The organism is Microbacterium suaedae (assembly GCF_003254645.1).
GTDB classification, from domain to species: domain Bacteria; phylum Actinomycetota; class Actinomycetes; order Actinomycetales; family Microbacteriaceae; genus Microbacterium; species Microbacterium suaedae.
This window is the reverse complement of the sequence record NZ_PNFD01000001.1, coordinates 1,375,484-1,456,697: the sequence shown is the minus strand read 5'-3', so window position 1 is coordinate 1,456,697 and position 81,214 is coordinate 1,375,484. Positions and strand designations below refer to the sequence as shown.

Below are 81,214 nucleotides of genomic sequence, written 5' to 3'. Positions count from 1 at the left end.
GTATGACGTGGATTACGGGGTGTTGTTCGCGGGGTTGGTGATCTCGGTGGTGCCGATCGCGGTGATCTTCTTGCTGGGTCAGCGGTTCTTCGTCGAGGGCATCGCGACGAGCGGGATGAAGGGCTGAACCCCATGCGCCGCATCTCGCGTCACGCGAGGAGGAGCTCGACGCCTGCCTCACGGACGGCGTCGGCGTCTGTGTCGGTGATGCCCGCGTCGGTCAGGACGGCGTCGGCGTCGGTGAAGTCGACGATCCGGGCAAACGCCGTCGCCGCGAACTTCGATGCATCGGCGACGACGACGGTCCGCCGTGCTGCCGCAATCAGGGCGGCATTGACCGCCGCCTCGCCGTCGTCCTGCGCGAAGAGCCCCCGGGCCGGATCAATCGCATTCACGCCGAGGAAGAGGGTGTCGATGCTGATCTCCGGAAGGATCAGCGACGTCAAGGGGCCGATGAGCTCGTAGCTGCGCGTGCGGGCGACGCCGCCGATGACGACGATGCGCAGCTGCGGTCGCACGGTCAGGTCGTTCGCGATGTTGACGGCGTTCGTCACGAGCGTCGTGTCCTCCGCGGCGAAGAGCGGATCCGATGCGGAGCGCACGCCCACTTCGTAGGCGGCGGCCGTCGTCGTCGTCCCGCCGTTGAACGCGATGACGGATCCCGGTTCGACGAGCTCGGCCACGCGCGAGGCGATCGCTCGCTTGGCGTGCCCGTTGCGAACGCTTCGGTAGCGCAGCGGCAGATCACCCGACGAGCTGTTGGACATCGCCCCGCCGCGCGTTCGCGTGACGAGCTGCTGCTCGGCGAGGACGTCGAGATCGCGCCGGGCCGTCGCGGGCGAGACACCGAAGTGCTCCATCACCCCCTCGACGCGCACCGAGCCGCTCTCGAGGATGAGGTCAACGAGTCGGGAGAGGCGATCTTCGCGTTCCATGCCGTTCCTCCGGGGCGATCACGATGCGGGTGCGGACCTCACCATCATGCCGGAGTCGCGGGAAGAGGGTTCAGACGGCGTGGGCGCGAGCGACAGCACGCGCAGGAGGTGCATGGTGCCTGCCGTCATCGCCTCACGGCCCGGACCGAGGTACTTGCGCATGTCGACGAGGGCGTCGTCTTCGGAGAGCGCGTCGCGCACGCCGCGGGTGAAGAAGCCGTTGAGATGCGTCGCGACATTGACCTTGGTGATCCCCGCGCGCACGGCGGCGCGGATCCCGGCGTCCGAGACCCCTGACGATCCGTGCAGGACGAGGGGAACCGGAACCGCGCTCCGCAGGCGGGCGATGAGGCCCATGTCGAGCGCGGCATCGCGCGACGTCATGGCGTGTGAGGAGCCAACCGCGACAGCGAGTGCGTCGACTCCGGTGTCGGCGACGAAGGAGGCGGCTTCACCAGGGTCGGTGCGCACACCCGGCGCGTGCGCGCCGTCCTTGCCGCCGATCTCACCGAGCTCGGCCTCGACGATCACGCCGCGATCGTGCGCGTGAGCGATGACCTCGCGCGTCGTCCGCACGTTGTCGTCGTACGGCAGCGCTGCTCCGTCGTACATCACCGAGCCGAAGCCCAGCGCGATCGCCTCGTGCGCGAGGATCGGATCCTCGGCGTGATCGAGGTGCAGCGCGATGTTCGCGCTCGACGACTCCGCGAGCGCCGCGGCGGCTGCTGCGAGGGGACGCAGGCGCCCGCCGTGGTACTGCACGCAGTTCTGTGAGATCTGCAGAACGATCGGCAGGCCCGTCCGGTTCGCGGCTTCGGTGATCGCCTCCGCGCTCTCGAGATTGACGAGGTTCACGGCGGCCAATCCGGTCCCGCGATCGACGGCATCGGTCAGGAGCGTGGCGGTGTTCAGGAGAGGCATGGGTCCTCCCCAATGGCAGAGGTGGCGCCCGCTGCCCCGCGCAGATCGCGAAGTCGAACCCCGGGATCGGTGGCGGCGAAGATCATGCGGTTCCCTTTCGCGAGTCAGTGGTGAGCGGCGGCGCGGGCATGCAGGGCGACGCCGATGACGCCCGCGTTCTCGCCGAAGCTCGCGGGGCGTACCGGGATCGAGCGCAGTCGGTAGCGCGTGTCGAGACGCGCGGTCAAAGGGTCGAAGAGCGCGCCGCCCGCCTCGGCGAGGCCGCCGCCGATGATGACGGCCTCCGGCGCGGTGAGCGCTGCCGCGTGGGAGATGCCGAGTGCGATCGCGTCGACGGCGCTGTCCCAGATCCGTGCGGCATCGACGTCGCCACGGGCGGCGCGATCGGCGACATCGTGGGCGCCGGACACGGGGACCCCGGTGTCCCGCGTGAAGCGCCTGGCGATCGCGGCGGCGGAGGCGGTCGCCTCGAGGCATCCGCGATTGCCGCACGCGCATTCCTCGCCGCCGCTGTCGACGACGACGTGGCCGATCTCACCCGCATACCCGCCGGCGACGTGCATCCGCCCGCCGGTGATGAGCACCGCGGAGATCCCGGTTCCGATCGTGAGGATCACGGCGTCGTTCAGCCCACGGGCGGCGCCGAGGTGCAGCTCGGCGAGGGCGGCCGCGCGCACATCGTGGATGACGTGCACCGTCGAGCCGAATCTCTCCGTGGCCACGGCGCGGAAGTCGACGTCTCGCCAGCCGAGATTCTCGGAGAACACCCCGATGCCGCGGGCGTCGTCGACGATTCCCGGGATGCCGATGCCGATCACATCCGCGCCGTCACTGCCCCCGCGGGCGATCGCGTCGAGGATCCGCTCGGGGGTGTGCGCGCCGTCCCGTGGCGTCGGGACCCGTATCGGCTCACTGAACGTTCCCGTGCGGTCGACGCGCGCGAGCTTGATGGTCGTCCCGCCGACGTCGGCGACGAGGGCGGAGGGGCCGGTGCCCAGGGGCGGCACCACGGCTACACCTCGTCGAGAATCACGGATCGCGCGAGCGAGCGGGGCCGATCGGGGTCGAGGCCTCGTTGCTTGGCCTGTGCGACCGCGAAGCGCTGAGCGACGATGAGCGCTGGCAGCGGGTCGAGCTCGGCGTGACGGACGAGCTCGGCTCCGGTCGCGGCGATATCGTCCGCGAGGCCTGGCGGCAGGTCTCCGAGAGACCACACCAGCCGACCGGTCTGGGCGATCGCGAGCGGGCCGTGTCGGTAGTCCATCGCGGGGTAGGACTCAGCCCAGAACCGTGCCGCTTCACGCATCTTCAGCGCTGCCTCGGCGGCGAGCCCAACGGCGGGACCGCGCCCGAGGAACGTCACCTGCTCGGCGTCGAGCATCTCGGAGACGTCGACTGCGAGCGCGCGCTCCGCCTGCTGGGCAAGCGTGTCGATGTCGTCACCCAGATGGGCGCGCAACAGGGCGAGCGTCGTCGTGGCGAATCGCGTCTGCACGACGGAGCGCTCGTCGGCGAACGGGAGTGCGATGGTCGCGTCCGCCTCCTGCGTCGCAGGAGAGTTGGGGACTCCGGTGATCAGCAGTGTCGGCACACCGGATGCGGAGCGGAAGAGGTCGATCACCTCGGTCGTGGTGCCTGATCGCGAGATCGCGACGATCCGGTCGTAGCGGCGTCCGTGCGGGAACTCGGAGCCCGGGAACGCATCGGTCTCGCCGTGACCGGCTGCTTCCCTCGCTGCCGCGTAGCTCTGCGCCATGAACCAGCTCGTGCCGCAGCCGACAACCGCGATGCGCTCGCCGGAGTGCGGGAGATCGCCGGATACCTCGGGCAGAAGCGCGGCCGCCCGCCGCCACATCTCGGGCTGGGTGGCGATCTCTTCTTCGACGAAGGTATCGGTCATGGCTCTCTTCCCTCGGTGCCACCGAGACGATCCCGTATGACTGAGATTGACTATAACCATGAGAAGTAATCAAAAACAATCATCAATTTTCACGGGGTGGCTGAACCACGCAGTCTCCTGCCCGCCGGTTCCCGAGGCGAGACTCGGCGCCGAAGCGCGCCGTCAGTCGAAGACGTAGCGCTCGCGGCCCACGAACACCCCGAGCACGAGCTGCGCTGTGAGCGCGACGAGAACGTAGCCGAACGCCCACTCCCATCCGCCGCTCGCCGTGAGGATCGCGCCGAAGACGAGGGGAGCGGCCCCCGAGATGACGTATCCCACCGACTGCGCCATCCCGCTGAGTGCCGACGCCGCGCGATGATCGCGTGCGCGCGTGGCCATGAGGGTCAGGGAGATCGCGAGGGAAGCCCCGCTGCTCAGGCCCTGGATCAGGAGCCAGACGACGATGCCCTGCGGGGCGAGGATGAGCCCCGAGATCCCGACCATCCCGACAACGGGGATGAGGGAGGGCATCCACCGCGCGAGCCGGCCGCGCATGAGGAAGGGCAAGCCGAGGGATCCGATCACGCCGATGATCTGGAACAGCATCACGTCGCTTCCGGCAACGACCTCGCTGCGACCGACCGAGCGCGAGAACGGCGCCGTCCACGTGAGCATCGCGTAGAAGAGCGTGGACTGCGCCCCCATGTACAGACCGACGAGCCACGCGGTCCGATCGCCCCACACGCTGCGGCCGCGTGGCGTTCCCGCCGTGCGGCGCGGCTCTCGTTCCTCCCGCCCGAACTGTCGCGTGTGCCACGCCCACAGTCCGATTGCGATCGGCAGCGTCGAGACCACGGCGAGGAGCGCGACGCGCCAGCCGGCGGCGCCCTCGCCACCCGAGACGAGGTACGACACAGGCACGACGAGGCTCGAGGCGACGGCGCCGCAGCCTGCGAGAAGCGCCGTGTAGATGCTCGTCACGGTGGGAACGCGCGCACCGAACGACCGCTTGACGACGGCCGGCATCAGAACGTTCAGGAGCGCGAGCGTCACACCGATGATCCCCGTGCCCACCCACAGCTCGATCTCGGCGCCGACGCCGGGCATCGAGCGGATCAGCGTGCCGATGCCGAGCATCACGAGCGCGCCGAGCACGGTGCGCCGTGTACCGAAGCGCCGCGCAAGCGGGTGCGCGACCGAGGACACGACCGCCCACGAGATGACTGGGATCGACGTCAGGAGGCTGAGCGTCGGCAGCGCACGCCCCGTCGATGCGCTGATCTGTTCGAGAAGAGGCCCGATCCCCGTGATCGGCGTGCGCATGTTGACCGCGATCACGCATAGCGCCCCGAGCAGGAGCGCGAGAGAGACGCGGCGGTCGCCGTCGACCGGGGAATGAGCGGGCACGCCCGGATGCTACACCTGTCGGTCTCCTTCGCCGCCCCGCATCCCGATGAGCGGAATGAGGGAAGCTGGGTGCATGGCGAACTCTCCGTCGGGCGAATCGGTCTCCGAGCGGATCCTGCGCGTGCTCGAGTCGTTCGACACCGACCGCACGGCTCTCACGGCAACCGAGATCGGGCGGCTCGCGCGTCTACCGAGTTCGACGGCGCACCGGCTCGTCTCGGAACTCGTCGCGACGGGCCTTCTCGAGCGACTCGCGGACGGTCGCGTGCAGCTCGGGATGCATCTGTGGGAGATCGCGCAGCGCGGTTCGCGCGCCCTGCGCCTGCGCCAGGTCGTGCTCCCGTACATGGAGCGCGTGCAGACGCGGGTGCGCGAGCACACGCAGCTCGGCGTTCTCGAAAACGGGGAGGTGCTGTTCCTCGAACGGCTTTCGGATCCGCACGCCGTGTCGAACATCACGCGGATCGCGGGGCGCCTTCCCCTGCACGCGTCGTCCTCCGGGCTCGTGCTGCTCGCCTTCTCGCCCGACGAGATGCAGGGGGACGCGCTCGAGGGGAGGCTGGATCCGTTCACGCCCGACACAGTCACGGACCCCGATCGCCTGCGCGAGCTGCTCGCGCAGATCCGGCGCGACGAGTTCGTCGTCGCGCCCGGCTACGTCGAACCGGTGTCGACGGGCATCGCGGTCCCTCTGCGCGACGGTGCGGGGCGCGTGCTCGCCGCGCTCTCCGTCGTCGTGCCGCGCGCGGCGCCCACGGCGGGCGCGCTCGAGGAGCTCCGCGCCGCGGCGGCGGGGATCGCGCGGCGGCTCCCGCGCGGGTCCTGATCCGCTTCCCGTTCAACGGGATCCGCCTCCGCTCCGCTCCTCCCGGCGGGCAGACTCGGCGCAGGACACGTCGAAGGAGACACCATGACCGAACGCACCCGCGTCGCCATCGTCGGCGCCGGGCCCGCGGGCCTCATGCTCGCCCACCTGCTCGACCACGCAGGGATCGAATCGATCGTGCTCGACAGCCGCACGCGCCACGAGATCGAGACGACCGTGCGCGCCGGGATCCTCGAGCAGAACACGGTCGAGATCCTGCGCCAGACGGGGGCCTCCGACCGCGTCGACACGGTCGGCAGCCGCCACGACGGCATCGAGCTGCGCTTCGACGGCGCGGGACACCGCATCGACTTCGCCGACCTCGTCGGACGCGGCGTCTGGCTGTATCCGCAGCACGAGGTGCTGAAGGACCTCATCGCCGCACGCCTCGCGGCGGGGCAGGACCTGCGCTTCTCCACGCGCGCCGACGAGGTCGTCGACATCGACAGCGATCGTCCGCGCGTGCTCGGGACCGGACCCGACGGCGAGGCCATCGAGATCGAGGCCGATTTCGTCGTCGGCGCCGAGGGGTCTCGCAGCATCACGCGCGACGCGGTCACTGGCGCGCACGGCGGCTTCTTCCGCGAGTACCCGTTCGCCTGGTTCGGTGTGCTGTGCGAGGCGCCGCCGTCAGCGGACGAGCTGATCTACAGCAACTCGCCCGAGGGCTTCGCGCTCATCAGTCAGCGCAGCCCCGAGGTGCAGCGCATGTACTTCCAGTGCGACCCCGATCAGGATCCCGATGCGTACACCGAGGCGCAGCTGTGGGACATGCTGCAGGCTCGCGTGCCCGGTACGACGCTGCAGGAAGGCTCCATCTTCCAGCGCGACGTCCTGCGCTTCCGCAGCTTCGTCGCCCATCGCCTCCTCCGCGGGCGCGCCGCGATCGTCGGCGATGCCGCACACACGGTGCCCCCGACGGGCGCGAAGGGTATGAACCTCGCGATCGCCGATGTCGTGGTCCTCGCCCGCGCGCTCGAGCGACTGCTGCTCGGAGGATCCGCCGAGCTGCTCGAGTCGTTCGAGGAGACCGCGCTCGCGCGGATCTGGAAGGCGCAGCATTTCTCGTGGTGGATGACGAGCATGCTGCACCGCGCCCCGGACGCGAGCGACTTTGACAACAGGCGCCAGCTCGGCGAGCTGCGCAGCGTCGTCGAGTCGCGAAACGGTCGCGGCTTCCTCGCCGAGGCCTACACGGGGTGGCCCCTGCCGGTGTGAGGATCAGGGTCAGCGTGCTCACAATCGGCTGATCGCACGAATCTCTCCCCAATCGCCGGCGCCAGGCCGACGCCTGTCGGAGGTAGGTGACAGGGTCGGAGGGATCCGCGACAATGAAGGAGTGCTGACCATGACAGAACCGCAAGTGTGGACGCTCATCGGAGCGTTCATCGGAGCCATGGTTGCCCTCGTAACGGTCATGCTCGCGATGACCGGGCGGATGTTCCAGGGGCTCCGCTCGGAGCTGCAGACGGAGATGCGCGCTGGGTTCGATCGTCTCGAGGGCGTGATGAACGCACGATTCGCGGCCGTCGACGTTCGGTTCGAGAAGGTGGAGTCCACGATGGACGCCCGCTTCGCGCAGGTGGAGTCGACGATGGATGCCCGCTTCGCGCAGGTGGAGTCGACGATGGATGCCCGCTTCGCGCAGGTGGAGTCGACGATGGATGCTCGCTTCGCGAAGGTCGAGGCGAAGATCGACCACCTCGATCGCGACGTCGACGGCCTCACTCGGCGCCGGTTCGACGACGAGGTGTAGCCCGCCCCTCACAGCTGGATCGTTGTCGAGCAGCGGAATCATCGGAGCGTTCAATCCGTACTCCGCGCACATCTCTTGCGAATGAAACCTAGGAGGCCCCGCGTGCGAAGTGTGCGGGCGGTGGCAGTTGCGACGATCGGCGCACTGGCCGTCAGCAGTTGCGCGTCGACAGATGACGTGCTGGCAAACCGTAGCGTCGACGAGTACATCGGCGCGCAGCTTTCGAGTCTTGCGGATGACACCGACCGCCTCGCGGGTGACGTTGTCCCGGACACTACCTACATGGTCCAGGACGCAAGCCCGCGGATCGGTGAACCGCCGATGTTCGACGGAGACGATGCGCTGTGGGGGGAGTGGACGATCGTCAACGCGTGCAGCGACGGTGACACGCTCGAGGATTCGACGGTGATTGAAGTCGCCGTCATCCCGGCAGACCACGACATCGACGAGGCCGATTTCTCCGACGCCGTCGCGTGTGAGTGGGACTGGATCGGCGACGACTGACCGGCCCAAGCCTGGACAGCGTTCACGCAACAGCGCGCGAGCGAGACGGCGCCCTCATCTTGTCCAACTGCGATGGGTGAGGGCGTCCTGTCGCGTGGTGGCCCGCCACTGCCCGTCCCTCACAGCTGGATCGTTGTCGAGCCCCCCGGGGCCTGGGCGTCGGCGCGGTGGCTGACGAGGACGACGATGCGGTCCGCGGTCGCTCGCCGGATGTCGGCCATCAGTGCCTGCGCCGTGGGGGCGTCGAGATGCGCGGCGGGCTCGTCGAGCAGGATCACGTCGGCGTGGCCCAGCAGCGCGCGGGCGACCGCAAGGCGCTGGCGTTCGCCGCCCGACAGGCCGGATCCGCCCGTGCCGACGTGGGTGTCGAGGCCGTCCGGCAGCGAGTCGAGCAGCGAGCCGAGGCCCGCGCGCCGCAGCGCGTCGGTCATATCGTCATCGGACGGCGCGTCGTCTCGTCCGCGCGCCAACAGCAGGTTTGCGCGGATGCTCGAGTCGAAGACGTACGCGTCCTGCGGGCACCACGCGACCCTCGACCGCCACGACTCCGGCGCGATGTCCGTGAGCGGCACGCCGTCTGCGGTCACCGCTCCCTCGGTCGTCCACAGCGCCCCCATGATGACCGAGAGGAGCGTCGACTTGCCGGCCCCTGACCGTCCCGAGATGACGAGCCAGTCGCCCGCGCGTGCGGAACCGGAGATGTGACGGAAGACGGGGCCGTCCGTTCCTGGGTACTTCGCTGCGACGTTCTGCAGCGCCAGCTCGCGCACGGGGTGCGGTGCGCTCGCCGTTCCCGTCGAGACCGGCTCGGGTGGCGTCGTGAGCGGTGCGAGTCGGCGCGCGACCTCGCGCAGGGCGGGGACTCGGTGGCCCGCGGCGACGAATCCCTCGAGTGGTTCGACGGCGGCAAGGGCGAGGAGCGCGACGACGCACGCCAGCTCAGCCGGAACACCGAGGGAGAGGGGGGCGATCGCCGCGGCGAGCGACGACGCCGCGAACACGACGACCGCGCTCCCGAGCCCCGACGCCCATGCGGCGCGTCGCTCGGCCTGGGCGAGCCGGGATCCGGCGCGATCGAGTCGCGCCACGGCGGGCAGCGATACCCCGTTCGCGCGCAGCTCGTCGGCGGCCGACGCGAGTGCGGACGTTCCGCGCACGAGCGCCGAGCGCTCGCGGATCCGGCGACGCATCGCGCCGCGCGCCGAGACCACCGCGAGGCCCACTCCGAGGACGGCCGCGGCGCCCAGTGTCGCGGCGACGATGCCCGTCAGCTGCGGGGCGACGAAAGCCGTCGTCACGGTGATGCCCGCGATCGACAGGATCCCGACCGCGAGGGGCGGGATCGTGCGGGGCAGCAGATCGCGGAGCTCGTCGGCCAGGGTGACGAGATAGTCGACGGGAGATCCGCCTTCGAGCAGTCGCCGGGATCCCGCCCCGCGCCCCGCGATCGAACGCCACAGCACGAGGCGCAGACGATCCGTGACGCGGAAGGCAGCGGCATGGGTGACGAGGCGCTCGGCGTAGCGCGAGACGGCGCGACCGATGCCGAAGAAGCGCACGCCGACGATCGCGACGAGCAGGTACATGATGTGCTCTTCGACGCTCGCGCGCACGATGAGCCACCCCGAGATGGCCGTGAGGGAGAGCCCCATCGCGATCGTCGTGAACGCCAAGAGGATTCCGAGGATCCATAGGACGGCGGCAGGCGCGATGGTTTCGGCGAGGCCGCGCCACGTGCCCGCGCGCGTGCGGCGGAGCGCGCGGTGCTTCGGGCCACGCAGCCGCGGCAGGCGGATGTTCTGCGACTCGGGACCGTCCGCGAGCCGCACCGAGTCGGTGACGACGGGGATCCCGACGGTCGACGTCGCCGGCTCGGCGGCATCGGTCCCCGGGCTGTCCGCGACCTCGGCCGATTTCGTGGCTTCGGGCCGCGGACTGCACGACGACGCCAATTCTGCGGGTTCCTCGCCCGGAACCCCCGCCTCGGGTGAAGTCTGCACAGAATTGGCGTCGTTGTGCAGGTCGGAGGCGGACGACGGGGCGGCGTCGACGGCGACCGTGTGCGTTGCGAGCGCTCGCGTTTCGGGCTCGTGCGTCGCCAGGACCACGGTTGCCCGGTGGGCACGGCGGCGGATCGCGTCGCGTACCCGTTCGGCCGAACGGCCGTCGAGGTGTGCGGTCGGCTCGTCGAGCACCAGGACGGTCGCGCCGGCGTCGACTCGGACGAGGGCGCGCGCCACGGCGAGACGCCGCAGCTCGCCCGGGCTGAGTTCGGCGATCGATGAGTAGGCCGCCGCCTGCAGACCGAGCTCGCGCAGGGGAGCCTCGGGATTCGACGAGCCGTAGAGCACGAGCTCATCCCACGGGGTCGCGGTGAAGGCCCGCGGGACCTGCGGCGCCCACGCGACCTGCTCGGCGTCGATGCCGACGATCCACCCCGACGACGCCGCATCCGACGGCAGCGTGCCCGTCAGGGCGCCGAGAAGAGTCGACTTGCCCGCGCCGGACGGCCCCGTCACCGCGGTGACCCCCGTCAGGCGCGCAGAGAAGTCTGCGAGCGTCGGATCCGCGCGGCCCGCGTAGTGCACCGTGAGGTCGCGCACCACGATTGCGGGCGGCGCATGCTCCTGCTCCGGTTCGGGCTGCCCCGCCCATGCCGTGCCCGCCGCGATCTCGCCCAGCGTCGGGAAATCCGCCGGTTGCTCGTACCTTTCCGGCAGGTTCTTCGTCAGCGGCAGATCGATCGGACTCGTGATGTCCGCGACGACCGGCAGCGCCGCCCCGCGGACATCGTCTCGACGCGCGCCCGACAGGATCCCGCGCACGCGCTGCAGCGCAGACAGGCCGTCCTGCGAGGAGTGGAACGCCGCGCCCACTTCGCGCAGCGCCGTGAAGCACTCGGGCGCGAGAAGCAGAGCCAGAAGCGCCGTCTCGAGCCCCACGGATCCATTCAGGAGGCGCAGCCCGAGGAAGACGGCGACGACGGCGACCGAGATCGTCGCGATGAGCTCGAGGGCTAGCGACGAGAGGAAGGCCCAGCGCAGCGTCTCCTGCGTGCGCGCGCGATACTCGCGCTGGATGCCGTCGAGAGCCCGCGACTGCTCCTCGACGCGATTCAGGCCCACCAGCACGGGCAGGCCGCGTGCCAGTTCCGTCATGTGATTCGCCAGCCGCGCAAGCGAGCTGATCGCCTCGTCCGTGCGCGCCTGCGTGTGCCGGCCGATCAGCACCATGAACAGCGGCACGAGCGGCACCGTCACGACGACGATCAGCGCGCTGACCCAGTCGGCCCCGAGGATCCATAGGCCGACGATGAGGGGGACGATGGCCGCCTGGATGATCGCCGGAAGGCTCGACTGGTAGTACTCATCGAGATCGTCGAGCCCGTCGGTGGCGAGGACCGCGACTGAGCCTTCCCCCTCGCGGCTCGTCGAGATGCGTGCCGGAGCCGATGGACGGTCCGGAGCGGCGTCCTCGGTGATGTCCGCGCCCTCCGCATCGCCGTGAGCGATGCGATCCCACAGCCGGCCCCGCAGCTCCCGTTTCACGGTCACCGCCACGTGCTGTGCGACGCCCTGCGTCGCCCACCCCGCGAGCGCCCGCAGTACGGCGCCGGAGCCGCCGAGAAGCGCCACCTGCTGGGTATCGAGCGCCCCCGCCTGGAGCCCCGCGATCCCTGCCGCGACGGCCGCTGCTACGAGGACGAGGCCGAGACCCTTCAGGGCCGCGAGCAGCCCGAGCGCGAAGAGGGCGATACGCGGAACCGGCCCCAGTTCGGGCCGCCGCGCCGGTTCGCGGGGCCGCTCGGCCTCCGCCTGCCAGGGGTCGTTGCTCATCGTAGTTCTATGCCTACCCGATAGGAGGGGGACGGGCGAATCGCCGCGCCCGTTCTGCGCGTGCTTTCGGCGGAGGGGTGGACGCGGGGCACACCGATCACAAGAATTTTCTGCGGAGATGTCGATCCGCACGCTGCCCAGTCGACGTGACTGGTGAGAGGGCCGAGACGGCGGCCCCGAGAGAAGGAGACGGACCAATGAAGTTCATGCTGATCATGCGCGTCACGGACGAGGCGATCGAAGCCTCGAAGGAGGTTCCCTTCGAGCAGATCATCGAGGACATGGGGCGATACAACGAAGAGCTCATGAAGGCGGGGGTCATGGTCGGCGGCGAGGGGCTCGCCGATCCGGACGACAACGGATTCGTCGTCGACTACTCGGCCGAGCCCCCTCTCGTCACCGACGGGCCTTACGGCGAGACGAAGGAGCTCTTCAATGGGTTCTGGATGCTCGAGGTCGCCACGAAGGAGGAGGCGATCCACTGGGCTAGCAAGGTGCCGCTCGGCCCGGGGACGAAGATCGAGGTGCGGCGCGTCACGGACGAGTCGGATTTCGATCCGGAGAACGAATGGGTGAAGAAGGAGGCCGGATGGCGCGAGGAGCAGGCCGCTCGCGCCCAGAAGTGACCGGCATGTGATGACGCTCGACGACGCGGTCCCGCGTGCGGAGGAATCCGCACGCCGGGCCGTGTCTGCCGTATGGCGCGCCGACGCGGCGAAGATCGTCGCGACGCTCACGCGGTACACGGGCGACTTCACCCTCGCTGAGGACCTCGCGCAGGAGGCGCTCGCCGAGGCCCTTGAGCAGTGGCCGCGCGCGGGGATCCCCCGCAACGGCGGAGCCTGGCTGACGACGACCGCGAAGCGTCGCGCCATCGACCACTGGCGTCGCCGTGAGAGGTATGCGGACCGCCTCGCGCTGATCGCGGCAGAGAGGGAACCCGTCGACGACAGCCCCTGGGATCCGGACGAGATCGACGACGACGTCCTGCGCCTCATCTTCATCGCGTGCCACCCCGTGCTCACGTCGCAGGCGCGCGTCGCCCTGACGCTGCGGATCGTCGCGGGGCTGACGACGGAGGAGATCGCGGCGGCGTTCCTCGTGCCCGTCTCGACCGTGCAGCAGCGCATCGTCCGCGCCAAGCGGCAGCTCACTGAAGCGGATGTGCCGTTCGAGGCTCCCTCGGGTGCCGATCTCGCGCCTCGCCTCGCCGCCGCGCTCGGCGTCATCTACCTCGTCTTCACCGAAGCGCATTCGGCGAGCCACGGTGACGACGTGATCCGCCCGGATCTCGCGCGGGAGGCGCTGCGACTCGGCCGTTCCCTTGCCGCGCTCCTGCCGGACGAGCCGGGTCCGCAGGGTCTCGTCGCGCTCATGGAGCTGACAGCCTCGCGCTTCCCTGCGCGCCTCGATGCCTCCGGGGATCCGATTCTGCTCGCCGACCAGGACCGGACGCGGTGGGATCGCGGGGCCATCTCCCGTGGTCGCGACGCCCTCGCGCGGGTCGACCGCCTCGGCCGCGGGCGCGACGCCTACGCGCTGCAGGCGGGGATCGCCGAGTGTCACGCGATCGCGCCGAGCGTCGAGGAGACGGATTGGGCGACGATCGTGCGCCTGTACGACGCGCTCCTGCGCATCGCGTCTTCGCCCGTCGTCGAGCTGAATCGGGCGAGCGCCGTGTCGATGGCGTCGGGTCCGGCTGAGGCGCTCGAGATCGTCGACCGCCTTGCCCAGGAGAAGCGCTTGAGCGCCTCCCACCTCGTCCCCGCGGTCCGTGCGGAGCTGCTCGAACGTCTGGGCCGCACCGAGGAGGCTCGCGAGGCGTTCGCCGAGGCTGCGTCGCGCGCGAGGAACGCCCGCGACCGCGCGATCCTCCAGGCCCGCGCCGCGACCGGCCGTTGAGCGGCGCTTCTTCAGTAGCCACGACACGCCCTACGCACGCAATGCCATAGGGCGGGTCGTGGTGACCGGCGCCTTCGCCTACTTCTCGCGCAGGATCGCGGGGAGAACGATGTGCGGCGCGGGGATCATCCCCGGTTCGAGGCGCTTGCGGAACACCCAGTACGACCACGCCTGGTAGGCGATGACGATCGGCAGGCCGACGGCCGCGACGATCGACATCACCGTCAGGGTGTAGTCGCTGCTCGAGGCGTTGAACACGGTGAGCCCGTTCGCGGGATCGAGGGTCGACGGAAGGACGTACGGGAACATCGCAGCGAAGATCGACCCGGCGCCGGCGACGACGAACGCGCCGTAGCCGAGGAACGCGCGACCCTCCTTGCGCGCCCTCGCGCCGATCCAGCCGAACGCCGCGCCCACGACCGCGAGAGCGACGAGGATCCACGACAGCACGGATCCGCCGTTCGCGAACTGCGCCCAGATCGCCCAGGCGGCGGCCGGAAGGAGGAGCAGCGGTCCCCACGTCGCGCTGAAGCGGGCGGCGCGCTCGCGGATCGCACCGTCGGTCTTGAGTGCGAGGAAGGTGGATCCGTGCGTGAGGGCGAAGCCCACGACGCCGAGGCCGCCGAGGATCGCGGGGATCGTCAGCCACACGAACGGGTGCCCGGCGCGATCGCCGTTCGCGTCGATCGGCAGCCCCGTCGAGGTGATGGCGAGGGCGGCGCCGATGCAGAAGGCCGTGACGAGGGATCCGATGCCGAGCGACCACGTCCAGAACCGCGCCCACCGGTCGGTGTGCACCTTGCCGCGATACTCGATCGAGACGGCGCGGAGGATGAGGGCGAGCAGCGTGATCGTGAGGGGGATGTAGAGCGCCGAGAAGAGCGATGCGTACCAGAGGGGGAAGGCAGCGAACATCGCCGCCCCGGCCGTGATGAGCCACACCTCGTTGCCGTCCCACACGGGTCCGATCGTGTTGAGCATCGTGCGGCGCTCCCTCTCGTCTCGCGCCGAGAAGAGCACGTGCATGCCGACGCCGAGATCGAAGCCCTCGAGCAGCAGGAATCCGACCCACAGCAGCGCGATCGCGCCGAACCAGATGACGGGAAGAACGTCCATGATGATGTCTCCTGTTCCGCGGGATCTCAGTAGGCGAACGCGAGGACGTCGTCGCGTCGGTCGTCGTCCGGCTCGTCGGGTGGAGCGAGTTCGGGCATGGCACTCGCGACGCCGCCGCGCACGTATTTGACGAGCAGGTACAGCTCGATGATGAGGAGCACGCCGTAGATCACCGTCAGGGAGATGACGGAGAACAGCATCTCTGCGGCCGTCACGCCCGGCGAGACGGCGGCCGCCGTGAACATGAACACGCCATCGATGCCCGACGGATCGGGGTTGGGAGCCACGACGAAGGGCTGACGGCCCATCTCGGTGAAGATCCAGCCCGCGATGTTCGCCGCGAAGGGCGCGAGGATGCCGAGCAGCGCGAGACGCATGATCGAAGGCGAACGCGGGACGGTTCCCTTTCGCGTGAGCCACAGGGCGATGACGGCGGCGCCCGCCACGATGCCGCCGAGGCCGATCATGAGCCGGAAGCCCCAGTACGTCACCCACATGACGGGCACGTACTCAACTTCGCTGCCGGCGCGCTCGCCGTACAGGGCGTCGTCGGGGATCGTCTCGCCGTACTGGTCGACGTACTCCGGCTCCAGGTCGTTGATCCCGGGCATCTCGGCGCCCCACTCGCCCGTTCCGAGGAAGCCCAGCACACCGGGCACCTCGATGAGCGTCACGACGTCGTCGCAGCTTCCGCCGGGGTCGCCGAGCGAGAGGACGGAGAAGTCTCCGCCGGTGTGGCAGGCCGCTTCCGCCGCGGCCATCTTCATCGGCTGCTGCTCGTACATGAGCTTGCCCTGCACGTCACCCGTGACGACGGTGCCGGCGAAGCCCAGGATGGCGACGACGGCGCCGAAGCGCAGCGACCAGATCCACACGCCGTGGTCGGTGCGATCGCGCCCGGGGGCGTCGGCCTCGCCGACGATGACGCGACCGGATTCGTCGACCGTGTCGATGCCGTCGTGGCGGCGGCGCCACAGGTGGTACCAGCTGATGCCGAGCAGGAACATGCCGGCGACGACGAGAGCGCCGAGGATGGTGTGCGTGAACGCGGCGATCGCGGTGTTGTTCGTGAGCACCGCCCAGACGTCGGTCATGACGGGGCGGCCGTCGTCTGCGAGCTCGACGCCGACGGGGTGCTGCATCCACGAGTTGGCGACGATGATGAAGTAGGCCGAGATCCACGATCCGATGACGGCGAACCAGAGCGCCATCAGGTGCAGGCTCTTGCGCAGGCGCCCCCAGCCGAAGATCCAGATGCCGAGGAACGTCGACTCGGCGAAGAAGGCGAGCAGGCCCTCGAGCGCGAGGGGAGCGCCGAAGACGTCGCCCACGAAGCGTGAGTACTCGCTCCAGGCCATGCCGAACTGGAACTCCTGCACGAGCCCCGTCGCGACGCCGACGATGAAGTTGATGAGGTAGAGCTTCCCCCAGAACTTCGTCGCGCGCAGGAACTTCTCGTTCCCCGTGCGGACCCACGCTGTCTGGAGGATCACGACCGTCATGCCGAGGCCCAGCGTGAGCGGGACCATGAGGAAGTGGTAGACGGTCGTGATGCCGAACTGCCAACGGGCGATGTCGAGGACGTCCACGAGCGTCTCCTTGATGTCGTCGAACCTGCGTCTCATAGGCAGTGTAGGGGAAGATTTCTACAATGAGTAGAAGTTCTTCGACACAGAGTAGAGATTGCTCGACAGGCTGTAGAATGACTGGATTCTGCGGTATGGGACAAGGGAGATCGGTTGGGAAGTCTGGGAGATCTGGAGCGCGGCGTCATGGACGTTCTGTGGGACGCGGACGACGCGCTCACGGCGTACGACATCAAGGACGCCATCGAGGCCCAGCGCGGCCGAGAGATGGCGGCCACGACCGTGCTCACCGTGCTCTCCCGGCTTGAAAAGAAGGGTCTCGTTTCCTCCGATAAGTCGATGCGCCCGCACCGATACCACGCCGTCGCGACCCGGGCCGAGCACCAGGCCGAGCTCATGCACGAGGTGCTCGGCGGCGCGGGCGACCGCACGGCGGTGCTCGCCCGATTCGTGGGCGGCGTCTCTGAAGAGGAGGCCGCATACCTCCGGCGGCTCCTCGGCCGCGCGAGCGTCGGATCCGACTGACCTGGCCGGCGCGGGCGTCGGAGAGATTGGGTGTCGCGGGCGCCGGATCCCCGGAGTACCGCGGCCCGTCAAGGCGGCTCAGCGCGTGGATCCGACGCCGGCGCGGTCGTGCTCGAATGGCTCCGACATCGGCGCCGCGTAGGCTCGATTCATGTCCTATCCGGCGCTGATTGCGGCCGTCGGCCTCGCCGCCGTCTCGGTCGTTCTCGCATGGCCGGCGCCGATCATGCTGTCGCGCGCGGCTTGGCCCGCGCGCGCCCCCGCGCGGGCTCTGCTGCTCTGGCAGGTGATCGCGCTGGCGGGAGGACTGTCGATGGTCGGCGCGCTCTGGCTGCTGGGCGACGCGTTCTTCCCTGGGCACCCGTGGGTCGCCGGGATCCCCGCCGCGATCCTCGCCCTGTATCTCGTGGGGCACCTCGTCGTGACGGTCGTGCAGTTCGAGCGCCAGCGCCGTCGGCACCTCCAGCTGCTTCTGCTGCTGAGTCAGCCCGATCCCACGCGCAAGCGCACGCTCGTGCTCGACGATCAGGCGCCCGTCGCCTACTGTCTGCCGCGCGGGATCGGATCCGTCACCGTGCTCTCGAAGGGGCTCTTCGAGGCTCTCGATGAGGACGAGCTCGCAGCTGTCATCGCCCACGAGCGAGCGCACGTCGAGCAGCGCCACGAGGTCCTGCTCGTGGCGTTCAAGGCGTGGCGGGCCGCCCTTCCGTGGTTTCCCATCGCGGCGCGCGCCGAGAGTGAGGTCGAGGCGCTCGTGGAGCTGCTGGCCGACGACCAGGCGCGCCGCACTCAGCCCGACGATGTGCTCGCGCGCGCGATCCTGCAGGTCGGGCGGGTGCAGGAGACGGGGGGATCGAGCAGCCGCAATCGCGCGGTGGATCGGTTCCGGCGGCTGTCGGGGTGAGGAGTCCACAAGTCTCCGCCGAGTCCGCAGCTAATAGCTGCTGACTCGGCGGAGACTTGTGGATATCGAGGACCGCTCGTCGCGTCTGTAGTCTGTTAACGGACAACGGGAGGATCCATGGTGGCAGTACAACGGACCGTGCCGCTCGGAACGCAGGTGGCGGCGATCCTGCGCACGCGCATCGTGCGTGGCGAGCTCGCGCCCGGCGAACGCCTCACGGAGGAGGCCCTCGCCGACGAGTTCGGCGTGAGTCGCGGCCCCGTGCGCGATGCCGTGACGCAGCTGAGCTACGAGCGGCTCGTCGAGGTGCAGAAGCCTCGGGGGATCTATGTCACGGGCCTCACAGACGACGACGTCGAGCAGCTCTACAGCCTGCGCGGCGCCCTCGAGCAGCTGGCGATGAAGAGGGCGATGATGGTGACCGATGATGCGCGCTGGGCTCCGGCCCTCGCCGATGTCGAGCGGATGGCGCGGGCGGCAGACGACGGCGATCACGCCGCCTTCCTTGCGGCCGATATGCGTTTCCACGACCTGCTGTACGAGCTCGCCGACCACCCACGGCTGCGCGCCGCGTGGCAGCAGTACGCGCTGACGTGGGAAGCGCTGCTGCAGGTGACCGTCAACCACGACCGGGATCTCCACGAGTCGGCCGACGCCCACCGGCGGCTGTACGAGGTGATGCGGGCGGGCGATCCGGTCATCGCGGCGGCGGAGCTGCAGGGCCATCTCGCCGGGGCCGAGAAGCGCATGCGCCTGGAGCTCGACGCTCGCTCCTGAGGTCTGCGAGTCGGGCCCTCACGCTCCGCGAAAGCACACGGATTCCGCGCGAGTGCACGGTGTCCCGTGCCTCAGGCGCACGGCGTGTGTGACTGCGGATCGGACCCGTCGTTGACTGTTAACAGTAAACGTGGTGGAATGACCTGACCCGACAACAGCGTCGGGTTCACCTCGAAGAGGAGTGAAGATGCCCCGCACTCGAAACATCCGTCTCTCGGCCGCCGCATCGGCTGCGGCCGTCGTCGCCGTCGGCGGTCTCGCCGCGTGCACGCCCGTGGAAAGCGAGGAGGGTGGCGATGCCGCCTTCCCGCAGGACGACATCCGCCTGATCATCCAGGCCGACGCGGGCGGCGGATCCGATCTGTCGTCGCGCGCCCTCGCGACCGAGCTCGAGAGCACGCTCGGCGTGAGCGTGATCCCCGAGAACATGCCCGGCGCGGCCGGCGCCCTCGCGATGGAGTACGTCGCCGAACAGCCCGCCGACGGGTACACGATCGGCTTCGGCCCCGTCGAGATCGCCATGCTCAACACGACGCAGGGCGCCGATGTGCTGCCCGAGAACTACGACATGCTCGGGCAGATCATGCTCGCGCCCGGCGTCATCGCGGTCTCTGCATCGAGCGACATCGAGACGCTCGAGGATCTCGTCGAGCAGTCGAAGAGCGGCGAGGTCACCGTTGCGACCGCGGGCGCCGGATCCATCTGGGAGGCCGCCGCGCTCGGATTCGCCGAGCAGGCGGACGCCGCGCTCACCCCCGTCGCGTACGACGGAGGCGCGCCCGCCGTGAGCGCCGCCGCCTCGGGCGAGACCGTCGCAAGCGTCTCGGGCCTCGGTGAGGCCCTCGCGCAGTCCGACGCCGTGCGGATCCTCGGGATCATGCACGACGAGCGGCACCCCGACGCCGAGGACGTGCCGACGATCTCCGAGGCTCTCGGTGTCGACGTCGAGTTCGGCGGCTGGGGCGGCATCTACGCGCCCGCCGGCCTGCCCGACGACGTGCACGCGACGCTCGAAGACGCCATCGCGCAGGCGGTCGAGAGCGACAGCTACCAGCAGTTCCAGGACGACGCCGGCAACCTCGTCGTCTACCGCGACGCGGAAGAGCACACCGCATTCGTCGACGAGCAGTTCGCGCTGTTCGAGGAGCTCCTCGGCTGATGAGCCCCGCGCAGCGCGATGCGGACGCGTCGCTCACGACGGATCCGCCGGTGACGGGCGAGGCCGATCCGCCTCGCCCGTCGAAGGCGCTCGAGCTCGCCTTCGCGGGCGCGCTCCTCGCCTTCTTCGCCGGATACCTCGCGCTCGCGACCCAGATCGACCTGCGCAGCGAGGCGTCGTCGGGCGCGATCGACGCCCGGACCTGGCCGGTGGTGCTGGGTGCCACGGGCGTCGCGGTCGGCGTCGTGCAGCTCGTGGTCGCCCTGACGCGTCCGGCGCCGGCGCGCGCCGACCTCGCGAGCATCTCGCGCGGCGGGCCGGTGCGCGTGATCGCGACCGTCTGCGTCACCGCCGTTTTCATCGCGCTGTGGTCGCTCGGCTCGGTCATCGCCTTCGGGTACCGCATCGAGGTGTTCCCGATTGCGACCGCGGTCTACATGGCCGCCCTCATGCTCCTGTTCGGCCAGCGCCGCATCGTCGGCCTCGTCGTCTACCCGATCGCCCTCACCGCGTTCGTCTACGTGGTGTTCGGCCTGGCCCTGAGGATCCCCCTGTGACCCCCGTGCTCGACGGGCTCGGCGCGCTTCTCGACGTGTCGGTGGCCCTGTACATGCTCGCGGGCCTCGTGCTCGGCTTCCTCGTCGGCGCGTTCCCCGGCATCACGGCGACCATGGTCGTCGCGCTCGCCGCGGGATTCACGATGACGCTCGAACCCGTGCAGGGCCTCGCGATCCTGCTGACGATCTACGTCGCCGCGAACTTCGGCGACCGCGTCCCGGCGATCCTCGTGAACACCCCCGGCACGCCCGCATCGATCGCGACGACGCTCGACGGGTATCCGATGGCGAAGCAGGGGCGGGCCGGGCTCGCGCTGACGCTGTCGGCGATCGTGTCGGCCGTCGGGATCCTCGCGTCGGTCGTCGTGTTCTCGGCTCTCGCGGTGCCCGTCGCGACCTTCGCGCGCAACTACTTCCGTTCGCCCGAGCTGTTCGCCCTCGTCCTCTTCGGCATCGCGATCATGATCGGCATCTCGTCGAAGTCGATGCTCAAGGGGATCCTCGCGGGACTCATCGGGCTCGCGCTCGGCACGGTCGGCACCTATGCTCCGACCGCCGATCAGCGCTTCACGTTCGGGCTGCTCGAGCTCGTCGAGGGTCTCAACTTCATCGCCGTCATCATCGGGCTGTTCGGCATCGCCGAGCTGTTCGACCAGCTCCTGACCCATCGGAGCGCCTCGTCGCGGCCGATCTCGGCCCTCGGCCGATGGTGGCCCACGCGGCGCGAGCTGCGTCAGACCGGACGGGCGGTCGGCGTGGCCGGCGGCGTCGGTCTGGGTGTCGGGCTCATCCCCGCCGCGGGCGGCGACATCGCGGGCCTCGTCGGCTGGGAGCGGGCGCGGGCCGTCTCGAAGAATCCCGAGGAGTTCGGGAAGGGATCTGTCGAAGGCGTCGCCGCATCCGATACCGCCTCGAGCGCGACGCTCGGCGGATCCCTCACCACGACGCTCGCACTCGGGATCCCCGGCGACTCGGTCATGGCCGTCATGATCGGATCCCTCATCATCTGGGGGATCACGCCCGGACCGGATCTGTTCGTCTCGCGCCCCGAGCTCGTCGCGTCCATCGCGGGGATCATGATCGTCGCGACCCTGCTCGCCCTCGCCATGAGCCTCGTGCGCATGAAGGGCATGGTGAAGCTGCTCGACGTTCCCCAGCCGTATCTCTGGAGCGGGATCCTCGTCTTCTGCATCATCGGCACGTACGCGACGACGAACAGCGTCGCGACCGTGATCCAGATGCTCGTGTTCGGTGTCGTCGGGCTCGCGTTCAAGCGGCTCGAGATTCCCGCCGGACCCGTCGTGCTCGGGCTGCTGCTCGGCCCTCTTGCGGAGGAGAACCTCGCGCGCACGCTCGCGATCCTCCCGACCAAGCCGTTCTTCGAGACCGTCAGCCCCATCGCCCTCGTCCTCGCGGCGCTCGCCGTGGCGTCGGTCGTCGCGCCCGCGATCCGCAATGCGCGCCGGCCGCGCGATCGGCGCGCATCCTTCGCCGAGTCGGTTCTCGACGACGACACCCTCGCCGACGTCGAGCGCGCGCACGCCGATCTGCGCGCGCAGCCCGACATGCTCACCGCCACCATCCGCACGGAAGACCGCCCGCGATCGCGCGGGAAGAAAGAGAAGCCCCAGTGACTCGCCGCGACATCCTCACCGCGATCCCCACCTCATTCCACGCCGACGGATCCCTGGATCCCGATGGCAATCGCGCCATCTTCGACCACGTCGCCGCCTCCGGCAACGAGGGGGCCTTCGTTCTCGGCACGACGGGCGAGTTCCCCGCGGTCGACGATGACGAGTTCCGCGCCGTTGTCGCCCAGGCGATGGAGGCCGTCGCGCCCCGCATGCGCGCCGTGATCCACGTGGGCGCACCGAGCACCTTCGAGGCGCGCCGGCGCGTGCGCATCGCGAAGGAGCTCGGCGCGCGCGAGTTCGCCGCCGTCACCCCGTACTACCTGCCTGCGAGCGACGACGCGATGCTCGCGTACTTCTCGGGCATCGCCGAGGAGCTCGATGGCGGCGAGCTGTTCGTCTACATTTTCCCCGCTCGCACGGGCAATCCGGTCAGCCCCGAGCTGCTCGCGCGCCTCGCCGAGATCCCCGGCGTCATCGGGCTCAAGGCGAGCGAGCTGTCGCTCGACGAGATCGCCGCCTATCGGGCGGTCGTCTCGGACGACTTCCTCATCTACACGGGCGCGGACCGGGATCTCGTCGCGGCGGGCGAGGTCGGGGCGCAGGGCGTGGTCTCGGGTGTCTCGTCGGTTCTGCCGGGGCCGTTCCGCGCCCTCGCGCGAGCCGCGGACTCCGGCGACGCCGAGGCCCTCGCGCGGGCGCAGGCCGACGTCGACGACGTGGTGCGCGTCATCGGCGGCGACATGCCGCGGATGAAGGCGGCGCTGCGCCTGCTCGGCGTGCCCGCGCAGTTCAGCCGGATGGCCCTCGACGAGCCCGATGAGCGGGCGCTCGGCGAGATCGCGCGGGTCGTCGCGGCGTACCGCTGATAACTCGGCCGCCGGGCGACGGTGCGCGTGTCACGCGGTCGCGTCCTCGGATCCGCCGGCCGCCGTCGCCTCGAAAACCGCGGCCGCCTCGTCGCTCGCCTCGCAGACGAGGGCCTCGCGCAGCACCGCGGGGTTGGCCGTGAGGTGCCGGACGCCCGCATCCCGCAGATCGACGAGATCCTGCGGCGAGCGGATGCTCGCGGCGAGCACGTCGGTGTCCGAGCCCGCGCACTGGCTCTGCATCGCCGCGATGGTCGCGAGACCGTCGTGACCGGCATCGCGGAGGCGCCCCAGATAGGGCGCGATGTAGCGGATCCCCGCCGCGGCGGCCGCGAGCGCCTGCGGTACGGCGTAGACGGCGGTGAGGAGTACGGAGTTCCCCTCATGCGCGAGGCGCGCGGCGACCGGGAACCCCGTCGCCGTCGCGGGCACCTTCACGACGGCGCGGGGGCCGAGCGCGAGGATCTCGCGGGCGCGCTTCTCGAGCGTCGCCTCGTCGGCGCCCCAGGCCTGGAAGAAGATCTCGTCGGCGCCCTGCGTGCTCCAGGTGTCGTAGAGATCGGGGATGTGGGCACCCGTGCGGCCCGCGCGTTCGAGGATCGTGGGGTTCGTCGTGACGCCGTGGATGAGCTTGCCCGCGAGAAGGGGGGCGATCTCGTCGACGACGGCGGAATCGGCGTACAGGCGCGGCGCTGCGGTCATGTGCGTCCTCTCGGGTGGCGCCGACGGCCCTCGTCGGCGAAGTCTGATGTCCGATATTGTAATGACAAGTTTGGCGCCTCGGTGACGAGGCGCACGCGACAGGAGGCGACACCATGGCGCACCACGCCATCCCGGACCGGACCGACGTGATCGTCGTCGGCAGCATGACGGCCGATGTCACGACGTTCTCGGAGCGCGTGCCAGAGCGCGGCGAGACGATCCTCGGTGACGAGTTCACCCTGGTGCTCGGCGGCAAGGGGGCGAACCAGGCAATCGCCGCGGGCCGTGCGGGCGCGCCATCGCACATGGTGGGCTGCGTCGGAGACGACCTCTTCCGCGACACCGTCCGTGCGGGGCTCGACGCGGCCGGCGTCGGCACCGACTTCGTCCGCGAGGTGGCGGGCGCGGGGACGGGGATCGCCCACATCCGCGTGGACGCGGCGGGCGAGAACGACATCGTCATGGTGCCGCGGGCGAACGCAGAGCTCGGAGAGGCCGACATCGACCGCGCGTTCGACGCCCTCGGCGCTCGGTGCACCGTCATGCTCACGCAGCTCGAGACGCCGCATAGGCTCACGCGTCATGCCGTCCGACGCGCCGCAGAAGCGGGCGTGACGGTCGTGCTCGACCCCGCGCCCGCGCACCCGCTCGACGACGACATCTGGCGCCACGTCGACTTCGTCACGCCGAACGAGACCGAGGCGAAGCTGCTCACGGGCATCGAGGTGTCGGGCCGCGACGACGCCGTCGCGGCGGGGCGGTGGTTCACGGATCGCGGCGCGGGGTGCGCGCTCGTGACGCTCGCGGGAGACGGGGCGGTGGCCGTCACGGCCGACGACGCGGTGTTCTTCGAGCCGATCCGCGTGGAGGTCGTCGACACGACCGCGGCGGGCGATGCCTTCGCCGGGTGCCTCGCGGCTGGGCTCGCGGAGGGGCGGGACCGCGATGAGGCGATTCGGCGGGCAATCGCGGCTGGTGCGCTCGCCGTAACGAAGGCGGGAGCATCGCCGAGTATCCCGGCGCGCGATGAGATCGACGCCGTCCTCGGCCAGGGGGAGGCCCGGTGACGCCGCGGGCCCTCGATCGGCAGTCGCCCCATCCGATGTACCACCAGCTCAAGCATCGGCTGCTCGAGCTGATCGAGGAAGACGGGCTGGCGCCGGGCGATCTTCTGCCGGGGGAGCACCGCATGTGCGAGATGTACGACGTCTCGCGGACGGTCGTCCGCCAGGCCCTCGCGCAGCTCGAGCATGAGGGCGTCGTCTCCCGCGTTCGGGGGAAGGGGACGTTCGTCGCGCCGCAGAAGGTTGCGGAGGCGCTCGTGCACACGCTGCACGGGCTCCACGAAGACATGACGGCGCGGGGAGCGGACGTCACGAGCAGGGTCTTCCGGCAGCGCATCGAGTCGGCATCCGATGAGGTCGCCGACGCGCTCGGCATCGCGCCGGGGGAGCCGGTCGTCGTGATCGAGCGCCTCCGTTTCGTGGACGGCGAGCCGTGGTCGCTGTCCACGACCTGGATGCCCGAGTGGGCGGGCGAATCGGCCCTGGCCGTCGATCTTCGCCGGCGCTCGCTGTACGGAGTCCTCGCGGAAAGCGGGATTCACGCGGTGCGGGGTGTGCGCTCTGCGGAGGCGACCGTGGCGGATCCGGAGAAGGCGAAGCTGCTCGATGTCGCCGTCGGCGGTCCGCTTCTCGTGCTGCGCAGCGTCGGCTTCGACGAGGACGAGCGGGCGATCGAGTTCTTCGTCGCCTACCATCGCGGCGACCGCAGCCGCTTCGAGTTCCAGCTGCGCGCGGCCGATGAGTCGGTGGCGAAGCTGCGCCACACGGGGGTCGAGGGGGACTGATCGTCCGGATTGTCTCAACTTGTAATTACAACTAAGCTTGCGTGTGCCGAGCCGGTCCGACGAGGGAGCGGCCTGTCGCACGAGGAGCAACGACGTGACCGAGTTTCAGACACCCCCGATCGACCCGTTCGCGATCCGCTTCGACGCGGAATCCGCGACCCTCTCCCCGGAGGGGCCGACGCTCGTGCGACGGATGAGTGACCTCGAGGGCCTCTTCGCCGACGCCGATGCGTGGCGCGCGGCTGTCGCGGACGGCGATCCCATCGTCTACAGCGTGCAGAGCTCGCCCGTCCCCGAGGCCGATCGCGAGCTCCCGCAGTCGATCACGACGATCCAGCCCGGCACGACCGCCGGGGAGCTGTGGATGACGAAGGGTCACCAGCATCCCGATCACCAGGGTGAGATCTACCTCGGGATCTCCGGAACGGGCGGCCTGCTCATGCACGACGGCGAGCGGACCGAGTGGCTCGACATCGAGCCCGGGACAATCGGCTACATCCCGCCGGGGTGGGCGCATCGTTCGATCAACACGGGCGACGAGGCCTATCGCTTCCTCGCGGTGTATCCGGGTGGGGCGGGCCACGACTACGGCTGGGTGCTCGAGCACGGCATGGGCCGGCGTGCTTATGCCGGAGCCGCGGGCGTCGAGCTGCGACCCTTCGGGGGCTGAGCCGTGCTCATCGCACACGATCTCGGCACGACGGGCGACAAGGCGTCGCTGCACGACGAGACGGGGCGGTTGATCGCCTCGACGACCGCGTCCTATCCGGCGCGATTCGCCGCCGGTGGCGCAGCCGAGCAGGATCCCGCCGACTGGCAGCGCGCGGTCGTCGACGCGACGCGGCGGCTCCTCGCGCAGACCGGCGTCGATCCCGCGACCGTGACGGGCCTCGTCGTCAGCGGGCAGATGATGGGCGCCGTTCTGCTCGACGCCGACTACCGGCCCGTGCGCCCCGCGATCATCTGGGCCGACACGCGCGCGGTCGCGCAGACCTCTCAGCTCGTCGCGCGCGTCGGAGAAGAGAGCGCATACCGGGTGACCGGGCACCGCCTCAATCCCACCTACACGCTCGAGAAGCTGATGTGGGTGCGCGACAACGAGCCGGACGTCTGGGCGCGCGTGCGCCACGCCTGCGTCGCGAAGGACGTCGTCGTGCACTGGCTCACCGGGCGGCTCGCCACCGAACGCAGCGACGCCAGCGCGACGAACGCGTACGACCAGCAGGCGGGGCGCTGGTCCGACGAGATGCTGCAGGCGGCCGGGGTGGATCCGCGGATCCTCCCGGAGATCGTCGAGTCGACCGACGTCGTCGGGACGCTGACCGAGGAGGCGGCGTCCGCCACGGGCCTCCCGCGGGGGACGCGTGTCGTCATGGGCGGAGGCGACGGGCCGATGGCCGCCGTCGGCGCCGGGGTGGTCGCACCGGAGGACGGCGCGTATGTGTGCCTCGGGACCTCGTCGTGGGTCTCGGTCGCCACCGCGGCGCCCGTTCTCGACCCGCAGATGCGCACCTTCACGTTCAATCACATCGTCCCGGGGATGTTCGCGCCGACCGCGACGATGCAGGCGGCGGGGGCTTCCGTGCAGTGGCTGAGCGAGATCCTCTCCGGAGGCGAGGACGGCGCATCGCTGGACCGGCTCGTGCGGGAGGCGGATGGGGCCGAGGCGGCGCAGGGCGGACTCTTCTTCCTCCCCTTCCTGCTCGGGGAGCGATCGCCTCGCTGGGATCCGCACGCGCGCGGCGCGTTTCTCGGAATCGAACGCCACCACACGCGCGCCCACATGATGCGCGCCGTTCTCGAAGGCGTCTCGTACAACCTCCTGCAGTGCATCGACGCGTTCCGCGAGTGCGGCGTCGCGATCGACCGGATCGATGCCGTCGGCGGCGGGGCGCAGAGCGACGCCTGGCTGCAGATCATGGCGGACATGTGGGGCGTGACGGTGCGCCGCCGCACGATCGTCGAAGAAGCCAACAGCTTGGGCGCTGCCATCACCGGGGCCGTCGGCCTGGGGCTGGTCGACGGATTCGGCGCCGCGCGGGAGCTGTCGGAGGTCACCGCCGAGTTCGCGCCCGACCCCTCGCGCACGGCGGTCTACCGCGAGCGGCTCCCCCTGTTCGACGAGGCCTATGCGAGCCTCGCGCCCTGGTTCCGTCGTTCGGCGGAGGCGCGCGCATGAGCGGCGTCATCCTCGCCACGAGCCGATCGTTCTCGGACGGCGACATCGACCTCCTCGGTCGACTCGATTCCGAGGGGTACGAGGTCGTGCGCGGGCCGAGCGGGCACGAACTCGACGATCTCGCGGACGTCCTGCCGCGTGTCGACGCATGGATCGCCGGGACCGGGCCTGTCACAGCAGCCCACATGGATCTCGCGCCCAGGCTGCGCGTGATCGCGCGGTACGGCGTGGGCGTCGAATCTGTCGACCTCGACGCCGCACGTGCGCGCGGCATCGCCGTGACGAACACGCCGGGCGCGAACAGCGACGCCGTCGCCGATCACGCCGTCGGCCTCATGCTCGCGGCGCTGCGCTCGGTCGCCGAAGGCGATCGCCGCGTGCGGCAGGGCGATTGGCGCATCGTTCGGGGCCGTCAGCTCGCGAGCCTCACGGTCGGCATCGTCGGATTCGGGCGCATCGGACAGGGCGTCGCGCAGCGACTGGGGGGCTTTGCCCCGCGGATCCTCGCCGCCGATCCCTTCCTCGACGAAGACGTCGCGGCCCGGCTGGGCGCCGCACCCGCGACGATCGAAGACGTGTGGGGCGCATGCGATCTCATCACCCTCCACGCCCCGGGCGGGGAGACCCTCGTGACCGAGGCCGCTCTCGCCGCTGCGCGGCCGGGCTGCGTCCTGATCAATACGGCGCGCGCCGATCTCGTCGACGAGGCGGCGCTCGCCGCGGCGCTGCGTGAGGGCCGTGTCGGCGCGTACGCGGCAGACTCCCTGGCGGGAGACACCCGCGGCGGATCCTCGCCGCTTCTCGCGGACGATCTCGCGGAGCGGGTGACGATCACCCCGCATTTCGGCGCCCAGACGGTCGAGGCCGTCGACAACATGGGGGCCGGCGCCGTCGAGAACGCGCTCGCCGTGCTGGCCGGGCGGACGCCTCCGAACCCCGTCGTCCCCGTCCCCGACGCGTGCGGAGAGGTCTCATGACGGATCCGCAGACACTCGACCGCGTGAAAGAGGCGGGCGTGTTCGCGGTGCTCCGCGCGCCGTCGGCCGGATGCGCGATCGACGCGATCGCGGCGCTCGTCCGCGGTGGCATCACCGGAATCGAGGTCACCTACTCGACACCCGACGCGCCTCGCGTGATCCGTGAGGCGGCTGCGCGGCACGGATCCGAGATCGTCCTCGGCGCCGGAACCGTCACGACGGAGGAGGAGGCCGAGCGGGCGGCGGAGGCCGGGGCCGAGTTCCTCGTCTCACCGGGAACTCGGCCGGCGGTCGCGCGGGCGATGCGCGGCACCGGCTGCGTCACGATGACGGGCGCTCTCACGCCGAGCGAGGTGATGGAGGCGACCGAGCTGGGCGTCGACATCGTGAAGATCTTCCCCGCCTCTCTGGGCGGCCCGTCGTTCGTGAAGGCGCTGCGCGGGCCCTTCCCCGATGTGTCGATCATGCCGACCGGCGGGGTCACGGCGGACAACCTGGCCGACTGGTTCGCGGCGGGCGCCGTGGCCGTCGGCGCGGGCGGCGATCTGTGCTCGCCCGCCGCGCTCGCGACGGGGCGCTTCGATGAGGTGGAGAGCGCCGCACGTGCGTATCGTGCCGCGCTCGACGCCGTGAGAGGAGAATCGGCATGAGCCGAATGACATTCATCGGCGTCTCGACGGGGGCGTCGTCCATCATGGGGATCTTCCCGCGCTGGGCCGAGGCGCTCGGCCTCGACGATGCGACGCTCGGCGGCGAGGATCTTCCCCTCGATGCGAGCGCGCAGCAGTATCGGGCGACCGTCGCTGCGCTGCGTGACGACCCGGACCGCGTGGGAGCTCTTGTCACGACGCACAAGATGGCTCTCTATGACGCCTGCCACGACCTCTTCGACGAACTCGACGACTTCGCCCGCGCCTGCGGGGAGATCTCGAGCATCGCGAAGCGCGACGGGCGGCTGCTGGGCCACGCGAAGGATCCGATCACGGCGCGTCTCGCGCTCGAGGAGTTCTTCCCCGCGGATGGCTTCGGCGGGGATCGCGATGCCGTCGTTCTCGGCGCCGGGGGAGCGGGAACCGCCCTCACCTGGTGCCTCGCCGAGCGCGAGGACCGGCCGCGACGTGTCGTCGTGACCGACACGAGCCCCGAGCGGCTCTCCCACCTCTCGGCCGTGCACGAGCGCCGTGGCACCCCGCGAGACCTCCTCGATCTGCGCCTCGCCGACGCCGCGGTGACGCACGAGGTGCTCGCGGAGGCGGCCGGCGGATCCCTCGTCGTGAACGCGACCGGTCTCGGCAAGGACCGCCCGGGATCCCCGCTTCCCGATGACGTGCTGTTCCCCGAGGGCGCGCGGGTGTGGGAATTCAACTACCGCGGGACGCTCGAGTTCCTCGCCCAGGCACGCGCGCAGCAGGATGCGCGCGGGCTCGATGTCGTGGACGGGTGGCGCTACTTCATTCACGGCTGGACGCAGGTGATCGCCGAGGTCTACGGCATCCCGATGCCGGCCCAGGCCGTCGAGCGACTCGCGCGGCTGGCGGAACGATGACGTCGGTGCGCACGGTCCTCGGTGACATCCCGGCGGATGCGCTCGGGCCGACGAATGCGCACGAGCACCTCTTTCAGGTGAGCCCCCTGCTCCCCGGCGACGAGATCGACGATCCGGCGCGGAGCGCCGAGGAGGCCGCTTCGCTGCGCGACAGCGGTTTCGCCGCCATGATCGACGCGACGCCGATCGGACTCGGCCGGCGGCCGGCTGAACTCGCGGCGATCTCCGAGCGGACCGACCTGACCGTTGTCGCCGCGACGGGGATCCACCGCGAGGCGCACTACGCGGAGGGCCACCCCCTGCGCGCGGCCTCGAGCGACGAGCGCGCGGCGCTGTTCCTCCGCGATCTGCAGGATGGGTGCCCGTCGTCGGATGCCGCCGCGGCCGAGCCGGCGCGATCGCCCGGCGGGGATCCGGTGCGCGCGGGGATCGTGAAGACGGGGATCGGGTACTGGTCGATCAGTGCGTTCGAGCGCTCGACGCTCGAGGCCGCGGCGCGCGCCCACGCCGAGACGGGCGCGCCGATCATGGTGCACCTCGAGTTCTGCACGGCCGCCCACGAGGTGCTCGATCTGCTGGGCGGCCTCGGCGTCGCCGCCGAGCGGATCCTGCTCGCACACGCCGACCGGGATCCGGATCCGGCGCTGCACATCGAACTCATGGCGCGCGGCGCGTGGCTCGGCTACGACGGCATGGCCCGCCCGCGCACGCGCAGCGACGACGAGCTCGTCACCCTGACGGAGCGCGTCGCGGCCGCGGGCGGCGATCGGATCCTGCTCGGCGGCGACGTCGCGCGCGCGACCCGCTACGTCGCCTATGGCGGCATGCCGGGCCTCGCGTACCTCGGGCGGCGCTACCTGCCGCGCCTCGCCGCCCGCATCGGCGACGAGCTCGTCGCGCGCTTCACGACGGACAATCCGCGCGCGCTGCTGGCGTTCTGAGCGCACACAGGAAAGCGGCCCCGCGAATCTCGCGGGGCCGCTTTGTTCATCCGATCATTCGTAGAGCTACGTGTTCTTCGCATGGATGAACACATTCGCGTCGAGAAGGTAGGTCATGACAGGCCGAGATGCCGCGCGTACTCGTCGATCTGGGTCGCACTGCGGAGGCCGAGAAGACGAAAGGCCTCGGTGTAGCTGACGTCGCCTCCCCGCACATCGGCGATGACGGCGCGCGAGAGTCGCTCGCCGCTGCGATACGGCAAATTGCGGTAGAAGTCGCCACCGCTCCGCGTCGCACGCTCAGCTTGTGCGCGATCGACGACGTCGAGTTCAAGCTCGCCGTAGACCTCGTTGAATCCCGTACTGCCTATGAGCTGGAGTTCGCGGAGGCGCAGAAGGATCACGAGCGGCGAGCACTGATAGCGGGCGCTCAGGCGCTTCGCCTCCTCAGCGGGCGCCTCGACAGGGACGAAGTGGGCGCGGAGGTCGGCGGCAGGGACGAGCGCCTCGGCTGCGAATGCGTTGCACCAAGCCTCGGCGCCTCCCCGACCGTGGTGACACGGGTCTGCGTTGTCGAGCGCAGTCTCGGCGCGCAGGATATGGCCGAGCTCGTGCAGGAAGGTGAAGAACTGCCCTGCGAGAGAGTCGTCGTGGGTATTCACGAAGATCAATGGCGCGATGTCGTCGTAGAGAGCGAATCCCCGAAACTCAGATCGATCAAGCGGCCGATGGCTGTTGTGTCCGACCATGCTGGTCATCACCACAAGGCCGCCGAGAGCCTCGAACGACGTGCGGATCCGACGGCGAAGTTCGCCGCGAGACGCAGCGCCGCGATCTTCTACCGTGAATGCGAGGGCACGAGTTGCGTCACGGGCTGCGGCTATGACATCCGCCGTGTCGATGCGCGGCAGCCGTGCGGGCCCGAACCCTTCGCGTTTGGCGTGAGAGACGAACCAATCCTGTCGGACGATGCTCAGGTGGATTGCATCGCGCAGCTCTGTGCTCGGATCCTGCGCATCGCCCTCGACGCCGAGACGAAAATCGGTGAGCGGGATCTCGAACTCGGGTGGCGCGGGGAGGAAAAGCGTGCCGAACGGGACGTGGGCATAGTTCGCGATCTGCTCGGCCTGCCGAACGGTTGGCCCACCCCGACCGTCCACCCAGTCCTGCCAATGCGTGAACCGTGCGGTCAACGACGAATCAGCCTGTTGCGCACGTTCTTCGGCCCAACGGAGAACTGTGGGTGCGACGGCAAGCTGGCTGCTCACGGTGATTCCTGTCTGGAAGCGGTGGTGATGAGTTTACGGTCAGAGGCTTGTTCAGGTGGTCCGATCGGATCACCGAAAGGGCCTCGCGTGGAAGCGGTGCGGAATGACTAGGCCATTACACCTGGGACCACTGACAAACCTCGCACCCGGGCGACCATCGGCTGGCGTATCGCGGGTCGAAGTCTCGATTGAGACCTCCCGCCTTCGACTGTGGCATCGCCGTCGGCGCCTGCAAGACGAGCGCACACAGGAAAGCGGCCCCGCGAATCTCGCGGGGCCGCTTTGTTCATCCGATCATTCGTAGAGCATCGCCTGGATCTCGTCGGACTCCACGTTCTCGGCGTCGTACCAGTACGAGCCGGTGTCGATGTAGTCGTCGATCGACTCGCCGTTGATCACGTCGACCGCGGCCTGGACGACCTTCGCGCCGATCGCGCGGGGGTCCTGCGTGATCGCGCCGGCCATCGTGCCGGCCTTGATCGCGTTGATCTGGGCCGCACCCGAGTCGAAGCCGATGATCGTGAGGTCATCACCCGTGAGACCGAGCTCGTTCGCGGCGTTGACGACGCCGATCGCCGAGCCCTCGTTGGTGCCGTAGAGGCCCTTGAGGTCGGGATGGGCGTTGATCATGGCCTTCGCGATGTCGGCCGACTTGAGGTGGTCGCCGTCGCCGTACTGAATGTCGACGACCTCGATGTCGGGGTACTCGTCCTCCAGCTGGTTCACGAAGCCGTCGCGGCGCTCGACGCCCGTCGAGTTGATCTGGCTGTGGCCGATGACGCCGACCTTGCCCTCGCCGCCGATGAGCTCGGCCATGTGGTCGGCCGCCAGAGCACCGGCCGCCACGCCGTCTGTCGCGGCGAGCGTCAGCGCGTAGTCGCTGTTGCACGGCGCATCGAACTGCACCACGGGGATCCCGGCCGACTCGGCGTCCTCGTACAGGGGGATGCACGCCTCGGGGTCGAGGGCGGCGTACGCGATCGCGTCGGGCTCGCGGTCGATCGCTGTCTGCAGCATGTTGAGCTGGTCGTCGACCTGCGTCTCGGACGCGGGGCCCTCGAACGTGATCTCGACGCCGAGCTCGTCTGCCTTCTCCTGGGCGCCGTCGTTGACGGCCTGCCAGAACTGGTGCTGGAAGCCCTTCGACACCATCGCGACATAGGTCGCGTCGCTGTCGGGAACCTCGTTGTCACCGCCGCCGGCGGATCCGCCATCGCCCGAGCAGGCGCTCAGGGCGAGCGCGGCTGTGGCGGCCAGCGAGAAGGCAGCTGTGCGCTTCGTGAACTTCTTCATAGGGAGAACTCCGTTGTCTCGTGCCGGTTCCCAGCCGGCGTTCGGGTGCAGGGAAGGGAAGGGATCAGGTGTCAGCTGCGTTTGTTGCGCAGCGAGTCGACGAAGACGGCGACGAGGATGACGATGCCCGTCGCGACGGTCTGCCATTCGGTCTGGATCGACATGATGCGCAGGCCGTTGAGGAGGACGGACATGATGAGCGCGCCGATGAGGGTGCCGACGATCGACCCGCGTCCGCCCAGCAGCGACGTGCCGCCGATGATGACCGCCGCGATCGCCTGCAGCTCGTATCCCATGCCGAGCTGCGGCTGCGCCGAGTCGAGACGCGAGGCGAGCACGACGCCGGCGATGCCCGTGAAGGCGCCGGCGAACACGTAGATCGCGATCTTCCATCGGCGCGTGTTGATGCCCGAGAGGCGGGTCGCCTCCTCGTTGGATCCGATCGCGTAGGTGAAGCGGCCCATGAGGGTCTTCGACAGGATGATGATCGCGATGCCCGCGACGACGAGCATGATCAGCACGGCGTTGGGCAGCCCCGGGATCATCTCGCCCAGGGCGATCTGCTTGAACGACGGCGTGCCGCTGAAGTAGATCGGGGCGACGCCCGAGATGACGAGAGCGAGGCCCTGCGCGATCATCATCATCGCGAGAGTGGCGATGAAGGGCGGCAGTCCGAGGATGGCGACGCCCGTGCCGTTGATGAGGCCGATGAGTGCGCCGGTTGCGACGCCGCCGAGGACGCCGAGCCAGATCGGCAATCCCATGTTCGTGACGAAGACGCCGGTCATCACGGCGCACAGGGTCATCCCGGTGCCGATCGAGAGGTCGATGCCGCCCGTGATGATCACAAAGGTCGTGCCGAGTGCGAGGATCCCGACGACGGCGGTCGAGAGCAGGACGCCGGAGATGTTCGTCCAGGTGAAGAAGTTCGGGCTCGCGATCGCGAAGAACAGCACGAGCGCGATCAGCGTGCCGAACGCGAGCGACTGCTGGACGGACCGTTTGAGGAAGCCGACGAAGCCACCCGACGCGGGCTTGTCCTCCGCGATCGCCGTGTTGATCACCGTCGTGGTGCGGGGCTCGGTGTTCATCAGGCGGCCTGCCCTTCGCTCGCACTGTCCATCGTGCAGTACTCCATGATCTTCTCCTGGCTGGCTTCCTCGTTGTCGAGGACGCCGGTGACGCGTCCGTTCGCCATCGCGACGATGCGATGCGAGAGCCGGAGCACTTCGGGGAGCTCCGACGAGATGACGATGATCGCCTTGCCCTCGGCGGCAAGGGAGTGGAGGAGCGCGTAGATCTCCTCCTTCGCGCCGACGTCGATGCCGCGCGTGGGCTCATCGAAGATCAGCACATCGCAGTCGCGGGCGAGCCACTTCGCGATGACGACCTTCTGCTGATTGCCGCCGGAGAGCAGCTTCACGGTCTGACCGATCGACGGCGTCTTCACGCGGAGGTCTTTGACGTAGCGCTTGGTGACATCGCGGCCCCGGCCATCGCGCATCCATCCGATGCCGTTCGCGTAGCTGCGCATCGACGCGAGCATCGTGTTGAAGGCGACGTCCTGCTCGAGCATGAGACCGAACTGCTTTCGGTCTTCGGACAGGTAGCCGATGCCGTTCTTCACCGCGTCGGCGGGCTGCGAGATGCGGACGGCGCGCCCATGCACCTCGATGTGCCCCGACGTGCGGTGGTCTGCCCCGATCAGCGCGCGTGCCGTCTCGGTGCGGCCGGCGCCCATAAGGCCTGCGAAGCCGAGGATCTCGCCGCGGTGGACCTCGAATGAGACATCCTTCAGGAGAGAGCGCGTGCTGAGGCCGGTGACGCGGAGCGCGACTTCTTCGCGGGCGACATCGGTCGACTTAGGGCGCGCGCCCTCGCCGACGTGGCGGCCGACCATCATCTCGATGATCCGCGGGATCGAGATCTCGCTGCGGTCGAGGTCGCCGACGTGCTCGCCGTCGCGGAGGACGGTGACGCGGTCGGCGAGCCGCTGCAGCTCCTCCATGCGGTGCGAGATGTAGACGATCCCCGTCCCTCGCGCCTTGAGATCGGCGATGAGGCGGAACAGCGTCTCGACCTCGGAGTCGGTCAGAGCCGACGTGGGCTCGTCCATGATGAGCACGCGGGCGTCGTATGAGAGAGCCTTTGCGATCTCGACCATCTGCTGCTGGCCGACGGTGAGGTCGCCGACGAGCTGTGAGGGAGCGAGCGCGATTCCGAGCTCGCGGAGGAGATCGGATGTCTTCGCGTTGAGCGCCCGCTCCGAGAGGAAGGGGCCGACGCGCGGCTCTCGTCCGATGAAGATGTTCTGCGCGACCGTGAGATCCGAGGCGAGGTTCATCTCCTGATGGATGATGCTGATCCCCAGATCCTGCGCTTCCGCGGGGTTCGCGATCTCGACGGGGCGCCCGTCGACGCGGATCGTCCCCTCATCTCGGGCGTAGATCCCGGACAGGATCTTCATGAGCGTCGACTTGCCGGCACCGTTCTCGCCGACGAGCACGAGGACCTCGCCGGCGCGGAGATGGAACCGGACGTCGTGCAGTGCGCGCACGCCGGGGAAGCTCTTGCTGATCCCCTCGACGTCGAGGAGTGGTGCTGTCACGGTGTACCTGCTTCTTCGGGGTGTCGTGAGTGTTTCGGGCGGCGTCGCTCGAAACATCTGATGTAAGCGCATCTCAGAGTAGCGCCCACGTCAAGTTGTCACCTAATGTATCTTCATGGTCCGACAATCGGAAGTCCGACCATGTCGCGATCTGATCTCGATTCGATCGCGAGGCTGAAATCGATTACATCGACTCCATGGTCGACGATGAGCAGAGGAACGTCAATGAAGATCGGCGCACATGCCCAGGTATTCACGGGAAGACTTGACGCGAAGGGGATCGAGGCGGCGATCGACGCGACTCGTCGTGCCGGCTTCGACATCGTCGAGTTCCCGCTTATGGATCCGAAGAACTTCGACGCGACCCTTGCGGCGCGTCTGCTCGCGGCGCGCGGAATCGAGGCGACAGCGTCGCTCGGTCTCACAGCCGCCACCGATCTGACGAGCCCGGATCCGGCGGCCCGGCGCGCCGGTGAGGAGATGCTCGGGGAGTGCATCGACATCGTGCACGCGATGGGGGGATCGCACCTCACGGGCGTGATCTACAGCGCGATGCAGAAGTACATGGCGCCGTCCACGCCGGAAGGAGTGGGGAACGCGGCCGTTGCGCTGCACCGTCTCGGCGATCGCGCGGCGGCGAAGGGAGTGCGGCTCGGCCTCGAGATCGTCAATCGATACGAATCGAACGTCGTGAACACGGCACGCGCGGGGCTCGAACTCCTGCGGGCGATCGATCACGAGGCCGTCTCGCTGCACCTCGACACGTATCACATGAACATCGAGGAGACGGATCTCTGGCAGCCCGTCCTCGACGCGGGGGACGACCTCGGATACGTGCACATCGGCGAGAGTCACCGCGGCTATCTCGGCAGCGGCACGGTCGACTTCGACGCCTTCTTCGGTGCACTCGCCCGCACGGCGTACGACGGGCCCGTGGTCTTCGAGTCGTTCTCGTCGGCGATCGTCAGTGCCGAGCTCAGCAACACCCTGGGGGTCTGGCGCGATCTGTGGGACGACTCGGACGACCTCGCGGCGCACGCGAACGCTTTCATCCGGGGTCGGATCCGCTCCGTCGAGACGACGAGCCTGCACTGAGCGGCTCCGGATCGGCGGATCGCGCTGGCATAGGCTGAGATGGTGGCCACGATCATCGACGTCGCGCGGCTCGCCGGGGTCTCGACGGCGACGGTTTCGCGTGTGTTCAACGGGCAGACCGTCTCGGACGAGAAGTCGGACGCCGTCAGGCGGGCCGCGGAAGAGCTCCGCTTCGTGCCGAACCGCACGGCGCGCTCCCTGCGCCGTCGGCACAGCGAGATGATCGCGCTCGTCTTCCCAGATGTGTCGAACCCGTACTTCACCGAGGTCGCACGAGGTGTTGAGGATGTCGCGCGAAAGGCCGGATTCTCGGTCGTCCTGTGCAATACCGACGGGGATCACGATCAGGAGGCCGAGTATCTGCGCGTCGCCACGGCGACGCAGATGGCCGGTGTGATCCTCGCGGCGGCCGATGACGACTCGCCCGCCGCCGTTCCGGCGGGCGGACCGGCCCTCGTGGCGATCGACCGATCGGTGCGCGGCGTCGCGGTCGATGAGATCGTCATGGACAATCGCGAGGCTGGTGCGCTCGCGGCGCGCGCGATTGCGGATCGCGGAGACCTCGTGTGCCTCGTCGGTCCGGAGAATGTCGCGACCGCGCGCGATCGCGCTCGGGGCGCGATCGGCGTCGGCGTGACCGAGGTCGTGCACAGCACGTTCGACGTCGACGGCGGCAGGCGAGAAACGCTCGCGATGCTCGACCGGAAGGCCCGGCCCGGCGGGATCGTCGCGGGCAACAACCTCCTCGGTGTCGGGGTCCTGCAGGCCCTCTCCTCACGCGGGCTGACGACCGAGGACGTCGCCGTGTCGGTCGTCGGCGACCTCCCGTTCACGACGCTCGACCCCCGCGCCGTGCCGGTCGTTCGGCTGCCGTCGAAGCGTATGGGAGAGCTCGCCGCGGAGCGGCTGCTGCAGCGCGTGGCGGGCGATGCGTCGGAGCCCGAGCGGATCGTGCTGCACGGCGAACTGCTCGAGCCTCCCGGCCGGATCTGAGGGAATCGCCGGTCGCCGGTTGCTTGCTCATGCCGTCGATGTAATCCTTTACATTGCCGGCGTGATCACGACGCTGGACCAGAGAGATCCCCGACGACGAGGACGAGCGATGACCGCGTATTCCCTTCCCCAGCCCGCCGAACGACCCGCGCTCGAGCCGAAGACCGTGTATCTGATCGCGAACGGCGATCTGCGGGAGTCGGCGAACGTCGCCGGATGGCCGACGCAGCAGGAGCTCGAGGCCGGGGTCACGACGGTCGTGGAGGAACTCGGCTGGCGCGTCGTGCGCGGGCACGCCGTCGACGAGGCGCGTGGCCACGGGTTCATCTCGAGCCAGCGCATGGGGCTCGATGTCTTCACGGGGATCCCCCTCGATGCACCGCTCATCGTCGCGGAAGCCGTGTGGCAGTACTCGCACCATGTGCTCGCCGGCCTGCGCACTCACCGCGGCCCGATCCTCACGGTCGCGAACTTCCAGCCCGATTGGCCCGGACTCGTCGGGCTGCTCGGTCTGAACGCGAGCCTGACGAAGATGGGGCGCGAGTACGCGAGCATCTGGTCGGTCGACTATGCCGACACGTGGTTCCGCGACGGCATCCGCGAATGGATCGACACCGGATCCATCACGCACGACGCCTCGCACGTGCGCCCGCTGCCCGCTCTGCCGGAGAGCCCGGAGCGCGAGCTCGGGCATGCGATCGGCGATCAGCTTCGCGCCGACAAGGCCCTCATCGGAGTCTTCGACGAAGGCTGCATGGGCATGTACAACGCGATCTTCGACGACGAGATCCTCAATGCGACGGGCATCTACAAGGAGCGACTCTCGCAGTCGGCTCTGTACGCCGAGATGCTCGCCGTCACGGATGCCGAGGCCGACGCGATCGGCGAGTGGCTGCGCGAGAAGGGCATGACCTTCCGCCTCGGCGACGACGAAGCGACCGAACTGACCGAGGCGCAGCTGCGCGCGCAGTTCAAGATGTACATCGCGGCGCTGCGCATCGCCGACGACTTCGGGCTCGACGCGATCGGCATCCAGTACCAGCAGGGCCTCAAGGATCTCGCCCCGGCGTCCGATCTGCCGGAGGGCATGCTCAACTCGACCGAGCGGCCTGCCGTGATGTCGCGTGACGGTTCGCGGGAGCTGTTCGCGGGCCGCGCCATGCCCCACTTCAACGAGGCGGACGAGGGTGTCGCGGTCGACGCGCTCGTCACCGACCGCGTGTGGCGGGCCATGGGGCTCACTCCCGACAACACGCTCCACGACGTGCGCTGGGGGGAGGAGCACGGCGGGGAGTTCGTGTGGGTCTATGAGATCTCGGGTTCCGTCCCCGCCTCGCACCTCGGCGGGTGGGACAAGGCGGAGGGCTGGCGTCAGGATCCCGTCTTCTTCCCGGCGGGCGGCTCGACGATCAACGGGGTCTCGAAGCCCGGCGAACTCGTCATCTCGCGCGTGTACATCGCCGATGGCGTGCTGCAGGCCGACATCTTCCGCGGATCCGCCGTCGAGCTGCCCGAGGACGAGACCCGGCGCCGCAAGGAGGCCACGAATCCTGAGTGGCCGATCGCGCATGTCGTCCTGCACGGCATCACGCGCGATCAGTTCATGGCCCGTCACAAGGCGAACCACGCGCAGCTCGTGTACGCACCGGACGCCGACACGGCCGATCGTGCCCTCGTCGCGAAGGCCGCGGCGTTCGAGCGCATGGGGATCCGCGTTCACCTGGCGGGAGACGTGCGGATCTGACGCTCCCTCAGACATCCGATCTCTCGCTAGACTCGGGGGATGGCAGTCACAGACGAGGCGATCGCCGGCATCAAGGACATGATCGTGTCGGGGCGGCTCTCCCCCGGCGACCGCCTTCCTCCGGAGAAGGAACTCAGCGAGGAGCTCGGCCTCTCTCGCAGCTCGCTGCGTGAAGCGGTCAAGGCGCTCGCCGTGATCCGGGTGCTCGATGTGCGACGTGGTGACGGCACGTATGTGACGAGCCTCGAGTCGGATCTTCTGCTCGAGGCGATGAGCTTCGTCGTCGATCTGCATCAGGACGACTCCGTGCTGGAGATCTTCGCGGTCCGGCGGATCCTCGAACCGGCGGCGGCCGAGCTCGCGGCGAGGACCGCGGGTGAAGAGGATCTCGGCGACCTCGACGGTCTCGTCGACGCCGTGGCGGAAGAAGCGGATGTCGAGGCGCTCGTCGCGCACGACATCGAGTTCCACGGGCGCATCGCGCGAGCGACGGGCAATGCGTACCTCGCGGGTCTGCTCGAATCCCTCTCGGGGCCGACGGTGCGAGCCCGCGTGTGGCGCGGCATCACGGAGGGTGGATCCGTCGCCCGCACGATCGACGAGCATCGCGCGATCGTCGACGCGCTGCGTCGCGGCGATGGGCAGCTCGCGAACGCGCTCATGGTCGCCCATGTCGCGGGTGTCGAGCAGTGGCTGCGGGGAGCGACGTGAGCGTTCTCGATGCCCACGTGCACGTGTGGGATCCGGAGCGCGTGCCGCATCCGTGGCTCGCGAACGTTCCGGAGCTCGACCGCGCCTTCCTGCCGGCGGACATCGACACCGCGGGCGGGCGCATCGACGGGTGGGTCTTCGTCGAGACCGACGCGGATCCCTCCTGGGCCGCCTTCGAAGTCGACTGGGTCGCGGGGCTCGAGTGGCCGGGCCTCGCGGGCATCGTCGCGCACGCCGAGATGGGTGGCGGGAACCTCGGCGCACAGCTCGACGCTCTCGCGGGTCGTCCGCTCGTCGTCGGGGTCCGCCCCTCCGTGCAGGACGGCCCCGACGAGCGGATCGCATCCGCCGCCTTCGCGCGCGATCTGCGCCTCCTCGGTGAGCGGGGTCTGAGCTTCGACGCGTGCGTCCGGTGGGGCCAGCTCGACGTCCTCGCCGAGGCCGCGGAGCAGGCGCCCGGCACCCGGATCGTGCTCGACCATCTCGGAAAGCCCCCTGTGGCCGACGGCCTCGACAGCGAGGCGGGCACGCGCTGGCGCCGATCGATCGAGCGATTGGCGCGCCTGCCGCACGTGTTCGTCAAGTGCTCCGGGATCCCCGGAGAGGCGGGCTCCGGACCGGTGTTCGACGGCGCCGCAGGCGTGTTCGACCGGGTCGCACTCGATGCCTTCGGCGCCGAACGCGCGATGTTCGGCAGCGACTGGCCGGTCTCGGGCGTCCCCGGCGCGGGGGTCCCGGTCGACCGGGCGCTCGACGCGCTGCGCGCGGCGGCCTCCGACGCGGAGTGGGAGCGCCTCGCGGGCGAGACCGCGCGCGAGTTCTACGGTCTGGCGGGCGCCTGACGGCCCGCAAGACTCGAGGAATGGCTCGGCGAAACATCGGACCTATCGAGTGATTTCGATGGTAATCTTGGAGCGAACCCGTGGTCCACGGGACCATACTTCGGATGTTCGGAGAGGCAATCATGCGATTTGCGCGAAGCGGCGCACCGGGTGACGAGACGCCCATCGTCGACGTCGACGGCACCACCTACGACCTGAGTCCCCTCACGGCGGACATCGACGGCGACTTTCTCGAAGACGGTCCCCGGCGCGTCCGCGAGGCGCTCGCCGCAGGATCCCTCGAGCCGATCGACGTGGCGGGATCTCGCCTCGGCGCGCCCATCACGCGCCCCTCGGCGATCTACTGCGTCGGCATGAACTACGCCGCGCACGCGGCGGAATCGGGATCCGCCCCGCCCGAGAACCTCGTGCTGTTCATGAAGGCGCCGAACACCGTCATCGGGCCGAACGACGAGGTGACCATCCCGCGCTCGAGCGAGAAGACCGACTGGGAGGTCGAGCTCGCGGTCGTCATCGGCCGTCGTGCGAGCTACCTCGACGGGCCCGAGCAGTCGCTCGATCACATCGCCGGATTCACCGTCGCGAACGATCTCTCGGAGCGGGCGTGGCAGCTCGAGACCTCCGGAGGGCAGTGGGGCAAGGGGAAGTCGGCCCCCGGGTTCTCGCCGCTCGGGCCGTGGCTCGTCACGCCCGACGAGGTCGATCACGCGAATCTGCGGCTGCGGAGCTTCGTCAACGGCGAGCCGCGCCAGGACTCGTCGACATCCGACCTCATCTTCGACGTGCCCTACATCGTGTGGCACCTCTCGCAGCACCTCGCCCTCGAACCGGGCGATGTCATCATGACCGGCACGCCCCAGGGCGTCGCCCTCTCGGGCCGGTTCCCCTATCTGAAGCGGGGCGATGTCGTCGAGCTCGACATCGAGGGGCTCGGATCCCAGAGGCAGGTGTTCGCGTGAGCGCCGGAGCGTTCGACGGTCTCACGGCGATCGTCACGGGCGGGGCGAGCGGTATCGGCGCGGCGGTCGTCGCGCGCCTCCGCGTCGACGGTGCCCGCGTCGCGATCTTCGACCGCGACGTGTCGGATGACCTCGAAGACGCGTACCGGGTCGATGTGACCGACGACGCCACCATCCGCGCCGGGGTGGACGCCGTCGCGCGCGATCTCGGCGGCATCGACATCGTCGTGAACAACGCCGGGATCGGCGCGCAGGGAACGATCGAGGAGAACGACGACGACGAATGGCATCGGGTCTTCGACGTCAACGTCGTCGGCGCCGTGCGCGTCGCACGCGCTGCCCTGCCGCATCTGCGGCAGTCGCAGGCCGCCGCGATCGTCAACACCTGCTCGATCGCGGCGACGGCCGGCCTCCCGGCGCGCGCCCTCTACGGGGCGACGAAGGGCGCGATCCAGTCGCTCACGCTGCAGATGGCGGCGGATCACCTGCGCGAGGGGATCCGGGTGAACTGCGTGAACCCGGGCACCGCGGACACTCCGTGGATCGGGCGCCTGCTCGACTCGGCGCCGGATCCCGCCGCCGAGCGCGCCGCGCTGAACGCGCGTCAGCCGCACGGGCGGCTCGTGCGGCCCGAAGAGGTCGCCGACGCCGTCGCATACCTCGCGAGTCCGCGCGCCGGATCGACGACGGGCGTCGCGCTCGCCGTCGACGGCGGCATGCAGGGCCTGCGCCTGCGCCCCGAGTGACACCCCATGTCCACAAGTCTTCACCGAGTCCGGTGCGAATCGCTGCGGACTCGGTGAAGACTTGCGGACTCGCGACGAGAGGACGACGATGAGTCAGCAAGCTGGAGAGTGGGACGAGGTATACCGCGAGTTCGCGCGTGAGGTGCCCGAGTGGTTCCGCGATGCGAAGCTCGGGATCTTCGTCCACTGGGGCCCGTACGCGGTGCCCGCGTGGGCGGAGCCGATCGGCGCGCTGGGAACCGTCGACGACAACGAGTACTGGTTCACGCACAACCCGTACGCCGAGTGGTACGCGAACACGATCCGCATCGACGGCAGCCCAGCCCAGCAGCATCAGCGCGAGGCGTGGGGCGGGGCAGACTACGACGAGTTCCTCGACGCGTGGCGGGCCGAGTCGTTCGACGCCGACGCGTTCCTGGGGCTCGTCGCGGCGACGGGTGCGCGCTACATCATCCCCACGACGAAGCACCACGACGGCGTGACGCTGTGGGACGCTCCGGGAACGGAGGGTCGGAACACCGTGCGCCGCGGGCCGCGCCGCGACCTCGTCGGCGAGTTTCGCGATGCGGCCGAGCGGCACGGGGTGCGATTCGGCGTGTACTACTCGGGCGGCCTCGACTGGCACTTCTCGGGCGGCCCGCCGATCATCGATGGGATCGACGCGTCCCGTCCCGTCGACAAAGCCTATGCCGACTACGCGTTCGACCACGTCGCCGACCTCATCGAGAAGTACCGGCCCGAGATCCTCTGGGGCGACATCGAGTGGCCCGACGCGGGCAAGCCCGAGGGTGCGAAGAGCATGGCCGAACTGTTCCGCCGGTTCTACGCCGCGAGGCCCGGGGGCGTCGCGAACGACCGCTGGGGCGAGACGCACTGGGACTTCCGCACGAGCGAATACGAGGCGGGCCGCGAGCACGAGGCCGGGGTGTGGGAGAACTGCCGCGGCATCGGGTTCTCCTTCGGCCACAATCAACTCGAGGACGAGTCCACCTCGCTCGATGCGGCGGGAGCCGTACGTCACTTCGTCGACGTCGTCGCGCGCGGCGGAAATCTGCTGCTGAACATCGGGCCGACCGCGGCCGGAGAGGTCACGCCCGTGCAGCGGCGCACGCTCGAGGGGCTCGGAGCCTTCAACGACGCGCACGGCGAGGCGATCTTCGGATCGCGCCCGCTGGATCCGACCATCGCCCACCCGGGAGACGCGCCGTGGGTGCGCTGGACCCGCACGGGCGACACGGCTCACGCGTTCATCGAAGCGGATCCCGGATCCCTCGTGACGCTCGACATTGATCCTTCGACGCTCGATCCGTCGGCGGACGTCGACGTGCGCGACGGTTCCGTCGTCGTCACGGTCGGCGAGCAGAGCGTCGCGGGCCTGGTTCGCGTGGATCTGCCGCTCGCGCGCTAGTGGGACGCGTGCCCCACGACGCCCTTGCGGAGCAGTGCGTTTCCGTACTTGCGGGTCTCGCCGGTGCGCACGATCAGGTACGCCTGGCGCGACGCGTCGTAGTAGTCGAAGCGGTCGACGAAGCGCGTCGTCTCCTCGGTCGTTCCGGCCGCCGCCATGAGCTCGCGCTGCACCTCGAGCACGTCGCCGTCGGCCGACGCCATAAGGTCGAGCGACGGGGCGTCGTCGAGGGGGATCACGGTGCGGATCGCCGCGAGCACATCGGGTGTCGTCGTTCCCGGCAGATCGAGCACGTGGCGGCCGAGGGAGGCCGCCGGGTAGTGCGCGTCGGCGACGACCACGGCATCCGAGTGGCCCATCTCGTCGAGGCGCATCAGCAGCTGCCCCGTGAGCAGCGGGTGGATTCCTTCGAGCATCGTCGTCTCCTTACGGGATGAGGTCGTCTCGGGCGAGATCGTCCCACAGCGCGTCGGGGATCGGCGCGCGCATCCACTCGGCATTCTGGCGGATCTGCTGGGGTCGGCTGCTGCCCGCCACGACGGATCGCACGGGTTCGATGCGCAGCGTGTATTGCAGGGCGGCGGCCGGCAGCGAGACGCCGTGTGCGCGGCAGATGTCCGCGATCCGCGTCGCCCGCTCGAGGATCTCGGGCGGTGCGTCGCCGTACTCGTAGCGCGGATTCGCGGAGGGGTCGTCGTGCGCGAGCAGGCCCGAGTTGAAGACCGATGCCGTCACGATCCCCGTCCCCGTGCGTTCGCACGCGGGCACGACGTCCGCGAGCGCCGGCTGCTCGAGGAGGGTGAGCCGCCCGGCGACCATGAGCGCGTCGAGGGCGCCCGACTCGGCGCCGAGCGCGAGCGCATCGGCCGACATGGATCCGAGCCCCGTCGCGCGGATCCGCCCCTCGCTCTTGAGGGCCGCGAGCGCGCGGATCCCGGAGTCGAGATCGCGCTCCAGATCCGCGAGCTCGGGATCGTGCAGATAGAGGAGGTCGACGCGGTCGAGGCCCATCCGCTCGAGCGATTCGTCGAGCGAGCGGCGGATGCCGGCCTCCGAGAAGTCCCACTCGCGCCGGACGGTCTGCGGCACGTGGAAACCGTTGTCGAGATCCAGGGATCCCTCGCCCCCGGGGTTCGCGACGAGCAGGCGCCCGACCTTCGTCGAGAGCACGAACTCGTCGCGCGGCTTTGTCGCGAGGAAGGCGCCGAGGCGTCGTTCCGAGAGACCGAGTCCATAGTGCGGTGCCGTATCGAAGGAGCGGATCCCCGCGTCCCACGCGGCCTCCAGGACGGCGTGGGCCTCCTCATCGGTGAGCGCGCGGTGCAGATTGCCGACGTTCGCGGCGCCGTAGCCCAGCGGGGGCAGCGACAGATCGGTGCGGGGGGACAGCGGATCAGCCATGGAAGGTGTACTCCTCGCGGCTCGCTGCGAGCATCTCCATGCCGTTGCCGGGCGCGGTCGGCGCGCGATACGCGCCGCCCGACACGTCGGTCGGCGTGACGAAGTGCTCGTGCAGGTGGTCGACGTACTCGATGACGCGGTCTTCGGTCGTTCCGGTCACGGCGACGAAGTCGAACATCGAGAGGTGCTGCACGGCCTCGCACAGGCCGACGCCGCCCGCATGGGGGCAGACGGGTACGCCGAACTTCGCCGCCATCAGCAGGATCGCGATGTTCTCGTTGACGCCGGCGACGCGCGTCGCGTCGATCTGCAGCACGCTCAGGGCCTTCGCCTGCAGCATCTGCTTGAACATGACGCGGCCGCCCCCGTGCTCGCCGGTCGCCACCGGGATCGGCGCGACGCCGCGGGCGATCGCGGCGTGCGCGAGGATGTCGTCGGGGTTCGTCGGCTCTTCGATCCAGGCCACGTCGAACTCCGCGAGGCGGCCCATCCATTCGATCGCCTCGGCGACCTCCCAGCGCTGATTCGCGTCGGTGCCGATCCGGATGTCCGGGCCGACGGTCTCGCGGGCGAGGCGCATGCGGCGGATGTCGTCGTCGACATCGGCGCCGACCTTGAGCTTGATCATGCGGAATCCGTCGTCGACGGCCTCTCGGCACAGGCGCACGAGCTTCTCGTCGGAGTATCCGAGCCATCCGGGGGTCGTCGTGTATGCCGGGTAGCCGTCGGCGAGCAGGCGTGCCTCGCGTTCGGCGCGGCCGGGTACGGCGGCGCGGAGGATCTCGAGTGCCTCGTCGCGCGTGAGCACGTCGGCGAGATAGCGGAAGTCAACGAGGTCGACGATCTCCTCGGGCGTCATCCGGGCGAGCAGCTGCCACAGGGGGAGTCCCGCGCGCTTCGCCTTGAGGTCCCAGAGAGCGTTCACGACGGCGCCGATCGCCATGTGCATGACGCCCTTCTCGGGGCCGAGCCAGCGCAGCTGCGAGTCTCCGACGAGCTCGCGCCAGATCCCTCCCAGATCGTCGAGGATCGGCTCGACCTCGCGGCCGATGAGGGAGGGCGCGAGCGCGCGGATCGCGGCGACCTGCACATCGGTGCCTCGCCCGATCGTGAAGACGAATCCGTGACCCTCGTGGCCGTCGCCGGCGTCGGTCCCGAGGAGGACGTACGCGGCCGAGTAGTCGGGATCCGGGTTCATGGCGTCGGAGCCGTCGAGCTCCTGCGACGTGGGAAAGCGGATGTCGACCGTGTCGACGCTGACGATGGTGCTCACAGGATCTCCTCGTGGGGTAGAAGGCCAGCGTAAACATCCGATGTATGGTTCGTCAACGCGGCACTCCGGAGGGATCCGTGGGCGATCTCCCGCGCAGAGTTCGGATCTCCCGCGTGCGAGAGGGCGCGGTCGCACGTCTACGCGCGGGCGCGCGGGTAGTGTGGCGAACGATGAGGATCTCGCGTCGCACGCTGCTGCTGGGGGCCGGAGCCGGTGCCCTGACAGTCCTGCTCGCGTCGTGCACGCCCGACGACGCGACGCCCCGCCCGACCGCGAGCCCCGAGCCCACGGTGACGCCGACGCCCGTCGGTGAGGTGCCCGCGGCCGCCGCGTTCTTCCGCACGCGCTGGTCCACGGATCCCTTCGCCCGCGGCGCGCGCAGCGTCACCCCCGCAGGCGCGACGTCGGTCGACCGCGAGGCGCTCGGATCCCCGCTCGTGAACCGCGTGTTCTTCGCGGGCGAGGCGACGAGCGCGGAACATCCCGGCACGATCACCGGAGCCGCCCAGTCCGGAGACCGCGCGGCCCGCGAGCTCGCCGAAGCCGCGGATGGGGGCGAGCGCGTTGCCGTCGTCGGCGCAGGCGTCGCGGGAGCGCGCGCGGCCGGACGACTGGTCGAGGCGGGCTTCGACGTCACCGTGATCGAGGCGCGCGAGCGCGTGGGCGGACGCCTGGCGACGCACGTCGACGACGAGTGGGCCGTCCCTCCCCAGGCCGGCGCGTGGTTGCTCGGATCCGACGACACCGAGATCGCCTCGAGGATGGCCGTTCTCGGGATCGGCACGGTCGGTGTGACGGACCCCGCAGGGTTCACGCGGCAGGGCGAGGCGGAGGCGCCGTCTGGTGAGGTCGTGCAGAGCGCCCTCGATGATGCGGCGAACGCGTTCGCGGATCCCACGATCGCCGAGGCGCTCGCCGCGGCCGGCGTCGAGGGCTCGGAGGCGCTCGACGCCTACCTCGCCGGACTCGCGGCCCTCACGGGGATCGATCCCGCCACCGCGTCGAGCTGGTACGCGCCGACCCTCCCCAACGGATCCTTCGACGCGCTCGCGAGCGACATCGCGCCGTTCGTCGAGGCGCCGCTCGGCGACCTCGATGTCGCGTTCTCGACGGCCGTCGCGGGTGTCGCCTACGACGACAGCGGCGTGAGCCTGCGCCTCGCGACGGGAGAGTCGCTCACCTTCGATCGGGTCGTCCTCACGGTGCCGCTCGGTGTGCTTCAGGCCGACGCGATCGCGTTCGACCCGCCGCTGCCGTTCGGGCACCGCGGCGCCGTCGCATCGCTCGAGATGGGGGCGATCGAGGCGGTCTGGCTGCGCTACGAGCAGCCGTTCTGGACGACCGACGCGGGCATCTGGCACGTCATCGGCCCGGTCACCGAAGAGGCCACCCCGACCCCCACGCCGACGCCCGAGCCGGGCGAGGACGCACCCGTCGACACGACGATCCGCACGTGGATCAATCTGCTGCCCGCGACGGGCGAGCCGATCCTCGTCGGCCTCATCGGCGGATCCGCCGCCCGCGCCCTCGCCGAGCTCGACGACGACGAGCTGCTCACCCGCGCCGCCGAATCGCTGGCCCCCTTCACGAACCCGTCGCCCGCCGCCGAGTGACCCGGCTGCCGGGTGGCTCCGCCATCGATTGACCCCACTGCACGACGACGCCAATTCTGCGCGGAAACGCACGACACGCCGAGGTTCCGGTGCCCGCGCTTCAATTCTGGCGTCGTTGTGCAGCGAGCAGGTGTCAGATGACGAAGTCGTCGCCTGACGGCGGGGTGGGGCGTCGGCGCGCGTCCGGGTCGGGAACCGTCTGCCGCCACCGGCTGAGCGCGATCAGGCCGCTCGCGACGCCCGCGAACACCGCCAGGGCGAACGCGACGGTGCCGAGGAACTCCCCGAAGCCGCTCACCTGACGCAGGTCGAGGAAGTAGTACGGATACCAGCCGATCATCGACCCGCGCCACAGCGTGAACAGGCCCCAGAGGATCGGAAACGCGACGACGAGAAGGACGAGGCGCCAGCGCGCGGCGCGGCGGCCCGGGCCGATGATCCAGGCGATGATGGCGATCGCCGGCAGCAGGAAGTGCAGGACGTGATCCGACCACGGGACCGTCATGGGGATCCCCCGCACCCCGGACTGCCAGATGAGCAGTCCGAAGATCAGCCCGGCCGTGATCGTCCAGCTGAGCACGGCCGTGCGCACGTCGGTGAGCCAGGGCGGATCCTCGTCGCGACGCAGCGCGATGACGCCACCGATCGCCGCGAGCACGAGGAACGCGATATTCGACTGCATCGTGAGGTACGCGAAGAAGTTCTGACCGGCGATCGTCTGCGAGCTGAGGCCCCAGAAGAGGCGGTGCACGAGCGCCGCGGCGCACAGCGCGGCGGCGGCGAAGCGCGCGAACGCGAACCACCGGCGTCTGCTCACGCGGCCCTCCTCTCGCCGTGCGACGAGTCTACGGAGGGCGTCGTGCGGGCGGCCTTTCTGGCAGGGGGCGTGCGCGAGAACGCTTGACAGACACGTGAGCCCCCGTGACTATTGGACGAGTCCTGTAGATCTCGAAACGCACCCATTTCTGAGGAGCCCCACGATGCGTGCAATCGTCGTCATGTTCGACACCCTTAATCGCCGGATGCTGCCGCAGTACGGAGGGGATATCGAGGCGCCGAACTTCGAGCGGCTGGCCGCGAGGACCGCCACTTTCGACCAGTGCTACGCGGGCAGCATGCCGTGCATGCCCGCGCGGCGGGAGCTGCACACGGGGCGCTACAACTTCCTGCATCGCTCCTGGGGTCCGCTCGAACCGTTCGACGACTCCGTTCCCGAGATGCTGAAGAACGCCGGTGTCTACACGCATCTGGCAACCGACCACCAGCACTACTTCGAAGACGGCGGCGGTACGTATCACTCGCGGTTCAACACCTGGGAGTTCTTCCGCGGGCAGGAGGGCGATACCTGGAAGGGGCACGTCGCCGATCCGGAGCCACCCGAGAACCTCAATCCGTCGCACTTCCTCGCCCGGCAGGACTGGATCAATCGCGAGTACCTCGCCGACGAGGCGGATCACCCGCAGACGAAGACCTTCGACGCGGGGATGCACTTCCTCGAGACGAACGTCGAAGAGGACCGCTGGCTCCTGCACCTCGAGACCTTCGATCCGCACGAACCGTTCTACAGCTACGACCGGTACAAGGACGAACGGCCCGACGATGACGGCGTCGTCTTCGACTGGCCGGGGTATCGCCGTGTCACCGAGACGGAGCAGCAGGCAGAGAAGGCGCTCGCCGAGTATGAGGCCCTCGTGCGCATGTGCGACGCCTCACTCGGCCGGGTGCTCGACTTCATGGACGCGCACGACATGTGGCGGGACACGATGCTCATCGTCTGCACGGATCATGGCTTCCTGCTCGGCGAGCACGGGTGGTGGGGCAAGTCGGTCATGCCGTGGTACGACGAGACGATCCACACCCCGTTGCACGTCTGGGATCCGCGTTCAGGCGTGCGTGGCGAGCGTCGTGACGCCGTCGTGCAGACCGTCGACATTGGGCCGACGCTGCTCGACTTCTTCGGCGAGGACCTCACCGATGACATGCAGGGGAAGCCGCTCGCCGATACGGTCGCCGACGACACCGAGGTGCGCGAGGCGGCGCTCTTCGGCAATCACGGATCCCATGTCAACGTGACCGACGGCCGGTACGCGTACATGCGCGCGTGTGCGGACGAGACGAACGGTCCGCTGTACGAGTACACGCTCATGCCGACGCACATGCGCAGCCGGTTCACGGCGGGCGAGATGCAGAAGGCAGAGCTGCACGGGGGCTTCGCCTTCACCAAGGGGGCGCCGGTGCTGAAGATCCCGGCCTGGGCGATGGGTAACCCCGGCGCCTGGGGCACCCTGCTCTTCGATCGCGAGACGGATCCGGGCCAACAGAACCCTCTGCGAGATGACGCGCTCGAGACGCGAATGGCCGAGCTGCTGGTCGCGGCGATGCGCGAGAACGAGGCGCCGAGCGAGCAGTACACGCGTCTTGGCCTGCCCGAGACGGGACCCGTCGGTCCGGAGCACCTGCTCGTCGAGAAGCAGTGGGGCGCCGGCCAGGCCTCCCGGGCGTTCGTCGCGCGCAGCTCCGATTTCGCGGACGACGCGATGGTCGTGACCGCCTCGGTGGGGGATCTTCTCGCGGACGAGAGGTATCGCGAGATCGTCGCAGACGTTCTCCCCGCGACAGGCCCCTTCGAGCGGGGGAGCTATCTCGGTGGGCAGACTCTGCTCAACGCGGTCGCGGGGATCCCCGGGTTCGGCGCCGATCAGCTCGCGGCGGTCGAGTCTTCGCTGTCGGCCGTGCGCTGAGCGAGGATCCCCTTCCAGAGGGCGCGCTGCTCCTCGAGCCAGGCGATCCAGCGGTCCATGCCGTCCTGGCCGATCCGGTCGAGCTGCCTGTTGATGGTGTCGACGAGCGCGGGGTCGATGTCGATCGGCCCCGGCGCGACGTCGGACGGGCGGGGGCGGTGCCGGAACCGTCGCACCTGTTCGCGTCGGAAGGCGAGCTCGCGGTCGATCGTCGGGAGGATCGTCGACGGTTCGATCGGCCCGAGCAGTGCCAGCCGTGCGCCGAATCCCGGTTCCTCCCGCCGCGCTGGCGGCTCGTAGGGGGTCGTCGCAAGCGCGCGGAGATGTGCGACGCCCGCCTCGGTGGGGCGGTAGATCTTCGCGTCCGGCCCACCCTTGCGCACGACGTCGAAGGTGATGAGCTCCTGCTTCTGCAACCGCCGCAGGGTGCGGTAGATCTGCGAGGAATCAGCGTTCGCGCGCAGGAAGATGCCCTCGACATCCAGCCACTTCTTCAGGTCGTACCCGCTGCGGGCCCGACGGGCGATGAGTGCCAGCAGGATGTCGTCGAACTTCATTGTCCCCCCATCCTAGGAACGGGCGGGCTGCCCCGGGCTGAGGCGCGGCCGCTGTCTCTCGCCCTCGAGCATCACAACGCAGTCGATTCGGCGTAGCTCTCCCGCGCGCTCGCGGAATCCCGCGGGTGCGTCGCGGCCGGCCGTGCGGATTGACTGCGTTGTGATGCCGCCGTCAGAGCGTGAGGATCAGCGCGTCGCCCTGGCCGCCTCCTCCGCACAGCGCGACGGCGGCCGTGCCGGATCCGCGGCGCGCGAGCTCGTGCGCCGCGTGGACGACGAGGCGGGCGCCCGAGGCGCCGATGGGGTGGCCGAGCGCGATGCCGCCGCCGTGGATGTTGACGATGTCCTCCGACAGCCCGAGCTGCTTCTGGGAGTGGGCGACGACGGCGCCGAACGCTTCGTTGATCTCGACGAGGTCGAGGTCGGCGGCCGTCAGGCCCTGCTTGTCGAGGGCCCGGCGGATCGCATCGGCCGGCTGCGCCTGCAGCGAGTTGTCGGGGCCGGCGGTCTGGCCATTCGCCCCGAGCGTCGCGAGCACGTACCAGCCCTCGCCGATGGCGCGGGCGCGCGTCGTGACGACGAGCGCCGCCGCTCCGTCGGAGATCTGCGACGAGTTCCCGGCCGTGACGCTGCCGCCCTCCGCGAAGGCGGGGCGCAGCTTCGCGAGCGTTTCGGGCGTCGTGTCGGGCCGGACACCTTCGTCGGCCGAGACGACGACGGGATCCCCGCGCCGCTGCGGCACCTCGACGGGAACGACCTCGTCGACCAGGATCCCCGACTCCGCGGCCGCGACCGCGCGCTGGTGTGAGAGAGCGGCGACGGCGTCTTGCTCCTCGCGCGTGAGCCCGAAGCGCGCGTTGTGGTTCTCGGTCGACAGGCCCATGCTCACCCCGTCGCGCGCATCGGTGAGGCCGTCATAGGCCATGTGATCGAGGGCCTCGACGGATCCGTAGGTCCAGCCTGTGCGCGATCCCGTCAGCAGGTGCGGTGCCTGCGACATCGACTCCATTCCGCCCGCGACGACCACCTCGGCGTCACCCGAGGCGATCATGCGACTCGCGTCGATGACGGCCGTGAGGCCCGAGAGGCAGACCTTGTTGACGGAGTGGGCGGGCACGTCCCACCCGATCCCGGCGCCGACCGCGGCCTGGCGGGCGGGGTTCTGGCCGGATCCGGCGGGCAGCACCTGCCCGAGGATGACGGCGTCGACGGCGCTCGCCGAGACGGATCCGCGCTCGAGCGCGCCGGCGATCGCGAACGAGCCGAGCTGCGGGGCCGAGAACGGCGAAAGCCCGCCCTTCAGCCGCCCCTGCGGCGTGCGAGCGGCGGCCACGATGACGATTTCGGTGCTCACGATGACTCCTGTCCGGCGCCGCGCGATGCACGACGACGCCAATTCTCGAAGTGCGCCTCGGGTGTTCCCCGGAACGACGCGGACCGGCGGATGGCGACGCGCAGAATTGGCGTCGTTGTGCATCGGGGGCTCATGAGCCGGACTCCAGATCGACGGCGAGTGGGGGCTCGGTCGCGGCGACGACCTCCTCGACGGTGACGCCGGGCGCGACCTCGCGCAGGACGAGACCGGTGCCGGTCACGTCGACGACGGCCAGGTCGGTGATGATGCGGTCGACGACGCCGCGCCCCGTCAGGGGGAGGGAGCATTCGTCGACGATCTTCGGGGATCCGTCCTTCGCGACGTGCGTCATGAGGATGATCACGCGTTCGGCGCCGGAGACGAGGTCCATGCCGCCGCCCGGGCCCTTCACCATCTTCCCCGGGATCATCCAGTTCGCGAGATCCCCCGTGGCGGAGACCTGCATGGCGCCAAGGACCGCGGCGTCGATCTTGCCGCCGCGGATCATGCCGAAGCTCATCGCCGAGTCGAAGAAGGCCGCGCCCGGCAGGGTCGTGACGGTCTCCTTGCCGGCGTTGATGAGATCCGGATCGACGTCTTCCTCAGCCGGATACGGGCCAACGCCGAGGATCCCGTTCTCGCTCTGCAGCACGAGCGTCGTGCCCTCGGGGACGTAGTTGGGGACGAGCGTCGGCAGGCCGATGCCGAGGTTGACGTACGAGCCGTCGGCGAGTTCCTTCGCGGCGCGGGCCGCCATCTCGGTGCGCGTGAGGGCCATGGTCACGCCTCCTCTCGGACGGTGCGCTTCTCGATGCGCTTGTCGATGTCGGGGCCCACCTCGACGACGCGATGCACGTAGATGCCGGGCAGCTGCACGTCGTCGGGGTCGATCTCGCCGGGCTCGACGAGGTGCTCGACCTGCGCGATGCACACCCGGCCGGCCATCGCGGCGAGGGGGCTGAACGCCCGCGTCGCCTTGCGGAAGACGAGGTTGCCGTGGCGGTCGCCCTTCCACGCGTGGACGAGCGAGAAGTCGGTCACGATCGCCTCCTCGAGCACGTATTCGAGTCCGTCGAAGACGCGGACGTCCTTCTTCGGTGACGCGACGGCGACGGATCCGTCGGGCGCGTATCGCCGGGGGAGGCCGCCCTCGGCGACCTGCGTGCCGACGCCTGTGCGCGTGTAGAACGCGGCGATTCCGGATCCGCCTGCCCGCAGCTTCTCGGCGAGCGTGCCCTGCGGCGTCAGCTCGAGTTCGAGCTCGCCCGAGAGGAACTGCCGCTCGAACTCCTTGTTCTCGCCGACGTACGAGGAGGTCATCTTGCGGATCCGCTTCGCGCCGAGCAGCAGTCCGAGCCCCCAGTCGTCGGTGCCGCAGTTGTTCGATGCGACGGAGAGGTCGGTCGTGCCCTGCGCGAGGAGTGCCTCGATGAGGGCGGTGGGATTGCCCGAGAGGCCGAAGCCGCCGACGGCGAGGCTCGCCCCGTCGGGGATGTCGGCGACGGCGTCCGCGGCCGAGGCGACCTGTTTGTCGATCACGGTGTCACTCCTTCGTGCGATTCGTGTCTCCGCTCCACTGTGCGCCGGGTCGGGCGGAACGTCCAGAATCGCTTGCCATGCGGATCCTGTGGACGCTAGCGTCCACATCATGGACATGGAGGCGCCGAAGGGAGCGCAGTCGGTCGCGCGGGCGGCGCTGTTGATGCGGCTCGTCACGGCACAGGGCGAGCGCGGCGGCGCCCGCGCGCCCGATCTCGTCACCGAGTCGGGGCTCTCGCGCCCGACGGTGCACCGGCTGCTCTCGGCGCTGCGCGCGGAGGCGCTCGTCGACCAGGATCCCCTGACGGGCCGGTGGTTTCCGGGGCCCGAGCTCTTCCTCATGGGATCGGTCGCCGCCGAACGCTATGACGTCGCGGAGCGCTCGCGCGACATCGTGCACGCGCTCGCGCAGGAGACCGAGGAGAGCGCGTTCCTCTCGATGCGCCGTGGCGACGAGACGGTGTGCCTCGTGCACGAGGACGGCGCGTTCCCGATCCGTTCCCACGTCCTCAGCGAGGGGGTGCGATTCCCGCTCGGCGTCGCGTCGGCCGGGATCGTGATCCTCGCGTTCCTGCCCGAGGACGAGTCCGAGGAGTATCTCGCCCGGCACGACCTCGTTCCCCGGTGGGGGGCGGCGCACGCGACGGCTCCGCTCCGGACGCGCCTCGCCGAGACGCGCGACCGCGGCTTCTCGCTCAACCCCGGCCACATCGTCGAGGGCAGCTGGGGCATGGGCGCCGCGGTGTTCTCACCCGCGGGCCGCCCCGAGTGGGCGCTGAGCATCACGGGCGTCGAGTTCCGCTTCGGCGCCGAGCGCCGAGCGCAGCTCGGCCGGATCCTCCTGTCCCACGCCCACGAGCTGAGCCAACGGATGCGGTGAGGGCATTCGGCGCACCCTTCTCGGGTGCGTTGTGGTCGTCACGGGCGCGAAGAACGACCGTTCCGCACCGGCGAACACGACGGGGTCGGCGCGGTCCGGTTCCGAGTGGTATTACCCGGGCTGATTCGCGGGATCAGCGATCTCGTCTTCACGAGCGCGCACGGGCGCGGTCGAATGGGCGCGACGATAGGAGCCTCAATGACGACCTCCACCACCCACCCCGGATCCAACCGCGCGCAGCGCAGTGCCGGGGCTCTCCAAGGGATCCTGCTTCTCGCCGGCAGCTGCATGCCGGTGCTCGGATCCGTTCTGCTCACGCCGATCTTGCCGCAGCTGTCGGCGCACTTCGCCGGCGAGCCCGGCGCGGACGTGCTCGTGCCGATGATCGTCGCGATCCCGGCGCTCATGATCGCGATCTTCGCGCCGTTCGCCGGCCAGATCGTCGACCGAATCGGTCGGAAACCGCTGCTTCTCGTCGCGATGATCGCCTACGCGATCGCCGGAACGGCGCCCGCCTGGATGGAGGGGCTCAACGAGATCCTCCTCAGCCGTGTGCTCGTCGGCGTGTGCGAGGCGGCGATCATGACGGTGTGCACGGCGCTCATCGTCGACTACTTCCATGAGGAGCGTCGACGCACCAAGTATCTCGGTCTGCAGACCGTGACGACCACGCTCGCCGCGACGGTGTTCATCGCGCTCGGCGGGGCGCTCGGCACGGGCGGCTGGCATGCCCCCTTCTGGGTCTATTCCGTGAGCATCGTGATCGCGATCCCCATGTTCTTTGCGCTGTGGGAGCCGCGCCGCGACGACGAGGCGGACGCCGCTGCCGTCCCGGACCGGGTGAGGATCCCGTGGCGCCGCATCGGGATCCGACTTGCCGTGAGCCTGTTCGCGGGATTCACCTTCTACGTCATGATCATCGAGGTCAGCTACCTCGTCGTCGGCACGGGTGTCGACGCGCAGGACACGCGCACGATCGGCCTCGTCTCGGCCGTCGCATCGCTCGCGACGGCCATCGCGGGGTTCACGTTCTCGCGCCTCGGCGGGTTGCGCCCTGGTGCGCTGTTGCCGCTCGCATTCGGCCTGCAGGCGGTCGGGATGATTCTCGTGTGGGTGCTGCCCGGCTTCGCGGGCGTGGTGATCGGCTCAATCGTCGCGTCGCTCGGATCGGGATTCCTGCTGCCGTCCCTGCTCACCTGGGTCGTCGCTCCCACGAGCTTCGACGAGCGTGGCCGCGTGACGGGGCTGTGGACGGCCTCGTTCTTCCTCGGTCAGTTCCTCACCCCGATCCTTATCGGCGCTCTCACGGCGGCGATCGGCGGCCTCGAGCCCGTCGTCGGCGTGGTCGGGATCTGCGCGGCCGCCGTGGGTGCCGCCCTCTTCGCGACCCGGCGGCGCTCCACTCGCGCATAAACAACAGTGATTCCCGGGATCCAGATATTCGGCTTCCCTGATGTGCTCGCGGCGGCGAGAGTGGAACAAGACCTACCCGAAGAAGGGATCGAAGATGATCAAACTGCTTTCGCACCTGTCCTATGTCGCGGTGACGACGCCCGATGTCGAGGCCTCCGTGAAGTTCTACGAGGAACAGGTCGGCATGCAGGTGACGGACCGCATCGACGGCGCCGTCTACCTCCGCTGCTGGGGCGACTACTACCGCTACAGCCTCGTCGTGCTGCCGGGTGACGAACCCGCGCTCCACACGGCCGGATGGCGCACCACGAGCCCGGAGGCGCTCGACGAGGCGGTGAAGCGTCTCGAGGCCGAGGGCGTCGAGGGCGAGTGGAGCGACGGGCACGCGATCGGCCGCGCCTACCGCTTCGTCGGCCCGCAGGGCCACCCCATGACGCTGCACTGGGACGTCGAGCACTTCCAGAGCGGATCCGACCTCGCGTCGATCTACCCCGACCGCCCGCAGCGTCGCTCGTCGCACGCCGGCGCCCCGCGACAGCTCGACCACGTCACGATCGCGGCCCGCGACGTCGACGCGTTCTGCGAGTGGTACACCCGGGTCCTCGGATTCCGGCACATGGCCCGCACGGTGCTCGACGAGGCCCCCATCTCGGTGTTCTCGGTGCTCACGACGAATGAGAAGTCGCACGACCTCGGCGTCGTCCTCGACGGATCCACCCGCGACGGACGCGTGAACCACTTCGCGTTCTGGGTCGACACCCGCGAGGAGCTGCTCATCGCGGCCGACGTGCTCATGGAGAACGGCACCGACATCGAGTACGGCCCGTCGATCCACGGCATCGGCGAGCAGAACTTCCTCTACTACCGCGAGCCGTCGAGCCTGCGCATCGAGCTCAACACGGGCGGATACCGCAACTACGTGCCCGACTGGGAGCCGAACACGTGGAAGCCGTCCCAGGGATCCAACAACTTCTATCGCAACGGCACCATGCCGATGTCGATGACGGAGTCGTTCCCGCCCGCCGACGGACCGAGCGCGACAGAGGAGGGCGTGCCCGACGACATCAAGGACGCGCTGCTCAACCCGTATGCCGTGGAGGGACGCGGCTGACGGGCTCGGCCGCGACCGCCCTGTGCGGTCGCGGCCCATCCCGTTCCGCCCAGACTCGATGAGGACCCGACGATGACGTCACACCACACACTCGACAACCGATTCGCCCTCGCGCGCTTCCGCGACGGCGACGCCGTCCGCCTCGGCCTCGCGGCGGGCGAACGCATCCGTCCGATTGGCCCCGACGAGCTCGGCGCCGCCGATCTCAACGCCTTCCTCGCGCAGGGGGATCCCGCGTGGGAGCGCCTCGCGGGCCTCGTCGACGCGGATGGGCCGTGGCGTCCGCTCGACGACGTCGTCCTGACGGCACCGGTGGAGCCGCGCCAGGTGCTGCAGACCGGTGCCAACTACCGCCAGCACGTCATCGAGCTCGTCGCGGCGGGTCTCACGAACAGTAGCGATCGCACGCCCGACGAGGCGCGCGCCTTCGCCGCCCAGATGATGGACGACCGCGCCGCGAATGGCGAGCCCTACTTCTTCATCGGACTGCCGGCGTGCGTCGTCGGCGACGACGTGCCCCTCGCGCTGCCGGCCTACAGCGAGGTGCACGACTGGGAGCTCGAGCTCGCCGTCGTCATCGGCCGCGAGGCGTTCCGCGTCTCGCGCGACGAGGCGCTCGGCCATGTCGTGGGCTACACGATCGTCAACGACGTCACGACGCGCGACCTCGTGTTCCGGAAGGACATGAAGGAGATCGGCACCGACTGGTACCGGGCCAAGAACGCGCCGGGATTCCTGCCGACGGGGCCGTTCCTCGTGCCCGGACAGCTCGTCGACGAGGCGGATGCACGCGTGCGGCTCGACCTCAACGGCGACACGATGCAGGACTCGTCGACGTCCGACCTCCTTTTCGACGTTCCCGCCCTCGTGTCCGCGGCCAGCCAGACGATGCCGCTTCTGCCGGGGGATCTCCTGCTCACGGGCAGCCCCGCCGGAAACGGCCAGCACTGGAAGAGGTTCCTCCGTGATGGCGACGTCATGACGGGATCCATCGCCGGCCTCGGGACGCAGGTCGTCCGATGCGTCGCGGAGGCATCATGACGGCGCCATCCGAGAATCCCGCCGATATCGACCGCGCGGATCCCGAGGGCGAGATCCGCTCTCGCGCCGAGGCGTTCCGCAACTGGGGGCGGTGGGGCGACGACGACCGGCTCGGCACGCTCAATCTCATCTCCGAGGCGGATCGCGTTGCAGCGGCCGGGCTCGTGCGCACGGGCCGCACCGTCTCGCTCGCGCAGGCGTTCGACACCGATGGGCCGCAGAAGGGGTGGCGTCGCCGCACGAACCCCGTGCACACGATGACCGACACCGGCACCGATGCCGAGCGGGGCAGCCAGGGCTTCCCGCACGGCATCGGCGGAGCCGACGATGTGATCGCGATGCCGTTGCAGTGCTCGACGCAGTGGGACGGTCTGGGACACATCTTCGACCACGGGGTCGCATGGAACGGCCGCCGCGCGGGCGACGTCGTCACGAGTGACGGCGACCTCGTCACGGGGATCGAGCACGCGTCGTCTGCGATCGCGGGACGCGGCGTGCTGCTCGATCTCGGACGCCACCTCGCGGACGGCGAGCTCGACGACGGCTACGCGATCTCGGCCGCCGAGCTCGATGACTGCGCCGAGGCCCAGGGCGTCGACGTGCGCCGCGGAGACATCCTCGTCGTGCGCACGGGGCGCTACACGCGGGCCCGACGCGAGGGCTGGAACGAGTACGCGGGCGGCGCGGCGCCCGGCCTGTCGCTCACGACGGCCGGCTGGCTGCACCGCACCGAGATCGCCGCCATCGCCACCGACACCTGGGGCTTCGAGGTGCGCCCGAACGAGTTCGACGTGCCGAGCTTCCAACCGCTGCACCAGGTCGTGATCCCCAACATGGGGCTCACAATCGGCGAAATGTGGAACCTCGACGAGCTCGCCGAGGCGTGCATCGAGCGAGGCAGCTGGGAGTTCCTGCTCGTCGCGCCGCCCCTGCCGATCACGGGCGCCGTCGGATCCCCCCTCAACCCACTCGCGATCCTGTAGATCCGAAGAAGCCCGAGAACGAGGAGGTTCTCTCATGACTGCTGTGAAGAAGGTTGCGATCGCGGGATGCGGTGCCGCGAGCATGGCCGTAGCGATCCCGCTTGCCGAGGCGGGCGTCGAGGTCGACGTCTACGAGCTGAAGTCGGAGCTGCCCGCGCTCGGATCCGGAATCACCCTCCAGGGCAACGCCCTGCGCTCCCTCGCCGCGCTCGGTGTGTGGGACGAGGCCTCCGCCCTCGGCTACGCCTTCGAAGGGCTGACCCTGCGAGCGCCCGGCCCGCAGGCCGCCGTCGTCGCCGAGCTGCCCGAGGTGAAGACGGGAGGCCCCGACTTCCCCGCCGGCATGGGCATGTACCGGCCCGATCTGGCGCGGATCCTCGCGGAGCGCGCCGTGTCGCTCGGCGTACGGATCCACTTCGGATCCAAGGTGACGGGCGTGCAGGAGACGGACACGGGCGTGCGCGTCGACGTCGGCGGCGCGCCGGTCGGCGAATTCGACCTGCTCGTCGGCGCGGACGGCCTGCACTCGACCGTGCGCGAGCTCATCGGCATCAAGACCCAGCCGGAGCACACCGGGATGGGCATCTGGCGTGCGTTCGTGCCGCGGCCGGCCGAGGTCACGCAGACGCAGCTCTACTACGGCGGGCCCGTCTACATCGCTGGCTACACGCCGACGGGGGACGACTCGATGTACGCCTTCCTCGTCGAGGACGCGCAGGACCGCTTCGGCGTCTCACCGGCCGACGCCGTGACGATCATGAAGGGTCTCGCGGCCGCCTACGGGGGCCCCTGGGCCGAGGTGCGCGACAGCCTCGACGAGACCAGCCGCATCAACTACACCTGGTTCACCGCGCACGTCATCGACGGGTCCTGGAACCGCGGGCGCACCGTGGTGATCGGCGACGCTGCGCACAGTTGCCCGCCCACGATCGCCCAGGGAGCCGCCCAGGCGATGGAAGACGGACTCGTGCTCGCCGAGCTGCTGCTCGCTCGTGGCGCCGTCGATCAGGAGCTGTGGGATGCCTTCCACTCCCGCCGCGTCGAGCGTGCGACGGCCGTCGTCGAAGCATCGGTGCAGCTGGGACAGTGGCAGCTCGAACACAACCGCGAGGCGGACGCGCCCGGCCTCATCTTCGGTATCGCGCAGAAGATGGCGGAACCCGCATGATCGGGCCCGTCGATGTTCACGCCCACCTGCTCATGCCGAGCCTGCAGCAGGAGGTGGAGCGGCGGGATCCCGCCGGGGTCGCCGCCGCGGCCGCGCTCGAGCGCGTGCGCAACGGTGAGCCGAGCCTCGAGGCGTCGGGGAAGATGGTCGGCGAGCGCATCCCGTTGCTCACCGACGCCTCCGCGCGCGTGGCACGCATGGATGAGCAGGGTGTCGCGGTGCAGTGGGTGAGCCCGTCGCCGAACCACTACTACCCGTGGGCCGACGAGGAGCTCGGGGCGTGGGCGGCGCGCGAGGCGAACCGACTCGTCGCCGCGCACATCGCCGAGGCGCCGGACCGGCTCCGTGGGCTCGGCACGATTCCCCTGCAGCACCCGTCGCGGTCCGTCGAGCTGCTCGACGACGCGCTCGGCCACGGGTTGATCGGCGTCGAGATCTCGTCGTTCGCGGACGACGTCGAACTGTCGGATCCGCGTCTCGAACCGTTCTGGGCGCGCGCCGCTGAGACCGGTGCCGTTGTGTTCCTGCATCCCTTCGGCTGTTCGCTCGACGAGCGCCTCGACCGGTTCTACCTGTCTAATACGGTGGGTCAGCCCGCCGAGAACGCTGTCGCGATCTCGCACCTCATCTTCGCCGGCGTGCTCGACCGGCACCCCGGGCTGCGGATCCTCGCGGCGCACGGCGGCGGGTATCTGCCGACGGCGATTGGGCGCTCCGATCGCGCGTGGCGGGTGCGCCCTGAGGCGCGCGGCTGCGCTGAGCCGCCCTCGAGCTACCTCTCGAAGATGTGGTTCGACACCGTCGTGCACGACGAGCGCGGGCTGCGCGACCTCGTCGACATCGCGGGTGCCGACCGCGTCGTCCTCGGATCCGACTTCCCGTTCGACATGGGCCTCGACGATCCCGTCGCGTTCGTCCGTGGCGCGGGGCTCGAGACCGGCGCCATCGAGGCCGTGCTCGCCGGCAACGCGGACGCGCTCGCCGCGGGGCTCACGGTCGCCGACGGGGCGCGCGCATGAGGATCGGGCGCTGGATCCGCGACGGGCGTCGGGAGGAGGGCTTCATCGAGGACGCGGGCGTCGTGCCGTTTCCCGAGGGGGCGACCGTCGCAGACGTGCTCGCGGCGGGCCTCGGCGCGCTCGCCGAGCTGCGCGAGCGAGCCGGGGATCCCGTCGCCGCGCTCGATGACGTGGCGCTCCGCGCTCCCCTGGATCCGCCGTCGGTGCGCGACTTCGTTGCGTTCGAGGAGCACGTCGAGGGAGTGAGCGCTGGCGTCGAAGGGAAGAGCCACGTCGCGGACGAGTGGTACGAGGCGCCGACGTTCTACTTCACGAGCCCGCACACGATCGCCGGGCCGGGCGAGGCGATCACGCCGCCCGAGACGCAGCGCCTCGACTTCGAGCTCGAGGTCGCGGCCGTGATCGGGGCCTCGGGTACGAACCTCACGGTTGAGGAGGGACACGCGGCGATCTTCGGATACACGATCATGAACGACTGGTCGGCGCGCGATCTGCAGGCCCGCGAGATGAAGGTGCGGCTCGGCCCCTGCAAGGGCAAGGACTTCGCGACGAGCCTCGGCCCGTGGATCGTCACCGCCGACGAGCTCGCGCCGTTCGAGGACGACGAGGGCTTCCTCGCCGTGCGCGCCGAGGTGTTCGTGGGCGGAGAGCGCTACGGCGAGGACCTCGTGTCGAACATGGGTTGGCCGTTCGCGGAGCTCGTGGCCTACGCCTCGCGGGCGTCGCGAATCGTGCCGGGTGATGTGCTCGGATCGGGCACCGTCGGGAACGGCGGATGCCTCGGGGAGCTGTGGGGGCGGGGGAGCGAACTGCCGCCTCTCGCAGAGGGCGACGAGGTGCGCATGGTCGTCGAGGGCATCGGCGAGCTGGTGGGATCCGTCGGGGCTCCTGTCCCAGCGCCGCCGCTGCCCCCGGCGCGGTCGAGGCTGCGAACCCGCCGCCGCTGAGCCCCGTACCGCGGGAGGCGGCCGGGCGCACCCCTCGCGGGTGCGGTGTGGTCGCTTCGTGCGCGGGGATCGGCCATTCCGCACCCGCGAGCGCGGCGGGTGCTCCGTTACGCTCGGTCGGAGCGTGACGGCGGGACGCGACGGAGGGGGAGCAGGGATGTTCAGCTCAGGGTTACGGGGCGGCGGTCGCTGGATCGGCGATCCGCACGTCTTCCACGGTGAGGGTGCGTGGTGGGATCCGCGCGCGGGCGCGCTGCGCTACGTCGACATGCTCGCGGGCGATCTCATCACCCTCCGCGGCGACGCGGTCGAGCGCACCGACATGGCCTCTGGCGTCGCCGCCGTCATCCGGTCCCGGAGGGCGGGCGGGTACGTCGTCGCGGTGCAGGGCGGATTTCGGCTGCTGGACGACGAGCTGAAGCTGGAGCGCGAGATCCCGGTATTCGGCGATCCGTCGATCCGCATGAACGAGGGCGCATGCGACCCGTCGGGGCGCCTGTACGTGGGATCGATGGCGTACGACGCGCGGCGCGGAGCCGGAACCCTCTACCGCCTCGACCCCGACCTCAGCGTGCACGTCGCGCTCGAGAACGTGTCCATCCCCAACGGGCTCGTGTGGCTCGACGACGGCCGCACGGCGCTCCACACCGACACCCCGACCGGCGAGATCCGCGCCTACGACTTCGACCCCGTCACGGGCGAGTTCGGGGCGTCCCGTCCCCACATCGCGGTGCCGCCGGACGTCGGCGCTCCCGACGGCTGCGCTCTCGACGCCGACGGCTGCCTGTGGGTCGCGATCTGGGGCGGATCCGCGGTGCACCGCTACGGCCCCGACGGCTCGCTCGAGGACAGGATCGCGCTGCCCGTCAGCAACCCGACCTCGTGCGCGTTCGGCGGGCCCGATGGCACGACCCTGTTCGTCACGACATCGCAGGAGACCATCGACGTCGAGGCAGAGCCTCTCGCGGGACGCGTGTACGAGGTGGAAGCCGGCGTCGCTGGGGCGCCCGTGCCCGACTTCGCGGGCTGACCGGGAAGGTGCCGACTCAGCTCCAGGGGAATGGGTCGTGCGAGATCTCAGAGTCGTCGCCGACGTCGAGGAGGCTCGCGGCGCCTGCGCGGGCGCACACGAAGCGCAGGTCGGTCGAGCTGTCGGCGTTCGCGTGCACTGCCATCATGGTCTTCGGTGCGACGCGCACCGTCGATCCCGCCTTCACCTCGATGACGTCGTCGCCGAGCGCCATCTTCCCCTCGCCGCCGAGGAAGACGTAGACCTCTTCGAGCTGGGCGTGGAGGTGCCAGAACGGCGAGCTGCCGCCCGGGGCCAGTCCGTTGACGCTCATCCCGACGTTCTCTGATCTGAGCGGTCCTTCGAGGAACAGCTTTCCGTTCATGCCGTGGGGCCCTTCGAGGGCGTTCCAGGTGTCGACGGGGCCGAGTTCAGCGGTGGAGTAGTGACTCATGCTGTCCACGCTACGCGGGTGAGAGGTGCTTCCGCGGACGCTCCGCCGGACGCCGCAGATCGGGCCAAGAAGCGCGATCCGCGGCATTCGAACGCTTTGCCGACGACCCTTCCGCAACCGCATCAGATCCGCTAACATGCATACGCAGAGCGAACGTCTGTTCGCAGAGCGAACATCAGCGAGGAGGCCGGATGATCGACAAGACAGTCGCGAGCGTCGAGGATGCCGTGGCGGGGATCGAAGACGGGGCGACCGTCATGATCGGCGGGTTCGGGCGCGCGGGGCAGCCCGTCGAGCTCATCGACGCGCTCATCGCCACGGGCGCGAAGGACCTGACGATCGTGAACAACAACGCCGGAAACGGCGACACGGGCCTCGCCGCCCTCCTCGCCGCAGGGCAGGTGCGCAAGATCATCTGCTCGTTCCCGCGCCAGAGCGACTCGTGGGTGTTCGACGGCCTCTACCGAGACGGGAAGATCGAGCTCGAGCTCGTGCCGCAGGGCAATCTCGCCGAGCGGATCCGCGCGGCCGGCGCGGGGATCGGCGGCTTCTTCACGCCCACGGGCGTCGGCACGCAGCTCGCCGAAGGCAAGGAGATCCGTGAGATCGGCGGGCGCACGTACGCGCTTGAATACCCGATCACGGCCGACTACGCGCTCATCTCGGCCTACCGCGCCGACCGCTGGGGCAATCTCGTCTACCGCGAGACCGCCCGCAACTTCGGCCCCATCATGGCGACGGCCGCCACCACGAGCATCGTCCAGGTCGACCGCATGGTCGAACTCGGGTCCATTGACCCCGAGCATGTCGTCACGCCCGGTCTGTTCGTCGACCGCGTCGTCGCGATCGGGTCCCGCCGGTGGGTGGATGGCGACGAGTTCATCGGGGGCGTCGACATCGAGGGCCGCCCCCTCGCCGAGACCGGAGGAGACGACAAGTGACCGAACTCACCCGCATCAGCCGCCAGGATCTCGCGGCGCGCATCGCGTCAGACATCTCCGAGGGATCCATCGTGAACCTCGGCATCGGCGCCCCGACCCTCGTGGCGAACTACCTGCCGGAGGACGAGGAGATCATCCTCCACACCGAGAACGGTCTCTTGGGCATGGGGGCGGCGCCCGAGGAGGGGCGGATCGACCCCGATCTCATCAACGCGGGCAAGCAGCCCGTGACCGCGGTCTCCGGCGCCGCGTACTTCCACCACGCCGATTCGTTCGCGATGATGCGCGGCGGACACCTCGATGTGTGCGTGCTCGGCGCATTCCAGGTGGCGCAGAACGGCGATCTCGCGAACTGGTCGACGGGTGCCCCGGGCGCGATCCCGGCCGTCGGCGGCGCGATGGACCTCGCGATGGGTGCGAAGGACGTCTACGTCATGACCGATCTGCTCACGAAGAAGGGCGAGCCCAAGCTCGTCGAGGCGTGCACGTACCCGCTCACGGGCGTCGGCTGCGTCACCCGCGTCTACACCGACCACGCCGTCTTCGACGTCACGCCCGACGGGTTCCGCGTGCGCGAGGCGTTCGGCGACAACACCGTGTCGCAGCTCGCGGAGCTGACCGGCCTCGACCTCGGAGGAGAGTGACATGACCGCCACCTACATCTACGACGCCGTCCGCACGCCGTTCGGCAAAGCCGGAGGCACCCTCGCGAGGGTTCGGCCTGACGATCTCGCGGCGACCGTCATGCGCGCCACGGTCGAGCGGGCGGGTCTGGATCCCGTCCGCGTCGACGACGTCATCTTCGGCGACGCGAACCAGGCGGGCGAGGACAATCGCAACGTCGCGCGCTTCGGCGCGCTGCTCGCGGGCTTCCCCACCTCTGTCACCGGCACGACGGTCAACCGCCTCTGCGCGTCGAGCGTCGAGGCCGTGGTCCAGGGATCCCGTGCCATCGAATCTGGCGATGCCGACGTGATCCTCGCGGGCGGCGTCGAATCGATGAGCCGCGCACCGTTCGTCGTCGAGAAGTCGGCCAAGCCGTTCCCCGCCGTCGGCAACCAGACGCTGTGGAACACGGCGATCGGCTGGCGCATGGTCAACAAGAGGCTGCCGAAGCACTGGACGATCTCGAACGGCGAGTCGGCCGAGAAGATCGCCCGCGAGTGGGGCATCTCCCGCGAGGCACAGGACGAGTTCGCCGTGCGCAGCCACACGCTCTCGGCGCAGGCCTGGGCCGACGGCGTCTACGACCGCGAGATCGTGCAGGTCGAGGGGGCGGAGCTCGCGCGCGACGAGGGGATCCGCGACGGATCCACGACTGCGAAGCTCGCAGGACTCAAAGCCCTCTTCGCCGACGACGGATCCGTCACGGCCGGCAACTCGTCGTCGATCAACGACGGCGCGTCGGCGGTGCTCCTCGGGGCAGAGGGTGCGATCGACGCCGAGCCGCTCGCGCGCGTCACGGGCCGCGGCGCGCACGGCGTGGATCCGGATGACTTCCCCATCGCCCCGATCGAGGCGGCGAACAAGGCCCTCGCCCGCGCGGGCCGTACCTGGGCCGATGTCGACCTCGTCGAACTGAACGAGGCGTTCGCGTCGCAGTCGCTCGCGTGCCTCGCCGGCTGGCCGGAGCTCGACCCCGAGAAGCTGAACATCCACGGCGGGGCGCTCGCGATGGGGCACCCGCTCGGTGCCTCGGGTGGCCGGATCATCGGCCACGCCGCGCACGAGCTCGCCCGACGCGGCGGAGGCGTCGCCGTCGCCGCGATCTGCATCGGCGTGGGCCAGGGCCTCGCCGTCGTCCTCGAGCGGTGACACGCTGCACCTCCCCCTGCACAACGACGCCAATATTGAACCGAACCCCGGGGTTTGGCGCCTGCACGCCAATTCCGGTGAGAATTGGCGTCGTTGTGCAGGCGGGGTGTCGACCTAGGGTGGTGTGATGGCCGAAGAGACCTCCCGCGATTTCGTGCAGTCGCTCGCCCGGGGGCTCAGCGTCATCCGGGCCTTCGACGCCGAGCACGCGTCGCTCACGCTGAGCGAGGTCGCGCAGAGGGCCGACATCACGCGGGCCGCGGCGCGGCGCTTCCTCCATACGCTCGTCGCGCTCGGCTATGTGCGCGAGTCGGGGCGCGACTTCGCCCTCACTCCGCGCGTTCTCGAGCTCGGATACAGCTATCTCTCGGCGCTGAGCCTGCCCGAGGTCGTGCATCCGCACCTCGAGCGACTCTCGCATCTCGTCGACGAGAGCGTCTCGGCGGCCGTTCTCGACGGATCCGACATCGTGTACGTTTCGCGCGTGCCCACCCGGCGCATCATGAGCGTCGGCATCACGATCGGCACGCGCTTCCCCGCGCACGCGACGAGCATGGGCCGGGTGCTGCTGGCGCATCTTCCCGCCCCGGAGAGGGACGCGGTGCTCGCGCAGCCTCTCGCGACACTCACGGTGCGCACCGTCGCGGATCCGCGGGTCCTCGCCGAGCATCTCGACCGGATCCGCGATGCGGGATACGCCATCGTCGACGGCGAGCTCGAGGAGGGCGTGCGCTCGGTCGCGGCCCCCGTGCGCGGTCGCGGTGGCCAGGTCGTCGCGGCCATCAACGTGTCGACGTCATCGAGCCGCGTCGGCCTCGATCGGGTCACCGACGAGCACCTCCCGGCGCTCCTCGACGCCACGCGCGCGATCGAACGCGAGCTCGCGTTGCTGTAGAGCTTCCCGAGTGTCCCTTCGCCCTCTACTGCTTGCGGGAGGGCGTGTCGGCACTCGGGGACGCCGACACCCGGAAGCGCTCGACGCCTTCGCCGCCCGTGGCGACATCCGCCGCGAGCTCTCCCAGCAGTGGAGCGAACTTCGCGCCGTGCCCCGAGCATGCGGAGACGATCGTGATGCCGTCGGCGCGGTCGATGACGAAGTCCTCGTCGGGCGTGTTCGTGAACAGGCAGCTCGTCTCCGCGTACGGCTCGGGCACGAGGCCGGGGACGAACCGCTCCACGTAACGGACGATGCGGTCGCGATGCGCCGGATCGACGTGCCCCTGGCGCTGCCGCGACGCGTCGTCGAGGGGGACGCCGCCGTTGAACTCGGCGATCTTCTGGCCGCGGTCATCGGCGTCCCGGCCTCCCGGCAGGCCGTAGACGGTGATCTCGTCGCGCATATGGATGAAGCTCGGCCACGCCTCGGCGGCGGCGGGATCGCGATAGGGGAAGTGGAACGCCGTCTCCTGCATCACCGTGAGCGGGGGGATCCGGCGGGCGAAGCTCGCGGGGAGATCGAGCCGTCCCAGGAGGTCGGGAAGCCAACCGCCTGCCGCGATGACGACGCCGCGGGCAACGAGCCGTTCAGCGCCCGGGCCGATGATCGCGTATCCGGCTCCCGCGCGCTCGACGCGCGACACCGGCCAGTCCGTGCGCACGACGGATCCTGATGCCCGCAGCATCGCCTCAACCGTCGTCTGCGCGTCGAGCACTCCCGCGGCCGGATGCCACACGGCCGCCGTGTCGGCGAGGATCCCGGGGAAGCGATCGCGTGCGGTCTCGGCGGAGAGCAGATCCGCTTCGACGCCCTCGTCCGCCAGCAGCCCGTCGATCATCTCGGGGTCGCGCTTCGCGCCGAAGTCGAGGCATCCGGTCTGGCGGATGAGCGGCGATCCGTGCGCGGAGGCGAGCTCGGCCCAGCCCGCCTCGGAGCGCTGCACGAGGCGCGTGTAGAAAGGATCCGCATACGCGTAGCGGAAGATGCGCGCGCTCCCGTGCGAGCTGCCCCGATCGCCCGCAGGCACGTCCCGCTCGACGACGGCGACGCTGTGTCCGCGCTGCGTCAGGCGCCACGCCGTGGACGCCCCTGCCAGCCCGGCGCCGACGACGACGTAGTCGACGGCATCGTCGGTCATGTGTGCTCCTCGGTTTCGATCACGTGCGGGAGCTTAGTTGAGTGGGGGGCGACGTTTGGGCGCCGCGGTCATCGTTGCCGTCGACGCCGCGCAGCCTTGCTCCAACCCGTCGCTGGTGGTGACGAGGACGAACCGTCGGCGCGGGCACGTTTCCCTCCACGTGTATCCGCGGGCCGCAGCATGAGGGTGAGGCCGTCGACGTCGATGGGCTCCCAATGGTGTCCGTGGACGCGAAAGTCCATGCCCTGCTCGTTGCGGGCTTGGACGACCATGATGGCCCGACCTGTCTTCACCATCTCGACCGTGCGCTCCCACATCAGGTTCCGTACCTTTCGCGAGACCTTGCCGACGAACACGCCTGCGGAGATCTCGAGCAACCACCGCGTGAGGTAGCCGCGCAACCCGGGTGGGCACGCTGAGAGCACCAAGACGACCATCAGCTGGCCTCGCCATAGTTGGAGCCGCCGGAGACGGATCCGCGTGATCCGTCCCACAGCTCGACGATGTTCTCGGACGGGTCGGCCTCCTCTTCGTCGGGAAGCAGGAGGTGCCGCACGTCGCGCACGCATCGGTCGAGGAACCCTCCGCCGTGCAGGCGGTCGCGCAGAGCGCGTCGCGCCTCCGCGGCGATGTCGAACGGCTGTTGCGCCGCGAGATCGAACGCGAGCGGGATCGTCAGATCCGCCTTGTAGAGATCGGCGACGTCGTAGACGAACGAGCGCGTGTGCCCGGTGTGCACGAATCCCAGTCCGGGGGCGCAGCCGAGCGCCACGAGCACGGAATGGACGACGCCATACAGGCTCGTGTTGGCGGCCGACAGCGCCTGGTTGACAAGGTCGCTTCCTTCGACGTCGTCCACGTTGTAGTCGCGCCGCGTCCATTTCACACCCGTGCGCTCTGCGTTGTCGCGATACGCGCGGCGCACTCGCGCCCCCCTCGCGTCCGCGCAGCTGCTGCATCGTCAGCCTGGAGACGTCCTCGCCCGAGAAGCGCATCGCGTACATCTCACGCGCGACGCGCATGCGCGACTTCTCGTTGACCATGAGGCGCGCCTGGGCCTCGAGGAACCGCGAGCTGTGGGAGAGTGAACGGCCGTGCGCGTAGTAGCGGACACCCTCCTCACCCACCCACACGACGGTGGATCCGCTCTCCGCCATCAGCACCATCGCCTGCTGCGAGACCGTGGTGCCGGGGCCGAGGAGAAGTGCCCCGAGCGAGGCGGCGGGGATGTGGATGACGCCGCGATCGTCGGTCGAGGTGATCGCGTTTGCGTCGCGGTGGATGTGGCAGCGTTCGAGGTAGACGAACGAGAGCCGGTCCTGCGCCCGCACCAGGTCTGGCAGCTCGGGAGGCCGCGCGCCCATGTTCATGGCGTCACCGGGCTGGAGCCAGCGTCAGGAGACCGCAGCCGTATCCCTTGGCCCGACCGATTCCGTGGCAGAGCGCACGGCGAAGCGCGTCCGCATCCGTGACGGTGAGCACGCCTTCGTACGTCGCTACCCGCAACGTCACCTGTGTCTCGCGGCGGTGAAACTTCAAGGTCCTGCGGTCCGATACCACGAGGTCGGACCCGTCATCGTCGGATGTGTTGACGCGGAATCCGGCAGTATCCGCGCGATCGAGGAGCCACTTCTCCTGCTGTGACACCGTCACATGCCCGTATGGTTTCCCGCGTTCGCCGTCGGGTCGACGTTCACGGCGTACCGGGTTAGCGGTCAGCCGGAAGCGATAGCGCAGGCCGGGTTCGAGCGTGTCGAGCAGCTTCACGTAGCGTCGCGTCTCCCACGCGTCGTCCAGCGAAGGCCAGCCAGCCTGTTCGGCGAGGTGAGTGAAGTCGGGCTGCCGCGGGCTCACCACGAGAATGGCCGCTCCGTGCGCCGTGTTGTCGAGGCGCCAGAGAACCCGACCATCGGGAGTCGGCTCCGCATTCGGGAATCCGGCCATGATGGCCGCGTGCAACCGGTGCGGGGACGAGACCAGGTGTCGGGAGCCGCGCCGTGCCAGGTTGATGGCGAATCGTGTGAAGTACATCTAGACCTCTTCGTCGGTCAGGAGGAGTCCCGGGTCATGATCCGTGGCTTCGCCGAGGATTCGGTCGCCAGCCTTCGGCGTCTCCGCGCCGTGGGAGGCGTCCGGTGTCCTCGGTTTGAGAGGGGCCGGGCGGCCGACATCGATCGACGTCCGGACGACGTCTCGAGATGCGAAAGCACGACGCCGAGGGTCGAAGCTGACCGGGACGTCCGCGAGCGTCGCGTCCGCAGTCTCTCCGGGCTGTGCGTCACGCACGACCTCGAGCGTCACACGGTCACCGCGTACTCTTCGTCGGTGGTGTTGGCGCGCGCGCCACGGGTGCTGAGCGAGCGCCGTCTCAAGGGGGGCATCGACGAGATCCGTGACGATCGGGCCCGCAGGCGGGAACGCACGGCGTCCGAGGAATAGCGGGTAGCGCGGGGCCCGCAGCGCGGCGCGGTATTCGTCGAGAAGTTCGCGTTCGCCTTCCAAAGCCGTCAGAAAGACTGCGTCGGCGACGAAGTATCTATTCGATAGCGGGTACGAGGTCTTCCCATCGCGCGACCGGGTCGTCTGGAAGTCGCGTTCGATCCGTCCAGGCTGGTCGATCCGCACCCCGTAGCGCAGGCCACTGAACTGTTTGAGACTCGCCGTGCGCTCGAGCCCGAGCGCGGCCGCAACCAGCCCGACGACACCGCTCTTCGTCGGCGCCGACTCAGTCGCGCGCGTGGCGAATCGGCTGCGGGAGCCCCATGCTTGCTGTGGTCCCGCGAGCTCGATCAACAGAGTGCTCATGCGCTCTCCGAGAGCCGCTCTGCAACCGACGCGCCGACCTCGGCGACCGCGTCCTCGAGACCGACGCGCGGGCCGAGCGCGTCGAGCGGCTCGGTCGAAGTGGCCGTGCGCACCACCCAGGTCGAGACCGGGGTTGTGCCGTAGGTGTCGTCGATCTCGCGGGTGTGCGTTGCAAGCCGCTCCGATGCATCTGCGAGCCGCTGGGCAGACGTGATCGCCGTCTCGAACGCTCCGACGGGGTTCACCGGCTGCGTATCGCGGATCGACAGGACGACGGCGTCAGGAAGCGTGTTATTCGCGAAGGTGTTCTGCTTTCCGGTGGGCATGCTGCGTACAAAGGCCTGCACGAATGCCTCGACTGCGCGCCGCGCGGCGTCGGAGTCACCGAGATTGCGCTGCAGGGCGTCGACGTCGACCGTGGCGTAGCGGAACAGTGTCGACGAGTTGAATTCGACGGTGCCGATCATTCCGGCTCCGGCATCCTCCTCCTCGTCGGCATTCTTGTGGTCATCGACCGCCGTGAAGTAGTCGAACTCCGTCTCGACCGGGTGGATGCTGATGGCGTGGGCGACCTGCGCCGCGGCATCGACGTTGAGGTCAGTGGCGTCCGCAACCATGCGGCCGAACAACGCGACATCGATCGAGTGCTCCTTGCCCAGCAGCGTCTTGACCTTCGCAGCCTTGATGGAGGCCTTTGGGTCGTCGGACGCGTGTGCCGCCACGGCGGCCGCTGCAACGTTCTCGATCTGGCGGGCGCTGAGGAAGAGCAGGTATCCGGACTCGTCCGGGAGCGGGTTCTCCTCAGACGTACCGCGTGGTTTCGACAGTTTGATCCCGGCGCTCGTGAGGCAGAGCTTCGCCAGTTTCTCCGCCCGCTCCTTGTCGATTTCGTCGCTCTGCTTGCGGATCTCGTCCGAAAGGAGCTCGACGACGCGCTTGGTCCGTACGCCAAGGGAGGAAGAGTCCAGGTGTGTCGCGAAGGCGCTGCGTGCGGCCCGCTTCCATGCCTGGCTGGACACGCGCGCCCGGCGGATGCCGCCGTACACGGCGGACTTAGGGCTTCCCGTGTCGTCGCGGTTGATGTTCGACGGCGGAAGGGTGTGGAGGATGCTGAGGTCGAGGATGGTGCGCGTCATGTCTGTTCTCCTGTTCGTGAGCGGTGGATCAGTCCGACGAGGTGTCGGCCGTGTCGTCGTCTGAGGTGGTCACGCGGTAGAAGTCGCGGCCCCACCCCAGACGGACGCGATCGGCTCGCCCGGACTGCAGATCGAAGAGATCGCGAGCGAATCGCGCATAGTCGAGCGGGATGCCGGCCTGTCGCAGTTGCTGGACGAGGCCGCGCGCGTGCTGCAGCGTTTCATCCCAGGTCACGGACGTGCCGAGCGCAGTGAACCGCGCGCGCGTCGAGGCGCGGTCGAGCCGGCGCTGCAGCAGCCGCGCCGATCGGCCGAGCGAGTAGCCGCCGTGGTGCATCGACTTGTCGTGATGTGACTGCTGGTGCAGGGCGTAGAGAGTGACCGAGGCAAAGAACGCGCGTTCTTCGGGAAGCGGGGTGTCGGCCTGCGGGACGTCGTCGAATAGATCCTCGTCGGATCCGTCGAACGCGATGCCCATGATCGCGAGATCGTCGTCGATCTCGGTGCCGACGGCCCGTCGGAGTCGGGCCAGGTCCCCGACGGCGCCGCTCTCATTGCGTCGATATGCGCCCTGCAGGCTTCTGATGCGGGCGCCGGTGACCGTCGCCGTCCTCGCGGCGCGCTCTGCCAGGCTGCTCATGCGGTCTTCTCCTCTGTATGGGATGTCTCTTCTGTCGTATCGCCAAATATGGTGCGGAGTGCGCGGCGGAACCAGCTCTCCGCGAGCGGCGTCGTGACGAGCATGCTTCCGGTGCGCGTGGTGATCTCGCGCCCGCCCCATGCCGCGGGCCCCGCGGTGGCGACGAGTTCGGCGCCGAGACGCAGGAGCTGGTCGCGCGCCGTGCGTCGCCACTGCGCGAGCGCCTGGACCGGATCTGTGGTTCCGTCGAGCTGCTCTACCCAGTCTCGGTAGTGTCGGTCGAAGACGTCGTACGCAGTCGCTTCGGAAGTGTTCGCTGGCCCGTCTCCGTCTCCACCAGCAGCGATAGCCAGATTGTGGGCGAGGTGCCTGAGGGCGCGGACACCCTCCTCAGCGAGATGCACCGCCTCCTCGGCCGCACCTGCGAGCTGCGAGTTGCTTTCCTCGAAGAGCGCGCTCGCGAGCGTGAGCCGATCGTCGAGAACGTCGGCGACGACGGAGTTGTTGCTGCCGTAGATGACACCGGTTGCGCGGACGCCGATCCGCTCGTTCGGAGGGATCACGCCATCCTCACGACGGTTCTTCAGCGCCGCGATCGTGGCAGGGGGAAGTGAGATGTCACGGCCCTGCTTGTCCTGCCGACGACGCTGCGGGAGCAGTGCGGAGATGCCGCGCCAGAACGCCCGTTCCGAACGATGTTCCCGAGGCATGTACGTGGTCTTCCCGGCCCTCTTCGTCTGGGGGTCGCTGAAGCGCCAGGCCGTCATCGTCTCGTGCGCGTACTGGTTCTGTGGTGTGAGCGCGTCTCCGTTGCAGACGAGGCATCCCGTGATGCGATCGCCCTCGGCGACGAGCCGGATCCGCCGTGACTGCCAGACGAACAGCTGCACCGGCCCTCTCGGGCGCTGCTCACGATCCAGCGGGGTGTCGAGTGTGTCGAGTTCCCATACGGGTAGATCGCGGTCGGAGTCGAGGTTGAGCCCTGCGACGTCGTCGCCAGGGAGGACGAGATTCAGCAGCAGAGTGCGCTCGAGGCAATCGCCCTCAAGGGTTATCCCGCCCAGATGTCCGGCCCAGGCGAGGCCGATCGGGTAGCCCCTCCCTCCCTTGACACGAGGGTCGCGTGGATCGCCTGACTTGATGCCGGACGGGTCGAACGCCTGCGCGTTCACCAGCCAGCGGGCGGCCTCGGCGAACGGGAGCGCGAGCGACTCCGCGCCGGTGCGCGTCGTGAACAGGCGATTGTTGCTCGGCAGGTCGAAAATGAGGACTGCGGTGTCCTTCATCTCGCCCTTGGCATTCGCAAGATCGGCAACCTGGAACACCGGCTTCTCCGGATGTAGGAGCCAGAACCGGTCGTGCCATGCGTCGAGATACGCGTCGATTGCGTCGACGGGGATCCCGTTCTCCCACAGGGCGCGTGGATCGCTGCCCGCCGAGTTGCGCAGGGTGCGCGAGACGACCGCGAGCAGAAGGCGCAGGATCGCGAACGATTGGGTCGGGAGTTCACCACTGAGATCGCGGATGACGCCGGCGTCGTGGAAGGCCGTTCGGATCGAGACGTCGCGCGTGGTGCCATCGCGGTACCGGGCCGTGATCCACGGCTCGTCGATGAGGTTGAATCGTGCGGATGAGATGTCGCTCATCAGCGCTCCTCGTTTCTGTACTGGGGGCGGGCAGTCGTCGTCTCATAGGCGAGGCCGTCGTCTCGGTCGTAGGTCAGCAGGTAACGTCCGAGCCGGGCCGTGCGCTTCTCGTCGAACTCGAGGACGAGCTCGCCGCCCAGCGCGTGGCTGCGATGCCAGGCCTGCACCGGATAGTCACGTTCGAGCTGGTCGATGTGCCTGCCGAGTTCGGGTTCGTGGCAGACCGCCGCTGGGAGGCGGAGCGAGCTGCCAAGGATCGTGCGCGTTAGCGCATTCGACGGCAGATCATTCTCGGGGATCTGCTGCCCGCCGCCTTCGGTGAGCCAGGTCGGGGTTACGAGCACGCTACCGACGCGCTGCAGGACGAGCACTTCGAGTGTCGGGTCCCCATCGCGAACTGATGCCTCGGCGACCGCGTCTGTCGTCGGGTCTCCGGCCGAAGCGTGTGACCAGCCCAGGAGGTGGCGAGGCTCTCTCGGTGATGGGATGCAGAATCTGTCGGCAGCGTCACGCTTGTCGTCCTGCTTGCGAAGGAATGCCGTTTTCGCGGCGGAGACTTCGGCGTCCCACTCCGCGGGATGGATGTCGTGCTCGGCATACACTTCGTGGACGAGACGCGGGATGTCGGCGGGCAGGGTGATCTCGGCGCGCCCGTCGAGCGCTGCGAGAGTACGCAGGAGCGGGTACGTCATGTAGATGTTGTCGCTGCCGCTGTTCACCGTCGGAGGAGTCGCCGTCCAGTCGACCCCGGTGAGGACGAGGCGAGGATCGCGCAATCGGCCGGGGCGCTGTCGGTCGTGACGATGCAGGCGACCCGCGCGCTGCAGTACGAGGTCGACGGGCGCCAGGTCGGTCACCATCAGATCGAAGTCGATGTCGAGAGACTGCTCGACGACCTGCGACGCGACGAGGATCATCTGCTCCGGTCGGCCTTCGGCCCCACCGAAGAGATCGAGCATCTCGCGATCCTTCCGTGCACGGTCGGCGCCGAGGAACCGGGAATGCGCGACGACGATCGGGATATCGAGGTGCTCGCGGAGGTACGCGGCCGTCTCCTGTACCCGCCGCACAGTGTTTCGGATGACGACGGCGCACCCGCCGTCCGCGAGGTCCTCGGCGAGCATGTCGCGGAGACCAGAAAGTTCGTCGTCGGCGCGTTCGAGCGCGATCGTCTGCGGTGGCCGATCGTCACCGGGTTCGATGACCCACGTGCGCTGACCGTCGCAAACAGTCAGCGCAGGGTATTCAGTGGAAGCCGTGCTTGCTGGCTCTGCCTGATCGTCCTGGGAACGGCCGTCGCGATACGCGTCGAGGAATGCCTGTCGACGCTCGTCGGGAAGCGTCGCGGAGAGCATGATCAGCGGCACGCCGTAGGCGCCGAGCCAGCGCACGAGCTGTTCGATGTAGGTGTTCGTGTACGCGTCGTAGGCGTGGATCTCGTCAAGGACCACCACCTTGCCCGTCAGAGCGAGGTGGCGGAGGGCGTTGTGGCGGCTGGTCAGTGTTGCCAGGAGGGATTGGTCGATCGTGCCGACGACGAGATCCGCGAGCGGACCACGGCGCGAATGGCTGAACCAGGCGTGAGCGAGTGAGGATTCCCGCTGATCCGACCACCGGCGTGCCCGTCGCGGTCCGTAGTCGTCGCCGATCGAGTTCAGACGTCCGGTCATCCGAAGCTTGTCGAACGTCTCGTTGAGGTGGGCTTTGCCATGGCCGAGGAAGACGTTCATCGGGGTAGCAAGCCCGAGCTGGTCTGCCCAGTCAAGCGCGCGGGGGAACATCCCGTCCGCCGTCGCTTGCGTAGGTAGCCCGATGAAGACGCCCGTCAGGCCGAAGCGTGTCGCGAGGATCTCCGCGGCCGCGAGCGCGGCTTCGGTTTTCCCCGTGCCCATCGCCGCCTCGACGATTAGCAGGGACGGCGACTCGCATTCGCGCGCGGCCAGCATGGCGGCTTTCTGTACGGGGCGCGCATCTGGGAAGCCGAATCTTCTTGCGAACAGATCGCGGTTGTCGGGAGGAGCGTCTGCCGACCACGGCGTCGGAAGATCGAGTTTCCGCCAGGCGTGCTCGAGGCGACCGGCCGGATCCACATCGGGAGACGGGAGGTCCGCGAGCGGGAAGTGAGCGTCGCTGCTCGCGATCCAGTCGGCGACGACGACGAAGGCGCTGAGTGGGACGAGAGCGTGTGCGGGCAGGTGTGCGTCGCGCCACGTCGCGATCACCGCGGGCGTCGTGACCTGGCCCGTGATCGTCTCGAGGATCTCCTCGCGTGTGCGCGCCCAGTTGCCGTCCCCGATGTAGCGCGGCTCGCGTCGTGCGTCTTGGATCATGTCCCGGCTCGGCGGTTTGCCGTGATGGGCGGCGACGAGACTGGCGATCGCGCGGGCCCGGTCGGGACGAAAACCGTGGTGCTTCTTGAGGAAGTCCTCAACCGCGAGATGACTTACAAGTTCGTGTCTTCGCTGGGACCGCAGCTCGGTGCCGGCAATCGAGCAATCCATGCGCAGCCCGTGGCGGTCCATGTGGTCGGCGAGCTTCGCAACCTGTACCGAGAAGGCAGGGGAGAGCTTGCCGATGTCGTGACATCCGGCGAGCCAGATCGCGAGTGTCCGTGCCGCTTCCTCGTCGCCGATCGCATCGACGATGACGCGTTTCGTGTTCGGAGCCAGCCATTCGTCCCACAACCGGGCCGCGACTGCGGCGGTGTCCGCGAGGTGCCGGTGGAGGGGGAGCCATGCCTCGAGCTGGTCATCGGGGACGCCCATCGGCCAGCTCTTCGCCCAGGCGGACCGCGCCCTCTCGCTGACGCCATTGAAGTCGAGATCGATGGTTCGGTTCCGAACGTCGGTGGTCACTGCAAGACTCCATGCGTGGAAGGTGGCTTGTCGTGGAAGTTACGGTAGCGGGTGTCTTTGGCGGACACAAGACCCTCTTCTTAAACAACTCCCCAAGCTTTAGCATTCAGTGATACGTGTGCAGCGGCCTGTCTTTTGAGCTGTCCTAGCGTTCCGACGTACGCGGTGAGCGAGCCGCGCACGCCGGGCCCGGGAACCAACCCCGCGTATGCGGGGAGCACGTGGAGATCGATGAGACCGGTCCGCGTGCCCGCGAACCAACCCCGCGTATGCGGGGAGCACTCCAACTCCTCGAGCATTAGCTGGATCATCCCCGCGGGTGGGCAGGGAAACCGTGCGCGGCTCGTGCATCATAGCTCTGGGTGAGCCGCAGGTATCTTGGCGTCTCCCTCACGGTCGCACACCCGGATGTGCGCGATCCTTGGGCAGCATTGGTCATCTGGAGAGACGCATCTGAATGGAGGGACGTGGTGGCAGCTTGATGTTGGTTCATCGGGTCTCGCGCCGGAGGCCATGTTTGCGGCGACTTCCGCGTGCGACGCCAGCATCTGTTCTATGACGTGTCGGTGGCAGCTCCAACTGGATCCGGAACGGAGTGGTGTCGCATAGAATGCCTGATCAGGAAGCGTGCTCCCCGCTCGCGCGGGGGTGATCCCATGCGCGTGACACGGTCGAACTCGCTCCGGATGTGCTCCCCGCTCGCGCGGGGGTGATCCCCGCGTCTTGAGGGAGTCGGACCAGGGCGGGACGTGCTCCCCGCTCGCGCGGGGGTGATCCGGCCTTGATCGCGCCGGTCTGGTCGCCGAGGATGTGCTCCCCGCTCGCGCGGGGGTGATCCGCACTTCGACGAGCTCGAACGCGCAGTGGACGCGTGCTCCCCGCTCGCGCGGGGGTGATCCCACGCTGATCGACACGTCCTGCCGCACCGTCTTGTGCTCCCCGCTCGCGCGGGGGTGATCCCTGCACCTGAATGTTCATGGAGTCGGACACGTTGTGCTCCCCGCTCGCGCGGGGGTGATCCGCGCGTCGTCGACACGACGAGCCTGGTGACGCGGTGCTCCCCGCTCGCGCGGGGGTGATCCGCGCGTCGTCGACACGACGAGCCTGGTGACGCGGTGCTCCCCGCTCGCGCGGGGGTGATCCCCGTCCCGTCAAGACTGACCGCAGGACCGGGCCGTGCTCCCCGCTCGCGCGGGGGTGATCCCCGTCCCGTCAAGACTGACCGCAGGACCGGGCCGTGCTCCCCGCTCGCGCGGGGGTGATCCCAGCTGGTGCATCTCGCCGCCCGGATCCGTGAGGTGCTCCCCGCTCGCGCGGGGGTGATCCCCTCGATTCGACGGCAGCAGAGGCACGGCAGCTGTGCTCCCCGCTCGCGCGGGGGTGATCCCGACCCGGCGACCGAGCAGGGCGTGCTCACCCTGTGCTCCCCGCTCGCGCGGGGGTGATCCGGGCCCGACGAGATCGACGGCGTCCCGTTCTACGTGCTCCCCGCTCGCGCGGGGGTGATCCGCGCGCGCAGGAGATCCTCGGCGGCAAGCCGTCGTGCTCCCCGCTCGCGCGGGGGTGATCCGCGCGCCACCTGCCGCGCCCATTCCGACAGACTGTGCTCCCCGCTCGCGCGGGGGTGATCCCTCCTTCGCGACGTTCTCGGTGATGCCCTCCATGTGCTCCCCGCTCGCGCGGGGGTGATCCGTGGGCCGTGACGCCCTGGGCAGGCACGAACCAGTGCTCCCCGCTCGCGCGGGGGTGATCCGGACCGGCCCTCCTCGGGCGGCGATGGGTCCAAGTGCTCCCCGCTCGCGCGG

The 81,214-nt window shown here is 69.5% G+C and carries 76 protein-coding genes, 1 pseudogene and 1 CRISPR repeat array (1 of these 78 only partly in view); of the genes and pseudogenes, 45 read left to right on the top strand and 32 right to left on the bottom strand.

Annotation, left to right across the window (positions count from 1 at the left end):
- Nucleotides 1–149: 149 nt before the first annotated feature.
- The 5 genes from C0012_RS06490 to C0012_RS06470 form a co-directional block, all read right to left on the bottom strand.
- Nucleotides 150–935, bottom strand: coding sequence for a DeoR/GlpR family DNA-binding transcription regulator (locus C0012_RS06490; RefSeq protein WP_110590265.1), 786 nt, complete (start codon nt 933–935; stop codon nt 150–152).
- Between the two features lie 18 nt (nt 936–953).
- The gene (locus tag C0012_RS06485; protein WP_110590264.1) at nt 954–1,856 is read right to left on the bottom strand and encodes a class II fructose-bisphosphate aldolase; all 903 of its coding nucleotides are present in this window, start codon (nt 1,854–1,856) and stop codon (nt 954–956) included.
- A gap of 104 nt (nt 1,857–1,960) precedes the next feature.
- The gene (locus C0012_RS06480; protein WP_232527791.1) at nt 1,961–2,866 is read right to left on the bottom strand and encodes an ROK family protein; all 906 of its coding nucleotides are present in this window, start codon (nt 2,864–2,866) and stop codon (nt 1,961–1,963) included.
- A 2-nt stretch (nt 2,867–2,868) separates the two neighbouring features.
- Nucleotides 2,869–3,756 carry an SIS domain-containing protein gene (locus tag C0012_RS06475; protein ID WP_110590263.1) on the bottom strand — a complete coding sequence of 296 codons (888 nt, stop codon included), beginning with the start codon at nt 3,754–3,756 and terminating at the stop codon, nt 2,869–2,871.
- A gap of 162 nt (nt 3,757–3,918) precedes the next feature.
- The gene (locus C0012_RS06470; protein ID WP_232527790.1) at nt 3,919–5,145 is read right to left on the bottom strand and encodes an MFS transporter; all 1,227 of its coding nucleotides are present in this window, start codon (nt 5,143–5,145) and stop codon (nt 3,919–3,921) included.
- A gap of 73 nt (nt 5,146–5,218) precedes the next feature.
- On the opposite strand from C0012_RS06470, the gene C0012_RS06465 reads away from it, so the two are divergent.
- The 4 genes from C0012_RS06465 to C0012_RS06450 all read left to right on the top strand — a co-directional run bounded on the left by C0012_RS06465 (nt 5,219) and on the right by C0012_RS06450 (nt 8,270).
- Nucleotides 5,219–5,971 (top strand): IclR family transcriptional regulator, encoded by a 753-nt coding sequence (locus tag C0012_RS06465; RefSeq protein ID WP_110590262.1) that lies wholly within the window; start codon nt 5,219–5,221, stop codon nt 5,969–5,971.
- 84 nt (nt 5,972–6,055) lie between these two features.
- Nucleotides 6,056–7,228 (top strand): 4-hydroxybenzoate 3-monooxygenase, encoded by a 1,173-nt coding sequence (locus C0012_RS06460; protein ID WP_110590261.1) that lies wholly within the window; start codon nt 6,056–6,058, stop codon nt 7,226–7,228.
- Between the two features lie 130 nt (nt 7,229–7,358).
- Nucleotides 7,359–7,766, top strand: coding sequence for a hypothetical protein (locus C0012_RS15570; protein WP_198411071.1), 408 nt, complete (start codon nt 7,359–7,361; stop codon nt 7,764–7,766).
- Nucleotides 7,767–7,943: 177 nt separating this feature from the next.
- Nucleotides 7,944–8,270: a hypothetical protein gene (locus C0012_RS06450; protein ID WP_162622934.1), complete on the top strand. Its 327-nt coding sequence runs from the start codon at nt 7,944–7,946 to the stop codon at nt 8,268–8,270.
- Nucleotides 8,271–8,389: 119 nt separating this feature from the next.
- Here the strand turns inward: C0012_RS06450 and cydC are convergent, their stop codons facing one another.
- Nucleotides 8,390–12,106: a thiol reductant ABC exporter subunit CydC gene (cydC, locus tag C0012_RS06445; RefSeq protein WP_110590259.1), complete on the bottom strand. Its 3,717-nt coding sequence runs from the start codon at nt 12,104–12,106 to the stop codon at nt 8,390–8,392.
- Between the two features lie 197 nt (nt 12,107–12,303).
- Here cydC and C0012_RS06440 point away from each other — a divergent pair, with 197 nt between their 5' ends.
- Both C0012_RS06440 and C0012_RS06435 read left to right on the top strand, forming a co-directional pair.
- On the top strand, nt 12,304–12,732 hold the full coding sequence (locus C0012_RS06440; RefSeq protein WP_110590258.1) for a YciI family protein: 429 nt from the start codon (nt 12,304–12,306) through the stop codon (nt 12,730–12,732).
- 10 nt (nt 12,733–12,742) lie between these two features.
- Nucleotides 12,743–14,008, top strand: coding sequence for an RNA polymerase sigma factor (locus tag C0012_RS06435; RefSeq protein WP_110590257.1), 1,266 nt, complete (start codon nt 12,743–12,745; stop codon nt 14,006–14,008).
- 78 nt (nt 14,009–14,086) lie between these two features.
- Here C0012_RS06435 and cydB read toward each other — a convergent pair whose 3' ends face one another.
- Complete coding sequence (cydB, locus tag C0012_RS06430; protein WP_110590256.1) at nt 14,087–15,124, bottom strand: cytochrome d ubiquinol oxidase subunit II; 1,038 nt, start codon at nt 15,122–15,124, stop codon at nt 14,087–14,089.
- Nucleotides 15,125–15,150: 26 nt separating this feature from the next.
- On the bottom strand, nt 15,151–16,713 hold the full coding sequence (locus C0012_RS06425) for a cytochrome ubiquinol oxidase subunit I (RefSeq protein WP_110590278.1): 1,563 nt from the start codon (nt 16,711–16,713) through the stop codon (nt 15,151–15,153).
- 150 nt (nt 16,714–16,863) lie between these two features.
- Here C0012_RS06425 and C0012_RS06420 point away from each other — a divergent pair, with 150 nt between their 5' ends.
- The 7 genes from C0012_RS06420 to C0012_RS06390 all read left to right on the top strand — a co-directional run bounded on the left by C0012_RS06420 (nt 16,864) and on the right by C0012_RS06390 (nt 23,132).
- Nucleotides 16,864–17,235: a BlaI/MecI/CopY family transcriptional regulator gene (locus tag C0012_RS06420; RefSeq protein ID WP_110590255.1), complete on the top strand. Its 372-nt coding sequence runs from the start codon at nt 16,864–16,866 to the stop codon at nt 17,233–17,235.
- 151 nt (nt 17,236–17,386) lie between these two features.
- Nucleotides 17,387–18,139: a M56 family metallopeptidase gene (locus C0012_RS06415; RefSeq protein ID WP_110590254.1), complete on the top strand. Its 753-nt coding sequence runs from the start codon at nt 17,387–17,389 to the stop codon at nt 18,137–18,139.
- 120 nt (nt 18,140–18,259) lie between these two features.
- Nucleotides 18,260–18,916 carry a GntR family transcriptional regulator gene (locus C0012_RS06410; RefSeq protein ID WP_232527789.1) on the top strand — a complete coding sequence of 219 codons (657 nt, stop codon included), beginning with the start codon at nt 18,260–18,262 and terminating at the stop codon, nt 18,914–18,916.
- A gap of 187 nt (nt 18,917–19,103) precedes the next feature.
- Entirely contained in the window at nt 19,104–20,075 is a 972-nt protein-coding gene (locus C0012_RS06405; protein ID WP_110590252.1) for a tripartite tricarboxylate transporter substrate binding protein, read from the top strand.
- Nucleotides 20,075–20,632: a tripartite tricarboxylate transporter TctB family protein gene (locus C0012_RS06400; RefSeq protein ID WP_110590251.1), complete on the top strand. Its 558-nt coding sequence runs from the start codon at nt 20,075–20,077 to the stop codon at nt 20,630–20,632. The genes C0012_RS06405 and C0012_RS06400 overlap by 1 nt, the downstream gene beginning before the upstream one ends.
- Nucleotides 20,629–22,266, top strand: a complete 1,638-nt coding sequence (locus C0012_RS06395) for a tripartite tricarboxylate transporter permease (protein ID WP_110590250.1) — start codon at nt 20,629–20,631, stop codon at nt 22,264–22,266. The genes C0012_RS06400 and C0012_RS06395 overlap by 4 nt, the downstream gene beginning before the upstream one ends.
- Nucleotides 22,263–23,132, top strand: a complete 870-nt coding sequence (locus tag C0012_RS06390) for a dihydrodipicolinate synthase family protein (protein WP_110590249.1) — start codon at nt 22,263–22,265, stop codon at nt 23,130–23,132. Before C0012_RS06395 ends, C0012_RS06390 begins: the two co-directional genes overlap by 4 nt.
- Nucleotides 23,133–23,162: 30 nt before the next feature.
- On the opposite strand, the gene C0012_RS06385 is transcribed toward C0012_RS06390, so the two are convergent.
- On the bottom strand, nt 23,163–23,834 hold the full coding sequence (locus C0012_RS06385) for a transaldolase family protein (protein WP_110590248.1): 672 nt from the start codon (nt 23,832–23,834) through the stop codon (nt 23,163–23,165).
- Nucleotides 23,835–23,947: 113 nt separating this feature from the next.
- On the opposite strand from C0012_RS06385, the gene rbsK reads away from it, so the two are divergent.
- From rbsK to C0012_RS06345, 8 genes are all read left to right on the top strand, one after another.
- Nucleotides 23,948–24,901 carry a ribokinase gene (rbsK, locus tag C0012_RS06380; RefSeq protein WP_110590247.1) on the top strand — a complete coding sequence of 318 codons (954 nt, stop codon included), beginning with the start codon at nt 23,948–23,950 and terminating at the stop codon, nt 24,899–24,901.
- Nucleotides 24,898–25,683 carry a GntR family transcriptional regulator gene (locus C0012_RS06375; protein WP_232527788.1) on the top strand — a complete coding sequence of 262 codons (786 nt, stop codon included), beginning with the start codon at nt 24,898–24,900 and terminating at the stop codon, nt 25,681–25,683. Before rbsK ends, C0012_RS06375 begins: the two co-directional genes overlap by 4 nt.
- Nucleotides 25,684–25,777: 94 nt before the next feature.
- Nucleotides 25,778–26,353, top strand: coding sequence for a glucose-6-phosphate isomerase family protein (locus C0012_RS06370; protein WP_110590246.1), 576 nt, complete (start codon nt 25,778–25,780; stop codon nt 26,351–26,353).
- Between the two features lie 3 nt (nt 26,354–26,356).
- Nucleotides 26,357–27,862, top strand: a complete 1,506-nt coding sequence (gene xylB, locus C0012_RS06365; RefSeq protein WP_110590245.1) for a xylulokinase — start codon at nt 26,357–26,359, stop codon at nt 27,860–27,862.
- Nucleotides 27,859–28,839, top strand: a complete 981-nt coding sequence (locus C0012_RS06360; protein ID WP_110590244.1) for an NAD(P)-dependent oxidoreductase — start codon at nt 27,859–27,861, stop codon at nt 28,837–28,839. Before xylB ends, C0012_RS06360 begins: the two co-directional genes overlap by 4 nt.
- Nucleotides 28,836–29,489: a bifunctional 4-hydroxy-2-oxoglutarate aldolase/2-dehydro-3-deoxy-phosphogluconate aldolase gene (locus C0012_RS06355; protein ID WP_110590243.1), complete on the top strand. Its 654-nt coding sequence runs from the start codon at nt 28,836–28,838 to the stop codon at nt 29,487–29,489. Before C0012_RS06360 ends, C0012_RS06355 begins: the two co-directional genes overlap by 4 nt.
- Entirely contained in the window at nt 29,486–30,385 is a 900-nt protein-coding gene (locus tag C0012_RS06350; protein WP_110590242.1) for a shikimate dehydrogenase family protein, read from the top strand. The genes C0012_RS06355 and C0012_RS06350 overlap by 4 nt, the downstream gene beginning before the upstream one ends.
- On the top strand, nt 30,382–31,326 hold the full coding sequence (locus tag C0012_RS06345) for a phosphotriesterase family protein (protein ID WP_110590241.1): 945 nt from the start codon (nt 30,382–30,384) through the stop codon (nt 31,324–31,326). The genes C0012_RS06350 and C0012_RS06345 overlap by 4 nt, the downstream gene beginning before the upstream one ends.
- 113 nt (nt 31,327–31,439) lie before the next feature.
- Here C0012_RS06345 and C0012_RS15415 read toward each other — a convergent pair whose 3' ends face one another.
- Nucleotides 31,440–31,988, bottom strand: coding sequence for an ImmA/IrrE family metallo-endopeptidase (locus C0012_RS15415; RefSeq protein WP_232527787.1), 549 nt, complete (start codon nt 31,986–31,988; stop codon nt 31,440–31,442).
- Here C0012_RS15415 and C0012_RS15410 point away from each other — a divergent pair.
- Nucleotides 31,977–32,705, top strand: a complete 729-nt coding sequence (locus C0012_RS15410; protein ID WP_162621942.1) for a hypothetical protein — start codon at nt 31,977–31,979, stop codon at nt 32,703–32,705. The two genes, C0012_RS15415 and C0012_RS15410, sit on opposite strands and share 12 nt — an antisense overlap.
- A gap of 183 nt (nt 32,706–32,888) precedes the next feature.
- On the opposite strand, the gene C0012_RS06335 is transcribed toward C0012_RS15410, so the two are convergent.
- The 3 genes from C0012_RS06335 to C0012_RS06325 all read right to left on the bottom strand — a co-directional run bounded on the left by C0012_RS06335 (nt 32,889) and on the right by C0012_RS06325 (nt 36,495).
- Nucleotides 32,889–33,887: an ABC transporter substrate-binding protein gene (locus C0012_RS06335; protein WP_110590239.1), complete on the bottom strand. Its 999-nt coding sequence runs from the start codon at nt 33,885–33,887 to the stop codon at nt 32,889–32,891.
- A 71-nt stretch (nt 33,888–33,958) separates the two neighbouring features.
- Nucleotides 33,959–34,978: an ABC transporter permease gene (locus C0012_RS06330; RefSeq protein ID WP_110590238.1), complete on the bottom strand. Its 1,020-nt coding sequence runs from the start codon at nt 34,976–34,978 to the stop codon at nt 33,959–33,961.
- Nucleotides 34,978–36,495: a sugar ABC transporter ATP-binding protein gene (locus C0012_RS06325; RefSeq protein WP_110590237.1), complete on the bottom strand. Its 1,518-nt coding sequence runs from the start codon at nt 36,493–36,495 to the stop codon at nt 34,978–34,980. The genes C0012_RS06330 and C0012_RS06325 overlap by 1 nt, the downstream gene beginning before the upstream one ends.
- Before the next feature lie 225 nt (nt 36,496–36,720).
- On the opposite strand from C0012_RS06325, the gene C0012_RS06320 reads away from it, so the two are divergent.
- From C0012_RS06320 to C0012_RS06285, 8 genes are all read left to right on the top strand, one after another.
- Nucleotides 36,721–37,590: a sugar phosphate isomerase/epimerase family protein gene (locus C0012_RS06320; RefSeq protein ID WP_110590236.1), complete on the top strand. Its 870-nt coding sequence runs from the start codon at nt 36,721–36,723 to the stop codon at nt 37,588–37,590.
- Between the two features lie 42 nt (nt 37,591–37,632).
- Nucleotides 37,633–38,583 carry a LacI family DNA-binding transcriptional regulator gene (locus C0012_RS06315; protein ID WP_162621941.1) on the top strand — a complete coding sequence of 317 codons (951 nt, stop codon included), beginning with the start codon at nt 37,633–37,635 and terminating at the stop codon, nt 38,581–38,583.
- Between the two features lie 109 nt (nt 38,584–38,692).
- On the top strand, nt 38,693–40,327 hold the full coding sequence (locus tag C0012_RS06310) for a fucose isomerase (RefSeq protein WP_110590234.1): 1,635 nt from the start codon (nt 38,693–38,695) through the stop codon (nt 40,325–40,327).
- A gap of 39 nt (nt 40,328–40,366) precedes the next feature.
- Nucleotides 40,367–41,038 carry a FadR/GntR family transcriptional regulator gene (locus C0012_RS06305; protein WP_110590233.1) on the top strand — a complete coding sequence of 224 codons (672 nt, stop codon included), beginning with the start codon at nt 40,367–40,369 and terminating at the stop codon, nt 41,036–41,038.
- Entirely contained in the window at nt 41,035–41,880 is an 846-nt protein-coding gene (locus C0012_RS06300) for an amidohydrolase family protein (protein WP_162621940.1), read from the top strand. The genes C0012_RS06305 and C0012_RS06300 overlap by 4 nt, the downstream gene beginning before the upstream one ends.
- Before the next feature lie 122 nt (nt 41,881–42,002).
- A complete protein-coding gene (locus C0012_RS06295; RefSeq protein ID WP_110590276.1) occupies nt 42,003–42,839 on the top strand; it encodes a fumarylacetoacetate hydrolase family protein in 837 nt (278 codons plus the stop codon).
- On the top strand, nt 42,836–43,585 hold the full coding sequence (locus C0012_RS06290; RefSeq protein WP_110590231.1) for an SDR family NAD(P)-dependent oxidoreductase: 750 nt from the start codon (nt 42,836–42,838) through the stop codon (nt 43,583–43,585). The genes C0012_RS06295 and C0012_RS06290 overlap by 4 nt, the downstream gene beginning before the upstream one ends.
- Nucleotides 43,586–43,673: 88 nt before the next feature.
- Nucleotides 43,674–44,993 carry an alpha-L-fucosidase gene (locus C0012_RS06285; RefSeq protein WP_110590230.1) on the top strand — a complete coding sequence of 440 codons (1,320 nt, stop codon included), beginning with the start codon at nt 43,674–43,676 and terminating at the stop codon, nt 44,991–44,993.
- On the opposite strand, the gene C0012_RS06280 is transcribed toward C0012_RS06285, so the two are convergent.
- Genes C0012_RS06280 through C0012_RS06270 form a run of 3 tightly spaced genes read right to left on the bottom strand, consistent with a single transcriptional unit; the run spans nt 44,990 to nt 47,667 of the window.
- Complete coding sequence (locus C0012_RS06280; protein ID WP_110590229.1) at nt 44,990–45,409, bottom strand: RbsD/FucU family protein; 420 nt, start codon at nt 45,407–45,409, stop codon at nt 44,990–44,992. The two genes, C0012_RS06285 and C0012_RS06280, sit on opposite strands and share 4 nt — an antisense overlap.
- A 10-nt stretch (nt 45,410–45,419) precedes the next feature.
- On the bottom strand, nt 45,420–46,394 hold the full coding sequence (locus C0012_RS06275) for an aldo/keto reductase (protein WP_110590228.1): 975 nt from the start codon (nt 46,392–46,394) through the stop codon (nt 45,420–45,422).
- Nucleotides 46,387–47,667, bottom strand: a complete 1,281-nt coding sequence (locus tag C0012_RS06270; RefSeq protein WP_110590227.1) for an L-fuconate dehydratase — start codon at nt 47,665–47,667, stop codon at nt 46,387–46,389. The genes C0012_RS06275 and C0012_RS06270 overlap by 8 nt, the downstream gene beginning before the upstream one ends.
- 170 nt (nt 47,668–47,837) lie before the next feature.
- Between C0012_RS06270 and C0012_RS06265 the strand changes: the two genes are divergently transcribed.
- Nucleotides 47,838–49,280, top strand: a complete 1,443-nt coding sequence (locus tag C0012_RS06265; protein WP_110590226.1) for a flavin monoamine oxidase family protein — start codon at nt 47,838–47,840, stop codon at nt 49,278–49,280.
- A 133-nt stretch (nt 49,281–49,413) separates the two neighbouring features.
- On the opposite strand, the gene C0012_RS06260 is transcribed toward C0012_RS06265, so the two are convergent.
- Nucleotides 49,414–50,097 (bottom strand): Pr6Pr family membrane protein, encoded by a 684-nt coding sequence (locus C0012_RS06260; protein ID WP_110590225.1) that lies wholly within the window; start codon nt 50,095–50,097, stop codon nt 49,414–49,416.
- Between the two features lie 163 nt (nt 50,098–50,260).
- Between C0012_RS06260 and C0012_RS06255 the strand changes: the two genes are divergently transcribed.
- The gene (locus C0012_RS06255; protein WP_110590224.1) at nt 50,261–52,021 is read left to right on the top strand and encodes a sulfatase; all 1,761 of its coding nucleotides are present in this window, start codon (nt 50,261–50,263) and stop codon (nt 52,019–52,021) included.
- Here C0012_RS06255 and C0012_RS06250 read toward each other — a convergent pair.
- The 4 genes from C0012_RS06250 to C0012_RS06235 form a co-directional block, all read right to left on the bottom strand.
- Nucleotides 51,979–52,578, bottom strand: coding sequence for a PadR family transcriptional regulator (locus C0012_RS06250; protein WP_110590223.1), 600 nt, complete (start codon nt 52,576–52,578; stop codon nt 51,979–51,981). The two genes, C0012_RS06255 and C0012_RS06250, sit on opposite strands and share 43 nt — an antisense overlap.
- Nucleotides 52,579–52,750: 172 nt before the next feature.
- On the bottom strand, nt 52,751–53,932 hold the full coding sequence (locus C0012_RS06245) for an acetyl-CoA C-acetyltransferase (protein ID WP_408631128.1): 1,182 nt from the start codon (nt 53,930–53,932) through the stop codon (nt 52,751–52,753).
- 130 nt (nt 53,933–54,062) lie between these two features.
- Nucleotides 54,063–54,710 carry a 3-oxoacid CoA-transferase subunit B gene (locus tag C0012_RS06240; protein WP_198411070.1) on the bottom strand — a complete coding sequence of 216 codons (648 nt, stop codon included), beginning with the start codon at nt 54,708–54,710 and terminating at the stop codon, nt 54,063–54,065.
- A gap of 2 nt (nt 54,711–54,712) precedes the next feature.
- Nucleotides 54,713–55,471, bottom strand: a complete 759-nt coding sequence (locus C0012_RS06235; protein ID WP_110590221.1) for a CoA transferase subunit A — start codon at nt 55,469–55,471, stop codon at nt 54,713–54,715.
- Between the two features lie 115 nt (nt 55,472–55,586).
- On the opposite strand from C0012_RS06235, the gene C0012_RS06230 reads away from it, so the two are divergent.
- From C0012_RS06230 to C0012_RS06190, 9 genes are all read left to right on the top strand, one after another.
- Nucleotides 55,587–56,351, top strand: a complete 765-nt coding sequence (locus tag C0012_RS06230; protein WP_110590275.1) for an IclR family transcriptional regulator — start codon at nt 55,587–55,589, stop codon at nt 56,349–56,351.
- 198 nt (nt 56,352–56,549) lie between these two features.
- Nucleotides 56,550–57,764 carry an MFS transporter gene (locus C0012_RS06225; protein WP_110590220.1) on the top strand — a complete coding sequence of 405 codons (1,215 nt, stop codon included), beginning with the start codon at nt 56,550–56,552 and terminating at the stop codon, nt 57,762–57,764.
- A 94-nt stretch (nt 57,765–57,858) separates the two neighbouring features.
- Complete coding sequence (locus C0012_RS06220; RefSeq protein WP_110590273.1) at nt 57,859–58,875, top strand: VOC family protein; 1,017 nt, start codon at nt 57,859–57,861, stop codon at nt 58,873–58,875.
- Between the two features lie 72 nt (nt 58,876–58,947).
- The gene (locus C0012_RS06215; protein WP_110590219.1) at nt 58,948–59,916 is read left to right on the top strand and encodes a fumarylacetoacetate hydrolase family protein; all 969 of its coding nucleotides are present in this window, start codon (nt 58,948–58,950) and stop codon (nt 59,914–59,916) included.
- On the top strand, nt 59,913–60,899 hold the full coding sequence (locus C0012_RS06210) for a cyclase family protein (protein ID WP_110590272.1): 987 nt from the start codon (nt 59,913–59,915) through the stop codon (nt 60,897–60,899). Before C0012_RS06215 ends, C0012_RS06210 begins: the two co-directional genes overlap by 4 nt.
- 34 nt (nt 60,900–60,933) lie before the next feature.
- Complete coding sequence (locus tag C0012_RS06205) at nt 60,934–62,067, top strand: FAD-dependent monooxygenase (RefSeq protein WP_110590218.1); 1,134 nt, start codon at nt 60,934–60,936, stop codon at nt 62,065–62,067.
- Nucleotides 62,064–63,086, top strand: coding sequence for an amidohydrolase family protein (locus tag C0012_RS06200; RefSeq protein ID WP_110590217.1), 1,023 nt, complete (start codon nt 62,064–62,066; stop codon nt 63,084–63,086). Before C0012_RS06205 ends, C0012_RS06200 begins: the two co-directional genes overlap by 4 nt.
- On the top strand, nt 63,083–64,033 hold the full coding sequence (locus tag C0012_RS06195) for a fumarylacetoacetate hydrolase family protein (RefSeq protein ID WP_110590216.1): 951 nt from the start codon (nt 63,083–63,085) through the stop codon (nt 64,031–64,033). Before C0012_RS06200 ends, C0012_RS06195 begins: the two co-directional genes overlap by 4 nt.
- Nucleotides 64,034–64,157: 124 nt before the next feature.
- Nucleotides 64,158–65,063: an SMP-30/gluconolactonase/LRE family protein gene (locus tag C0012_RS06190; protein WP_198411069.1), complete on the top strand. Its 906-nt coding sequence runs from the start codon at nt 64,158–64,160 to the stop codon at nt 65,061–65,063.
- 16 nt (nt 65,064–65,079) lie between these two features.
- Here C0012_RS06190 and C0012_RS06185 read toward each other — a convergent pair whose 3' ends face one another.
- The gene (locus C0012_RS06185) at nt 65,080–65,496 is read right to left on the bottom strand and encodes a cupin domain-containing protein (protein WP_162621939.1); all 417 of its coding nucleotides are present in this window, start codon (nt 65,494–65,496) and stop codon (nt 65,080–65,082) included.
- A 191-nt stretch (nt 65,497–65,687) separates the two neighbouring features.
- Between C0012_RS06185 and C0012_RS06180 the strand changes: the two genes are divergently transcribed.
- The 4 genes from C0012_RS06180 (at nt 65,688) to C0012_RS06165 (ending at nt 69,147) form a co-directional block, all read left to right on the top strand.
- Complete coding sequence (locus C0012_RS06180; protein WP_110590213.1) at nt 65,688–66,437, top strand: 3-oxoacid CoA-transferase subunit A; 750 nt, start codon at nt 65,688–65,690, stop codon at nt 66,435–66,437.
- On the top strand, nt 66,434–67,081 hold the full coding sequence (locus C0012_RS06175; protein ID WP_110590212.1) for a 3-oxoacid CoA-transferase subunit B: 648 nt from the start codon (nt 66,434–66,436) through the stop codon (nt 67,079–67,081). The genes C0012_RS06180 and C0012_RS06175 overlap by 4 nt, the downstream gene beginning before the upstream one ends.
- Nucleotide 67,082: 1 nt before the next feature.
- Nucleotides 67,083–68,252, top strand: coding sequence for a thiolase family protein (locus C0012_RS06170; RefSeq protein ID WP_110590211.1), 1,170 nt, complete (start codon nt 67,083–67,085; stop codon nt 68,250–68,252).
- Between the two features lie 127 nt (nt 68,253–68,379).
- Nucleotides 68,380–69,147, top strand: coding sequence for an IclR family transcriptional regulator domain-containing protein (locus C0012_RS06165; RefSeq protein WP_110590210.1), 768 nt, complete (start codon nt 68,380–68,382; stop codon nt 69,145–69,147).
- A 25-nt stretch (nt 69,148–69,172) separates the two neighbouring features.
- Here the strand turns inward: C0012_RS06165 and C0012_RS06160 are convergent, their stop codons facing one another.
- The 10 genes and pseudogenes from C0012_RS06160 to cas3 form a co-directional block, all read right to left on the bottom strand.
- Complete coding sequence (locus tag C0012_RS06160) at nt 69,173–70,327, bottom strand: FAD-dependent oxidoreductase (RefSeq protein ID WP_110590209.1); 1,155 nt, start codon at nt 70,325–70,327, stop codon at nt 69,173–69,175.
- Between the two features lie 68 nt (nt 70,328–70,395).
- Nucleotides 70,396–70,764, bottom strand: a complete 369-nt coding sequence (cas2e, locus tag C0012_RS15405) for a type I-E CRISPR-associated endoribonuclease Cas2e (RefSeq protein WP_162621938.1) — start codon at nt 70,762–70,764, stop codon at nt 70,396–70,398.
- Nucleotides 70,764–71,252 (bottom strand): CRISPR-associated endonuclease Cas1, encoded by a 489-nt coding sequence (locus C0012_RS15675; RefSeq protein WP_162621937.1) that lies wholly within the window; start codon nt 71,250–71,252, stop codon nt 70,764–70,766. Before C0012_RS15675 ends, cas2e begins: the two co-directional genes overlap by 1 nt.
- Before the next feature lie 124 nt (nt 71,253–71,376).
- Nucleotides 71,377–71,691: pseudogene (locus C0012_RS15670) on the bottom strand (type I-E CRISPR-associated endonuclease Cas1e); the annotation flags it as partial.
- 10 nt (nt 71,692–71,701) lie between these two features.
- Complete coding sequence (gene cas6e / locus C0012_RS06150) at nt 71,702–72,358, bottom strand: type I-E CRISPR-associated protein Cas6/Cse3/CasE (protein WP_110590207.1); 657 nt, start codon at nt 72,356–72,358, stop codon at nt 71,702–71,704.
- Nucleotides 72,359–73,132 carry a type I-E CRISPR-associated protein Cas5/CasD gene (gene cas5e, locus C0012_RS06145; protein ID WP_110590206.1) on the bottom strand — a complete coding sequence of 258 codons (774 nt, stop codon included), beginning with the start codon at nt 73,130–73,132 and terminating at the stop codon, nt 72,359–72,361.
- The gene (gene cas7e, locus C0012_RS06140; RefSeq protein ID WP_110590205.1) at nt 73,129–74,268 is read right to left on the bottom strand and encodes a type I-E CRISPR-associated protein Cas7/Cse4/CasC; all 1,140 of its coding nucleotides are present in this window, start codon (nt 74,266–74,268) and stop codon (nt 73,129–73,131) included. Before cas7e ends, cas5e begins: the two co-directional genes overlap by 4 nt.
- Before the next feature lie 28 nt (nt 74,269–74,296).
- The gene (gene casB, locus C0012_RS06135) at nt 74,297–74,908 is read right to left on the bottom strand and encodes a type I-E CRISPR-associated protein Cse2/CasB (RefSeq protein ID WP_110590204.1); all 612 of its coding nucleotides are present in this window, start codon (nt 74,906–74,908) and stop codon (nt 74,297–74,299) included.
- Nucleotides 74,905–76,554: a type I-E CRISPR-associated protein Cse1/CasA gene (gene casA / locus C0012_RS06130; RefSeq protein ID WP_110590203.1), complete on the bottom strand. Its 1,650-nt coding sequence runs from the start codon at nt 76,552–76,554 to the stop codon at nt 74,905–74,907. Before casA ends, casB begins: the two co-directional genes overlap by 4 nt.
- Nucleotides 76,554–79,409 carry a CRISPR-associated helicase Cas3' gene (cas3, locus tag C0012_RS06125; RefSeq protein ID WP_110590202.1) on the bottom strand — a complete coding sequence of 952 codons (2,856 nt, stop codon included), beginning with the start codon at nt 79,407–79,409 and terminating at the stop codon, nt 76,554–76,556. The genes casA and cas3 overlap by 1 nt, the downstream gene beginning before the upstream one ends.
- A 627-nt stretch (nt 79,410–80,036) precedes the next feature.
- A CRISPR array of direct repeats spans nt 80,037–81,214; the repeat unit is 29 nt; unit sequence GTGCTCCCCGCTCGCGCGGGGGTGATCCC (it continues 255 nt past the right edge of the window).

What these genes read in the sequence shown, in the direction of transcription:
- C0012_RS06490 (WP_110590265.1), bottom strand. Translation starts at nt 935, where the DNA reads ATGGAACGCGAAGATCGCCTCTCCCGACTCGTTGACCTCATCCTCGAG.
- C0012_RS06485 (WP_110590264.1), bottom strand. Translation starts at nt 1,856, where the DNA reads ATGCCTCTCCTGAACACCGCCACGCTCCTGACCGATGCCGTCGATCGC.
- C0012_RS06475 (WP_110590263.1), bottom strand. Translation starts at nt 3,756, where the DNA reads ATGACCGATACCTTCGTCGAAGAAGAGATCGCCACCCAGCCCGAGATG.
- C0012_RS06465 (WP_110590262.1), top strand. Translation starts at nt 5,219, where the DNA reads ATGGCGAACTCTCCGTCGGGCGAATCGGTCTCCGAGCGGATCCTGCGC.
- C0012_RS06460 (WP_110590261.1), top strand. Translation starts at nt 6,056, where the DNA reads ATGACCGAACGCACCCGCGTCGCCATCGTCGGCGCCGGGCCCGCGGGC.
- C0012_RS15570 (WP_198411071.1), top strand. Translation starts at nt 7,359, where the DNA reads ATGACAGAACCGCAAGTGTGGACGCTCATCGGAGCGTTCATCGGAGCC.
- cydC (WP_110590259.1), bottom strand. Translation starts at nt 12,106, where the DNA reads ATGAGCAACGACCCCTGGCAGGCGGAGGCCGAGCGGCCCCGCGAACCG.
- C0012_RS06440 (WP_110590258.1), top strand. Translation starts at nt 12,304, where the DNA reads ATGAAGTTCATGCTGATCATGCGCGTCACGGACGAGGCGATCGAAGCC.
- C0012_RS06435 (WP_110590257.1), top strand. Translation starts at nt 12,743, where the DNA reads ATGACGCTCGACGACGCGGTCCCGCGTGCGGAGGAATCCGCACGCCGG.
- cydB (WP_110590256.1), bottom strand. Translation starts at nt 15,124, where the DNA reads ATGGACGTTCTTCCCGTCATCTGGTTCGGCGCGATCGCGCTGCTGTGG.
- C0012_RS06415 (WP_110590254.1), top strand. Translation starts at nt 17,387, where the DNA reads ATGTCCTATCCGGCGCTGATTGCGGCCGTCGGCCTCGCCGCCGTCTCG.
- C0012_RS06405 (WP_110590252.1), top strand. Translation starts at nt 19,104, where the DNA reads ATGCCCCGCACTCGAAACATCCGTCTCTCGGCCGCCGCATCGGCTGCG.
- C0012_RS06400 (WP_110590251.1), top strand. Translation starts at nt 20,075, where the DNA reads ATGAGCCCCGCGCAGCGCGATGCGGACGCGTCGCTCACGACGGATCCG.
- C0012_RS06385 (WP_110590248.1), bottom strand. Translation starts at nt 23,834, where the DNA reads ATGACCGCAGCGCCGCGCCTGTACGCCGATTCCGCCGTCGTCGACGAG.
- rbsK (WP_110590247.1), top strand. Translation starts at nt 23,948, where the DNA reads ATGGCGCACCACGCCATCCCGGACCGGACCGACGTGATCGTCGTCGGC.
- C0012_RS06360 (WP_110590244.1), top strand. Translation starts at nt 27,859, where the DNA reads ATGAGCGGCGTCATCCTCGCCACGAGCCGATCGTTCTCGGACGGCGAC.
- C0012_RS06355 (WP_110590243.1), top strand. Translation starts at nt 28,836, where the DNA reads ATGACGGATCCGCAGACACTCGACCGCGTGAAAGAGGCGGGCGTGTTC.
- C0012_RS06350 (WP_110590242.1), top strand. Translation starts at nt 29,486, where the DNA reads ATGAGCCGAATGACATTCATCGGCGTCTCGACGGGGGCGTCGTCCATC.
- C0012_RS06345 (WP_110590241.1), top strand. Translation starts at nt 30,382, where the DNA reads ATGACGTCGGTGCGCACGGTCCTCGGTGACATCCCGGCGGATGCGCTC.
- C0012_RS06335 (WP_110590239.1), bottom strand. Translation starts at nt 33,887, where the DNA reads ATGAAGAAGTTCACGAAGCGCACAGCTGCCTTCTCGCTGGCCGCCACA.
- C0012_RS06330 (WP_110590238.1), bottom strand. Translation starts at nt 34,978, where the DNA reads ATGAACACCGAGCCCCGCACCACGACGGTGATCAACACGGCGATCGCG.
- C0012_RS06320 (WP_110590236.1), top strand. Translation starts at nt 36,721, where the DNA reads ATGAAGATCGGCGCACATGCCCAGGTATTCACGGGAAGACTTGACGCG.
- C0012_RS06310 (WP_110590234.1), top strand. Translation starts at nt 38,693, where the DNA reads ATGACCGCGTATTCCCTTCCCCAGCCCGCCGAACGACCCGCGCTCGAG.
- C0012_RS06305 (WP_110590233.1), top strand. Translation starts at nt 40,367, where the DNA reads ATGGCAGTCACAGACGAGGCGATCGCCGGCATCAAGGACATGATCGTG.
- C0012_RS06295 (WP_110590276.1), top strand. Translation starts at nt 42,003, where the DNA reads ATGCGATTTGCGCGAAGCGGCGCACCGGGTGACGAGACGCCCATCGTC.
- C0012_RS06285 (WP_110590230.1), top strand. Translation starts at nt 43,674, where the DNA reads ATGAGTCAGCAAGCTGGAGAGTGGGACGAGGTATACCGCGAGTTCGCG.
- C0012_RS06280 (WP_110590229.1), bottom strand. Translation starts at nt 45,409, where the DNA reads ATGCTCGAAGGAATCCACCCGCTGCTCACGGGGCAGCTGCTGATGCGC.
- C0012_RS06275 (WP_110590228.1), bottom strand. Translation starts at nt 46,394, where the DNA reads ATGGCTGATCCGCTGTCCCCCCGCACCGATCTGTCGCTGCCCCCGCTG.
- C0012_RS06265 (WP_110590226.1), top strand. Translation starts at nt 47,838, where the DNA reads ATGAGGATCTCGCGTCGCACGCTGCTGCTGGGGGCCGGAGCCGGTGCC.
- C0012_RS06255 (WP_110590224.1), top strand. Translation starts at nt 50,261, where the DNA reads ATGCGTGCAATCGTCGTCATGTTCGACACCCTTAATCGCCGGATGCTG.
- C0012_RS06250 (WP_110590223.1), bottom strand. Translation starts at nt 52,578, where the DNA reads ATGAAGTTCGACGACATCCTGCTGGCACTCATCGCCCGTCGGGCCCGC.
- C0012_RS06240 (WP_198411070.1), bottom strand. Translation starts at nt 54,710, where the DNA reads ATGGCCCTCACGCGCACCGAGATGGCGGCCCGCGCCGCGAAGGAACTC.
- C0012_RS06230 (WP_110590275.1), top strand. Translation starts at nt 55,587, where the DNA reads ATGGAGGCGCCGAAGGGAGCGCAGTCGGTCGCGCGGGCGGCGCTGTTG.
- C0012_RS06225 (WP_110590220.1), top strand. Translation starts at nt 56,550, where the DNA reads ATGACGACCTCCACCACCCACCCCGGATCCAACCGCGCGCAGCGCAGT.
- C0012_RS06220 (WP_110590273.1), top strand. Translation starts at nt 57,859, where the DNA reads ATGATCAAACTGCTTTCGCACCTGTCCTATGTCGCGGTGACGACGCCC.
- C0012_RS06215 (WP_110590219.1), top strand. Translation starts at nt 58,948, where the DNA reads ATGACGTCACACCACACACTCGACAACCGATTCGCCCTCGCGCGCTTC.
- C0012_RS06210 (WP_110590272.1), top strand. Translation starts at nt 59,913, where the DNA reads ATGACGGCGCCATCCGAGAATCCCGCCGATATCGACCGCGCGGATCCC.
- C0012_RS06205 (WP_110590218.1), top strand. Translation starts at nt 60,934, where the DNA reads ATGACTGCTGTGAAGAAGGTTGCGATCGCGGGATGCGGTGCCGCGAGC.
- C0012_RS06200 (WP_110590217.1), top strand. Translation starts at nt 62,064, where the DNA reads ATGATCGGGCCCGTCGATGTTCACGCCCACCTGCTCATGCCGAGCCTG.
- C0012_RS06195 (WP_110590216.1), top strand. Translation starts at nt 63,083, where the DNA reads ATGAGGATCGGGCGCTGGATCCGCGACGGGCGTCGGGAGGAGGGCTTC.
- C0012_RS06185 (WP_162621939.1), bottom strand. Translation starts at nt 65,496, where the DNA reads ATGAGTCACTACTCCACCGCTGAACTCGGCCCCGTCGACACCTGGAAC.
- C0012_RS06180 (WP_110590213.1), top strand. Translation starts at nt 65,688, where the DNA reads ATGATCGACAAGACAGTCGCGAGCGTCGAGGATGCCGTGGCGGGGATC.
- C0012_RS06170 (WP_110590211.1), top strand. Translation starts at nt 67,083, where the DNA reads ATGACCGCCACCTACATCTACGACGCCGTCCGCACGCCGTTCGGCAAA.
- C0012_RS06165 (WP_110590210.1), top strand. Translation starts at nt 68,380, where the DNA reads ATGGCCGAAGAGACCTCCCGCGATTTCGTGCAGTCGCTCGCCCGGGGG.
- C0012_RS06160 (WP_110590209.1), bottom strand. Translation starts at nt 70,327, where the DNA reads ATGACCGACGATGCCGTCGACTACGTCGTCGTCGGCGCCGGGCTGGCA.
- cas2e (WP_162621938.1), bottom strand. Translation starts at nt 70,764, where the DNA reads ATGGTCGTCTTGGTGCTCTCAGCGTGCCCACCCGGGTTGCGCGGCTAC.
- cas6e (WP_110590207.1), bottom strand. Translation starts at nt 72,358, where the DNA reads ATGTACTTCACACGATTCGCCATCAACCTGGCACGGCGCGGCTCCCGA.
- cas5e (WP_110590206.1), bottom strand. Translation starts at nt 73,132, where the DNA reads ATGAGCACTCTGTTGATCGAGCTCGCGGGACCACAGCAAGCATGGGGC.
- cas7e (WP_110590205.1), bottom strand. Translation starts at nt 74,268, where the DNA reads ATGACGCGCACCATCCTCGACCTCAGCATCCTCCACACCCTTCCGCCG.
- casB (WP_110590204.1), bottom strand. Translation starts at nt 74,908, where the DNA reads ATGAGCAGCCTGGCAGAGCGCGCCGCGAGGACGGCGACGGTCACCGGC.
- casA (WP_110590203.1), bottom strand. Translation starts at nt 76,554, where the DNA reads ATGAGCGACATCTCATCCGCACGATTCAACCTCATCGACGAGCCGTGG.